98 protein-coding genes, 1 pseudogene and 2 riboswitches (1 of these 101 running past the window's edge) are annotated in these 115,343 nt (G+C 64.2%); of the genes and pseudogenes, 63 read left to right on the top strand and 36 right to left on the bottom strand.

What is annotated here, in order from left to right:
• On the top strand, window positions 1-330 hold the 3' portion of the coding sequence (locus CAG44_RS00505; protein WP_025340898.1) for a cytochrome b. 222 nt of this gene lie to the left of the window's left edge; the window shows 330 of its 552 coding nt (coding positions 223-552); its start codon lies beyond the left edge, outside the window; its stop codon occupies window positions 328-330.
• A 34-nt stretch (window positions 331-364) separates the two neighbouring features.
• Window positions 365-943, top strand: coding sequence for a YceI family protein (locus CAG44_RS00500; RefSeq protein ID WP_075046586.1), 579 nt, complete (start codon window positions 365-367; stop codon window positions 941-943).
• Between the two features lie 139 nt (window positions 944-1,082).
• Here the strand turns inward: CAG44_RS00500 and CAG44_RS00495 are convergent, their stop codons facing one another.
• The 5 genes from CAG44_RS00495 to ahcY all read right to left on the bottom strand — a co-directional run bounded on the left by CAG44_RS00495 (window position 1,083) and on the right by ahcY (window position 7,783).
• Complete coding sequence (locus CAG44_RS00495) at window positions 1,083-2,972, bottom strand: DEAD/DEAH box helicase (RefSeq protein WP_170929253.1); 1,890 nt, start codon at window positions 2,970-2,972, stop codon at window positions 1,083-1,085.
• 219 nt (window positions 2,973-3,191) lie between these two features.
• A complete protein-coding gene (locus tag CAG44_RS00490) occupies window positions 3,192-3,980 on the bottom strand; it encodes an ABC transporter substrate-binding protein (RefSeq protein ID WP_085691401.1) in 789 nt (262 codons plus the stop codon).
• A gap of 212 nt (window positions 3,981-4,192) precedes the next feature.
• Window positions 4,193-5,269, bottom strand: a complete 1,077-nt coding sequence (locus CAG44_RS00480) for a hypothetical protein (RefSeq protein ID WP_085691399.1) — start codon at window positions 5,267-5,269, stop codon at window positions 4,193-4,195.
• Between the two features lie 92 nt (window positions 5,270-5,361).
• Complete coding sequence (gene metF, locus CAG44_RS00475) at window positions 5,362-6,207, bottom strand: methylenetetrahydrofolate reductase [NAD(P)H] (RefSeq protein ID WP_025340893.1); 846 nt, start codon at window positions 6,205-6,207, stop codon at window positions 5,362-5,364.
• Between the two features lie 166 nt (window positions 6,208-6,373).
• On the bottom strand, window positions 6,374-7,783 hold the full coding sequence (gene ahcY, locus CAG44_RS00470; RefSeq protein ID WP_025340892.1) for an adenosylhomocysteinase: 1,410 nt from the start codon (window positions 7,781-7,783) through the stop codon (window positions 6,374-6,376).
• Between the two features lie 20 nt (window positions 7,784-7,803).
• Window positions 7,804-7,900: riboswitch (S-adenosyl-L-homocysteine riboswitch) on the bottom strand.
• A gap of 178 nt (window positions 7,901-8,078) precedes the next feature.
• On the opposite strand from ahcY, the gene CAG44_RS00465 reads away from it, so the two are divergent.
• Window positions 8,079-8,480 carry an acyl-CoA thioesterase gene (locus CAG44_RS00465; protein ID WP_003257757.1) on the top strand — a complete coding sequence of 134 codons (402 nt, stop codon included), beginning with the start codon at window positions 8,079-8,081 and terminating at the stop codon, window positions 8,478-8,480.
• Between the two features lie 117 nt (window positions 8,481-8,597).
• Here the strand turns inward: CAG44_RS00465 and CAG44_RS00460 are convergent, their stop codons facing one another.
• Entirely contained in the window at window positions 8,598-9,833 is a 1,236-nt protein-coding gene (locus tag CAG44_RS00460; protein ID WP_085587823.1) for a sodium:proton antiporter, read from the bottom strand.
• 291 nt (window positions 9,834-10,124) lie between these two features.
• On the opposite strand from CAG44_RS00460, the gene CAG44_RS00455 reads away from it, so the two are divergent.
• On the top strand, window positions 10,125-10,958 hold the full coding sequence (locus CAG44_RS00455; protein ID WP_085691398.1) for an EamA family transporter: 834 nt from the start codon (window positions 10,125-10,127) through the stop codon (window positions 10,956-10,958).
• A gap of 28 nt (window positions 10,959-10,986) precedes the next feature.
• The gene (locus tag CAG44_RS00450; protein ID WP_003257751.1) at window positions 10,987-11,373 is read left to right on the top strand and encodes an MAPEG family protein; all 387 of its coding nucleotides are present in this window, start codon (window positions 10,987-10,989) and stop codon (window positions 11,371-11,373) included.
• Window positions 11,374-11,514: 141 nt separating this feature from the next.
• Here the strand turns inward: CAG44_RS00450 and CAG44_RS00445 are convergent, their stop codons facing one another.
• Complete coding sequence (locus CAG44_RS00445) at window positions 11,515-12,666, bottom strand: murein transglycosylase A (protein WP_085587827.1); 1,152 nt, start codon at window positions 12,664-12,666, stop codon at window positions 11,515-11,517.
• A 118-nt stretch (window positions 12,667-12,784) separates the two neighbouring features.
• On the opposite strand from CAG44_RS00445, the gene CAG44_RS00440 reads away from it, so the two are divergent.
• Window positions 12,785-13,231 carry a cytochrome c gene (locus tag CAG44_RS00440; protein ID WP_085691397.1) on the top strand — a complete coding sequence of 149 codons (447 nt, stop codon included), beginning with the start codon at window positions 12,785-12,787 and terminating at the stop codon, window positions 13,229-13,231.
• Window positions 13,232-13,366: 135 nt separating this feature from the next.
• Here CAG44_RS00440 and CAG44_RS00435 read toward each other — a convergent pair whose 3' ends face one another.
• From CAG44_RS00435 to CAG44_RS00420, 4 genes are all read right to left on the bottom strand, one after another.
• Window positions 13,367-13,759, bottom strand: coding sequence for a DUF1090 domain-containing protein (locus CAG44_RS00435; protein ID WP_085587832.1), 393 nt, complete (start codon window positions 13,757-13,759; stop codon window positions 13,367-13,369).
• A 132-nt stretch (window positions 13,760-13,891) separates the two neighbouring features.
• Window positions 13,892-15,592, bottom strand: a complete 1,701-nt coding sequence (ligB, locus tag CAG44_RS00430) for an NAD-dependent DNA ligase LigB (RefSeq protein WP_085691396.1) — start codon at window positions 15,590-15,592, stop codon at window positions 13,892-13,894.
• Between the two features lie 145 nt (window positions 15,593-15,737).
• On the bottom strand, window positions 15,738-16,928 hold the full coding sequence (gene metK, locus CAG44_RS00425; RefSeq protein WP_015272060.1) for a methionine adenosyltransferase: 1,191 nt from the start codon (window positions 16,926-16,928) through the stop codon (window positions 15,738-15,740).
• An 18-nt stretch (window positions 16,929-16,946) separates the two neighbouring features.
• Window positions 16,947-17,939, bottom strand: a complete 993-nt coding sequence (locus CAG44_RS00420; RefSeq protein WP_085587836.1) for a metalloregulator ArsR/SmtB family transcription factor — start codon at window positions 17,937-17,939, stop codon at window positions 16,947-16,949.
• A 345-nt stretch (window positions 17,940-18,284) separates the two neighbouring features.
• Between CAG44_RS00420 and tkt the strand changes: the two genes are divergently transcribed.
• From tkt to CAG44_RS00375, 9 genes are all read left to right on the top strand, one after another.
• Window positions 18,285-20,282, top strand: a complete 1,998-nt coding sequence (tkt, locus tag CAG44_RS00415; protein WP_085691395.1) for a transketolase — start codon at window positions 18,285-18,287, stop codon at window positions 20,280-20,282.
• 150 nt (window positions 20,283-20,432) lie between these two features.
• On the top strand, window positions 20,433-21,494 hold the full coding sequence (epd, locus tag CAG44_RS00410; protein WP_013974502.1) for an erythrose-4-phosphate dehydrogenase: 1,062 nt from the start codon (window positions 20,433-20,435) through the stop codon (window positions 21,492-21,494).
• 12 nt (window positions 21,495-21,506) lie between these two features.
• A complete protein-coding gene (locus CAG44_RS00405) occupies window positions 21,507-22,670 on the top strand; it encodes a phosphoglycerate kinase (RefSeq protein WP_085691394.1) in 1,164 nt (387 codons plus the stop codon).
• Window positions 22,670-22,921 (top strand): hypothetical protein, encoded by a 252-nt coding sequence (locus tag CAG44_RS00400; protein ID WP_025340881.1) that lies wholly within the window; start codon window positions 22,670-22,672, stop codon window positions 22,919-22,921. The genes CAG44_RS00405 and CAG44_RS00400 overlap by 1 nt, the downstream gene beginning before the upstream one ends.
• 160 nt (window positions 22,922-23,081) lie before the next feature.
• Complete coding sequence (locus CAG44_RS00395; protein WP_013974499.1) at window positions 23,082-23,411, top strand: MliC family protein; 330 nt, start codon at window positions 23,082-23,084, stop codon at window positions 23,409-23,411.
• Between the two features lie 100 nt (window positions 23,412-23,511).
• The gene (fba, locus tag CAG44_RS00390) at window positions 23,512-24,576 is read left to right on the top strand and encodes a class II fructose-bisphosphate aldolase (RefSeq protein ID WP_016712383.1); all 1,065 of its coding nucleotides are present in this window, start codon (window positions 23,512-23,514) and stop codon (window positions 24,574-24,576) included.
• Between the two features lie 323 nt (window positions 24,577-24,899).
• Window positions 24,900-27,032, top strand: coding sequence for a bifunctional diguanylate cyclase/phosphodiesterase (locus CAG44_RS00385; RefSeq protein WP_085587842.1), 2,133 nt, complete (start codon window positions 24,900-24,902; stop codon window positions 27,030-27,032).
• Between the two features lie 39 nt (window positions 27,033-27,071).
• A complete protein-coding gene (locus tag CAG44_RS00380) occupies window positions 27,072-27,572 on the top strand; it encodes a M48 family metallopeptidase (RefSeq protein WP_084785286.1) in 501 nt (166 codons plus the stop codon).
• Window positions 27,573-27,584: 12 nt separating this feature from the next.
• Window positions 27,585-27,881 carry a helix-turn-helix domain-containing protein gene (locus CAG44_RS00375; protein WP_085587844.1) on the top strand — a complete coding sequence of 99 codons (297 nt, stop codon included), beginning with the start codon at window positions 27,585-27,587 and terminating at the stop codon, window positions 27,879-27,881.
• 86 nt (window positions 27,882-27,967) lie between these two features.
• On the opposite strand, the gene CAG44_RS00370 is transcribed toward CAG44_RS00375, so the two are convergent.
• Window positions 27,968-28,420: a GNAT family N-acetyltransferase gene (locus CAG44_RS00370; RefSeq protein ID WP_075046569.1), complete on the bottom strand. Its 453-nt coding sequence runs from the start codon at window positions 28,418-28,420 to the stop codon at window positions 27,968-27,970.
• Between the two features lie 155 nt (window positions 28,421-28,575).
• Between CAG44_RS00370 and CAG44_RS00365 the strand changes: the two genes are divergently transcribed.
• Window positions 28,576-29,313 carry an ABC transporter substrate-binding protein gene (locus CAG44_RS00365; protein WP_085691393.1) on the top strand — a complete coding sequence of 246 codons (738 nt, stop codon included), beginning with the start codon at window positions 28,576-28,578 and terminating at the stop codon, window positions 29,311-29,313.
• Window positions 29,314-29,443: 130 nt separating this feature from the next.
• Here the strand turns inward: CAG44_RS00365 and yccS are convergent, their stop codons facing one another.
• The 7 genes from yccS to CAG44_RS00325 all read right to left on the bottom strand — a co-directional run bounded on the left by yccS (window position 29,444) and on the right by CAG44_RS00325 (window position 40,801).
• The gene (gene yccS, locus CAG44_RS00355; RefSeq protein WP_013974492.1) at window positions 29,444-31,627 is read right to left on the bottom strand and encodes a YccS family putative transporter; all 2,184 of its coding nucleotides are present in this window, start codon (window positions 31,625-31,627) and stop codon (window positions 29,444-29,446) included.
• A 235-nt stretch (window positions 31,628-31,862) separates the two neighbouring features.
• Entirely contained in the window at window positions 31,863-33,044 is a 1,182-nt protein-coding gene (locus CAG44_RS00350; RefSeq protein ID WP_085587849.1) for an NAD(P)/FAD-dependent oxidoreductase, read from the bottom strand.
• A gap of 145 nt (window positions 33,045-33,189) precedes the next feature.
• Entirely contained in the window at window positions 33,190-34,527 is a 1,338-nt protein-coding gene (gene dbpA / locus CAG44_RS00345) for an ATP-dependent RNA helicase DbpA (protein ID WP_230396947.1), read from the bottom strand.
• A gap of 112 nt (window positions 34,528-34,639) precedes the next feature.
• Window positions 34,640-36,067: a multidrug transporter subunit MdtD gene (mdtD, locus tag CAG44_RS00340; protein WP_085587851.1), complete on the bottom strand. Its 1,428-nt coding sequence runs from the start codon at window positions 36,065-36,067 to the stop codon at window positions 34,640-34,642.
• 137 nt (window positions 36,068-36,204) lie between these two features.
• Window positions 36,205-37,524 (bottom strand): TldD/PmbA family protein, encoded by a 1,320-nt coding sequence (locus CAG44_RS00335; RefSeq protein ID WP_085691392.1) that lies wholly within the window; start codon window positions 37,522-37,524, stop codon window positions 36,205-36,207.
• Window positions 37,524-38,966 carry a TldD/PmbA family protein gene (locus tag CAG44_RS00330; RefSeq protein WP_025340872.1) on the bottom strand — a complete coding sequence of 481 codons (1,443 nt, stop codon included), beginning with the start codon at window positions 38,964-38,966 and terminating at the stop codon, window positions 37,524-37,526. Before CAG44_RS00330 ends, CAG44_RS00335 begins: the two co-directional genes overlap by 1 nt.
• Before the next feature lie 32 nt (window positions 38,967-38,998).
• Window positions 38,999-40,801 carry an acyl-CoA dehydrogenase gene (locus CAG44_RS00325; protein WP_085691391.1) on the bottom strand — a complete coding sequence of 601 codons (1,803 nt, stop codon included), beginning with the start codon at window positions 40,799-40,801 and terminating at the stop codon, window positions 38,999-39,001.
• A gap of 368 nt (window positions 40,802-41,169) precedes the next feature.
• Between CAG44_RS00325 and CAG44_RS00320 the strand changes: the two genes are divergently transcribed.
• From CAG44_RS00320 to CAG44_RS00310, 3 genes are all read left to right on the top strand, one after another.
• Entirely contained in the window at window positions 41,170-41,733 is a 564-nt protein-coding gene (locus CAG44_RS00320) for a hypothetical protein (protein ID WP_085691390.1), read from the top strand.
• Between the two features lie 105 nt (window positions 41,734-41,838).
• Window positions 41,839-42,276, top strand: a complete 438-nt coding sequence (locus CAG44_RS00315) for a hypothetical protein (RefSeq protein WP_085691389.1) — start codon at window positions 41,839-41,841, stop codon at window positions 42,274-42,276.
• A gap of 268 nt (window positions 42,277-42,544) precedes the next feature.
• Complete coding sequence (locus CAG44_RS00310; protein WP_085691574.1) at window positions 42,545-42,796, top strand: DUF3077 domain-containing protein; 252 nt, start codon at window positions 42,545-42,547, stop codon at window positions 42,794-42,796.
• A gap of 101 nt (window positions 42,797-42,897) precedes the next feature.
• Here the strand turns inward: CAG44_RS00310 and putA are convergent, their stop codons facing one another.
• Both putA and CAG44_RS27405 read right to left on the bottom strand, forming a co-directional pair.
• Window positions 42,898-46,851 carry a trifunctional transcriptional regulator/proline dehydrogenase/L-glutamate gamma-semialdehyde dehydrogenase gene (gene putA, locus CAG44_RS00305; protein WP_085691388.1) on the bottom strand — a complete coding sequence of 1,318 codons (3,954 nt, stop codon included), beginning with the start codon at window positions 46,849-46,851 and terminating at the stop codon, window positions 42,898-42,900.
• 94 nt (window positions 46,852-46,945) lie between these two features.
• Entirely contained in the window at window positions 46,946-47,134 is a 189-nt protein-coding gene (locus CAG44_RS27405; RefSeq protein WP_143493363.1) for a hypothetical protein, read from the bottom strand.
• Window positions 47,135-47,208: 74 nt separating this feature from the next.
• Here CAG44_RS27405 and putP point away from each other — a divergent pair, with 74 nt between their 5' ends.
• The 9 genes from putP (at window position 47,209) to CAG44_RS00260 (ending at window position 58,068) form a co-directional block, all read left to right on the top strand.
• Window positions 47,209-48,687 carry a sodium/proline symporter PutP gene (putP, locus tag CAG44_RS00300; protein ID WP_085691387.1) on the top strand — a complete coding sequence of 493 codons (1,479 nt, stop codon included), beginning with the start codon at window positions 47,209-47,211 and terminating at the stop codon, window positions 48,685-48,687.
• 185 nt (window positions 48,688-48,872) lie between these two features.
• Window positions 48,873-49,709 (top strand): 23S rRNA (adenine(2030)-N(6))-methyltransferase RlmJ, encoded by an 837-nt coding sequence (locus tag CAG44_RS00295; RefSeq protein WP_025340863.1) that lies wholly within the window; start codon window positions 48,873-48,875, stop codon window positions 49,707-49,709.
• Window positions 49,710-49,930: 221 nt separating this feature from the next.
• Window positions 49,931-51,688, top strand: coding sequence for a carbamoyltransferase (locus CAG44_RS00290; RefSeq protein WP_013974482.1), 1,758 nt, complete (start codon window positions 49,931-49,933; stop codon window positions 51,686-51,688).
• On the top strand, window positions 51,672-52,802 hold the full coding sequence (locus CAG44_RS00285; RefSeq protein WP_085691386.1) for a glycosyltransferase: 1,131 nt from the start codon (window positions 51,672-51,674) through the stop codon (window positions 52,800-52,802). The genes CAG44_RS00290 and CAG44_RS00285 overlap by 17 nt, the downstream gene beginning before the upstream one ends.
• Window positions 52,802-53,698 (top strand): antimicrobial resistance protein Mig-14, encoded by an 897-nt coding sequence (locus tag CAG44_RS00280; protein WP_085691385.1) that lies wholly within the window; start codon window positions 52,802-52,804, stop codon window positions 53,696-53,698. The genes CAG44_RS00285 and CAG44_RS00280 overlap by 1 nt, the downstream gene beginning before the upstream one ends.
• Entirely contained in the window at window positions 53,695-55,098 is a 1,404-nt protein-coding gene (locus CAG44_RS00275; protein ID WP_085691384.1) for a PIG-L deacetylase family protein, read from the top strand. The genes CAG44_RS00280 and CAG44_RS00275 overlap by 4 nt, the downstream gene beginning before the upstream one ends.
• A gap of 48 nt (window positions 55,099-55,146) precedes the next feature.
• The gene (locus CAG44_RS00270; protein ID WP_085691383.1) at window positions 55,147-56,103 is read left to right on the top strand and encodes a glycosyltransferase; all 957 of its coding nucleotides are present in this window, start codon (window positions 55,147-55,149) and stop codon (window positions 56,101-56,103) included.
• 66 nt (window positions 56,104-56,169) lie between these two features.
• Window positions 56,170-56,943: a glycosyltransferase family 2 protein gene (locus CAG44_RS00265; RefSeq protein WP_039612457.1), complete on the top strand. Its 774-nt coding sequence runs from the start codon at window positions 56,170-56,172 to the stop codon at window positions 56,941-56,943.
• A gap of 33 nt (window positions 56,944-56,976) precedes the next feature.
• Entirely contained in the window at window positions 56,977-58,068 is a 1,092-nt protein-coding gene (locus CAG44_RS00260; RefSeq protein WP_085691382.1) for a glycosyltransferase, read from the top strand.
• 3 nt (window positions 58,069-58,071) lie between these two features.
• On the opposite strand, the gene CAG44_RS00255 is transcribed toward CAG44_RS00260, so the two are convergent.
• On the bottom strand, window positions 58,072-58,677 hold the full coding sequence (locus tag CAG44_RS00255; protein WP_015272032.1) for a toluene tolerance protein Ttg8: 606 nt from the start codon (window positions 58,675-58,677) through the stop codon (window positions 58,072-58,074).
• Window positions 58,678-58,778: 101 nt separating this feature from the next.
• Between CAG44_RS00255 and CAG44_RS00250 the strand changes: the two genes are divergently transcribed.
• From CAG44_RS00250 to hldE, 3 genes are all read left to right on the top strand, one after another.
• The gene (locus CAG44_RS00250) at window positions 58,779-59,954 is read left to right on the top strand and encodes an O-antigen ligase (RefSeq protein WP_085691381.1); all 1,176 of its coding nucleotides are present in this window, start codon (window positions 58,779-58,781) and stop codon (window positions 59,952-59,954) included.
• A 15-nt stretch (window positions 59,955-59,969) separates the two neighbouring features.
• Window positions 59,970-61,778 carry a lipid A export permease/ATP-binding protein MsbA gene (msbA, locus tag CAG44_RS00245; RefSeq protein ID WP_085691380.1) on the top strand — a complete coding sequence of 603 codons (1,809 nt, stop codon included), beginning with the start codon at window positions 59,970-59,972 and terminating at the stop codon, window positions 61,776-61,778.
• 130 nt (window positions 61,779-61,908) lie between these two features.
• Entirely contained in the window at window positions 61,909-63,330 is a 1,422-nt protein-coding gene (gene hldE, locus CAG44_RS00240) for a bifunctional D-glycero-beta-D-manno-heptose-7-phosphate kinase/D-glycero-beta-D-manno-heptose 1-phosphate adenylyltransferase HldE (protein ID WP_085691379.1), read from the top strand.
• A 136-nt stretch (window positions 63,331-63,466) separates the two neighbouring features.
• Here the strand turns inward: hldE and CAG44_RS00235 are convergent, their stop codons facing one another.
• From CAG44_RS00235 to CAG44_RS00220, 4 genes are all read right to left on the bottom strand, one after another.
• Window positions 63,467-64,435: a metal ABC transporter ATPase gene (locus CAG44_RS00235; RefSeq protein WP_075046548.1), complete on the bottom strand. Its 969-nt coding sequence runs from the start codon at window positions 64,433-64,435 to the stop codon at window positions 63,467-63,469.
• 48 nt (window positions 64,436-64,483) lie between these two features.
• Window positions 64,484-65,296, bottom strand: coding sequence for an aldo/keto reductase (locus CAG44_RS00230; protein ID WP_085691378.1), 813 nt, complete (start codon window positions 65,294-65,296; stop codon window positions 64,484-64,486).
• Complete coding sequence (locus tag CAG44_RS00225) at window positions 65,293-66,468, bottom strand: FAD-binding oxidoreductase (protein WP_085691377.1); 1,176 nt, start codon at window positions 66,466-66,468, stop codon at window positions 65,293-65,295. Before CAG44_RS00225 ends, CAG44_RS00230 begins: the two co-directional genes overlap by 4 nt.
• A 161-nt stretch (window positions 66,469-66,629) precedes the next feature.
• Complete coding sequence (locus tag CAG44_RS00220; RefSeq protein WP_085587883.1) at window positions 66,630-66,962, bottom strand: multidrug efflux SMR transporter; 333 nt, start codon at window positions 66,960-66,962, stop codon at window positions 66,630-66,632.
• A gap of 87 nt (window positions 66,963-67,049) precedes the next feature.
• On the opposite strand from CAG44_RS00220, the gene CAG44_RS00215 reads away from it, so the two are divergent.
• Complete coding sequence (locus CAG44_RS00215) at window positions 67,050-67,940, top strand: LysR family transcriptional regulator (protein WP_085691376.1); 891 nt, start codon at window positions 67,050-67,052, stop codon at window positions 67,938-67,940.
• Between the two features lie 11 nt (window positions 67,941-67,951).
• Window positions 67,952-69,223 (top strand): lipid IV(A) 3-deoxy-D-manno-octulosonic acid transferase, encoded by a 1,272-nt coding sequence (gene waaA, locus CAG44_RS00210; RefSeq protein ID WP_085691375.1) that lies wholly within the window; start codon window positions 67,952-67,954, stop codon window positions 69,221-69,223.
• Window positions 69,224-69,375: 152 nt separating this feature from the next.
• Here the strand turns inward: waaA and CAG44_RS00205 are convergent, their stop codons facing one another.
• Window positions 69,376-70,812 (bottom strand): TolC family outer membrane protein, encoded by a 1,437-nt coding sequence (locus CAG44_RS00205; protein ID WP_025340848.1) that lies wholly within the window; start codon window positions 70,810-70,812, stop codon window positions 69,376-69,378.
• A 160-nt stretch (window positions 70,813-70,972) separates the two neighbouring features.
• Window positions 70,973-71,079, top strand: a riboswitch (TPP riboswitch).
• Window positions 71,080-71,233: 154 nt separating this feature from the next.
• Between CAG44_RS00205 and thiC the strand changes: the two genes are divergently transcribed.
• Both thiC and cytX read left to right on the top strand, forming a co-directional pair.
• A complete protein-coding gene (gene thiC, locus CAG44_RS00200; protein ID WP_025340847.1) occupies window positions 71,234-73,114 on the top strand; it encodes a phosphomethylpyrimidine synthase ThiC in 1,881 nt (626 codons plus the stop codon).
• A 165-nt stretch (window positions 73,115-73,279) separates the two neighbouring features.
• Window positions 73,280-74,563 carry a putative hydroxymethylpyrimidine transporter CytX gene (gene cytX, locus CAG44_RS00195; RefSeq protein ID WP_085691374.1) on the top strand — a complete coding sequence of 428 codons (1,284 nt, stop codon included), beginning with the start codon at window positions 73,280-73,282 and terminating at the stop codon, window positions 74,561-74,563.
• Here the strand turns inward: cytX and CAG44_RS00190 are convergent.
• Window positions 74,532-75,278, bottom strand: a complete 747-nt coding sequence (locus CAG44_RS00190) for an RsiV family protein (RefSeq protein WP_025340845.1) — start codon at window positions 75,276-75,278, stop codon at window positions 74,532-74,534. The genes cytX and CAG44_RS00190 overlap by 32 nt on opposite strands.
• 185 nt (window positions 75,279-75,463) lie before the next feature.
• On the opposite strand from CAG44_RS00190, the gene CAG44_RS00185 reads away from it, so the two are divergent.
• The 9 genes from CAG44_RS00185 to CAG44_RS00145 all read left to right on the top strand — a co-directional run bounded on the left by CAG44_RS00185 (window position 75,464) and on the right by CAG44_RS00145 (window position 84,850).
• Entirely contained in the window at window positions 75,464-76,081 is a 618-nt protein-coding gene (locus CAG44_RS00185) for an NUDIX domain-containing protein (protein ID WP_085614742.1), read from the top strand.
• Window positions 76,072-76,524: a DUF1249 domain-containing protein gene (locus tag CAG44_RS00180; protein ID WP_016501905.1), complete on the top strand. Its 453-nt coding sequence runs from the start codon at window positions 76,072-76,074 to the stop codon at window positions 76,522-76,524. Before CAG44_RS00185 ends, CAG44_RS00180 begins: the two co-directional genes overlap by 10 nt.
• Before the next feature lie 85 nt (window positions 76,525-76,609).
• Window positions 76,610-77,410 (top strand): 3',5'-cyclic-AMP phosphodiesterase, encoded by an 801-nt coding sequence (cpdA, locus tag CAG44_RS00175; RefSeq protein WP_085691373.1) that lies wholly within the window; start codon window positions 76,610-76,612, stop codon window positions 77,408-77,410.
• 241 nt (window positions 77,411-77,651) lie between these two features.
• The gene (locus CAG44_RS00170) at window positions 77,652-78,260 is read left to right on the top strand and encodes a YqiA/YcfP family alpha/beta fold hydrolase (RefSeq protein ID WP_085691372.1); all 609 of its coding nucleotides are present in this window, start codon (window positions 77,652-77,654) and stop codon (window positions 78,258-78,260) included.
• 35 nt (window positions 78,261-78,295) lie between these two features.
• Window positions 78,296-80,200, top strand: a complete 1,905-nt coding sequence (parE, locus tag CAG44_RS00165) for a DNA topoisomerase IV subunit B (RefSeq protein ID WP_015272020.1) — start codon at window positions 78,296-78,298, stop codon at window positions 80,198-80,200.
• Entirely contained in the window at window positions 80,197-81,183 is a 987-nt protein-coding gene (locus CAG44_RS00160) for an esterase-like activity of phytase family protein (RefSeq protein WP_085691371.1), read from the top strand. Before parE ends, CAG44_RS00160 begins: the two co-directional genes overlap by 4 nt.
• Complete coding sequence (locus tag CAG44_RS00155; protein ID WP_025340840.1) at window positions 81,180-81,698, top strand: TIGR02281 family clan AA aspartic protease; 519 nt, start codon at window positions 81,180-81,182, stop codon at window positions 81,696-81,698. The genes CAG44_RS00160 and CAG44_RS00155 overlap by 4 nt, the downstream gene beginning before the upstream one ends.
• A 10-nt stretch (window positions 81,699-81,708) precedes the next feature.
• Entirely contained in the window at window positions 81,709-83,967 is a 2,259-nt protein-coding gene (gene parC, locus CAG44_RS00150) for a DNA topoisomerase IV subunit A (RefSeq protein ID WP_075046538.1), read from the top strand.
• Window positions 83,968-84,139: 172 nt separating this feature from the next.
• Window positions 84,140-84,850, top strand: a complete 711-nt coding sequence (locus CAG44_RS00145; RefSeq protein WP_025340838.1) for a membrane integrity-associated transporter subunit PqiC — start codon at window positions 84,140-84,142, stop codon at window positions 84,848-84,850.
• Between the two features lie 160 nt (window positions 84,851-85,010).
• Here the strand turns inward: CAG44_RS00145 and CAG44_RS00140 are convergent, their stop codons facing one another.
• Window positions 85,011-86,468: an AhpA/YtjB family protein gene (locus CAG44_RS00140; protein WP_085691370.1), complete on the bottom strand. Its 1,458-nt coding sequence runs from the start codon at window positions 86,466-86,468 to the stop codon at window positions 85,011-85,013.
• Window positions 86,469-86,603: 135 nt separating this feature from the next.
• On the opposite strand from CAG44_RS00140, the gene serB reads away from it, so the two are divergent.
• Window positions 86,604-87,818 carry a phosphoserine phosphatase SerB gene (serB, locus tag CAG44_RS00135; protein ID WP_025340836.1) on the top strand — a complete coding sequence of 405 codons (1,215 nt, stop codon included), beginning with the start codon at window positions 86,604-86,606 and terminating at the stop codon, window positions 87,816-87,818.
• 149 nt (window positions 87,819-87,967) lie between these two features.
• Here serB and asd read toward each other — a convergent pair whose 3' ends face one another.
• Genes asd through CAG44_RS00120 form a run of 3 tightly spaced genes read right to left on the bottom strand, consistent with a single transcriptional unit; the run spans window position 87,968 to window position 91,230 of the window.
• Complete coding sequence (gene asd, locus CAG44_RS00130; protein ID WP_013974449.1) at window positions 87,968-88,831, bottom strand: archaetidylserine decarboxylase; 864 nt, start codon at window positions 88,829-88,831, stop codon at window positions 87,968-87,970.
• 9 nt (window positions 88,832-88,840) lie between these two features.
• Window positions 88,841-89,650 (bottom strand): rhodanese-like domain-containing protein, encoded by an 810-nt coding sequence (locus CAG44_RS00125; protein ID WP_085691369.1) that lies wholly within the window; start codon window positions 89,648-89,650, stop codon window positions 88,841-88,843.
• Window positions 89,651-89,694: 44 nt separating this feature from the next.
• Window positions 89,695-91,230 carry an HDOD domain-containing protein gene (locus CAG44_RS00120; protein WP_085691368.1) on the bottom strand — a complete coding sequence of 512 codons (1,536 nt, stop codon included), beginning with the start codon at window positions 91,228-91,230 and terminating at the stop codon, window positions 89,695-89,697.
• A 130-nt stretch (window positions 91,231-91,360) separates the two neighbouring features.
• On the opposite strand from CAG44_RS00120, the gene motA reads away from it, so the two are divergent.
• Both motA and motB read left to right on the top strand, forming a co-directional pair.
• The gene (gene motA, locus CAG44_RS00115) at window positions 91,361-92,212 is read left to right on the top strand and encodes a flagellar motor stator protein MotA (protein WP_015272014.1); all 852 of its coding nucleotides are present in this window, start codon (window positions 91,361-91,363) and stop codon (window positions 92,210-92,212) included.
• 3 nt (window positions 92,213-92,215) lie between these two features.
• A complete protein-coding gene (gene motB, locus CAG44_RS00110; RefSeq protein ID WP_013974445.1) occupies window positions 92,216-93,229 on the top strand; it encodes a flagellar motor protein MotB in 1,014 nt (337 codons plus the stop codon).
• Window positions 93,230-93,403: 174 nt separating this feature from the next.
• Here the strand turns inward: motB and rsgA are convergent, their stop codons facing one another.
• A complete protein-coding gene (rsgA, locus tag CAG44_RS00105) occupies window positions 93,404-94,435 on the bottom strand; it encodes a small ribosomal subunit biogenesis GTPase RsgA (RefSeq protein ID WP_025340832.1) in 1,032 nt (343 codons plus the stop codon).
• Between the two features lie 143 nt (window positions 94,436-94,578).
• On the opposite strand from rsgA, the gene orn reads away from it, so the two are divergent.
• Both orn and CAG44_RS00095 read left to right on the top strand, forming a co-directional pair.
• Window positions 94,579-95,121, top strand: a complete 543-nt coding sequence (gene orn, locus CAG44_RS00100; RefSeq protein ID WP_025340831.1) for an oligoribonuclease — start codon at window positions 94,579-94,581, stop codon at window positions 95,119-95,121.
• A gap of 100 nt (window positions 95,122-95,221) precedes the next feature.
• Window positions 95,222-95,833, top strand: a complete 612-nt coding sequence (locus CAG44_RS00095; protein WP_013974442.1) for a trimeric intracellular cation channel family protein — start codon at window positions 95,222-95,224, stop codon at window positions 95,831-95,833.
• Between the two features lie 210 nt (window positions 95,834-96,043).
• Here CAG44_RS00095 and queG read toward each other — a convergent pair whose 3' ends face one another.
• Entirely contained in the window at window positions 96,044-97,108 is a 1,065-nt protein-coding gene (queG, locus tag CAG44_RS00090; protein WP_085691367.1) for a tRNA epoxyqueuosine(34) reductase QueG, read from the bottom strand.
• Window positions 97,109-97,173: 65 nt separating this feature from the next.
• Here queG and CAG44_RS00085 point away from each other — a divergent pair, with 65 nt between their 5' ends.
• The 14 genes and pseudogenes from CAG44_RS00085 to CAG44_RS00015 all read left to right on the top strand — a co-directional run bounded on the left by CAG44_RS00085 (window position 97,174) and on the right by CAG44_RS00015 (window position 112,364).
• On the top strand, window positions 97,174-98,034 hold the full coding sequence (locus tag CAG44_RS00085) for an NAD(P)H-hydrate dehydratase (protein ID WP_085691366.1): 861 nt from the start codon (window positions 97,174-97,176) through the stop codon (window positions 98,032-98,034).
• A gap of 2 nt (window positions 98,035-98,036) precedes the next feature.
• A complete protein-coding gene (gene tsaE / locus CAG44_RS00080; protein WP_153671421.1) occupies window positions 98,037-98,495 on the top strand; it encodes a tRNA (adenosine(37)-N6)-threonylcarbamoyltransferase complex ATPase subunit type 1 TsaE in 459 nt (152 codons plus the stop codon).
• Between the two features lie 11 nt (window positions 98,496-98,506).
• Window positions 98,507-99,937, top strand: a complete 1,431-nt coding sequence (locus CAG44_RS00075) for an N-acetylmuramoyl-L-alanine amidase (protein ID WP_075046528.1) — start codon at window positions 98,507-98,509, stop codon at window positions 99,935-99,937.
• Entirely contained in the window at window positions 99,934-101,832 is a 1,899-nt protein-coding gene (gene mutL / locus CAG44_RS00070; RefSeq protein WP_085691365.1) for a DNA mismatch repair endonuclease MutL, read from the top strand. The genes CAG44_RS00075 and mutL overlap by 4 nt, the downstream gene beginning before the upstream one ends.
• Before the next feature lies 1 nt (window position 101,833).
• Complete coding sequence (miaA, locus tag CAG44_RS00065) at window positions 101,834-102,805, top strand: tRNA (adenosine(37)-N6)-dimethylallyltransferase MiaA (RefSeq protein ID WP_013974436.1); 972 nt, start codon at window positions 101,834-101,836, stop codon at window positions 102,803-102,805.
• A gap of 94 nt (window positions 102,806-102,899) precedes the next feature.
• Window positions 102,900-103,160: an RNA chaperone Hfq gene (hfq, locus tag CAG44_RS00060; protein WP_003258160.1), complete on the top strand. Its 261-nt coding sequence runs from the start codon at window positions 102,900-102,902 to the stop codon at window positions 103,158-103,160.
• A gap of 12 nt (window positions 103,161-103,172) precedes the next feature.
• Window positions 103,173-104,474: a ribosome rescue GTPase HflX gene (gene hflX / locus CAG44_RS00055; RefSeq protein WP_015272005.1), complete on the top strand. Its 1,302-nt coding sequence runs from the start codon at window positions 103,173-103,175 to the stop codon at window positions 104,472-104,474.
• Between the two features lie 96 nt (window positions 104,475-104,570).
• Complete coding sequence (gene hflK, locus CAG44_RS00050; RefSeq protein ID WP_025340824.1) at window positions 104,571-105,752, top strand: FtsH protease activity modulator HflK; 1,182 nt, start codon at window positions 104,571-104,573, stop codon at window positions 105,750-105,752.
• A complete protein-coding gene (gene hflC, locus CAG44_RS00045; RefSeq protein WP_013974432.1) occupies window positions 105,752-106,621 on the top strand; it encodes a protease modulator HflC in 870 nt (289 codons plus the stop codon). The genes hflK and hflC overlap by 1 nt, the downstream gene beginning before the upstream one ends.
• Before the next feature lie 301 nt (window positions 106,622-106,922).
• On the top strand, window positions 106,923-108,110 hold the full coding sequence (locus tag CAG44_RS00040) for an ATP phosphoribosyltransferase regulatory subunit (protein WP_013974431.1): 1,188 nt from the start codon (window positions 106,923-106,925) through the stop codon (window positions 108,108-108,110).
• 56 nt (window positions 108,111-108,166) lie between these two features.
• Window positions 108,167-109,459 (top strand): adenylosuccinate synthase, encoded by a 1,293-nt coding sequence (locus CAG44_RS00035; RefSeq protein ID WP_085587924.1) that lies wholly within the window; start codon window positions 108,167-108,169, stop codon window positions 109,457-109,459.
• 632 nt (window positions 109,460-110,091) lie between these two features.
• A pseudogene (locus tag CAG44_RS29240) lies at window positions 110,092-110,784 on the top strand (methyl-accepting chemotaxis protein); the annotation flags it as partial.
• Between the two features lie 21 nt (window positions 110,785-110,805).
• Entirely contained in the window at window positions 110,806-111,690 is an 885-nt protein-coding gene (locus CAG44_RS29235) for a methyl-accepting chemotaxis protein (protein ID WP_371034222.1), read from the top strand.
• Between the two features lie 206 nt (window positions 111,691-111,896).
• Complete coding sequence (locus tag CAG44_RS00015) at window positions 111,897-112,364, top strand: DUF2867 domain-containing protein (protein ID WP_085691363.1); 468 nt, start codon at window positions 111,897-111,899, stop codon at window positions 112,362-112,364.
• 102 nt (window positions 112,365-112,466) lie between these two features.
• On the opposite strand, the gene CAG44_RS00010 is transcribed toward CAG44_RS00015, so the two are convergent.
• Together CAG44_RS00010 and CAG44_RS00005 are read right to left on the bottom strand one after the other, a co-directional pair.
• A complete protein-coding gene (locus CAG44_RS00010) occupies window positions 112,467-114,032 on the bottom strand; it encodes an iron ABC transporter permease (protein WP_013974423.1) in 1,566 nt (521 codons plus the stop codon).
• Complete coding sequence (locus CAG44_RS00005) at window positions 114,032-115,045, bottom strand: extracellular solute-binding protein (protein WP_085691362.1); 1,014 nt, start codon at window positions 115,043-115,045, stop codon at window positions 114,032-114,034. Before CAG44_RS00005 ends, CAG44_RS00010 begins: the two co-directional genes overlap by 1 nt.
• Window positions 115,046-115,343 lie beyond the last annotated feature (298 nt).

Genomic DNA, 115,343 nt, shown 5'->3' with positions numbered 1-115,343 from the left:
CCACCACCGGCACCGGCCAACCACGGCGCACTTACCCGCCTGGCAGCCAAGTTGGGCCACCTGGCCCTGTACCTGGGGCTGTTCGCGGTAATGATTGCCGGTTACCTGATTTCTACCGCCGACGGTGTCGGCATTCCGGTGTTCGGCCTGTTCGAAGTGCCGGCACTGGTCAGCGACCTGCCCGACCAGGCAGACCTGGCTGGCGTGATTCATCTCTGGCTGGCCTGGGGCTTGGTGATTTTTGCCGTGCTGCATGGCTTGGCAGCGCTCAAGCACCATTTCATCGACCGTGACGCGACCCTGACCCGCATGCTGGGCCGCAAAGCTTGACTCTCAACCTCAATTGCATAGGAAGGAAGTAAGGATGTTGAAAAAGACTTTTGCCGCTCTGGCGCTCGGTACCGCTCTGCTCTCCGCCGGCCAGGCCATGGCTGCCGAGTACAAGATCGACAAGGAAGGCCAGCACGCGTTCGTTGACTGGAAGATCAGCCACCTGGGCTACAGCTTCATTCACGGTACCTTCAAGGATTTCGACGGCAACTTCACCTGGGACAGCGCCAAGCCTGAAGCCAGCAAGATCAACGTCGACCTGAAAACCGCCAGCCTGTGGTCGAACCACGCCGAGCGTGACAAGCACATTTCCAGCGCCGACTTCCTCGATGTGAAGAAGTACCCGGAAGCCAAGTTCGTCTCCACCAGCGTCAAGTCGACTGGCGACAAGACCGCTGACGTGACTGGCGACCTGACCATGCACGGTGTGACCAAGCCGGTCACCTTCAAGGCCACCTTCAACGGTGAAGGCAAGGACCCATGGGGCGGCGAGCGCGCTGGTTTCAACGCCACCACCACGCTGAACCTGAACGACTTCGGCATCAAGGGCCCGGGCGCTACCTCGCAGACCCTGGACCTGGATATCAGTGTTGAAGGTGTGAAGCAGAAGTAATTCTTACCTGCTGAAAACTGAGGGGGCCGCTTTGCGGCCCTATCGCGACACAAGGCCGCTCCTACAGGGAATTACGTAACCCTGTAGGAGCGGCCTTGTGTCGCGATAGGGCTGCGAAGCAGCCCCCTCGGTGCTTCTGTCAGCCCTTGCGGGTCAACAGCGCCGGGCGCTCGCCGCGCGGGCGGCTCGGCAGGTCATCCAGTTGCTCTGGCGTCGGATAACGGTCGAGCTTGGATTCCTTGCGGATGATCACTGGCTGTTTTTCCGGCTGGCGCGGGTTGCGCACGGCCGGTTCCTGCCGGGCAGCATCGTCACGGGCCGGGCGACCACGGCCACCACCATCACGACGGGCGCCGCCACCATTGTTGGCGCGGGCCGGACGTTTCTCGCCGCCACCGCCGCCGCTGCGCGGCTGGCCGCTATTGCGACCCTGGCCACCGGCGTTGCTGCGCTGGCCATTACCCTGGGCCTGACCTTGGCCGGCATTGCCACCCGGGCGGCGATTGCGGCCCTGGTTCTTGCCCTGGTACGGGCTGACATAGTCGGCACGGTTGCCGAAGTTGTCGATATCGTCGTCCAGGAACTCTTCAGGATCACGGTCGGCAGGCACTTTCGGCACGCTGCCGTTGCTGGCCTGCTGTTGCTGCTGGCGCGGCTTCTTGTCACGCGGCTTGCGTTGCTGCTGTTGCTTGTCGCCGCTCTTTTCCTTGTCGGCCGGCTTGTCAGCAGCCTGTTGCTTGGCCTTGCCTTTATCCTTGCCCTTGTCCTTGCGGCCGCCGTTGGCGTCTTTGCCGCCTTCGCCGCGGGCCTGCTGGTTGCGGCCACCACGGCCGTTGTTCTGCTGGCGTTCGCGTACTTCAGGCTTTTCGGCCTCTACCTGGCTGGCGTCGAAGCCCATCAGGTCGCCGTCCGGGATCTTCTGCCTGGTCACCCGCTCGATGCTCTTGAGCAGCTTCTCTTCATCCGGCGCGACCATGGAAATGGCCTCGCCCGAACGCCCGGCACGGCCGGTACGGCCGATACGGTGGACGTAGTCTTCCTCGACGTTCGGCAGCTCGAAGTTGACCACGTGCGGCAACTGGTCGATGTCCAGGCCACGGGCGGCGATGTCGGTGGCGACCAGCACGCGCACGCTGTTGGCCTTGAAGTCGGCCAGAGCCTTGGTGCGGGCGTTCTGGCTCTTGTTGCCGTGGATCGCGGCGGCGGTCAGGCCGTGCTTTTCCAGGTACTCGGCCAGGCGGTTGGCGCCGTGCTTGGTGCGGGTGAACACCAGTACCTGTTCCCAGGCACCCTGGGTGATCAGGTGCGCCAGCAGCGCGCGCTTGTGGCTGGCGGGCAGGCGGTAGACGCGCTGCTCGATACGCTCGACGGTAGTGTTCGGCGGGGTGACCTCGATACGCTCCGGGTTGTGCAGGAGCTTGTCGGCGAGGTCGGTGATGTCCTTGGAGAAGGTGGCCGAGAACAACAGGTTCTGGCGCTTGGCCGGCAGGCGGGCGAGGACCTTCTTGACGTCATGGATGAAGCCCATGTCGAGCATGCGGTCGGCTTCGTCCAGCACCAGGATTTCCACGTGGGCCAGGTCAACCTTGCCTTGGCCCGCCAGGTCGAGCAGGCGGCCCGGGCAGGCGACCAGCACGTCCACACCCTTGGCAATGGCCTGGATCTGCGGGTTCATGCCGACACCGCCGAAAATGCAGGCGCTGACCAGTGGCAGGTCACGGGCATAGACCTTGAAGCTGTCATGCACCTGGGCTGCCAGTTCGCGGGTCGGGGTCAGGACCAGCACGCGAGGTTGGCGCGGGCCATGGCGCTGCGACTTGTCGGGGTGGCCGGCCGGGAACAGGCGCTCGAGGATCGGCAGGGCGAAACCGCCGGTTTTACCAGTACCTGTCTGTGCGGCGACCATCAGGTCGCGGCCTTGCAACACGGCGGGAATCGCCCGCTGTTGCACGGGGGTCGGCTGGGTGTAGCCCGCAGCCTCGATAGCGCGGACAAGAGCCTCGGAGAGACCGAGGGAAGCAAAGGACATGGGCAATCCTGTTCTCGTGTGGGCTGGGCCCGTTTGGGATGTTCTGCCTGGCGCGACGGGCATCGGTGGGATGCGATCGCGTCCGGTCCAGCTGGGCTTTCACTGCACATCCGGGTAGCGGAGGGTGGACGCGAAGGCGCGTCGATGCCGATCGGGATGCCTGTTGCGAGGCCGAGCGTCCGGGCGTGAGCCGGGCGGGAAGGCCCGAGTATAACAGAGCTATCGCGCTGTGCTGCTTTCATGCTGCTCAACGGCGTTGAGAATGTTTCCGATGTCGCCTGTGTAACGGTTGCTGATCGCTGCATAGGCCGGTTCCTGCTTGAAGCGCCGCAGTTCCGCGGCGAAGGCCTGGGCCAATGCCTCCCGCCCCGGCTTGCGCGCCAGCCCCAGGTACTGCGCCTGGCGGCTTATCACCAGCGGCAGCTCCTCGACCTGCTGTTGCAGGCCCAGATGCCGCAGCAGGTATTGGCCGACCCTGCGGTCGGTGATTGCCAGGTCGATGCGGCCCAGCATCAGTTTGCCGAAGTTGGCTTCATGGGTAGGCGCGGCTTCGCGCCTGAAATGTGCGGCCTCGTTGAACGCGGCACCATAGGCGTAGCCGGGTGAGGTACCGACGGTGAGGCCGGCAAGGTCATCCAGCGCCTTGACGGCATGGCGACGTGCGCGGGCCTGGAACAGGACGAACTCGACCTCCGACATGGGCTCGGGGGCGTACACCAGGTAGGGTTGGCGCGACTCGGTCTGGAAGATGTCCATGATGCCGTCGGCCAGGCCCTGCTCGATCATTGCCAGGCAGCGCTTCCATGGCAGGAACTCCCACTCCACCTCGACGCCAAGGCGTTCGAACACCTGGGTGGTGACTTCGTAGTCGATGCCGCGCGGCTGGCCGTCGTGCTGGTACGCATAGGGTGCCCAGTCGTCGGTCACCAGGCGCAGGCGCTCGCCCAGGGCCAGCGGGCTCAGGCAGGCGAGCAACAGGATCCAGAACAGACGGGCGACGTGTGGCATGGCCGGAGATTACGCGCTCGGCCGTTGCATGGCCAGAGCCCCGAAATTGAACGCGGCAATTGCCATAATCGAGTACTTAAAGGCATGCGCGATCCCTGTGGGAGCGGGCATGCCCGCGAACACCGGCGAAGCCGGTGCCATCCACCGCGTCGCCTGATTCGCGGGCATGCCCGCTCCCACAGGGGTTGCGCAAGGAAGTGGTTCTGGGTGCCTCAGCCTTGGGAGGTGCGCAGCAGATGCGCCTCGATATCCTTGCGCCGCTCGCCCAGTGACAGGCGCAACCCCGGGTGACGCAAGCACTGGCGCAGTTGCTCGGGCTCCATGTGGCCATGGCGGGCGTTGAGGTTTTCCAGGGCCTTGTCCCACCAGGCCGGCGCGCAGGCGCGGTCGAACTCATTGGGGTAGGGGTAGCAGCCATACAGCAGCTCGCGGGCGAACTGGCGCTCATGGCTGGGCAGGGTCATGCTCAGCGCCTTGTAACCCAGGCGTTGCAGGGCCGGCGGCCGTGGCAGCTGGTCATTGACCAGGGACACGTCGACCAGCGCCGCGTGGCTCAGCGGATCATGGCCGTGCTTGCGCAGCCAGGCCTGGATCTTGGCGCGGAACTGCGCCTTTCGGCTCCAGTAGTGGTGGATGACATCTGTGCATTCGGCCAGCTCCAGCGTGCGGTAGGCTGCCACCGCCAGGCAGAACTCCTCAAGGGTATAAGCCTCGCGAGCGAGGGGGTGGAACTCGTCCATCATGGCGATGGAGCGGTCCAGGGTGCCGGCGTCTTCGGCGCTGAGGCCGATGACCCCGGAGTTGACCAGTGGCATCTGGCAATCGGCCAGGCCCCTGGACTCAAGGATGGCCAGCAGGTTCTTGTACAGCAGGCACTTCTGGTTGCTGCCGTAGCGCGCACCGATGGCATTGCACAGCAGGCGGCCTGGGGCCACCCGGGCAAACAGCTCCAGCGGCGATTTGCGGAAGAAGGTGTCGGTGTCGATCAGTACTGCCAGCGGGTGTTGCTGCAGCACCTGACGCAACAGCACATGCTTGCTGCGAAAGTGATAACCGTGAGGGGCGTTCCATGCCTGACGCGTGGCTTCGTCCAGCAGGTGTACGGTGACCGGCAGGCCGGCATAGGGCTGCGGGTTGTCAGTGTAGACCTGGATGTCCATGGCTTCGCCTGCTGCCGTGCCCAGATGGGCGAGGGCGCTGACGATGCTGAAGCAGGCTTCCTGATGGTAGGTTGCCGGGCCAAAAGCCAGGTAGACGAGCTGTGGACGCGATGGCTGGAGGGGCTGCATGGCAGGCAAGACCTGTGTAACCGGAAAATGAATAAGGCTTTAGTCTATGACCAAAGCCTTAATCAAATCTTAAACAGATTTTGCAAAAAATTTCAGCGCGGCAGCTTCAGATTGTTCCAGATCGCCAGGCTCGGCTCGGCCTGGTTCAAGGTGTAGAAGTGCAGGCCCGGTGCGCCGCCTTGCAGCAGCTGTTCGCACATGCGGGTGATCACTTCTTCGCCGAATGCCTGGATGCTGGCGGTGTCGTCGGCATAGGCTTCCAGCTGCTTGCGGATCCAGCGCGGGATCTCGGCGCCACAGGCGTCGGAGAAGCGCGCCAGCTTGCTGTAGTTGGTGATCGGCATGATGCCGGGTACCACCGGGATGTCCACGCCCAGCTTCTGCGCGCGCTCGACGAAGTAGAAGTAGCTGTCGGCGTTGAAGAAGTACTGGGTGATGGCGCTGTCGGCACCGGCCTTGACCTTGTGCACGAAGTTGGCCAGGTCAGCCTCGAAGTTGCGGGCCTGGGGGTGCATCTCCGGGTAGGCGGCCACTTCCAGGTGGAAGTGATCGGCGGTTTCCTGGCGAATGAATTCGACCAGGTCGCTGGCGTAGCGCAGTTCGCCACTGGCCATGCCCATGCCCGATGGCAGGTCGCCACGCAGGGCGACGATGCGCTTGATGCCTGCAGCCTTGTATTCGGCCAGCAGGGCGCGCAGTTCGGCCTTGGTGTCGCCTACGCACGACAGGTGCGGTGCGGCAGGTACCTTCACTTCGCTTTCCAGCTGCAGCACGGTGTTCAGCGTGCGGTCGCGGGTCGAGCCACCGGCACCGTAGGTGCAGGAGAAGAAGTCCGGGTTGTAGGCGGCCAGCTGGCGGGCGACGCCCATCAGCTTTTCGTGACCGGCATCGGTCTTGGTCGGGAAGAACTCGAAACTGTAACGGCGTTCCTGGGACATCAGGCGTTCCTCTGGCAGCAAGCTTCAAGCGGCAGGCTGCAAGTAAAAGCCAGATCGGTTATGGCCGGCCTGGCTTGGGCATCGTTCAAGATCCTTTATGCTTGAGCTGCAAGCGGCAACGGCATGGTCTGCCTTTGATTGCCGCTTGAAGCTTCAAGCTGGCCGCTTAGTAGCGGTAGGCGTGCGGCTTGAACGGGCCTTCGACGGTGACACCGATGTAGTCGGCCTGCTGCTTGGTCAGCTGGGTCACCACGCCGCCGAAGCCGCGGACCATTTCCAGGGCCACTTCTTCGTCGAGCTTCTTCGGCAGTACTTCAACAGTCAGGCGCTCGGCTTTCTTCTCGGCCGACAGGTCGGCGAACTTCTGCTCGAACAGGAAGATCTGCGCCAGTACCTGGTTGGCGAACGAACCGTCCATGATGCGGCTTGGGTGGCCAGTGGCGTTACCCAGGTTTACCAGGCGGCCTTCGGCCAGCAGGATCAGGTAGTCGTCGTTCTGCGGGTCGAAGCTGCCAGCGCCGGTGCGGTGGATCTTGTGCACCTGCGGCTTGACCTCTTCCCAGGCCCAGTTCTTGCGCATGAAGGCGGTGTCGATCTCGTTGTCGAAGTGGCCGATGTTGCACACCACGGCACGCTTCTTCAGCGCCTTGAGCATGTTGGCGTCGCAGACGTTGACGTTACCGGTGGTGGTCACGATCAGGTCGATCTTGCCCAGCAGGGCCTTGTCGATGCTGGCTTCGGTGCCGTTGTTGATACCGTCGATGAACGGCGAAACCACTTCGAAACCGTCCATGCAGGCCTGCATGGCGCAGATCGGGTCGACTTCGGTGACCTTGACGATCATGCCTTCCTGACGCAGGGACTGGGCCGAGCCCTTGCCCACGTCACCGTAGCCGATAACCAGGGCCTGCTTGCCCGACAGCAGGTGGTCGGTACCACGCTTGATGGCGTCGTTCAGGCTGTGACGGCAGCCGTACTTGTTGTCGTTCTTGCTCTTGGTAACCGAGTCGTTGACGTTGATCGCCGGGACTTTCAGCTCGCCCTTGGCCAGCATGTCCAGCAGGCGGTGCACGCCGGTGGTGGTCTCTTCGGTCACGCCGTGCACGCGCTCCAGCACTTGCGGGTACTTCTTGTGCAGCAGCTCGGTCAGGTCGCCACCGTCGTCGAGGACCATGTTGGCGTCCCATGGCTGGCCATCCTTGAGGATGGTCTGCTCCAGGCACCACTCGTACTCTTGTTCGGTTTCACCTTTCCAGGCGAACACCGGGATACCGGCGGCGGCGATGGACGCGGCGGCCTGGTCCTGGGTGGAGAAGATGTTGCAGGACGACCAGCGCACTTCGGCACCCAGGGCAACCAGGGTTTCGATCAGCACGGCGGTCTGGATGGTCATGTGGATGCAGCCCAGGATCTTCGCACCCTTGAGCGGTTGCTCGGCCAGGTACTTGCGACGCAGGCCCATCAGTGCAGGCATTTCCGATTCGGCGATGATGGTTTCGCGACGACCCCAGGCGGCCAGGGAGATGTCGGCGACTTTGTAATCGGTAAAACCAGCAGGCATGTTTGCAGCGCTCATGAGAGCCTCCATTCGTAGTGTGCGAATGGGCGCCGTTGTGCGTTAAGCGCCCGCGAGAGCGAGCAACGCCCCATCCGAGCCTGACAGGCCTAGCCTGCTGCAGCGCCCCTCGGACGGGTGGCGGGCATGGCGCCGCTGTGGGCTGCCATGTGAAGCGGCGGAGATTATAGCCGCGCCCGCCGGCTTGCCCAAGGTTTTCTGTCGATTAATCGCGACGATAGTCGATGTTCAATGGAGCGACAGCGGCCGCTCTGCCATCATTGCTACACGTTAGCCAAGCAGGTCAGGAGTACAGATGAACTTTCATACCCGCAAGTGGGTTAAACCCGAAGACCTCAACCCAAACGGCACTTTGTTCGGTGGCAGCCTGTTGCGCTGGATCGACGAAGAGGCGGCGATCTACGCCATCGTCCAGCTGGGCAACCAGCGCGTGGTGACCAAGTACATATCGGAAATCAACTTCGTCAGTGCCTCGCGCCAGGGCGACATCATCGAGCTGGGCATCACCGCCACCGAGTTCGGCCGCACCTCTATCACCCTCAAGTGCGAAGTGCGCAACAAGATCACCCGCAAGGCCATCCTCACGGTCGACAAGATGGTCTTCGTCAACCTTGGCGAGGACGGGCTGCCGGCGGCGCATGGGCGGACTGAGATCAAGTACATCCAGGACCAGTTCCCGGATTCTGCAGTGGAATGAACATTCTGGGGGCTGCTTTGCAGCCCATCGCGACACAAGGCCGCTCCTACATGGGAATGCAATCTCCTGTAGGAGCGGCCTTGTGTCGCGATGGGTCGCAAAGCGGCCCCTGCATTCTCAAGGCTGGACGCTGACCTTGCGCACCACCCGCCCGATGCTCAACCCCTGCACCAGGATCGACGACAGCACCACGATGTAGGTGATCGACAGCAGCAGGTCACGTTCCTCGCCCAGTGGCAGCGACAGTGCCAGGGCAACCGACACCCCACCGCGCAGGCCACCCCAGGTCAGCACCCGTACCGTGCCCTTGGGCACCGGGCGCCAGCGCCGCAGCAGCACGATCGCCGGGGCCACGGTCAGCAGCCGCGACAGCAGCACCGCCAGCGCCAGCACGCTGCCGGCCGCCAGGTGCATCCAGTTGAATGGCAGCAGCAACAGTTCCAGGCCGATCAACGCGAACAGCAGCGCGTTGAGCATGTCGTCGATCAGTTCCCAGAAACCGTCCATGTAGCGACGGGTCATGTCGTTCATGGCCAGGTTGCGCCCCAGGTTGCCGATGATCAGCCCGGCCACCACCATGGCGATCGGCGCCGAAACGTGCAGTTCGTAGCACATCGCCGAGCCGCCGATGACCAACGCCAGGGTCAGCATCACTTCCACCTGATATTGCTCGACGCTCTTGATCATGCGGTAGGTGGCGTAGCCGATCAGGCCGCCGAACACCACGCCGCCGATGGCCTCGCGGGCGAACAGGATCGCGGTGTCGGTCATGCTCGGCGTCTCGCCCAGCTGGATGATGCCCAGCAACACGGTGAACACCACCACCGCAGTGCCATCGTTGAACAGCGACTCGCCGACGATAGTGGTTTTCAGCGGTTTGGAGGCATTGGCGGTACGTAGCGCGCCCAGCACGGCAATCGGGTCGGTGGGCGAGATCAGCGCACCGAACAGCAGACAGTAGATCAGCGGCACCTGCCAGCCGAACAGGGCGAACACCCAGTGCGACAGGTAGCCGATGACCACGGTGGCAATCAGTACGCCTACGGTGGCCAGCAGGCCGATGGGCCAGCGGTAGCTGCGCAGGTCGGAGAGGTTGACGTGCAAGGCGCCGGCGAACAGCAGGAACGCCAGCATCCAGTGCATCAGCAGGTCGTTGAAGTCGATCTGGTTCATCAGCCCTTCGACGCGCGCTTCCAGGCCAGGGAAGCCGATCAGGCTCAAGCCCTGCAGCATCAGGGAAAACAGCAGCGCCGTGACCATCACGCCGATGGCAGGGGGCAGGCCGATGAAACGGTAATTTACATAGGTGAGGAGGGTGGTAAGGCAGATAAACGCGGCAACTAGTTCAAGCATCCCGAATCCTGTAACAGTGGCTTCCAAGTCGTAACCCGAATGGCTCGGGCAGTTCTTTGATGACCTGGCGCGGGGTTCGGGACACAGGGTTTGACCGGATTCGTTTGAAACGTTCCCATCCAAGGGGCTGCTACGCAGCCCAATCGCCGGCAAGCCAGCTCCCACATGTACTGCATCAACCTTGAAAGCGACGCGGTCGAGGTGGGAGCTGGCTTGCCGGCGATTGGGCCGCACAGCGGCCCCCGAACGCTATATAGTCCCAGCCATAAAAAGCCATGAGGACAACAAGGCGTGTTGGCAACATCCCTGGTACTGCTCGCTGCCCTGCTGCATGCGACCTGGAATACCCTGATCAAATTCAGCGGCGAGCGCCTGCTGGTGATCGCCAGCATGGATACGGTGGCGTTGGCCTTCGCGGTGCTGGCGGTGCCCTTCGTCGAGGTACCGCCGGCCAACATCTGGCCCTGGCTGCTGGCGTCGGCGCTGGCCGAGCAGCTGTACCGCTTCCTGTTGATCCAGGCCTACCGCGTGGGCGACCTGGGGCTGGTCTATCCTCTGATGCGCGGGCTGTCGCCGCTGGTGGTGCTGGGGCTGACCCTGGCCTTTGCCGGCGAATCGCTGAGCCAGCAGCAGATCATCGGTATCCTGCTGATCCCCTGTGGCATGGCCTGCCTGTTGTGGCAGGGCGGTGGCGGTGACCGGCTGCCCTGGTCGATGCTGCCGGTGGTTGCCCTGATCGGCCTGTGCATTGGTTGCTACACCTGGTTCGACGGCCAGGCCGTGCGCTTGTGGGGCAAGCCTTGGGATTACCTGGTATGGCTGACCTTGCTCAGTGCCTGGCCCTTCCCGTTGCTGGCCAGCGTGGCGCGCCGTGCGCCGTTTGTGTTGTTCTGGCGCCTGCAGTGGCGCCTGGGGCTGGCGGTGGGGTTGTGTGTATTGCTCAGTTACGCGCTGGTGCTGTGGGCCATGCACCTGGGGTCGGTGGCCGAAGCGGCGGCGTTGCGGGAGTTGAGCGTGATTCTGGTGGTGCTGCTGGGCATGCGCTACCTGAAAGAACCTTTTGGCGGGCCGAGACTCCTAGCTTGCGGGCTGGTGTTGGCCGGCATGCTGGTAATGAAGCTTTGACCCGAAGACTGAACAAGGAGTCCTGTCCATGACTGTTGCCCTGTGGTGCATCCTGATCGCGCTGCTCTTGCCGCCACTGTGCGCGTTGATCGCCAAGGCCGGTAGTGGCCGCTTCCGACTGCGCGACAACCACGACCCGCGTGCCTTCCTGGATACCCTGTCCGGGTTGCCGCGGCGCGCGCATGCTGCCCAGCAGAACAGTTTCGAGGCCTTCCCGGCATTTGCCGCGGCGGTGCTGGTGGCGGATATCGTCGGCAATGCCGAGCAGGTGACCCAGGATGTGCTGGGGGTGATGTACATCACCAGCCGGCTGCTCTACATCATCTGTTACCTGGCCGACTGGGCCATGCTGCGATCGCTGGTGTGGTTTGCCGGGATGGCGATGATCGTGGCCTTCTTCGTGGTTTCCATCTGAGACCGCGTCGCCTTCTTCGCGGGCATGTCGGACCGCCGCACCGCCGCTCTCACAGGTACATCACAGCCCTTGAATCCTGTGGTGTACCTGTGGGAGCGGCGGTGCGGCGGTCCGACGAGCCCGCGAAGAATCCACCGCCGATCAAGGCACTTTCGGCACCTCAGGCAGCGGCTTGCCCTTGGGCCACAGCATCCAGATCTGCCCCTGTTGCTTCATGTTCCCGGCCAGTTCTCCGGCTTGCGGCCCGGTGCCCCAGAACAGGTCCGCGCGCACCTCGCCGGTAATTGCCCCACCGGTATCCTGAGCCCCCACCGGGCGTACCACCGGCGTACCGTCCGGGCGAGTGGTGGATAGCCACAGCAAGCTGCCCAGCGGAATCACCTTGCGGTCGATGGCCACGCTGTAGCCAGCGGTCAGCGGCACGTTCAGCGAACCCCGCGGCCCTTCGTTGCTGTCCGGGCGGGTGCTGAAGAACACGTAGCTGGGGTTGCTGGCGAGCAGTTCCGGCACCCGCTGCGGGTTGGCCTGGGCCCAGGCATGAATGGCGCCCATGCTCACCTCTTCCTTTTTCAACTGGCCCTGTTCCACCAGCCAGCGCCCGATCGGTCGGTAGGGGTGGCCGTTCTGGTCGGCGTAACCCAGGCGCAGTTGGCGGCCATCTTCCAGTTGTACCCGGCCGGAACCTTGGATCTGCAGGAACTGCAGGTCCATCGGGTCGGTCAGCCAGGCCAGCACCGGTGCCTTGACGCCGTCACGGTTGATCACCTCGGCGGTGTCGTAAGGCTTTAGCACCCGGCCATCGAGGCGACCGCGCAGGCGCTTGCCCTTGAGTTCGGGGTACACGCTGGCCAGGTCGACCACGATCATGTCGTCGGGGATGCCGTAGACCGCCACGTGGTTGGTTGCCGATTGGCTCAGGCTGCCAGGGTAGACCGGTTCGTAGTAACCGGTGATCAGGCCGTTGGCATTGTTTTCGGCCGAACGCAGGCCGTATACCTGCAGGTTCTGTTGCAGGAAGGCGCGCACCTGCAAGGCATTGTCGGGCACGCTGGTGGCTGCTTCGCAGGTGCTGGCCCAGACGGTGTCGCGCTTGAGCTTTTCACAGCCGTTGCGCCAGGCCTGGAAGCCCGCCACCAGGTCGCTGTCGCTGACGGCAGGCAGGTCCTGCCAGGTGGCATTGGCGTAGGTGGCGATGGCATGGGGCTCAGGTTTGGCGCTTTCGCCACCGTTGCAGCCGGCCAGCAGGGCCAGCGCCGGGAGTGTCCAGGCCAGATGGCGCAGGGCAGATTTCATGAGTACGTTCCTGTCATGGGTGAACACGGATATTCGCCCCTGTTTTTATGTGGCTATTGGTCTTTGGCCGCTGGGCAGCGATACTGGCCGCCCATTTGCGTAGGCCGAAGTGACCGTGATGTTGAAGCGATTGACCGTTGTTCTGCTGGGAGCACTGGCCCTGGGTGGTTGTGATCGGGTTGACCCGAACTCCCCGCTGGGCAAGCGCAAGGTGATCTTCAAGGACATGCTCAAGACCAGCGAAGACCTGGGCGGCATGTTGCGTGGGCGGTTGCCGTTCGACGGGGTGAAGTTTGCCGACGGTGCGCTGAAGCTGGACAACCTTTCGCACCAGCCCTGGCAGCACTTCCCACAGGCGCGTGATGGTGGCGACAGTAGCGCGCGTGCCGAGGTATGGGAGCGTCAGGCACGCTTTCATGACCTGGCCCGGCAGCTGGAAGGCGTCACTGGCGAACTGGTCGATGTCACCCGCAGCCAGCCGCTGGACGCTGCTCAGCTGAAGGTGCCGATGGACAAGGTCGAAGCGGCTTGCAAGGCCTGTCATTCCGAGTTTCGTAATCATTGATGGCCTGTTGCGGCCTCATCGCCGGCAAGCCAGCTCCCACAGGTATCACGCTGCCCTTGAGTGCAATGCAGTACCTGTGGGAGCCGGCTTGCCGGCGATGAGGCCAGTAAAGGCAACGCAGTATTCGAATCTCTGTCAGCGATCCAGATCTTCCACCGCTTCCTGCAGTTCCTTGCGCGACTCTGCCAGCTTGTCCTTGCGCTTGTTGATCTTCTCCGAATCGCCTTTCTTCTCGGCTTTCTTCAAGTCCTTTTCCCGCTGCGCCACTTCGTGACGGGCGTCGAGCACCTTCTGCTCACGTTCCTTGCGCAGGCCGGCATCGGTGCAGTTGTCGACCCCTCGCAGTGCCTCTTCAAGCCCCGCGGCCTGATCGTTGTTGCCGTGGTCACGGGCAATCTTCAACTGGTTCTCGATGGCGCTACGCTTGGCGGCGCAACCGGTCAGGCCGGCATCCGGCTGGGCGGCTGGTACGGCGCCAGCGGCCAGGCCCAGTGTCGCGAGCAGGAAAAGGGTCGAAATACGTTTCATGAAAAGCCTCCTTGACGGGGCGGGGCAGCAAAAGTTGGGGGAAATCCTGCCTTGGTTTTGCCCATTTAGAAACCCTTGTTGGGGTTTTCCGGCTTAATCTCGGGATTTTCCTACGGGTAAATTGGTAAATAATCATTGCTCGATGCTTTGCCTGTCGATCCGGAATCCGTCGATCCCTGCCTTGGCCAGCTGCGTTGCAATGGCTTGAACCTCGGTGGTCGCAAAAAATCCTGCAAGCTGTTGACCGCGCTTTTCGCCGATACCGGGCATGGCTTGCCATTCAAGGTTTGTGCGGGCAGCAAGCTCCAGCCAGTCGCCTGTCACCTGCATGCCGGTGGGGGTGGGCGCACCCAGCCCGCGCAGCCATTGGGCAAAGGGCCGTGAGCGGGCTTGGTCGAAACTGCCCAGCAACTGCGCAGCCGTTGCGTCACTGATACCGGCTACCTGGCCCAGGCGCTCGGCATCCAGATGCAGCCAGTCGGTCATCGAGGTCACCAGCCCGGCAGCCACCAGTCGGCGCCAGGTGCCGGGGCCGGTGCGCGGCAGGGCCAGCCCCTGCTTGCCGCTGAGCCAGGTGAGGCGGGCAATGAACTGGTCCTCGCAGCCTTCGCTGGCCTGCCAGCAACTGTGGGCATGATGTTGGCCGGGCGCTGGTGCGGTTACCGGTTGGCGCTCGGCGGCGCGGTGCACCACTTGCTCCAGGCGCGGGATGGTCAGCCCGGCAAGGCTGACGGCCACCTGGTCACCGGGGCGGATGTCGAGCTTGAGCCAGCGTGCCAGCGAGCCCAGGCTCACCTGGGTGATTCGCCGGTCGTCCAGGGTAACCGGCAGCACGTGCAACACTGGCGTGACCCTGCCTGTGCGGCCAACGCGGAAGCGTACTTCGCGCACTTCGGCCAGGGCCTGCGTGTACGGGTGCTTCCACGCCGCGATCCAGTAGGGTGCCCTGGCCTGCCAGCGCTCGGCCGGCGGCCGGACGCCTTGACGCAACACCACGCCATCGGTGGCGAAGGGCAGGGGTGAGCGGTACCAGTACTCACGCCAGTGCGCGGCATCGTCCGCTGTTTCTATGGCGACGCTGTAATCCTGGCTGTGCGCAAAACCCAGTTCCGCCAGCTTCGCGAGGCGTTCGGCTTGCTGTTCGGGGCCTTGCGGCCAGTCCCACACGAACAGGCCGATGCGCTCGCCTTGCTCACGGCCCAGCTGCTTGCGAGCCAGCAGCCCGGCTACCGTCCCTCGGGCGTTGGCGCTGCCTGCCTGGGCTTGCACATGCGCATCCAGGCGCAGGTAAAGTTCGCCCTGCAGTTGCAGGTCGATGGCCTGGGGCAGCTGCCGGTCGATTGCGTCGAGCAGGGGGATGTGGCGGCTCCAGTCGTGCCCCTGCACGCCATCCCCCCGGCTGATCAACTGCACCAGCCGGCCCTGTCGGTAGATGAGGGATACCGCTACGCCATCGACCTTGGGCTGTACCCAGACATCGGCCTTGCCGGCCAGCCAGCGTTCTACAGCCAGGCGGTCGGCCAGCTTGTCGACGCCGGTATGTGGCACCGGATGCGGGATTGGCCCGCCAGCGCTGGCCAGCGGGGACGGGGTGGTCGCGATGCCAAAGCATTGCTGCAGGTGCGCCAGGCGCTGGCGGCTCTGGTCATAGAGCTCATCGGGTACGAGCGCAATGCCCTGGCGATGGTAGTGGTCGTCCCAGTGGGCGAGCGTGGCACGCAGTTGGGCCACTTCAGTTTCAACTTGTTGCGGGTTCCAGTTGGGGCATTGGCTGGCCCAAATCAATGGGGCCTGGAGTGCGAGCAGTACGGCGAATAGCAGCATAAGCGGCATGGCCAGCATCCTTGCATGGCGGGTGGGAGCCCTCAGCCTAGGCAGGTAGCGTGCGGGTCGCCATGCAGCGTTTGTCAGCCCATATGTCACAAAAAAGCCCCTGCCGATTGCTCGGTAGGGGCTTTCGTCCAGCGCCGTAGGAAACTTACAGGCCGGCAGCGTCACGCAGCGACTGGGCGCGGTCGGTGCGCTCCCAGGTGAAGGTGGTGAAGGTGTCGTCGCCGACCGTCTTCTGCTGCGGGGTACGGCCGAAGTGGCCGTAGGCAGCGGTTTCCTGGTACATCGGGTGCAGCAGGTCGAGCATGGTGGTGATGGCGTAAGGACGCAGGTCGAAGCACTCGCGCACCAGCTGGATGATCTTGTCGTCGGAGACCTTGCCGGTACCGAAGGTGTTGATCGAGATGGAGGTCGGCTGGGCCACGCCGATGGCGTACGACACCTGGATCTCGCAACGCTCGGCCAGGCCGGCGGCGACGATGTTCTTGGCCACGTAGCGGCCGGCGTAGGCGGCGGAACGGTCGACCTTGGACGGGTCCTTGCCGGAGAACGCGCCACCACCATGGCGGGCCATGCCGCCGTAGGAGTCGACGATGATCTTGCGCCCGGTCAGGCCGCAGTCACCCACCGGGCCACCGATGATGAAGTTGCCGGTCGGGTTGATGTGGTACTGGGTACCCTTGTGCAGCAGTTCGGCAGGCAGGGTGTGCTTGACGATCAGCTCCATCACGGCTTCCTGCAGGTCTTTCTGCGAAACCTCAGGGTTGTGCTGGGTCGACAGCACCACGGCGTCGATACCGACCACCTTGCCATTTTCGTAACGGCAGGTGACCTGCGACTTGGCGTCCGGACGCAGCCATGGCAGCAGTTTCGATTTGCGCGCCTCGGCCTGGCGCTCGACCAGACGGTGCGAGAAGCAGATCGGTGCCGGCATCAGCACATCGGTTTCGTTGCTGGCGTAGCCGAACATCAGGCCCTGGTCACCGGCGCCCTGGTCTTCCGGGCGGGAGCGGTCGACGCCCTGGGCGATGTCCACCGACTGCTTGCCGATGATGTTCATCACGGCGCAGGTGGCGCCGTCGAAACCGACGTCGGAGCTGTTGTAGCCGATGTCGATGATGACCTTGCGCACCAGCTCTTCCAGGTCGACCCAGGCGGAGGTGGTGACTTCGCCGGCGATGATGGCGACACCGGTCTTGACCAGGGTTTCGCAGGCTACGCGGGCGTATTTGTCCTGGGCGATGATGGCATCAAGGACGGCGTCCGAAATCTGGTCGGCGATCTTGTCCGGATGCCCTTCGGACACGGACTCGGAGGTGAAAAGGGAGTATTCGCTCATCTCGAAGGTTCCTGAAATTTACCGATGTTGTATGTCGCCAGCCGTCCGCTGGAAATGGCGGACCTGAATCTGGAAACCGTTACGCAAGCCCACGTACAGGCTGTCCCCGGGGGCCAGCCCGGCGGCGTTGGCCCAACGGGCCAGGTCGTCCTGTTCGAAGCCAAGCCACAGGTCGCCGCAGGCTTCGCGCGCCCACCCCTGGTCATGGCTGCACAGTTCGGTTACCAGCAGGCTGCCGCCTGCCTTCACCCGTTTGGCCAGCTGGCGCAAGGCCAGGGCCGGGTCGCTGAAATGGTGCAGCACCATGTTCAGCACAACGCAGTCGGCGGCCACATCCGTTGCACCCAGTGCATCGGCCAACTGCAGGTTCACGTTGTCGAGCCCTTCGCGCTGGCACACCTGGCGCGCCAGTTCGAGCATGGTCGGGCTGTTGTCCAGGGCGGTGACCTGGGCGAAGCGCCGGGCCAGGTCGGGCAGGAAGCCACCGTCACCGGGGCCGACCTCCAGAGCGCTGGCGGACGGGTCGAAATTCAGTTTGTCGAGCAACGCCAGCAGGCTTTCGCGGTACTGCGGCAGGCCGGCGATCAGGTCTTGCTGGGCGCGGAATTTCTCTTCCACGCGCAGGAAGAAGTCCTGGCTGGTGGCTGCGCGGCGTTGCTGCACCTGAGCGATGCGCGCCTGCACGTCAGGCGGCAGGGCCAGGTCGTCCACTTCTTCGAGCAGCGCCGCGTGCAGCCGACCGCCCAGGCGCAGGCTGTCGGGCAGGGCGCGGCGGTAGAAGATGGCATTGCCCTCGCGGCGGGTCGCCACCAGCTCGGCCTGGGCCAGTACCTTCAGGTGGTGGCTCATGCCCGACTGGCCCACGTCGAAGATCTGCGCCAGCTCCAGCACGCCGAACGAGTCGTTGGCCAGGGCGCGCAATACGTTCAGGCGCAACTCGTCGCCACTGGCTTTGCACAGGACAGCCAATGCTTCGCTTTGCTCGGGGATCGATTGCGCACGGAGGTTCATGGTGCGGCAGTCTAGACAGGCATCGTTGCCCTAGCAAGGCCAATATCAAAAAGTTTTGATATTGGCTGATGGGCGGAGTGCGGGGTTGCCATTGCTGGCTTCTTCGCGGGCTCGCCCGCTCCCACAGGTTCGGCACAGCTCCCAAGCCCCGTGATGAATCTGTGGGAGCGGGCGAGCCCGCGAAGAAGCCAGCACCGTTCCCCGGATTTTTACCCGAAATCAGTGCCAATCAGAGGAAAATCCCCCGACTGCGACCATACGTCATTGCCCCAAGCCCCCCCAGTGGGCGAAAATGGCCGCCTTTTTTCGTGACACCACCTATTCAAGCCCCCCAGGAGATCAGCGATGCCCAGCCGTCGTGAACGTGCCAACGCCATTCGTGCCCTCAGCATGGATGCCGTGCAAAAGGCCAACAGCGGCCACCCAGGTGCCCCCATGGGCATGGCGGATATCGCCGAAGTGCTTTGGCGCGACTATCTGAAGCACAACCCGAGCAACCCGAGTTTCGCCGACCGTGACCGCTTCGTGCTGTCCAACGGCCACGGTTCGATGCTGATCTACTCGCTGCTGCACCTGACCGGCTACGACGTCACCATCGATGACATCAAAGGCTTCCGCCAGCTGCACAGCCGCACCCCGGGGCACCCGGAATACGGCTACACCCCAGGCGTCGAGACCACCACCGGCCCGCTCGGCCAGGGTATCGCCAACGCCGTGGGCTTCGCCCTGGCCGAAAAAGTGCTCGCTGCCCAGTTCAACCGTGACGGCCACAACATCGTCGACCACAACACCTACGTGTTCCTCGGCGACGGCTGCATGATGGAAGGTATCTCCCACGAAGTCGCCTCGCTGGCCGGCACCCTGGGCCTGAACAAGCTGATCGCCTTCTACGACGACAACGGCATTTCCATCGACGGCGAAGTGCACGGCTGGTTCACCGACAACACCCCGGCGCGCTTCGAAGCGTACAACTGGCAGGTGATCCGCAACGTCGACGGCCATGACGCCGACGAGATCAAGACCGCCATCGAGACTGCTCGCAAGAGCGATCGCCCGACCCTGATCTGCTGCAAGACCATCATCGGTTTCGGCTCGCCGAACAAGCAGGGCAAGGAAGACTGCCACGGCGCCCCGCTGGGCAACGACGAAATCGCCCTGGCCCGCAAGGAACTGAACTGGAACCACGGCCCGTTCGAAATCCCGGCCGAGATCTACGCCGAGTGGGACGCCAAGGCTGCCGGTGCCAAGGCCGAAGCCGACTGGAACCAGCGCTTCGACGCCTACGCCAAGGCCTACCCGGAGCTGGCTGCCGAGTTCAAGCGCCGTGACAGCGGCGAGCTGCCGGCCGACTTCAGCGAGAAGGCCCAGGCCTACATCAACGAAGTGGCCGCCAAGGGCGAAACCATCGCCAGCCGCAAGGCCAGCCAGAACGCCCTGAACGCCTTCGGCCCGCTGCTGCCAGAGTTCCTCGGCGGTTCGGCCGACCTGGCCGGTTCCAACCTGACCCTGTGGAAGGGCTGCAAGGGTGTCGAAGCCAACGACGCCAGCGGCAACTACGTGTTCTACGGCGTGCGCGAGTTCGGCATGACCGCCATCATGAACGGCGTTGCCCTGCACGGTGGCCTGGTGCCTTACGGCGCGACCTTCCTGATGTTCATGGAATACGCCCGTAACGCCGTGCGCATGTCGGCACTGATGAAGCAGCGCGTGATCCACGTCTACACCCACGACTCCATTGGCCTGGGCGAAGATGGCCCGACTCACCAGCCGATCGAGCAACTGACCAGTCTGCGCAGCACGCCGAACCTGGACACCTGGCGCCCAGCCGACGCGGTGGAATCTGCCGTGTCCTGGAAAAGCGCCCTGGAGCGCAAGGACGGCCCTTCGGCGCTGATCTTCTCGCGCCAGAACCTGCAGCATCAGGACCGCAACGCCCAGCAGATCGCCGACATCAGCCGCGGCGGCTACGTGCTCAAGGACTGCGCCGGCGAGCCTGAGCTGATCCTGATCGCCACCGGTTCCGAAGTGGGCCTGGCTGTTCAGGCGCACGCCAAGCTGACCGAACAAGGCCGCAAGGTGCGCGTGGTTTCCATGCCGTGCACCAGCGTGTTCGATGCCCAGGACGCTGCCTACAAGCAGTCCGTGCTGCCGCTGGAAGTAGGTGCGCGTATCGCCATCGAAGCCGCTCACGCCGACTTCTGGTACAAGTACGTCGGCCTGGAAGGTCGTATCATCGGCATGACCACCTACGGTGAGTCGGCGCCGGCTTCGGCACTGTTCGAAGAGTTCGGCTTCACCCTGGAGAACATCCTCGGGACTGCCGAAGAGCTGCTGGAAGACTGATACAGGCGTAAGGCGAGGGCTTCGCCCTCGTTTCGCGACACAAGGCCGCTCCCACAAGGTACTGCGTACGCGTTCCCTGTGGGAGCGGCCTTGCGTCGCGATGGGCCGCAACGCGGCCCCAACAGCCATCATGCGTTAGCGAGCCAACGAATGCCCCACCTGCGTCCCTACAAAGTTGCACTCAACGGTTATGGCCGTATCGGCCGCTGTGTCCTGCGCGCGCTGTTCGAGCGGGGGGCAAAGGCCGGTTTCGAGATCGTCGCGCTGAACGACCTGGCCGACCAGGCCAGCCTGGAATACCTGACACGCTTCGACTCCACCCACGGGCGTTTCCCCGGTGAGGTGAAGGTCGATGGCGACTGTCTGCATATCAATGGCGACTGCGTGAAGGTGATGCGCAGTGCCACCCCCGAAGGCATCGACTGGGCCGCCCTGGACATCGACCTGGTGCTGGAGTGCTCCGGCGCCTATCACACCCGCGCCGATGGCCAGCGTTTCCTCGACGCCGGCGCGCCGCGGGTGCTGTTCTCGCAGCCGATGGCCAGCGAGGCCGACGTCGATGCCACGGTGGTCTACGGCGTCAACCAGGCCTGCCTGACCGGCAACGAGCGCCTGGTGTCCAACGCATCGTGCACCACCAACTGCGGCGTGCCGCTGCTGCGCGTGCTGGACCAGGCATTCGGCATCGAGTACGTGCAGATCACCACCATCCACTCGGCGATGAACGACCAGCCGGTGATCGACGCCTACCACCACGAAGACCTGCGCCGCACGCGCTCGGCCTTCCAGTCGGTGATCCCGGTGTCCACTGGTCTGGCGCGTGGCATCGAGCGCCTGCTTCCGGAACTTGCCGGGCGAATCCAGGCCAAAGCGGTACGCGTACCGACCGTCAACGTCTCGTGCCTGGACATCACCCTGCAGACCGCCCGCGATACCAGCGCGGCCGAAGTCAACCGGGTGCTGCGCGAGGCGGCGCTGGAAGGCCCGCTGAAAGGCTTGCTGGCCTACACCGAGTTGCCCCACGCCAGCTGTGATTTCAACCATGACCCGCATTCGGCGATCGTCGATGCCAGCCAGACCCGTGTTTCCGGCCCTCGCCTGGTGAACCTGCTGGCCTGGTTCGACAACGAATGGGGGTTCGCCAACCGTATGCTCGACGTTGCCGAACACTATCTGCACGTCGTCCACCCAACCCGCAACAAACAGCCCTGAAGGACTGCATTCATGACCGTGTTGAAGATGACCGACCTCGACCTGCAAGGTAAGCGCGTATTGATCCGCGAAGACCTCAACGTGCCTGTGAAGGACGGTGTGGTAGCCAGCGACGCGCGTATCCTGGCAGCGCTGCCGACCATCAAGCTGGCCCTGGAGAAGGGCGCGGCGGTAATGGTCTGCTCGCACCTGGGCCGCCCGACCGAGGGCGAGTTCTCTGACGAGAACAGCCTCAAGCCGGTCGCCGACTACCTGAGCAAGGCCCTGGGCCGCGACGTACCGCTGGTTGCCGACTACCTGGATGGTGTCGAGGTCAAGGCTGGTGACCTGGTACTGTTCGAGAACGTGCGCTTCAACAAGGGCGAGAAGAAGAACGCCGACGAGCTGGCGCAGAAATACGCCGCCCTGTGCGACGTGTTCGTAATGGACGCTTTCGGTACTGCCCACCGTGCCGAAGGTTCGACCCATGGCGTTGCCAAGTTCGCCAAGGTCGCTGCTGCCGGCCCGCTGCTGGCAGCCGAGCTGGATGCCCTGGGCAAGGCCCTGAAGGCCCCGGCCAAGCCGATGGCAGCCATCGTTGCCGGCTCCAAGGTCTCCACCAAGCTGGACGTGCTGAACAGCCTGAGCTCGGTCTGCGACCAGCTGATCGTCGGTGGCGGCATCGCCAACACTTTCCTGGCCGCAGCCGGCCACCCGGTGGGCAAGTCGCTGTACGAGCCTGACCTGGTCGACACCGCCAAGGCCATCGCCGCCAAGGTCAGCGTGCCTCTGCCGGTCGACGTGGTGGTTGCCAAGGAGTTCGCCGAGAGCGCCGAAGCCACCGTCAAGGCCATTGCCGACGTTGCCGCTGACGACATGATCCTGGACATCGGCCCGCAAACCGCAGCCAATTTCGCCGAGCTGCTGAAGTCGTCGAAGACCATCCTGTGGAACGGCCCGGTCGGCGTGTTCGAATTCGACCAGTTCGGCAACGGCACCAAGGTGCTGGCCAAGGCCATCGCCGACAGCGCCGCGTTCTCCATCGCCGGTGGCGGTGACACCCTGGCAGCCATCGACAAATATGGCGTTGGCGCCGATATCTCCTACATTTCTACCGGTGGTGGCGCCTTCCTCGAGTTCGTCGAGGGCAAGGTCCTGCCGGCCGTGGCAATCCTGGAAGAGCGGGCCAAGGCCTGATGACGTCGGCGCTTGGCAAAGGGAGCGGCCTGATGGTCAAGCAATTGCCTGTGATGATGCTGGCTGGCCTGCTGAGCGCATGCGCCGGCAGCCCGGCCTCGGATGCCGACCCGGCGCAGCCGCCCAAGGGCGGTTGCTATCAGTCCGAGTGGCAGGCCGAGACCGTGCCGGTCATCAGCAAGCGCGTGGGCCCGGAAGGCCTGGAAAAGTACGACGAAGACCACCAGCGCAAGGCGCCGGGTTGCCCTTGATCGGGTAACAGGCAACCTGAAGGCTGATTTGTGGTCTTGAGGTAGGGGCCGCTGTGCGGCCCTTCGCGGGCTTGCCCGCTCCCACAGGTACAGCGCTTGACCTGTGGGAGCGGGCAAGCCCGCGAAGGGCTGCACAGCAGCCCCAAATCGAGGAAACTGAATGAAAGCGCTTTTGGCCGTGACGGCCCTGGCGACACTGGCAGGATGCTCGCTGCTGAAGCCGGCGCAACCCGCCCCGGCAGACGACTGGACCCGTTGGGTCTGCGACACCCAGGCTGAAGTGCTGTGGCGCTTCGCCGATGCGCAGCGCGACCAGGTCGATGTGCGCCTTGGTGGCGGCGACCAGGTCTACCGGCTCAAGGCCGAGCCGGGTGCCTCGGGTGCGCTGTACAGCGATGGGATGCTGGCCTTTCATACCAAGGGCGAAGAAGGCCTGGTGTACTGGGTGGCAACCAACGATCTGATTGGGCGGGGCTGCAAGGCACCGTGACTGGCCGGGCCGCTAGGGTGGCCCACACTACTTGAACAGCAACCGCCCCTGCGGCAGGCTTGCACGAAACAAACGACGCTTGTCGGGAGAGAGATACACAATGGCACTCATTAGCATGCGCCAGATGCTGGACCACGCCGCCGAGTTCGGTTACGGCGTACCAGCTTTCAACGTCAACAACCTCGAGCAGATGCGCGCCATCATGGAAGCGGCCGACAAGACCGACTCCCCGGTGATCGTCCAGGCTTCGGCCGGTGCCCGCAAATACGCCGGTGCCCCGTTCCTGCGTCACCTGATCCTGGCAGCCATCGAAGAATTCCCGCATATCCCGGTGTGCATGCACCAGGACCACGGCACCAGCCCTGACGTCTGCCAGCGCTCGATCCAGCTGGGCTTCAGCTCGGTGATGATGGACGGCTCGCTGGGTGAAGACGGCAAGACCCCGACCGACTACGAGTACAACGTCCGCGTTACCCAGCAGACCGTTGCCATGGCCCACGCCTGCGGCGTTTCGGTAGAAGGCGAGCTGGGCTGCCTGGGTTCGCTGGAAACCGGCATGGCCGGTGAAGAAGACGGCATCGGTGCCGAAGGCGTGCTGGACCACAGCCAGATGCTGACCGACCCGGAAGAGGCTGCCGACTTCGTCAAGAAGACCCAGGTCGACGCCCTGGCGATCGCCATCGGTACCAGCCACGGTGCCTACAAGTTCACCAAGCCACCAACCGGTGACGTGCTGGCGATCGACCGCATCAAGGAAATCCACAAGCGCATCCCCAACACCCACCTGGTGATGCACGGTTCGTCCTCGGTACCGCAAGAGTGGCTGGCGATCATCAACCAGTACGGCGGCGACATCAAGGAAACCTACGGTGTACCGGTCGAGGAAATCGTCGAAGGTATCAAGTACGGCGTGCGCAAGGTCAACATCGACACCGACCTGCGTCTGGCTTCCACCGGTGCCATGCGCCGCCTGATGGCGCAGAACCCGAGCGAGTTCGACCCGCGCAAGTTCTTCGGTGAAACCGTCAAGGCCATGCGTGACGTGTGCATCGCCCGTTACGAAGCCTTCGGCACCGCTGGCAATGCCTCGAAGATCAAGCCGATCTCCCTGGAAGGCATGTACCAGCGCTACCTGAAAGGTGAGCTGGCCGCCAAGGTCAACTGATCTTCTGGTATTAATGAAAAAGCCCGCAGCGATGCGGGTTTTTTCATTTTTGGGTGTTAGAACCTTATGCCTGTGCCGGCCTCTTCGCGGGTAAACCCGCTCCCACAGGTTACTCGCTGGCCTGGAAAACAGTGAGGAACTTGTGGGAGCGGGTTTACCCGCGAAGAGGCCGGCACATATTCCCGGCAAAGCGACCGTTAGTCGGCTACCGTATAGTTGAGGCACTGATAGCGTTCTGATTGCATTGCGTGTTATCCGCTCAGGTCTAGAGTACTAGTGGATCCAACCGTATCTTGAAGTCGGTCACATAATAGAGAAGCAGCATGGATGGCGCTCACCCTCACCCCCAACCTCAGCCACTGGATGGCAGCTCGGTTCTTCTGGTGGTAGACGATTACCCCGAAAACCTCATCAGCATGCGGGCATTGCTGGCCCGTCAGGATTGGCAGGTGCTGACGGCAAACTCGGGGATGGAAGCCCTGAGCGCGTTGCTCGAGCACGATGTCGACCTGGTCCTGCTGGATGTACAGATGCCGGAGATGGACGGCTTCGAAGTCGCCCGGCTGATGCGCGGCAGCCAGCGTACCCGGCTGACCCCGATCATTTTCCTCACCGCCAACGAACAGTCCGAAGCGGCCGTGCTCAAGGGCTACGCCAGCGGCGCCGTGGACTACATGTTCAAACCGTTCGACCCGCAAATCCTCAAGCCCAAGGTCCAGGCCCTGCTCGACCAGCAGCGCAACCGGCGCATGCTGCAGCGGCTGACCCGCGAGCTGGAAGCGGCCAGGGCGTTCAATGCGTCGATCCTGGAGAACGCCGCCGAGGGCATTCTGGTGGTGGATGCCCAAGGCATCATCAGCTTTGCCAACCCGGCCATTTCCCGTTTGTTGTCAGCGCCGGTGCAGCAGTTGCAGGGCGCCCATCTGCTCGACCTGGTGCAACTGACCAGTGCCAGCCTGTGGAACGAATCGGACTTCTATCAGGCCTACCTGGGGCGGCGCATCTTCCGCGTGCACGATGCCCAGCTGCGCACCCTTGGTGGCGAGCTGGTGCCGGTGGCGTTGTCCTGTGCGCCACTGCCGGCAGAACAGCAGGCTATGGTGGTCACCGTGCTGGACATGTCGGTGGTGCGCAACCTGCACCAGCAGCTGGAGTACCAGGCCGTCACCGACCCGCTTACCGGCCTGCTCAACCGCCGCGGGTTCTACCAGGCCGCCGAAGGTGCGCTGCTGCGCAACGAGCGTTCGGACAAGGCGCAGGCGCTGATGTACATGGACCTGGATGGCTTCAAGCGCATCAACGACTCGCTCGGCCACGACGCGGGCGACCGGGTGCTGCACTGGGTAGCCGAACAGCTCAAGGATTGCCTGGGCAGTGAAGCGCTGCTGGCGCGCATGGGCGGGGACGAGTTCACCGCACTGTTCGACAGCCTGCCTTACCCGGAGCAGGCCGGGCGCTATGCCGAGCGGTTGCTGGAACGCATTTCCATCAGCCACCAGGTGGAAGGGCTGGATGTGAGCCTTGGGGTGAGCATCGGTATCGCCACCTATCCGGATTGCGGCGCCAATGTCGAAGGCCTCTTGCGTGCGGCCGATGCGGCGATGTACGCGGCCAAGCAGGCGGGGCGCCAGCAGTATCGCTTCTACGATCAGGAGCTCAACGGCCGGGCGCGTTCGCGGCTGATGCTCGAGGACAGCGTACGCACGGCCGTGGAGCAGCAAGACTTCACTCTGGTTTACCAGCCGCAGGTTGGCTTCAACGATGGCCGCCTGCGTGGCTTCGAGGCCTTGCTGCGTTGGCAGCATCCCAGTGTCGGCGACGTGCCGCCGGGGCTGTTCATCCCGTTGCTGGAAGAGGCGCGCCTGATCAACCGCCTGGCCAGCTGGATCTACCGCCAAGGCGCGGCTCAGCGCCAGGCCTGGTGCCAGCATTTCCCGGCGGACCTGGTGCTGGGTATCAGCCTGAGCCGTGCGCAGTTCGCCATGCCAAGCCTGGTCGACGAACTGCACCGGGTCATCCAGCTTTACCAGCTGGACCCGGCGCAGCTGGAAGTGGAGGTGGCGGAAACCTCGCTGATGTACAACATCGATGCGGCGGTGAAACAGATACACCGCTTGCGCGAGCTGGGTATGCGGGTGGCGCTGGATGACTTTGGTGCGGGCGACTGTTCGTTGCGCATGTTGCGCGACCTGCCGATCGATACCCTCAAGCTCGACCGCCACCTGGTCGCGCGCCTGCCCGACTCGGCGGTGGATGCCGCGCTGGTGCGCAGCGTCATCGGCCTGTGCGCCGACTACAGCATCACGGTGATCGCCGAGGGGGTGGAAACCCCGGCCCAGGCGGCCTGGCTCAAGGCCAATGGCTGTGAGTACGTGCAGGGGTTCCTGGTGGCTTACCCGATGACCGCCACGGATGCCAGCAGCTTCCCGGTGATTTTCTCCTGGGCGGGGCCATGATTGGCTAGAATCGGCATTCGTTACACCGAATGCAGCGCCATGACCGTATTACGATACTTGCAAGCCTACCCCCCGCACCTGCAGCAGCAGGTGCGGGAGATGATCGACAGCGACCGCCTGGGCGAGTACCTGCAGCGCCGCTACCCCGACCGCCATGACGTGCAGAACGACAAGGCGTTGTACGGCTATGCCCAGGATTTGCGCCAGCAATACCTGCGCAGCGCGCCGAACCTGGACAAGGTACTGTTTGACAATCGTCTCGACCTGACCCATCGGGCCCTGGGCCTGAATACGGCGATATCAAGGGTGCAGGGCGGCAAGCTCAAGGCGAAGAAGGAAATCCGCATTGCCTCGCTGTTCAAGGAGGCCGCGCCGCAATTCTTGCGCATGATCGTGGTGCACGAACTGGCACACCTGCGCGAGCGCGACCACAACAAGGCGTTCTACCAGCTCTGCCAGCACATGGAGCCGGACTACCACCAACTGGAATTCGACCTGCGCGTCTACCTGACCTATCGGGAGCTGCCGGGCAACTGTTAAGGACCACGCAGCATGGAAGTGAGCAAGACCAAGAGCAGCTTCTACCGCCGCCTGTACGTGGCCTGGCTGATCGACAGCCAGACCGCGACCAGCGTGCCGGCCCTGATGGAGGCCACCGGCATGCCCCGGCGCACCGCCCAGGACACCATTGCGGCGCTGGCCGACCTGGATATCGTCTGCGAGTTCGAACAGCTGGAAGGCGCGCGCAACCACGCCGGGCATTACCGCATTCATGACTGGGGGGCGATCGACAAGCAGTGGATCATCCGGCACCTGCGGCAGGTTCGCGAAGTGCTGGGGTATCCCTGATCCACTGGGGGCTGCTACAGGTAATCGCGTTCCCTTGTAGGAGCGGCCTTGCGTCGCGAAAAGGGTGCGAAGCACCCCCGGCGATCTCAACCCTTGCGCATCCCGATATGCGGAATGTCATCCTCAAGATATTCCTCGCCCACCACCGCGAACCCATGCCGGGCATAGAACCCCTGCAAATGCGCCTGCGCCGACAGATAGACCGGCACCCCCGGCCAGCAATGCTCCGCTGCCTCCAACCCCTTGAGCAGCAAGGTATGCCCCAGCTTCAGCTCGCGCGCCGCAGGTGCAGTCACCACCCGCCCGATCACCACATCCCCACCCTGGGATTGCGGGTCGAGCAGGCGCAGGTAGGCCACCAGCTTGTCATCCTGCCAGCCCATCAGGTGCAGGGTATCGCCGGTCAGGTCCTGGCCATCGACTTCCTGGTAGGCGCAGCGCTGCTCGACCACGAACACTTCAGTGCGTAATTGCAGAATGGCGTAGAGCTGGTCCTTGCTGAGATCTGTGTGGTGCTTGCAGAGCCAGTCGATGGACATTGGCGCGAACTCCTTGAGTGGGCCGTCGATCATCGCATGATGTATGGGGCACGGCCAAAATAGAGGCTAAATGACACTATTGGCCGCTGCCCTCGGCGACGGCTTTGTGTAATCTCGTCGGCAGTGTGTGCCCTCCATTGCGAAAGGACGTGAGCATGCGGCCACTGCTTTGTGTTCTGGGGTTGCTGGCAATGATACTTGCAACACCCGCATCGGGTTACGAAAAGCTACGCCTGGTGGCCGACAATTGGCCGCCGTTCACCGATGCCAGCATGCCGGGCGGTGGCCTGGCGACCAGCATCGTCACCACGGCGCTGGCCCGGGCCGGCTACACCAGTGGGGTCGAAGAGGCACCGTGGGCGCGGGCCCTGCTGGGGGTGAGCGAGGGGCGTTACGATGTGCTGATCAACGCCTGGTACAACGACTCACGCGCCAGCATCGGGCAGTTTTCCAAAGCCTACCTGGTCAACCGTATTCGCCTGCTGCAGCGCAAGGGCGAGGCGTTTCGCTACAAGCGCCAGTCAGACTTGTACCCCTACAGCATCGCCGTGGTGCGTGATTACGCCTATTCCCCCGAGTTCGACCGCGACACCCGCCTGCACAAGGTGGCGGTGCGCAACTTTCCCTCTGCGGTACGCATGCTGGCGGCGGGGCGGGTGGACCTGGCGGTGGAAGACGAGTACGTGGCCCGTTACAACTTGCAGCGCGAACTGCCGGAGGTGCGCGATGGGGTGATGCTGGTGGAGCCGCCGTTGGGGGAGAACACCCTGCATATCCTGGTCAGCCTGAAAAACCCGGAGCATGAGCGGATCGTCGAGCGGTTCGAGCAGGCGATTGCGGCGATGAAGGCGGATGGCAGCTATGCGCGGCTCATGCGCCAGCATGGCTTCTGAGCTATATCTTCTGTGCCGGCCTCTTCGCGGGTAAACCCGCTCCCACAGGTATTACACAGGTCTTGAAACTTGTGGGGTTCCTGTGGGAGCGGGCGTGCCCGCGAAGAGGCCAGAGCAGGTAACAATGCATTCAGGCCGGTGCACCTTCCTTGATCAAATGCGCTGCCAGGGTCCGCAGCGGCCCCAGCTGCCGGCAGATCAATGCCAACTGCGTCTGCACCAGCCGCTGGTGCTCGTCCAGCTCTTCCGGCATCTGCTCCAGGGCATTGGCCAGCGCTTCTTCGGCATCACTGTGAATCGCCACCGGCAGCCGCGCGGCCAGGCCGTTGGCAATCTCGTCCAGGCTGCTGGCCAGGCTTTGCCCGGCACCTTCGATCAACTGTTCCTGCACCTCCGCCGGCAAGGCCGTGTCGCGGTGCGCGCCCAGCCCCGAGAGGTAGCTGAGCAAGGTATGCGACAGCACCAGGAAGCGGAAGCCGACGTCGGCCTCCTTCCGGAAATGCCCCGGCTCCATCAGCATGTTGGCCAGGGTGGTGGACAGCGCCGCGTCGGCGTTGTGGGCGTTGCGCCGGGCCAGGCGGTAGGCCAGGTCATCGCGCTTGCCGTGGGCATACTGCTGCATGATCTGCCGCAGGTACACGCTGGCGCAGGCCAGGGTATTGGCCAGCGCCTTGTTCAGCCGCCGCCCCTGCCAGTCGGGGAGGAACAGGAACACCGCGAGGATGGCGATCAGGCTGCCGACCAGGGTATCGAACAGGCGCGGCAGGAACAGGCCATAGCCATCGCCGATCTGGTTGAAGCAGAACAGCACCATCAGGGTGATCGCGGCCGTGGCCAAGGTGTAGCGGGTGGTGCGGTTGACGAAGAACACCACCCCGGCGACCACGGCGAACAACGACTGGATGACCGGGTTTGGGAACAGGTCGAACAATGCCCAGCCCACCGTCAGGCCGACGGCGGTGCCGGCTATCCGCTGCACCAGCTTGCGCCGGGTCGCACCGTAGTTGGGCTGGCACACGAACAGCGTGGTGAGAATGATCCAGTAGCCCTGGGTGGGGTGGATCAGGTGCACCATGCCATAGCCGATCGACAGTGCCAGCGGCAGGCGCAGGGCATGGCGGAACAGCAGCGAAGTCGGAGTCAATTGGGTGCGCAGGCGCGTCCACACATCCTTCAGCGAGCGTGGCGAGCGGTCGAGCAGGCTGCTATCGCTGGTGTCGGCCAGGCTGTCCGGGTTGCTGGCGGCGCTGAGCAGGCGGTCGAGCGTCGCCAGGTTGGCCGCCAGCGCCCGCAACGAGCGAAGCAGGCTACGCCAGGCCGGGTTGTTCTGCATGCGCAGGTGTTCCAGCGAGGCGTTGAGGTCTTCGAGGGCTTCGGGATAACCGCTGGCCAGCACGAACGGCTGGCGCAGGCGGATCGAGCGGGCCAGTTCCTGGCAGGACGAGCCCTGCTTGCGCAGCAGGCGCTGGCAGCGGAACATCACGTCGCTGTGGAAAAAAGCCTCGGTCAGGGCGTTGTAGGGATAGTGCGAGGCACTGACCCGTTCATGGATGTCCTGGGCCAGGAAGTACAGCTTGAGGTAGCGGCTGACCTTGGAGTTCGGCTGGCTGTTGCCCACCCGGTGCAGGATGATTTCCTTGGCTGCGTTGAGCGCCGCCACCACCTTGCCGTTCTGCTGCGCCAGTTCCAGGCGCCGGGCTTCGACGTCAAGGGTGCGGACGGGTTCGAACAGGCTGGCCTTTAGCTTGAGGTAGCTGCCCAGCTCGAAGAACAGCTTGGCCAGGCTCTGCTGCACCGGCTGGTTGGAAAACAGCGCCTGCCACAGCACCGACAGCAGCCCGTACCAGGCCGCACCCGCCACCAGCAGCAGTGGTTCGTGCCAGAAGTCGGTGACCTGGCCGCCGCGCTGGTCCACGCCGATCATGGTGTACACCGCAGTGATCAGGGTCGCTGAAGCGATGGCGCCATAGCGTTCGCCCAGGGCACCGAGCATGGTCAGGCCGAAGGCCGCCAAGGCCAGGGCAATGACGAATACCCACGGGTAGGGGAACAGCAGTTCGACCGCCAGTGCGGCGATGGCAAAACACACCAGGGTGACGGCCAGGGCGCTGAGGCGGCCTTGCCAGCTGTCATCGGTTTCGGCCAGGGCGCTGGCGATGATGCCGAGGAACAGCGGAATCAGCAGGGCCATTTCGTTCTGGTACCAGCACAGGGCCAGGCTGCCGGTGAGGGCGATGGTGACCCGGATGCTGTAGCTGAACTTGTCTTGGCCCCACAGGCGACGCAGTGACTGACGGAACGAGCTCGATGACATGATGGCCTGCTAGGCAGTGATCAGAGAAATACCGTTCGAGGCCGTGTCATTGGGGCCGCTGCCGCGGCCTATCGCCGGCAAGCCAGCTCCCACAGGTACTGCACAGAGCCGAGGGCTGTGATGATCCTGTGGGAGCCGGCTTGCCGGCGATGGGCTGCAAAGCAGCCCCAACTCTTTTCCGGCACTCCAGCACGGGCCAGCAAGAAGCGTTCCGTGCTGCTGAATGGATTCTACTCTACACGAACTGCGCCGCGGCGTTGGCGGAGGCCCAGGCCCACTGGAAATTGAAACCGCCCAGGTGGCCAGTCACATCCAGCACTTCACCAATGAAATACAGCCCGGGGCTCTTCAGCGATTCCATGGTCTTGGACGACACCTCGCGGGTATCCACGCCGCCCAGGGTCACTTCAGCAGTGCGATAGCCCTCGGTGCCGGCCGGCACCACTTGCCAGTTCGCCAGCTTTTCGGCGATCTGTGCCAGTTCCGCCGGGGTGTACTGCTTCATCGGCCTGGACTCGAACCACTGCTCGGCCAGCAGGTTGGCCAGCTTGCGGGTAAACACCTCACCCAGCACGGTCTTCAGCTCGGCGTTGGCGCGTTCGGCCTGCATCTGTTGCAGCCAGGTCAGTGCATCACGGTCGGGCAGCAGGTTGATCTCGACCGTGTCACCGGCTTCCCAGAACGACGAGATCTGCAAAATCGCCGGGCCGCTGAGGCCGCGGTGGGTAAACAGCAGGTTCTCGCGGAAGCTGGTGCCGTTGCAGCTGGCGGTGCAATCCAGCGAGGTGCCGGACAACTCGGTGCACAGTGCCTTCAGTTGGGGCTCGGTGATGGTGAACGGCACCAGCCCGGCGCGGGTCGGCAGCAGGGTGTGGCCGAACTGGCGGGCCACCTGGTAGCCGAAGCCGGTGGCACCCAGGGTCGGGATCGACAGGCCGCCGGTGGCGATCACCAGCGACTGGCAGGCGAACTGGCCGCCGCTGGTCTGCAGCAGGTAGCCGCCTTCGGTCTTCTCGATCTGCTCGATGCTGGTGTGCATGCGGATCTCGGCGCCGGCCTCATCGCATTCGGCCAGCAGCATGTCGAGGATGTCGCTGGCCTTGTTGTCGCAGAACAGCTGGCCGAGCTTCTTCTCGTGGTAGGCCACGCCGTGCTTGTACACCAGCTCGATGAAGTCCCACTGGGTGTAGCGGGCCAGGGCCGACTTGCAGAAGTGTGCATTCTGTGAGAGGAAGTTGCCCGGCTCGGTATACATGTTGGTGAAGTTGCAGCGGCCGCCGCCGGACATGAGGATCTTCTTGCCCGGTTTGTTGGCGTGGTCGAGCACCAGTACCCGGCGGCCACGGCGGGCGCTGAGCTGGGCGCACATCAGGCCGGCGGCGCCGGCGCCGAGGATGATCACGTCGGTGGAGTGCACGGTGTTACCTCATTGTTAGCTGGGGCCGCTGAGCGGCCCATCGCCGGCAAGCCAGCTCCCACAGGTACAGCACAAGCCTGGGGCCTGTGGTAATCCTGTGGGAGCTGGCTTGCCGGCGATGGGCTGCAGAGCAGCCCCAAAATCATCAGACGATGCGGACTTTCAGGGAGCGCCCCTTGATCTTGCCGCTGTTCAAGCGCTGCATGGCCTGCTTGGCCAGCGGCCGCTCAACGGCCACGAACGCCTGGAAATCGAAGATCGCAATCTTGCCCACCTGCTTGCCGGGGATGCCGGCGTCACCGGTCAGCGCCCCGAGGATGTCACCCGGGCGCAGCTTGTCCTTGCGCCCGGCGGCGATGCACAGGGTGCTCATCAGCGGCAGCAGCGGCTCGCCGCCCTTGTGCTTCAGGCTGTCCAGCTGGTCCCAGCGCAGCGGGCTCTTCTGCAGATCTTCGATGGCTTGGGCGCGGTGGCCTTCGGCCGGTGCCACCAGGCTGACCGCAATACCTTTCTCGCCGGCACGGCCGGTACGGCCCACCCGGTGCACATGGATTTCCGCATCACGTGCCAGTTCGACGTTGATGACCATGTCCAGGCCATCGATGTCCAGGCCGCGTGCGGCCACATCGGTAGCCACCAGCACCGAGCTGCTGCGGTTGGCGAACATGGTCAGCACCTGGTCGCGGTCGCGCTGCTCCAGGTCGCCGTGCAGGGCCTGGGCAACGATGCCCTTGGCGGTCAGGTGGGCGACCACATCCTCGCACTGCTGCTTGGTGAAGCAGAACGCCACGCAGGACTGCGGGCGGTAGTGGCCGAGTACGCGGGTGACGGCCTCGAGGCGCTGTTGCGGGTCGATCTCGATGAAGCGCTGCTCGATCTGGTTGTCGGCATGCAGGCTCTCGACCTTGACCTGTTGCGGGTTGCGCATGAAGTCGGCGGCCAGTTGCTTGATGCCGGCCGGGTAGGTGGCCGAGAACAGCAGGGTCTGGCGGCGCGACGGGGTCTTGCCGATGATGCTGGCGATGGCATCGAAGAAGCCCATGTCGAGCATGCGGTCGGCTTCGTCCAGCACCAGGGTGTTCAGCCCGTCGAGCACCAGGGTGCCCTTGTCCAGGTGCTGCTGGATGCGCCCTGGGGTGCCGACGATGATGTGCGCGCCGTGCTCCAGCGAAGCGATCTGCGGGCCCAGCGAAACGCCGCCGCACAGGGTCAGGATCTTGATGTTGTCCTCGGCGCGGGCCAGGCGGCGCAGCTCCTTGGCCACCTGGTCGGCGAGCTCGCGGGTAGGGCACAGCACCAGCGCCTGGCAACCGAAGTAGCGCGGGTTGATCGGGTTGAGCAGGCCGATGCCGAAGGCGGCGGTCTTGCCGCTGCCGGTCTTGGCCTGGGCGATCAGGTCCTGCCCCTTGAGGATGACCGGCAGGCTCTGGGCCTGGATTGGTGTCATCGAGGCATAGCCGAGGGCGTCCAGGTTGGCCAGCATGGCAGTGGACAGCGGCAAGGTGGCAAAGGCGGTGGATTCGGTGGTCACGAGGCGGGCCTGCGTTGCGAAGCGAAAAATGCCGCACAGTCTACCAGCCTCGTGGCCATTCGCCCTACGACTCCATGTGTTGTTCCGGACGACGGGCACGCCTTCCGTCCGTCGGCGACAGTTGCAGGAAGATCGCCGCCGCCAGCATGGCCATCACGCCGATGGTGACGAAGGTCAGCTGGAATGCGCCCAAGGTGGTTTCCACGCCGTCGGCGCTGCCGGCTGCGGTAAAGCCGCCGAGCAATGCACCCGCACATGCCACGCCCAGGCTCAGGGCCAGCTGCGCGACCACCGACAGCAGGCTGTTGCCGCTGCTGGCGCTGGCATCGTCGAGGTCGATCAGGGTTACCGTGTTCATCGCGGTGAACTGCATCGAGTTGACCGCGCCGAGCAGGCCCAGCTGAATCAGCAGCACGGCATAGGGCGTCTGTTCGTCGACCAGACCGAGGCTGGCCAGCAGCAGGCCCAGCAGCAGGGTGTTGCCGGTGAGGATGATGCGGTAGCCAAAGCGCTCGATCAGTGGTCGGGCAATGGACTTGGCCAGCATCGCCGCAGCCGCCAGCGGGATCATGCTCATGCCGGCCTGGGCCGGCGAGTAGCCCAGCGCCACTTGCAGCAGCAACGGCACCAGGAACGGCAGGGCGCCGCTGCCCAGCCGGGCGAACAGGTTGCCGAGGATACCGATGGCAAAGGTGCGCACGCGGAACAGGCTGGGCGAGAACAGCGGCTCCGGGTCGCGCCCGGCGCGCAGCCAGTAGGCCGCCAGGCAGGCCATGCCGGCGAACAGCAGCAACATCACCCGCAGGTGCGGCAGGTGCAGTTCGCCCAGGCCTTCCATGGCGATGGTGATCAATACCATCGCTGCGCCAAACAGCAGGAACCCGGGGCCGTCGAACGTGGTGCGCTCGGCGCCGCGCAGGTCGGGGATGAACTTCCACACGGCGTAGCAGCCGATCAGGCCGACCGGCAGGTTGAGCAGGAAGATCCAGTGCCAGCTCAGTATTTCCACCAACCAGCCGCCAACCGTCGGGCCCAGTAGCGGCCCGAGCAGGCCGGGGATGGTGATGAAGCTCATGATGCGCACCAGCTCGGTGCGCGGGTAGGCGCGCAGGACCACCAGCCGACCGACCGGCAGCATCAGCGCACCGCCCAGCCCTTGCACGACACGGGCAAAGATCAGGAAACCGAGGCTGTTGGCGGCGGCGCACAGCAGCGAGCCGAAGCTGAACAGCAGGATGGCGCTGAAGAAGATACGCTTGGTGCCGAAGCGGTCGGCGATCCAGCCTGAGGCGGGGATCAGCAGGGCCACGGTGAGCATGTAGGCAATGATCACGCCCTGCATGCGCAGCGGGTCTTCGGCCAGCGAGCGGGCCATGGCTGGCAGTGCAGTGTTGAGGATGGTGCCGTCCAGGGACTGCATGAAGAAGGCGATGGCCACCACCCAAGGGATCCAGCGGGCGGTGACAGGGTCCAGCGGGGTGCGTTCGGGCATGAGGAACCTCAATGTTCGGCATTGCCTGTACTGGCCTCATCGCCGGCAAGCCAGCTCCCACAGGATTACCACAGACCTCAGGTTGGGTGCGGTCCCTGTGGGAGCTGGCTTGCCGGCGATGAGGCCGGAATGGCCTATCACAATGTCAGGGTCAGGCCTTTGACCAGTGCCCCCGGCAAATGACTCGACCCGGTACTGCGCTGTCCATAGGTACTGGTCGACAGAATCATCTCGCGCTCCTGCGTCAGGTCCTCCAGTTGGCTACCTAGCAAGCTGTACAGGCTGTCATCGAAGCGCATGGTGCTCACCGGGCCCTGGATCTGCCCGTTCTCCACCCAGAAGGTGGCGAAGCGGGTCAGCCCGGTCATGCGTGCCGCCGGCAAGTCGGAATAGTTCAGGTACCACAGGTTGCTGATGTACAGCCCGGTACCGAGCCGCTCCAGAATCTGCTCGCTCGGCAGGCTACCTGCTGCCAGGCTCAGCGCACACGGCGACTCGTAACTATCGGCGCCATTGGCCAGCAGCTCGAACTCGGCCGCACTGCGCGCACTGATCAATCGCTGCCGGGCCTCGCCTTGCTGGATCAACGGCACATCCAGGCGCGGCGAGCCTTCATCGGAAAACGCCGGGCTCAGCGAACCGCTGACCTGCTCGGTGAAGCTAACCAGCGGGCTCAGCCGCGCATCGCCGTTGTACAGGCGCTGCAGGGCGCTGTTGCCAGTGGCCAGGGCCTGTGCGGAAAAGCCGCCCCAGCACAGCATGCCGGCTATTTCGTCCATGGCCGCCGGGGCCAGGTAGGCGCGGTAGCTGCCAGGTTTCAGCGTGACGGCAGGGCGGCCAAGGAAACCCAGCTGCTCCCGCGCCTGGCGCAGGCGTGCGGTGAAGTCGTCGGCGCTCCACACTTGCCCGGCATACTTGGCCTTCACCGCCTCGCCGTTTTCGTGGAACAGGCTCCAGTCGAAGTTGAAGCTGTTGGCCTGGTGCCAGCCGAAGGCCCCGAACGAGCTGGCGAAGCCCCGGCAGATGGGGCCGGCGGCGTAGATGCCGACAAGGTCCAGGTCGCCGGCTTCGCGCTCGAGCAAGGTCAGCACATCGCTCAGTTCGGGCAGCGGCTGCTCCTGCTGGCTGTGGCTGTGCCAGGCGCTTTCGTCCAGGCGCAGGTACGGATCGACCGCCAGCAGTGGCAAGGTCTGGCGCAGTTGCTCCAGGGCCGTGAACAGGCGCTGGCTATCCAGTTGCGTGTCACCACTCAAGGTCACCTGTTGCTCTGCCTGGCGGCCATCGCGGATCAGCCGCAGTTGCGCGCCGGCCTGGTTCACGGTGCCGGCCTGGCGCACCTTGGCATGGTTGAAACGCACGAATTGCGACTGTTCGGCGCTGTAGCCGAGGGTGAACTGTTCGCCCGTCTGCAGGGCTTTGCGCACATCCCCGACCAGGGTTTCGAAAGCGTGTTTCATCAGGCGTCTCCTCCGAATACGTCGATCTGGCGGAACACGCAGGCCGGCGAGGCGTGGCCGACCCGCACCACCTGGTTGGGTTCGCCCTTGCCGCAGTTGGGCGTGCCCAGCACCTGGAAGGTACTGCTGTCGCCGACCGCCGCCAGGTTGCGCCAGAACTGCGCGGAGATGCCGCGGTAGTTGGGGTTCTTGACGATACCCTTGAGCTCGCCGTTTTCGATCAACTGCCCCCATTCACAGCCGAACTGGAACTTGTTGCGTGCATCGTCGATGGACCAGGAACGGTTGGTGCGCATCAGGATGCCGTGCTCGATGCCCTTCACCAGCTGATCCAGGCTCTGGTCGCCCGGCTCGATGTTGAGGTTGGCCATGCGGTCGATCGGCGCACGGTTCCAGCCGCAGGCGCGGCTGTTGGCCACGCCGTCGAGGCCGGAGCGGAACTGCGACAGCGCACCACCCAGCGGGCGCAGCAGCAGGCCATCGCGGATCAGGAACTGCTTGCTGGCCGGGGTGCCGTCATCATCGAAGCTGTAGCTGGCCAGCTCTTCGCCGATGGTCGGGTCGAAGGTCACGTTGAGCAGCGCGGAGCCGTACTGCAGGTGGCCGAAGTCACCGGCCTTGACGAAGCTGGTGCCGGCGTAGTTGCGCTCGTCGCCGAGAATGCGGTCCATCTCCAGCGGGTGGCCGATGGATTCGTGAATCTGCAGCATCATCTGGTCCGGCATCAACAGCAGGTCGCGCGGGCCGCTGGGGGTGTTCGGTGCCAGCAACAGTTGCAGCGCCTCGTCGGCCACCCGGCGGGCAGCCCCGACCAGGCCACAGCGCTCGATGATCTCGAAGCCGCCCTGCTGGCCGAAGTTGTCGCGGCCCAGGCTGCGGCTCTGGCTGTCCTGGCCATCGCTGGCGGTCACGCCCAGGCCCGGGAACAGGAAGCGCTGGGCGTGGCGCAGCTCGGCGCCGGCCGAGTTCAGGTAGGTCTGCTCGACCAGGCTCAGGCCCAGGCTGGCCTGCCAGTCGACCAGGCGGCTGTCCTTGGGCACGCTGGCCGATTCGGCAGCGAGCAGGCCAAGGCAGTCGGCGAGGTTGGGCACGGGTTGGTCGAAGTTGGGCGAAATGTGGTCGTGGCGTGCGCTGGTCACCGGTTGCTCGCGCAGGTCCAGCAGGTTGTACCGGGCGATCTGCCGGGCCAGCGCCTCGGCGTGCTCCAGGGCGCGCTGCAGGCCGGCCTGGGACAGGTCGGCGGTGGCGGCATAGGCTTCCACGCCATTCACCCGCACGGTGAGCATGGCGCCCTCGTCCTGGCTGAAGAAGGGTGGTTCCGCGACGTTGCGGCGAACCGACAGCGCCTGGTGCGACTGTTTCACATGGCGCAGGGAAAACAACTCGGCCGTACTGCGCAGCGCGGCAAAGCGCTGGCGCAGCAGGGCGCTGGTATCGAACATGTGGAAGCCTCCGTGTACACGGTGGCTCCCCCTTAGAACCACTCGTCCTGCATGGTGAGGCAAGTGTCGTCGCGCGCCTCGAGCAATGCCAGCTCATTATGGCAGCCAGGTACTTCCCAGGTCAGGAAATAACGCGCGGCTTGCAGCTTGCCGAGGTAGAAGTCGCGGTCGGCGGGGTTGCCCTTGAGCAGTCCGAGTTCGGCATGAATCGCCTGTTCCAGCCAGCGCCAGCCGATCACGCAGTGGCCGAAGGCCTTGAGGTACAGGGCCGAGTTGGCCAGGGCTCCGGCGACTTTGCCCTGGGCCAGGTCACCCAGCAAGGCCAGGGTCACACCTTGCAGGCGGTTGACCAGTTGCTCCAGCGGCTGGCGCAGCGGGTCGAGGTTCGGATGGTGGCTGGCGCGCTCGCCGGTGGCGGCGATCGACCGGATCAACTGCTTGAGGCCGGCGCCATTGTTCTGCGCCAGCTTGCGGCCCAGCAGGTCGAGCGACTGGATGCCCTCGGTGCCTTCATGGATCGGGTTCAGGCGGTTGTCGCGGTAGTACTGTTCAACCGGGTATTCGCGGGTGTAGCCGTGGCCGCCGAGGATCTGGATCGCCAGTTCATTGGCCTTGAGGCAGAACGTCGAGGGCCAGGATTTGACGATCGGGGTCAGCAGGTCGAGCAGCTCCTGCGCCTGCTTGCGGGCGCTGTCGTCGCTGGCCGTCTGGGTGTCGTCGAACAGGCGCGCGGCATACAGGCCCAGGTCGAAGGCGCCCTCGACGTAGGCCTTCTGTGCCAGCAGCATGCGTTTCACATCGCTGTGCTCGATGATCGGCACCGCCGGGCTGTGCGGGTCTTTGTTGTCCGGCAACCGACCCTGCGGGCGCTGGCGGGCGTATTCCAGCGAATACAGGTAGCCGGCGTAGCCGAGCATCACTGCGCCCATGCCGACACCGATGCGTGCCTCGTTCATCATCTGGAACATGCAGGCCAGGCCTTGGTGTGGCTGGCCGACCAGGTAGCCGACGCACCGGCCGTTGTCGCCGAAGTTCAGCGCGGTGGAGGTGGTACCGCGCCAGCCCATCTTGTGGAACAGCCCGGCCAGCAGCACATCGTTGCGCTGGCCACGGCTGCCATCTTCGCTGACCAGGTACTTGGGCACGATGAACAGCGAGATGCCCTTCACGCCAGGCGGAGCATCCGGCAGTTTGGCCAGCACCATGTGCACGATGTTTTCCGACAACTCGTGATCACCGCCGGAGATGAAAATCTTGTTGCCCTTGAGCCGGTAGCTGCCGTCACCGGCGGGTTCAGCGCGGGTGCGGATATCGGCCAGTGACGAGCCAGCGTGGGGTTCGGTCAGGGCCATGGTGCCGAAATAGCGGCCTTCGATCATCGGCTGCAGGAACAGGCGTTTCTGTTCATCGCTGCCGAAGCTCTCGATCAGGTTGGCCGCGCCCATGGTCAGGAACGGGTAGGCTGTGGTGCCGGCGTTGGCCGCCTGGAAGTGGGCGAAGCAGGCTTGCGAGACCAGGCTCGGCAGCTGCATGCCGCCGACTTCGAAGTCGCGGTTGGCGTTGAGGAAGCCGGCTTCGAGAAAGGCGTCGACGGCGGGTTTCACTTCGGGGATCAGTTCGGCGCGGCCGTCCACGTAGCGCGGCTCGTTTTCGTCGGCCTTGCGGTTGTGCGGGGCGAAGAACTTTTCGGCGATGGTGCAGGCAGTTGATAGCGCTGCATCGAAGGTTTCGCGGCTGTGCTCGGCGAAGCGCGGGCGCTGGGTCAGGGCCTCGGCGTCGAGGACTTCGTAGAGTTCGAAGGCGAGGTTGCGGGGGCTGAGCAGGGTCTCGGGCATGGTCGCGGTCCTGAGGCGGGATGCTGCGAGTGTAGGAGGGTGGTGGGGTGGGGGACAGGTTAATAGGTTTGGGTGATATGGGTTGAGAACACCGGGATGTCTGGTGGTTGGTCGCACAGCTCACGCGGGGGCAGTTGTTGTTTTGCCTGTTCGGGCCCTTTCGCGGGTAAACCCGCTCCCACAAGTACTGCGCAGCCCCAGCCATCAACGCTGCACCTGTTGGAGCGGGTTTACCCGCGAAAGGGCCGCAACAGGCGCAGGAAAATGTAGAGACGTTTCCTACAAGTCAGAGCGGAACTGGACTACTGCGGATCGAATGCCATTTGGCCTTGAATGTGTGCTTTGGTGTTCGCAATGAGGCTTTTCTGATGAGTGACGTCCACAAGAACGACTTGACTGATTCCGAGGGCAAGCAACTTCCCTTCTTCGTAGTCTCGCCCCTGAAGTTTGGCGCAATGACCTTCTTCACCCTTGGTTTTTACTGGCTGTATTGCTTTTATCAGAGCTGGAAGCTGCATGGAGTGAGGACAGGAGAAAAGGTCAGCCCATTCTGGCGAAGCGCTTTTGCAGTGTTCTTCATCTACCCGTTATTGAGAAGGGTGAATGATCATATTCGCGAGTCAGGCAGAACCTACCCTTGGTCCATTCTGGGGCTCACGCTGGGCTACTACGGTATGTGTGCTGCCTGGGTGGCTGCCAGTGTGATTCTGGATGATCAGTTGTGGGCGGCGTATTTTGCGGGTGTAGTCATTCAAGCAGCTTGGTTGGTCATTCTGGTGCCCATGCAGAAAGGCGCCAATTTCAGCGCCGGGGATGAGGCAGGGGTGGCCAACAGCCGTTTCACGCTGGCCAATTGGTTGTGGATGCTGCTGGCTGCCGTAATTACAGCAACGCAGCTGTTTGCTTTGGTCACACTTTCGTCCATGGTTTGAGCAGCGTCGCAGCAGAATTTGCCGGGGCCGCTTTGCGGCCCTTTCGCGGCGCAAGGCCGCTCCTACAAAGCTCGGTATTCCGGCGAGGTTCGAAGAGGGAGCATATTGAAGAACTCGAACTTGAGCTGGCATGCGATCGTTTTCCTGTTTTGGGGAGGCATGGACGCGTTCTACATCTGCCTTTGTGTCTTCCGCAGTACGGAGCGAGGTGCCATACCTTTCTGGACGGATTTCAAGGACGCATTGAGCAACATGCAGATCTGGGGAGGAGGGCTAGAGCTAATCGTCTGGCTAGGCCTGGTTCTGCAGCTTTCGTTGATAGCGACCTGCGCGTTGTTTCTTATGCGTTGCCGGTTGGCTGTCTACTTGGCGATGGTGCAGATCCCCTTTCGCATCTTTTTTATCGTTCCTTCGATATCCATACTCCTGTTGTTGCCGATGCTGGCTTCCAGTATCAGTAACTCGGTGTGGATTGTGCTGATGCTGACTTCGGAGGCTGGGAAAGGCTGGTGCCTATTGTGGCTCTGGCGAAAGCGCGGGTAACGGTGTGCGCCGGGTTTTTTGGATTTTTCTACCGGTCTGTCAACCCATGCACAGCTGCCACCCTCTTGTTTGACAGCAGGTGGTGATAGTTCCTGATCCACCACTGAACGCAGATTCACTCGAAGATCCTAATCTAGGTCGCGAAGTTCGCACTGAGGCTTAATGATGTGTCGCCTGAGCCGGCCCTTTCGCGGGCATGCCCGCTCCCACAGGTACGGTGCAAGTCATGAAGCCTTTGGTGATCCTGTGGGAGCGGGCGCGCCCGCGAATAGGCCTGGCCAGGCACTCGAGAATTATCAGGGGATTGAACAATGACAACAGAAGACACCCAATCCGCATCGAGCCTGGCATCCCGTGCAGGGACGCCCGTGAGCAGTCGTCGGAGTTGATGGGTTATGTCCGCGAATTGACCATTACCGGGCTGATGGATGAGAAACCGATGATGATCTGGGCTGCCCATTACCTGAGTGCGATGGCCAAGGCACTGATGGATGATGCTGAGTTGGGGATGAAGCAGTGAGGATTTGGCTTCAGGTTGAATGAACACCTGTCAGCCCAACCCCAGCCCCCATAAAAAAAGGAGAGCCGAAGCTCTCCTTTTTTCGTTAACAACCCTCAGCCTCAGCCAATGGTCATCAGGCTGGCATTACCACCGGCAGCAGCAGTGTTCACACTCACCGCCCGCTCGATCACCAGGCGCTCCAACGCCATCTGGTGGTCGCCGCTGGACAGCCCGTGCACACCCACGATCGCCCCGGCACGCTTGGCCACCTGCTGGCACACGCCGCGCAGCTGGTCCGAGTCGCCATGGTGGATCACGGCGTCGAACGCCACTTCATCCTTGTTCCAGTCCGCCACCAGCTTGACCTTGGCCTGCAGCTCTCGCGGCAGGCGGGCACGCAGGGCCTTGCCCGGCTCGCCGTCAGCCCATACCGCCGAGCTGCCAACGGCCAGCACTGCGGCGAACTGCGCCAGCAGGTCGGCTTCGTTGTCGGCCAGGCACAGCACGTGCTCACGTGGCAGGATGGTGTAGCTGTTGCGCTCGCCGGTCGGGCCTGGCAACAGGCGGGCGATGCCGCTCTGCGACTGGCTGGCGAACTGGCTGCACAGCGCGGCCAGGTCGGCCAGCTGGTTGCTCTCGGCCCAGGCCTTCAGGCCATGCAGTGGCTTGATCAGCTGTTCGTGCAGGGCACGGTCAGGCTTGCCTTCGCCGTCCTGCTGCTGGAAGTGGCGGCCAATCGCGTCGGCCGGGCGGGTCGACAACAGGCGGTACAGGTACAGCGGGCCGCCGGCTTTCGGGCCGGTGCCGGACAGGCCTTCACCACCGAATGGCTGCACACCCACCACTGCACCGACGATGTTGCGGTTGACGTACATGTTGCCGGCGTTGGCGGTTTCCACCACATTGGCGATGGTCTCGTCGATGCGGGTGTGCACGCCGAGGGTCAGGCCGTAGCCGGAGTTGTTGATCTGCTCGATCAGCTGGTCCAGGTTGCGACGGTTGTAGCGCACCACGTGCAGCACCGGGCCGAAGATTTCACGCTTGAGCTCGTCGAAGCTTTCCAGCTCGATCAGGGTCGGCATGACGAAGGTGCCGCGCTTGAGCTCGGCAGCATCGGCAATGGCCACCTGGTAGACCGAGCGACCTTTCTCGCGCATGCCCTGGATGTGCTTCTCGATGCCGGCCTTGGCTTCGGCGTCGATCACCGGGCCAATGTCCACGGCCAGGCGGTCCGGGCAGCCCAGGCGGCTTTCGGCCATGGCGCCCTTGAGCATTTCGATCACGCGGTCGGCAGAGTCTTCCTGCAGGCACAGCACGCGCAGTGCCGAGCAACGCTGGCCGGCGCTGTCGAAGGCCGAGGACACCACATCGATCACCACCTGCTCGGTCAGTGCCGAGGAGTCGACGATCATCGCGTTCTGGCCACCGGTTTCGGCGATCAGCGGGATCGGGCGGCCCTGGTTGTCCAGGCGGCCGGCGACGTTGCGCTGCAGCAGACGGGCCACTTCGGTGGAACCGGTGAACATCACGCCCTTGACGCGCTCGTCACCCACCAGGCCGGCACCGACGGTTTCACCACGGCCTGGCAGCAGTTGCAGCACGCCTTCAGGGATGCCGGCTTCCAGCAGCAGGCGCACGGCCTGGGCGGCGATCAGCGGGGTTTGCTCGGCCGGCTTGGCCAGTACCGGGTTGCCGGCGGCGAGCGCTGCGGCTACCTGGCCGGTGAAGATCGCCAGCGGGAAGTTCCACGGGCTGATGCACACCACCGGGCCCAGCGGGCGGTGGGCGTCGTTGCTGAAGTCGTTGCGTGCCTGCACCGCGTAGTAGCGCAGGAAGTCCACGGCTTCACGCACTTCGGCGATGGCGTTGGCGAAGGTCTTGCCGGCTTCGCGGATGAGCAGGCCCATCAGCGGCTGGATTTCGGCCTCCATCAGGTCGGCGGTGCGCTCCAGAATGGCAGCGCGCTCGGCCGGCGGGGTGGCCTGCCAGATCGGTGCTGCATTCAGTGCGCACTGGATGGCGTTGTCGACGTCGGCGACAGTGGCTTCCTGAACATGGCCGACCACGTCGCGGTGGTCCGCCGGGTTCAGCACCGGTGCGGCTGCGCCTTCGCTGGCAGCGCAGGCCAGCAGTGGCGTGGCTTTCCAGTCGTTGTGAGCGGTGGCCAGCATGGCGCAGGACAGCGATGCCAGGCGGTGTTCGTTGGCCATGTCGATGCCGGCCGAGTTGGCCCGCTCGCTGCCATACAGTTCACGCGGCAGCGGGATACGTGGGTGCGGCAGGCCGATGTTGCCTTCCTGGGTGCCCATGCGCTCGATGCTGGCGACCGGGTCGGCGACCAGTTCCTGGATGGAGATCGAGTGGTCGGCGATGCGGTTGACGAACGAGGTGTTGGCGCCGTTTTCCAGCAGGCGACGTACCAGGTAGGCCAGCAGCGTTTCGTGGGTGCCGACCGGTGCATAGACGCGGCACGGACGGTTCAGCTTGCCTTCGGAAATCTTGCCGACCACCTGCTCGTACAGTGGCTCGCCCATGCCGTGCAGGCACTGGAACTCGTACTGGCCCGGGTAATAGTTCTGACCGGCAATGTGGTAGATGGCCGACAGGGTGTGGGCGTTGTGGGTGGCGAACTGCGGGTAGATGGCTTCTGGCACGGCCAGCAGCTTGCGGGCGCAGGCGACGTAGGACACGTCGGTGTACACCTTGCGGGTGTAGACCGGGTAGCCTTCCAGGCCTTCGACCTGGGCGCGCTTGATTTCGCTGTCCCAGTAGGCGCCTTTCACCAGGCGGATCATCAGGCGGTGGCGGCTGCGCTTGGCCAGGTCGATGACATAGTCGATCACATACGGGCAGCGCTTCTGGTAGGCCTGGATAACGAAGCCGATACCGTTCCAGCCGGCCAGCGAAGGCTCGAAGCACAGGCGCTCGAGCAGGTCGAGCGACAGCTCCAGGCGGTCGGCTTCTTCGGCGTCGATGTTCAGGCCGATGTCGTACTGCTTGGCCAGCAGGGTCAGCGACAGCAGGCGCGGGTACAGCTCTTCCATCACGCGCTCGTACTGGGCGCGGCTGTAGCGCGGGTGCAGCGCCGACAGCTTGATCGAGATGCCAGGGCCTTCATAGATGCCACGGCCATGGGAGGCCTTGCCGATCGAGTGGATGGCCTGTTCGTAGGACGCCAGGTACTTCTGTGCGTCGTGCTCGGTCAGTGCGGCTTCGCCGAGCATGTCGTAGGAATAGCGGAAGCCCTTGGACTCGAAGCGGCTGGCATTGGCCAGGGCTTCGGCGATGGTTTCGCCGGTGACGAACTGCTCGCCCATCAGGCGCATGGCCATGTCGACGCCCTTGCGGATCATCGGCTCGCCGCTCTTGCCGATGATGCGGGTGAGCGAGGAGGTGAGGCCGGATTCGTTGTGGGTGGATACCAGCTTGCCGGTCAGCAGGAGGCCCCAGGTGGCGGCGTTGACGAACAGCGACGGGCTGTTGCCCAGGTGCGGCTGCCAGTTCCCGGTGCTGATCTTGTCGCGGATCAGCGCGTCACGGGTGCCTTTGTCGGGGATGCGCAGCAGGGCTTCGGCCAGGCACATCAGTGCCACGCCTTCCTGGGACGACAGCGAGAATTCCTGCAGCAGGCCCTGAACGATGCCGGCACGACCGCCAGCGCTCTTCTGGTTACGCAGTTTTTCGGCGATGCCGGCGGCCATCTTGTTGGTCGCTTCGGCCAGCGGGGCGCTCAGGCGCGCCTGCTCCAGCAGCATCGGTACCACTTCCTGCTCGGGGCGGCGGTAGGCGGCAGTGATCGCCGAGCGCAGTACCGACTGCGGCAGGATGCTCTCGGCGAACTCGAGGAAGCACTGGTGGCTGTGGTCGGGTTGGACCTCACCGGCGTCGTCGGCCAGGTTGCTGGCATGGCCGTTGAGTTCGGTCAGGGTGGCACCACCCTCGAGCTTCTCCAGGTAGTTGAAGATCGCTTGCTTGATCAACCAGTGCGGGGTGCGGTCAATCGACTGCGCAGCTGCCTTGAGTCGCTCACGGGTCGGGTCATCGAGTTTGACCCCAAGGGTGGTCGTCGCCATTTCTTATCCTCGTTATTGCCACGGTTGTGGCCTAAGCTGGCGCCAAGAGTAGCTGTAGGACAATTCGGGTGCAACCAGGTGCAACCCGAATTTTTCATGGAAAAGGTGCAACTCGTCCGACCGTCATTTCCATGCCCGGAAAAGGGTCGTTTTCGGTGCGTTTTATTCTGAAAAGCGGGGGTGTTGCTCCCAAAAGGAGCAAAAAATCAGATTTGTCTGAAAATGCACGAGAAGGTGCAACTTGCAAATGAAAAATGGTTGCACCCGCTTTGCGTTGTTGCATAGGATTCGCCGCCTGGGTGCAACCGCCATGGCTGCGGTTGTGCATGACATAAAAACAAACGCCAGGGCACACGCATGGGCAATCCACTAACGATCACTTTCGTGGTCTATATCGCGGCAATGGTGCTGATCGGCTTCGCCGCCTATCGCTCCACCAATAACCTTTCCGACTACATCCTCGGCGGTCGCAGCCTGGGTAGCGTGGTCACCGCGCTTTCCGCCGGCGCTTCCGACATGAGCGGCTGGCTGCTGATGGGCCTGCCGGGCGCCATCTACTTCTCCGGCTTGTCCGAAGCCTGGATTGCCATCGGCCTGACCGTCGGCGCCTACCTGAACTGGCTGTTCGTCGCTGGTCGTCTGCGCGTGCAGACCGAGCACAACGGCGATGCGCTGACCCTGCCGGACTACTTCTCCAGCCGCTTCGAAGACAACAGCGGCCTGCTGCGGATCATCTCGGCCATCGTGATCCTGGTGTTCTTCACCATCTACTGCGCCTCCGGCATCGTTGCCGGTGCCCGTCTGTTCGAGAGCACCTTCGGCATGCCGTACGAAACCGCCCTGTGGGCCGGTGCTGCTGCGACCATCGCCTACACCTTCATCGGTGGTTTCCTGGCGGTGAGCTGGACCGATACCGTGCAGGCTTCGCTGATGATCTTTGCGCTGATCCTCACTCCGGTGATCGTGCTGATCTCCACTGGCGGCTTCGATACCACCTTCGCTGCCATCGATGCGGTCAACCCGGCCCACTTCGACATGTTCAAGGGCGCCACTTTCATTGGCATCATCTCGCTGATGGGCTGGGGGCTGGGCTACTTCGGCCAGCCGCACATCCTGGCGCGTTTCATGGCCGCCGACTCGGTGAAGTCGATCGCCAACGCCCGTCGTATCTCCATGACCTGGATGATCCTTTGCCTGGTCGGTACCTGCGCCGTGGGCTTCTTCGGCATCGCCTACTTCTCGGCGCATCCTGACCTGGCAGGCCCGGTCAGCGAGAACCACGAGCGGGTGTTCATCGAGCTGGCCAAGATCCTGTTCAACCCATGGGTTGCCGGTGTGCTGCTGTCGGCCATCCTCGCGGCGGTAATGAGTACCCTGAGCTGCCAGCTGCTGGTGTGCTCCAGTGCCCTGACCGAAGATTTCTACAAGGCGTTCCTGCGCAAGAATGCTTCGCAGGTCGAGCTGGTGTGGGTCGGCCGCCTGATGGTGCTGGCCGTCGCCCTGATCGCCATCGCCATGGCCGCAAACCCGGAAAACCGCGTGCTGGGCCTGGTGGCTTACGCCTGGGCCGGCTTCGGTGCTGCCTTTGGTCCGGTGGTGCTGATTTCGGTACTGTGGAAAGGCATGACCCGTAACGGCGCACTGGCCGGTATCGTGGTGGGCGCACTGACCGTGATCCTGTGGAAGAACTTCGACACCCTCGGGCTGTACGAAATCATCCCGGGCTTCCTGTTCGCCAGCATCGCCATCTTCGTGGTGAGCAAGTTGGGCAGCCCGTCGCAGGCAATGGTCAAGCGCTTCGAGACTGCTGATGCGGCGTATCACGCTGACAAGTAATACCCGTTGAGTCGGCGGCGCCTGCTTCGCGGGTGAATCCGCTCCCACAGGGATTGCACAGAACTCAAATTCTGTGAGGTGCCTGTGGGAGCGGGTTTACCCGCGAAGATGCCGTCGCCGATCAGCAGCCAGGCCTGACTCCGCCTGCAAGGCAAGGTAAACTTGCCACCCCCGCAGGAGTTGCCATGAACTATCGTCACGCCTTCCACGCCGGCAACCACGCCGACGTCCTCAAACATATCGTGCTGACCCGCCTCATCGCCCTGATGTCGCGCAAGGAGCAGCCGTTCGCCTATATCGATACCCATGCAGGGCTTGGCCTTTATGACCTGCAGGGCGACCAGGCAACCCGCACCGGCGAGTACCTGGAAGGTGTCGCCCGCCTGTGGAATCGCGATGACCTGCCGGCCATGGCCGACGACTATCTGCGTATCATCAAGCGCCTGAATGCCGATGGCGAGCTGCGCTACTACCCTGGTTCGCCCGAGCTGGCCCGCCGCCTGATGCGCCAGCAGGACCGCGCCCTGCTCAACGAGAAGCATCCCGAGGACGGGCCGCTGCTCAAAGAGAACATGAAGAAAGACCCACGCGTGGTCGTGCACCTGGGCGAAGGCTGGCATGTGCCGCGGGCCTTGCTGCCCGTGCAGGAAAAGCGCGCGATCATGCTGATCGACCCGCCGTTCGAGCAGGCTGACGAGCTCAAGCGCTGCACTACCGCCATGAAAGAGGCGATCAGTCGCATGCGCCAGACCGTCGCGGCCATCTGGTACCCGATCAAGGACCAGCGTTCGCTGACCCGCTTCTACCAGGACCTGACCAGCACCGGCGCACCGAAACTGCTGCGGGTCGAGTTGTATGTGCACCACCAGGACAGCCCGCAGGGGCTCAATGGCTCAGGTCTGGCCATCGCCAACCCGCCGTGGGGGTTGGAAGAAGAGCTCAAGGAGCTGCTGCCATGGCTGGCCAAAGAGCTTGCGCAAACCGCCGGCAGCTTCCGCATGGACTGGCTGATCGCCGAATAATATTGCTTGCCTGTACCGGCCCCATCGCCGGCAAGCCAGCTCCCACAGGTACAGCGCGGGCCTCAAGGTCGGTGGGTGTACCTGTGGGAGCTGGCTTGCCGGCGATGAGGCCAGTACAGGTTGCCGCGTTGCGCACATGTTTGCGTTATAATCCCGCCCTTTAGCCGCCACCCGCCCAAGAGGCCGCTGGCGCATTTCTACCGAATGAAGAGGCTAATCCCTTGGCATTGACGATTCTTGGCCTGTCCGGCGCCCTTAGCCATGACCCTTCCGCGGCCTTGTACATTGACGGCAAACTGATTGCCGCCGCCGAAGAAGAGCGCTTCGTGCGTGACAAGCATGCGAAGAACCGCATGCCCTACGAGTCGGCGAAGTTCTGCCTGGAACAGGCAGGCATCAAGCCATCCGACGTCGACGTGGTAGCCATCCCGTTCGCCCCGATCAGCCTGTTCGGCAAGGCGCGCTGGCACTATGCCAAGCGCTACTGGTACGCCCCGGACCGCGCCCTCGACGCCATCCTGATGGGCAACCGTCGCTACAAGCGCTACCGCAAGAAGATCGTCTGGTGCCTGGAGCAACTGGGCTTCGACCCGAAAAAGGTCAAGATCGAGCCGGTCGAGCACCACCTGGCCCACGCCTCCAGTGCCTACCACTGCTCGGGCTTCAAGGAAAAAACCGCAATCCTCGGCATCGACGGTAAAGGCGAATACGCCACCACCTTCTTTGGCTACGGCGAAAACGGCAAGATCCACAAGATCAAGGAATTCTTCGACCCGGACTCGCTGGGCGGCCTGTACGGCGCAATCACCGAGTTCCTCGGCTTCGAGATGCTCGATGGCGAGTTCAAGGTCATGGGCATGGCGCCGTATGGCGACGCCAGCAAGTACGACTTCTCGCGCCTGGCCAGCTTCGAAAACGGCGAACTGGTGATCAACACCGAATACGCCAACGTCATTGGCCTGCGCCGCTATAAAGAGAAGGGCAAGGGCTTCTACTTCTCGCCGAAGCTGATCGAATGGCTGGGCCCCAAGCGCGAAGGCGACATCGCCGACGAGCCGTACATCCATTACGCGGCCAGCATGCAGGCGCTGTTCGAAAAGATCGCTCTGCAGATGATCGACCACTACCTGGGCGACGTGCTGCGTGAAACCGGCAAGCTGGCCTTTGCCGGCGGTTGCGCGCTGAACGTCAAACTCAACCAGAAGATCATTGCCCGCCCAGACCTGAAAGAGCTGTTCGTTCAGCCGGCTTCCGGTGACGCCGGTACCGCCGTGGGTGCTGCCGCCTACGTTTCCCACGCCCGTGGTGTGCCGGTCGAAAAGATGGAGCACGTCTACCTCGGTCCTTCGTATTCCAACGAAGACGTGATTGCTGCCTGCGCTCGTCACCCGAACGCGCCGAAGTGGCGCAAGCTCGACGACATGCCGCAGCGCATCGCCAAAATCATGGTCGATGGCAACCCGGTGGCCTGGTTCCAGGGCCGTATGGAGTTCGGTCCCCGTGCCCTGGGCGGCCGTTCGATCATCGGTTGCCCGAGCGTGCCGGGCGTAGCCGACCGCATCAACGAGCAGATCAAATTCCGCGAACGCTGGAGACCTTTCTGCCCGTCGATGCTCGACACCGTCGCCCCGCAGATGATCAAGGTCGACCACCCCGCGCCGTTCATGACCTTCACCTTCGAAGTGGCTGAAGAGTGGAAGACCCGCGTGCCGGAAGTGGTCCACGAGGACGGCACTTCGCGTGCCCAGGTGCTCAAGCGCGAGTACAACCCGCGCTACTACGACATGATGAAGGCGCTGGAAGACCTGACCGGCAACGGCGTGTCGCTGAACACCTCGCTGAACCGCCGTGGTGAACCGATGATCTGCTCGCCGACCGACGCCCTGAACATGTTCTTCGGCTCGGACCTGCAGTACCTGATCATGGAAGACATCCTGGTTGTGAAGGACGGCGCGGCCCCGTATGACCAGCCGCTCTGAACCGCGCATCCTGCAGTTCTGCCATGGCTATGACGGGCCGTTCCTGGACTGCGCCCGTCAGTACGCCAGCCTGTTCCAGGGGCGTGGCTACCAGGTCACCACGGTGTTCCTCACCGGCGCCGCCGACCCGCAGGTAGCGGCTGGCTGCGCGTCGGACGAGGTGCTGTTCCTGGAGTTCAGCTCCAAGGCCGTGCGCGGCCTGAAACTCGGCGCCATCCGTGCATTGCGGCGGATTGCGGCCGAACGCAATTTCGCCTTCTGCATTGCCCATCGCTTCAAGCCGATCTACGTGGCGTTGCTGGGCACCGGCTTGCCGGTGATCGGCGTGCACCATGCTTTCGGTGATTACGAGCGCAAGGGGCGACGCATCTTCGCCAACCTGTTCAGCAAACGCCTGAGCTTGCTGGGCGTGTCGGATGCAGTGCGTGACGACATGCGCCGCTGTCTGCCGCAGTGGCCGGCAGAGCGTATTCAGACCTTGTACAACCGCATCGACATCGACGCCCTGCAAGCGGCCCTGGTGCCACGCGCCGAGGCCCGCCGGGCCTTGGGCCTGGATGCGCAGGCGTGGATTGTCGGTAACGTCGGGCGCCTGCACCCGGACAAGGACCAGGCCACCCTGCTGCGTGGCTTTGCCGAAGCGCTACCGGGGCTGCCGGCTGGCGCCCGCCTGGCAATTCTTGGCAAGGGGCGCCTGGAAGCCAAGCTCAAGGCCCTGGCCGCCGAGCTGGGCATTGCCGGGCAAGTGGACTTCCTTGGCCAGGTGCCGGATGCGCGCCGTTACTTCCAGGCATTAGACGTATTCGCCCTGAGCTCCGACCATGAGCCGTTCGGCATGGTCCTGCTCGAAGCCATGGTCGCCGGTGTACCGGTACTGGCCACGGCCTGTGGTGGTGCCCGCGAAGTGGTCGAGGGTGTTGGCGTGCTGTTCCCGCTGGGCGATGCCGGGCAACTGGCCCAGGGCCTGAAACACATGGCTGTGCTCGATGGGCAGCAGCGTCAGGCCTGTGCCGAGCACATGCTGCAGCGCCTGCGTGAACGCTTCTCCGACCAGGCGGTGCGCGAGGCCTTCTGGCAGCTGCCGCAAGTTCGTGCGTTGGTGGGGCAGGCCTGATGCTCAACCGTATCCAGGCCTTCCGCGAACGCGGTTGGCAAGTTATCGACGCCAAGGCCTACGCCGAGGCATGGGCCCGCTTTGGTGGCAGTGTCGCCACCCATCCTTTGGTGGTCGAGCAGCTGGCGGACCTGGCACAGATCCCGGTGCGTTACCTGGGCTGGCACCAGGCCGGCGAGCTGAAGGCCGCCATCCCCACCTGGGGGCGTCACCTTGCGCTGTCCAAGGATGTGCTCAAGCGTGCCGGCAAAAAGGCCCTGTTCGACCTGGGCAATGCCGAGATCATCCTGCCGGCGGCGGCCGATGCCGCTGCACCGTTGCGCCATGCCGCGCGCTACCTGTCCGAACTGAACCAGGGGCGCTTCAGCGGCCTCAAGGCGCAGAAGGAACAGCTGGCCATGGCCCGCGCCCACGAAGACCTGTCGAAGAAGTTCCGCTACAACCAGCGCCGCGAACTGCGCCTGCTGGAAGAGGCGGGCGGTGTGGTGCGCCCGATCAGCGACTTCAGCGCGCAGGAAATCGCCAGCATGTACTGCGACCTGTTCCTGCGCCGCTGGGGCTTCCCTGCCACCGGCGCCGAGCGCATGGCCGAGGTGCTGGAGCGCCTGCGCGAGCTGCTGATCGGCTCGGTGCTGCTGTTGGACGGCAAGCCGATTGCCATCCAGCTGGTTTACCGTGTCGAAGCGCCGGAATGGATCAGCGTCGAGTACATCAATGGCGGTGTCGACCCTGAAACCAAGGCCTTCAGCCCCGGCAGCGTGCTGAGCTTCCTCAATACCCAGGCCGCCTGGGAAGACGCCCGTGCGCGCAACAAGCCGCTGCGGTTCTCGTTCGGCCGTGCCGACCGCGAGTACAAGGACCGCTGGTGCAACCCCGTACCGGTGTATCAGGCGTGAGTCGCAAGCAGCAGCTGCTCAAGCGCCACCGGCGCAACAAGCGCCTGGGCCTGCTGGCAGGTCTGGTCGCGCTGGTGGCCGTAGGTGTGTTCAGCTGGTGGTGGTTGCCACTGCTGCTGTTGCCGCTGCTGTGGGCGGCCCATGAAGCCTGGTTTGCCGACCACCTGTTCTATGCGCCAGGCGAGGACTACGCCTACGACTTCGGCGAGCAGACCCGGGAGGCTCCTGCCAGCCTGAACGGCGGCCTGCTCAAGGCTGACTGCGTGCTGCAGGGCAACGAAACCCTGATCCTCGAGCTGCGGGTAAAAAGCAGCTGGCTGGGGCGCTTCCTCGACCCGCAGGTCGAGCTGATGGCTGGCGAGCAGGCCGATCGGCAAACCTTCGAGCGCGGCGTCGATGGCGTGCGCTTCCTCAACTTGACCGGCCTCGCCGCACCTCTGCAGGCTGGCGCGTTGCGCCTGCGTGGCCGGCATTGCCGGCTGTCGGGCCAGCCGCGCTTGTGGATAACCCCGGCGGTCGAGCTGCAACGGCGCCGGGTGATGGTGATCGCGCCGCATGCCGATGATGCCGAGCTGGCCGCTTACGGTCTCTACAGTCAGGCCGACGAAACCTGGGTAGTGACCCTGACCGCCGGTGAGATCGAGGCCGAACACTATCAGCAGATGGGCCTGGCAAAGGCCGAAGCCGCGCGCCTGAAGGGCCGCCTGCGGGCTTGGGACAGTATCGCCGTGCCGCGCTGGGCCGGTGTGGCGGAATCGCGTTGCGTGCAGCTGGGCTACTTCTGCCTGCAACTGCCTGCCATGCAGGCTGCGCCAGACCAGCCGGCCGCGTCCCGTGAGGCCGACCTCGCCGACATTCGCGTATTCCGCCGCTTCAACCCGTTCCCGCTGCCGGCCGACGGCGATGGCGCGCCGACCTGGCGTAACCTGCTGGCCGACCTGCGGGCCTTGCTTGAAATGGCCAGGCCAGAGGTGCTGGTGATGCCGCACCCGCAGCTCGACCCGCACCCCGACCACATATGTGCCCAGGCAGCGGTGCTGGAAGCCTTGCAAGGCTTGGCCTGGCAGCCGCAAACCCTGCTGTGCTACGCCAACCACCTGCATGACAACGACCGCTGGCCGATGGGCGACAGTGGTGATGGCGTGGCCTTGCCGCCGCAGCTGAGCGCTGCCCAGGCGTGGGCACCTTGCAGCCTGGTACTGGACCTGGCAACCCAGCGCGACAAGGCCATGGCCCTGGGCATGATGCACGACCTGCAGCCGCCGGCGCCGTTCAAGCGCCGCCTGCGCCGCTTGTTGCAGCGCTGGCTGGCCGGGCGGCGGCCGTCGCCTTACGGCGAGAACGAATTCTTCCGCAAGGCCGTGCGCCGACATGAACTGTTCTGGCGGCGTGAGCTGTAGCTGCGCCCCATGGTTGACTGCGATGGCGCAGAGCGCCCAAGGAACCCAATGAAAGTCCTATTTCTGGTGCAGAAGGAACAGCGGGCGATTCTCGACCGCCTGTACGATGGCGTCGCGGCCAACTGCGAGTGCGACCTGCGCTGGTTGACCAGCGAAGACCAGCGCAACCTGCGCCGCTATTTCAAGCGTGAAGTGCAGGTCGAGCGCTATGACCGCATTGTCTTCTTCCTGCGTTTCAAGCAGGAGATCCGCCAGGCGGCGTTCATCCGTACCGTGCCGAACCTGGTCATCCTCGAGCACGATGCCTACCAGAACTACATCCCGTGCAAATACACCGGCAAGTTCAGCGCCCATTACCGCAAGCTGCCCTGGGCGCGGGTGATCAGCTCCGGCTACATGGTCAGCGAGCGCCTGCGCCAGGAAGGTTTCGACGCCGTGTTCGTGCCCAAGGGCTACGACGAGCAGTTGCTGGCCGACCAGGGGCGTGAGCGCGACATCGAACTGGCCTTCGTCGGCAGCACCAACAGCGTGGCCTACAGCGGCCGCAAGGCATTGCTGGACGAGCTGGGCCGGGTCGAGAACCTGGTGGTGACCCGCACCAAGTCGGGTGAGGACTACTGCAACACGCTCAACCGGATCCGCTTCTTCGTCAGTGCCGACGTCGGCATGGGCGAATACATGATCAAGAACTTCGAAGCAATGGCCTGTGGCTGTGTGTTGCTGGCGTATGACCAGGGCGAGGAAGAGAACCGCGCGCTGGGCCTGCAGGACATGCACAACGTGGTGTTCTATGACAGCATCCCGACCCTCCAGGAAAAGCTCCGCCACTTGCGTGCGGACCCTGAACTTGCCCGGCAGATTGCAGAAAATGGCCGCCACCTGGCGGTTTCCCGTTTCAGTTTCGGGGCAGTTGGACGTAGCATCGTCGACCACATGCGCCCGGCGCTCAGGCCCCATCCGCCGTTGTCTGCATGGCAGCGGCTGCGCCTGAAGCTGGGCATCTAACATAAGAACTTTCGCGCCTGCGGAGCGGGCGTTGAAAGTCGATAGTCGCAATGCGGAGGGAGTCCGGTGCGCTTTTCAAATGAGAGTGACGTCACGCTCGTCGTGACCAGTTGTGGGCGGTTCGATCTGCTCAAAGATACCCTTGAGAGTTTCGATCGCTACAATACTGCGCCCATTCGCGAAGTGTTTATCACCGAAGACTCCGGTGATGATGCCGTGCATGCCGCTGTGCCTGAGCACTGGAAACCGCACTGCAAGGTGTTCGTCAACCGGCCCAAGCTGGGCCAGCTGCCGTCTATCGACCTGGCCTACAGCCACGTCAAGACGCCCTACATCTTTCACTGCGAGGACGACTGGCACTTCTATCGCCAGGGCTTCGTCGAAGACTCCCGGGCCATTCTGGAGGTCAGCCCCGACCTGTTGCAGGTGTGGCTGCGCAGCCATGCCCATGACCTGGCCATCCACAGCCCGTACATCCATCTGGGCGATCGCCGGGTGATCGCCGGGGTGCCTTGCTACCCGCTACTGTCCGACAAGGCCGAGTGGCAGGCGTTTTCGCTCAACCCCGGGCTGCGTCGTTTGAGCGATTACCAGCGTTGTGCGCCATTTGCCGCCTATGCTGGAGAGAAGGCACTTTCCCGGCGCTATTCTGAGTTAAACCTGACAGCGGTCACCTTGGAGGGTGATGCAGTATTGCACACTGGATTTGGTAATCACGTGACCTTGCCCATCGAAGTGGAGCGCAAGGCCAAACGTCGTAAACGTGATCGGATAAAGTTGGCATTGACGCTGGTGGCGGGTGCCGTGATTGGCATGGGAATCACCATTTTTGTTCAATGAAGTGTCCCACCTGACATGAGCGGGAGAGGGCCCATGAACATCGTCAATATGATGTGGGCGGGTGGAACGCCGTACATGTCCATCCACAAGGTGCATCGGCAGGTGCTGTCGCATGCGGGTGCCGATGCCCGGATCAGTAACTGGCTGCTGCTGGGTAGCGGGCTCTGCTGTGGGCTTGGCTCGACCCGGGAGTGGCATATGCCGTCACGGGCGCTGAAAGGGCGGCACTTCTGGCGCCTGTTGCGCCCATGGTTGCGCATGCGCTTGCGCAAGGCGCTGAACGAGGCCCAGGCTGAAGTCGTGCTGCTCGACGGTGTCGGTGTGGCGCGGTTGGTGTTGCCGTTGTTGCAGCAGGTTCCGCAGGTGCGTGCCAAGGTGCTGTTCCACGGCAAGACGCGCCTGAGTGCCAGCGACGTTCGCCTGTTGCGCATGTTCCCGGCCGAGCGGCTGAGCATCGCCGCCGTTTCGCAGACACTTGCCACGTCACTCGAACACGACCTGGGCAGGCCGGTGCAAACCTTGCGCATGGCCCTTGACCCGCTGGCTTTCGCCGAACCGTTGTTGAGTCGGGACGCAGCCAGGCAGGCCCTGCAGTTGCCACAGGTAGCAGGGGTGATGCTGGGCGCGGTCGGGCGGCTGGTGGAGAGCAAAGGTTTCGAGATGCTGATCGAGGCGTTCGCCAAGGCCAGTGCGCGCCAGTCGGACCTGCAATTGGCAATCATCGGCGAAGGCCCCCTGCGTGCGGTGCTGCAGGCTCGCATCGACGCGCTTGGCCTGGCTGGTCGTGTTCACCTGAGTGGTCACCGAGACGACCTGCAGCAGCTGTACCGGGCATTCGACTGGCTATTGGTGCCTTCGCGCTCCGAAGGCCTGGGGCTGGTGGTGCAGGAGGCGGTCATGGCCGACGTGCCGGTGGTGTGCAGCGACCTGCAGGTGTTCCGCGAGCAGTTGCAGGACACCGGTGGCTACCTGCCCGTTGCCAATGAAAATGCCTGGGCCGAGGCGATCGAGCGTTGTGCGGAGCTCAGTGCCCCGGCGGTAGCCGCCCGGCAGCGCCAGGCGCTGGCCCCGGAGCAGGCCTGGCAGGCATTCTGCAACGGCTCGCAGAGCCTGCTGCGCAGTTGACGCTCAACGCGCCAGCAGGGCTGCTTCGAAAGCGGCAAGGGGGAAGCGGTCGCCCAGGTTCTCCCGCTCAATGTAGCGCACCATATGCTGCACATTGCGCCGAATCATGCGCGCCGACAGCGGCGGGCGCAGGAAGCGCATGTCGGCCACGTCGATCAGGCCCAGTTGCTGGTCGGGGGTGACTACCACATTACCCAGGTGCAACGAGCGGAAGTACACGCCGCTGCGATGCAGCTGGCGGATCAGTTCGATCAGGCGCGGCAGGTAGGTGTCCCAGCTGAAACCCTCATCGCGCGACATCTGCAGCAAGGTGCGCCCTGGCAGCGGGCGGTACAGCACGGCGGTACGCCCTGGCAGGTCGAGCTTGTGCTGGCTGATCACCTCCAGGGTGGGGATGCCCAGCTGTGCAAGGCGTGCGGCGTTGTCGACGAAGCGCTGCGAGTACGGGCGCAGCAGTGCAGATGAAATCAGCCGCTTCCTACGAAAAACCTTGAGGAAATTACCATCCGCGAGCAGGTAGACTTTGGCGCCATGGCTATCTGCCTCAAGCACCTGTGCGCCTTGTGTCAGCTGATCGAAGTCGACCTGGGGGAGCCGGGAGCATTGCATGAATAGAGCCTTGTCGTCGGGCGAACAGAATGACCGGCAATAATGCCGAAAATAATGTTGTAGCACCATTGGATGGTGTCTTTGATTCATCGGGGGAAAGGATGTTGTATCAAAAAAACTGGGCGCAAGCCTGGTTGGGGTTTGGTCTGGTCTGGTTCCTGGCAGCGATTGCCCTGGCACCGAGCAACAAGGTCTATCAGCAAGGCCTGGTGCTGTTCCTGTGGTTGCCGACGCTGGTAATGGCGTGGTCCGCAAGGCAAGTATTAGTGCAGGCCTGGCGGCGTCAGCCGGCCTTGTGGGGGAGTGTGTTGTTGCTGCTGGCGTGGAGCGGGCTCAGCCTGGTCTGGTCGGCCGCGGAAAACCCGGGGCGCGAGGCCAAGCGCCTGCTCTACATCCTGGTATTCCTGCTGGCGTTCCCGCTGCTGGGCCAGCTTGGCCAGGCCCGCATTCGTCAGCTGCTGCTGGCCGGTAGCGCCTTGCTGGCCGTTGCCGCGCTGGTCTCGGTCATCCATTTCTACGGCGTGCTGGGCATGCCTTTGCTGGCCCGCCTGGAGGGCATCGGCGAGATATCGCACCCGATCCTGGGCGCCTATGTCATCGGTGCGGCCGTGCTCTTCCTGCTTTACGAGCCGCCGCGGCAACGTGGCCTGCAGTTGTTGTGGCTGGCAGCGCTGGCGTGCCTGGGGTTGTTTGCCATGCTCAGCCAGAGCCGTGGGGCAATCCTGGCCCTGGTGCTCACCGTGATCCTGGCCCCGCTGTGGTTCCGTGACCGCCACAGCCGGGTGTTTGCCGTGCTGGCGGCCATCGCCACCGGCCTGGCCTTCTATCTCGTGTACGACCTGATCGCCCAGCGCGGTTCGTCCTACCGGCCGGAAATCTTCCATGCCGTGGTCGACATGATCGCCGCGCATCCCTGGACCGGCCTTGGCCTGGGCGCTGCCTACGACGTGAGTGCAGTGGGCAAGCACTTCGACCATACCCACAACATGTTCACGCACATCGCAGTGGAGATGGGCCTGCCCGGCATGCTGCTGTGGGTCATGGTGTGGCTGTACACCCTGGGCGAAATCGTCCGCGCACGCGGCACGCTGTTCGGCAAGATCCTGCTTGGTTTCTGGGTGTACTCCACCCTGGCCATGCAGTTCGATGCCGCCAGCCTTACCGGTACGCCACGTGCCGAATGGTTCATCAGCTGGCTGCCCGTGGGCCTGGCCATGTTGCTGCCATGGGGGCGTGCCGAAAATGATGCCTGTGGTAAAATTTCCGGTTCAACCTGAACAGCGAGCTTGATAATGGCCGAAACACCGCGACCGGCGGAACACACCTCCAGCCTGAAGATCTACTTCCGGCTGCTGAGCTATGTGAAACCCTATGTCGGCATTTTCCTGCTGAGCATCATCGGTTTCGTGATCTTTGCCTCGACCCAGCCGATGCTGGCCGGGATCCTGAAATATTTCGTCGATGGGCTGAGCAACCCCGAAGCGGTGTTGTTCCCCAACGTCCCCTACCTGCGCGACCTGCAACTGCTGCAGGCTGTGCCGCTGCTGATCATCCTGATCGCCGCGTGGCAGGGCCTGGGCTCGTTCCTCGGCAACTACTTCCTGGCCAAGGTTTCCCTGTGCCTGGTGCACGACCTGCGTGTGGAACTGTTCAACAAGCTGCTGGTGCTGCCTAACCGCTACTTCGACAACCACAACTCCGGGCACCTGATCTCGCGCATCACCTTCAACGTGACCATGGTCACCGGTGCCGCCACCGATGCGATCAAGGTAGTAATCCGCGAAGGCCTGACCGTGGTGTTCCTGTTAGGCTACCTGCTGTGGATGAACTGGCACCTGACACTGGTGATGGTTGCCATCCTGCCGGTAATCGCGGTGATGGTGAGCGTCGCCAGCAAGAAATTCCGCAAGCAGAGCAAGAAAATCCAGGTGGCCATGGGCGACGTCACCCACGTTGCCTCGGAAACCATCCAGGGCTACCGCGTGGTGCGCAGCTTCGGCGGCGAGGCCTACGAGGAGCAGCGTTTCGGCAAGGCCAGCCAGAGCAACACCGACAAGCAGTTGCAAATGACCAAGACCGGCTCGCTGTACACGCCGATGCTGCAACTGGTGATCTACACCGCCATGGCCGCGCTGATGTTCCTGGTGTTGTTCCTGCGCGGTGATTCCACTGCCGGTGACCTGGTAGCTTACATCACCGCTGCCGGTCTGTTGCCCAAGCCGATTCGTCAGCTTTCGGAAGTCAGCTCGACCATCCAGAAGGGCCTGGCCGGTGCCGAAAGCATCTTCGAGCAGCTGGACGAAGCGCCTGAAGTGGACAGCGGCACCGTCGAGAAGGAGCGGGTGGAAGGGCGCCTGGAAGTGCGCAACCTGAGCTTCACCTACCCGGGTACCGAGCGTGAGGTGCTGAGCGATATCAGCTTCGTGGCCGAGCCGGGCCAGATGATTGCCCTGGTCGGCCGCTCCGGCAGCGGCAAGTCGACCCTGGCGGCGCTGATCCCGCGCTTCTATCACCACGACCAGGGGCAGATCCTGCTCGATGGCGTGGAGATCGAGAACTATCGCCTGCGCAACCTGCGTCGTCACGTTTCGCAGGTGACCCAGCATGTCACCCTGTTCAACGATACCGTGGCCAACAACATCGCCTATGGCGACCTGGCCGGCGCCCCGCGCGCCGACATCGAAGCCGCTGCGGCCGATGCCTACGCCAAGGAGTTCGTCGACCGGCTGCCAAAAGGCTTCGATACCGAAGTGGGTGAAAACGGCGTGCTGCTCTCCGGCGGCCAGCGCCAGCGCCTGGCCATCGCCCGGGCACTGCTGAAGAACGCGCCGCTGCTGATCCTCGACGAAGCCACCTCGGCGCTGGATACCGAGTCCGAGCGGCATATCCAGGCTGCCCTGGACCATGTAATGCAGGGCCGTACCACGCTGGTGATCGCCCACCGCCTGTCGACCATCGAGAAGGCCGACCAGATCCTGGTCATGGACCAGGGCCGGCTGGTCGAGCGCGGCACCCATGCCGAGCTGCTCGCGGCCAATGGCCATTATGCCCGCCTGCATGCCATGGGCCTGGATGAGCCGGCCAAGGCCGATATCACCTGAACCCTCGTTGATCGGGGCCATCGCGGCCCCGATTGTCACGGGAATTTTCCTGGGGTGATCTGGCCATAAAGCCGTCGTCTACCCTGTGCTAATATCCTGCCCCTGTTCATTATTTCCATATGGGTTGCCCATGAAGTTGTCCATGCCGCGTTTCGATCAAGCCCCGGTACTGGTGGTCGGCGATGTCATGCTCGACCGCTACTGGCATGGCGGTACTTCGCGTATCTCGCCTGAAGCGCCAGTCCCGGTGGTCAAGGTCGATCAGATCGAGGATCGCCCCGGCGGCGCGGCCAACGTTGCCTTGAACATCGCCGCCCTGGGCGCGCCGGCTTCGCTGATTGGCGTCACCGGCCAGGACGAGGCCGCCGACAGCCTGGCCAACAGCCTGCAGGCTGCAGGCGTGCGCTCGGTGTTCCAGCGCATCGCGCACCAGCCGACCATCGTCAAGCTGCGGGTCATGAGCCGTCACCAGCAGTTGCTGCGCATCGATTTCGAAGAACCGTTCGCCTCCGACCCGCTGTCGCTGGGCGCAGAGGTCGACAGCCTGCTCGAGGGCGTCAAGGTGCTGGTCCTGTCCGACTACGGCAAGGGCGCACTGAAAAACCACCAGAGCCTGATCCAGGCGGCGCGGGCCAAGGGCATTCCGGTGCTGGCCGACCCCAAGGGCAAGGACTTTTCCATCTACCGGGGCGCCAGCCTGATCACCCCCAACCTCAGCGAGTTCGAGACCATCGTCGGCCGTTGCGCCGATGAGGCCGAGCTGGTCGCCAAGGGCCTGCAGCTGCTGCAGGACCTGGACCTTGGCGCCTTGCTGGTGACCCGTGGCGAGCACGGCATGACCCTGCTGCGCGTCGGCCAGCCGGCGCTGCACCTGCCGGCGCGGGCGCGTGAAGTGTTCGATGTGACCGGTGCCGGTGATACCGTCATCTCCACCCTCGCCGCGGCCATCGCTGCCGGCGAGGACCTGCCCCACGCCGTGGCACTGGCCAACCTGGCGGCGGGCATCGTGGTCGGCAAGCTGGGTACGGCTGCGATCAGCGCCCCCGAGCTGCGCCGGGCGATCCAGCGTGAGGAAGGCTCCGAGCGCGGCGTGCTGGGCCTGGAGCAACTGCTGCTGGCCATCGACGACGCGCGGGCGCACAAAGAGAAGATCGTCTTCACCAACGGCTGCTTCGACATCCTGCATGCCGGGCATGTCACCTATCTGGAGCAGGCGCGGGCCCAGGGCGATCGCCTGATCGTCGCGGTCAACGACGATGCCTCGGTCAGCCGCCTGAAAGGGCCGGGCCGGCCGATCAACAGCGTCGACCGGCGCATGGCCGTACTGGCCGGGCTGGGGGCAGTGGATTGGGTCATCAGCTTCCCCGAGGGCACGCCGGAGAACCTGCTGAGCCAGGTCAAGCCGGACGTGCTGGTCAAGGGTGGCGACTATGGCATCGACCAGGTGGTGGGTGCCGATATCGTCAAGGCCTATGGCGGTACCGTGAAGGTGCTGGGGCTGGTCGAGAACAGCTCGACCACGGCGATCGTCGAGAAGATTCGCAAGAACTGATTGACCCCGGGGGCCGCTTTGCGGCCCATCGCGACACAAGGCCGCTCCTACACCAGGCCACGCAACTTCAAGGCTTGCGCGATCCTCTGTAGGAGCGGCCTTGTGTCGCGATGGGCTGCGAAGCAGCCCCAGAGTCTTACTTGTGCAATGAGGTCCGCGCCCGCTCCAGCAGTTCCCGCGCCTTGTCGCCAAACCGCTGCAGGTGCGATGCCCGCACCGGCTTGTTCTCCACCAACCCCTGCTGCTTCACCCAATCCTTCCAGCGCACCCGCTCGTCCGTGACCACCCAGCCCTCCTGCCTTGCAAAACTTTCGGCCAGGTACAGCCCGCGCGTGCTCGCCGGCACCAGTTCATCCTTCTTTACCGTATACAGTTCAGCCAGTGGCTGGCCGTCCTTCAATGGCATCAGGTACAGGTCTGGCCGTTTGCGGTTTAGCCGCGCCACCAGTTGGTCGCCCTCCAGCCGCTCATCAACGTGGAACAGGCTGAGCTTCTTGGCGTCCCGGGGTACCTGCAGGCGCATGTCGTAGATCAGTTGCAGCGAGGCGGTGGGCAGGTGCACATACGCCCGTGGCCGTTCCAGCAGCATCAGCTTGCCGCAGTGCACCGGGCGCGCGGCACCGGACTCCGGGGCCAGCACGAAGTGCGGCGTTTCGCGGTAGTGCAGGGCGGCAGCGTAGGGCACCGGCAACCAGGTGTCGTTGAAGCGCCCGCCCAGCCAGCCTTCCGGGGTTTCCAGCAGGCATTCCTCGGCCACTTCCTGCACGGCCGTGTGCAATGGCAGGTTCAGCTCCTGCGCCGGCACATAGCCGGAAATCAGTTTCAGCACCACGTCGCCACGGTCTTGCCGGCGCTGACGTACCAGCACCCAATAATCGCGGTTCTGCCAATGCAGGGTCAGCCGCACCGACACGCCCAGGTTGGCCAGTTCGATCACGAAGCGCTGCACGTCGGGCAACTGGATGGCCTTGCGCCGTTGTTGGATCTGGGCAAAGTTCAGCGGCATGCCGATGCTCTGGTAGATCAGCCCTTCGGGCGTGGCCTCGACATGCAGCGGCAGTGTCTTGAAGTTGCTCGGGTTCTTGCGGATCAGCGTTCGCGCCACGAGGCTCCTCCTTGCGTCGGGTCAGTCCAGGCCCGTGGGCCGGGCAACTCAATGCTGGCCCAGGATACGGGCGACGGTGGCCACGTTGTGGGCCAGGTGCAACGGATTGATGGTGCCGACGATAGCACTGCTGACGCCCGGGTGGGCGAACAGCAGCTCGAAGCTGGCCTGCACCGGGTCAACGCCCGGGGCCAGGCAGATATGCCCACTGGCCAGGGCCTTCTTCACCAGGATGGCCTTGCCGTGTTCGGCAGCGTAGTCCAGCACCGGGCGTTCTGCCTGTTCGTTGAGGTTGTAGGTGACCATGGCGCAGTCGCCTTGCTCCAGCGCCTTCAGGCCGCCGGCGACGGTCTTGCCGGACAGGCCGAAGCCGAGGATCTTGCCCTCCTGCTTGAGCTCGGCAAGGGTCTGGTAGACCTCCTGCTGTTCGAGGATCGCCAGGTCGTTGCCGTCGGAATGCACCAGCACCAGCTCGATGCGGTCGGTTTCCAGGCGCCGCAGGCTGCGCTCCACCGAGCGGCGGGTGTGGGCGGCGCTGAAATCGAAGTGCGATTGGCCATTGTCGAATTCTTCGCCAACCTTGCTGACGATCACCCACTCATCGCGCTGGCCGCGCAGCAGCGGGCCCAGGCGCTCTTCGCTGCGGCCGTAGGCCGGGGCGGTGTCGATCAGGTTGATGCCCAGCTCGCGGGCCTGGGCCAGCAGCAGGCGGGCTTCGTCATCGCCGGGGATGGTGAAGCCGGTGGGGTACTTCACGCCCTGGTCGCGGCCCAGCTTGACCGTGCCCAGGCCAAGCGGCGAAACCTTGAAACCGGTGCTACCCAAGGGGCGATGGAAGTTGTGGAGGGTGGGCAGGCTCATGGCAGCAGTTGCTCCCAGGCAGGTACGCCCAGCGGTGGGCGTGGCAGGTCGGCCAGGTCGGCCTGCGCCTGTGGGCGGATACCGTCGCGCTCCAGGTGACTGATGACCCGGTCGCTGAAGTCCGGTGCCAGGGCCAGCTTGGTCGGCCAGCCGACCAGCAGGCGTTGCTGGTCGGCAAGGAAGGCGTTGTCCGGGCGTACCAGGCCCGATTGCGCCGGTTCCGCACGGTTGACCCGCAGGGTGGCCCAGCGCACCTGGCTCTGGTCGACCCATGGCAGCAGGCTGGCGATCTCTTTCTGTGCCGCGGCGATTTGCGCAGCCGGCTCGCGGGCAACGCCTTCGGCTTCGGCCAGGTCGCCGCCCAGGTACCAGACCCACTGGCCATCGGCGGCCGGGTGGGTGGTAACCGTCACCCGTGGTTTTGGCCCGCCACCCAGGCAATGGGCGTAAAGCGGTTTCAGGTTGGCACCCTTGGCCATCACCATATGTAGCGGGCGTGTCTGCATGGCTGGCTGGTTCTGGCCCAGGGCATGCAGCAGCTCTTCGGTGCCGGCGCCGGCGCTGAGCACGATGCGCTGAGCGCGGATGTCGCGCTCGTCGACGCGCAGGCCGACCAGGTCGTCGCCCTCGCGCAGTGGCTCGATGCGCTCACCGGCCAGCAGGCTGTCGCCTGCCAGTTCGGCCAGGTTGGCCAGCAGGCTGGGTACGTCGATGACCAGTTCGGCCAGGCGATAGACCTTGCCCTTGAAGGCGCGGTCCTGCAGCGCCGGCGGCAGTTGCTCGCCCTTCACCTGGTCGACCCGGCCGCGCACGGCCTTGCTGGCGAAGAAGCTGGTGAGGTTGCCGGCCAGAGTGCCTGGTGACCACAGGTAGTGGGCGTCGGACAGCAGGCGGGTGCGGGTCAGGTCCAGCTCGCCGCTGCCGCTCAGCGCTTCGCGCCAGCGTCGCGGCATGTCGGCGATGGCTTCCGAGGCGCCGGTCAGGGCACCGTGCAGGGCGTACTTGGTGCCGCCATGGATGATGCCCTGGGACTTGATGGTCTGCTCGCCGCCAAGGCTGGCGCGTTCCACCAGTACTGTCGAGTAGCCCAGCCGGCGCAGGCGGGCATTGAGCCAGAGGCCTGCGACCCCGGCGCCGACGATCAGCACGTCAGTGGAAATGGCGGATGGCATGGCGGTACCTCGAAGACTGGGACAGCTGGCAAGTATACAGGGTATACCTGTGATGGCCCTATCGCCGGCAAGCCAGCTCCCACAGGGATGGCGTTGACCCTGCGGCCTGTATCAACTCTGTGGGAGCTGGCTTGCCGGCGATAGGGCCCGTACAGGCTGCCTCAATGCCCAGCCGTCCTTGAAAACAGCTGAATCACCACCACCCCACCCACGATCATGGCCATCCCCAGCATCGCTGGCACATCCAGCTTCTGCCCATAGATCACCAGCGCCGCCACACTGATCAGTACAATCCCCAGCCCCGACCAGATGGCATAGGCGATCCCCACCGGAATGCTGCGCACCACCAGGGTCAGCATCCAGAACGCAATGCCATAGCCAACCACCATCAGCAGCAACGGCAAGGGCGTGCTCAAGCCTTTCACCGCTTTCATGGAAGCGGTGGCGATGACTTCGGCGCAGATGGCGATGGCGAGGTAGGTGTAGGCATTCATGGCGGGATCCTCCGGTAACTGGTCGGGCATTCTAGACGTAACCTGGATGGGGTAAAGTCATTACCTATCACTACTGGAGATAGGTCGATGGCCGAGCAGTGGAACCTTGAACAGTTGCGTACCTTCCTGCGAGTTGCAGAACTGCGCTCGTTCTCTGCCGTGGCCCGCGAGCAGCGCAAGGCCCAGTCGGCGATCAGCAGCGCTATCGCCCTGCTCGAAGCCGACCTGGGGGTCACCTTGTTCGAGCGCAGCAGTGGCCGACAACCCAAGCTGACCGAGAACGGCAGCGCCCTGCTGGAAGATGCCCGCGAACTGTTGCGCCAGTGCGAGCGCCTGGATGGTCGTGCGTTGGCGCTGATGCGCGGGCAGGAGGCCTTGTTGCGGGTCGCCCAGGACGAAGCCATGCCCTACCAGCCGGTCATCGACAGCCTCGACGAGCTGGCCAGCCGCTACCCATTCCTGGAGGTGCAGCTGGCCAGCGGTGCCCAGGGCGATGTGGCGCGCAAGCTGGTGGAGAGGCGCGCCGATCTTGGCCTTTTCTTCCACCACGAGAGCATCCCGGCCTCGCTGGAGCGGCGCGCCCTGGGCAGTGTGGAAATGGTCACGGTGTGCGCGGTCGGTCACCCGCTTGCCGGCGAAGGCCGGGTTACCCGGCAGCAATTGGCGCGTCACCGACAATTGCTGATTGCCCCGCAGCAAAGCGGCTACCCCGGCGGCGAAGCGATCAGCCCGCAGGTGTGGCGCGCCGACAGCTTCTACGCCATGGCCGAACTGCTGATGCGCGGCCTGGGCTGGGCCTGGCTGCCGCGGCACGTGGTGCAGTATCCGACCTACCAGGCGCACATGGTCGAACTGGACAGCGAGTGGCGGCCACCGGCCTTGGTGGTGGAACTGGCCTGGCGCCGCGACGAGCCACTGGGGCCTGCCGCGCAGTGGCTGGCCGAGCGCTTTGCGGTGCACCTGCGCGCGATCGGGTAAACTCCGCGGCCATGAACAGAACTCTCTATACCTTGTTGTTTCACCTGGGCCTGCCGCTGGTTGCGCTGCGCCTGTACCTGCGCGCGCGCAAGGCGCCGGCCTATGGCCAACGCATCGGCGAGCGCTTTGCTTTCAGGCTGCCGGCCATGCGCCGGGGCGGCCTCTGGGTACACGCGGTATCGGTGGGCGAGAGCATTGCGGCGGCACCGATGGTGCGCGCCTTGCTCAAGGCCTACCCGGAATTGCCAATCACGCTTACCTGCATGACCCCCACCGGTTCAGAGCGTATTCGCGCCATGTTCGCCGATGAACCTCGCGTGCAGCATTGCTACCTGCCCTACGACCTGCCTTGGGCGGCAGGGCGCTTTCTCGACCATGTGCAGCCGAAGCTGGGCATCATCATGGAAACCGAGCTGTGGCCCAACCACATTCACCAGTGTGCGAAGCGCGGCATTCCAGTAGCGCTGGCCAACGCACGCTTGTCTGAGCGCTCGGCCCGTGGCTATGGGCGCTTTGCCGGGCTGACCCGGCCGATGCTGGCCGAGATGAGCCTGATTGCCGTGCAGACCGAAACCGAGGCCCAGCGTTTTCGTGACCTGGGCGCGCGTCCGGAGTGCGTGCAGGTCACCGGTTCGATCAAGTTCGACCTGAAGATCGATGAGCAACTGTTGCCGCGTGCCAAGGCATTGCGTGAACAGTGGGGGGCCGAACAGCGCCCGGTGTGGATCGCCGCCAGCACCCACGAAGGTGAAGATGCGTTGATCCTGCAGGCACATCGGCAATTGTTGCAGGTGCATGGCGATGCCCTGCTGATCCTGGTGCCGCGCCACCCCGAGCGATTCGCAGCGGTGCATACGCTGTGCAGCGAACAGTTCACCACCGTGCGGCGCTCTGCCGGCACGCCGGTCGATGCGCAGACTCGCGTATTGCTCGGCGATACCATGGGCGAACTGCTGTTCCTCTATGCCCTGGGCGACATTGCCTTCGTCGGTGGCAGCCTGGTGGCGACCGGCGGGCACAACCCGCTGGAGCCCGCGGCGCTAGCCTTGCCGGTGCTGATGGGGCCGCATGTGTTCAACTTCCTCGAAATCAGCGCGATGCTGCGCGAGGCGGGGGCGTTGCAGCAGGTGGACGATGCCGACGGGCTGGCCGAAGCGGTGCGGCGGCTGGTCGAGTTGCCGCAGGACGCGCAGCGCATGGGCGAGGCGGGCAGGGCGGTAATGCGGGCCAATCAGGGCGCGTTGCAGCGCTTGCTCGATGGCCTGGGTGCACTTATCCGCTGAGTTCTGTGTTGGGTTTTCTGGCCTCATCGCCGGCAAGCCAGCTCCCACAGGTACTGCACAAGGCTTAAGGCCAGTGCAGAACCTGTGGGAGCTGGCTTGCCGGCGATGAGGCCATCAAAAGCAACCCACCCTGCGGAAAATCCACCTCTATCTCAGGGGCGACGCTCGAAGTTCTTCGCCGCTGCAGCCGCCAGGTCCGGTGGCAGGAAGTCCTTGTCCGGGTTGTAGTCTGGCTTCAGGTACCGCTTGAGGTCCTGCAGGTCCTGCGGGCTCAAGGTGCCGGCCGCCTGCTTCAGGCTCAGGTTGTCGAGGATGTAGTCATAGCGGCTGTTGTTGTAGTCGCGCACCGAGGTGTACAGCTGACGCTGGGCGTCAAGCACGTCGACGATATTGCGGGTACCCACCTGGTAGCCGATCTCGGTGGCTTCCAGCGCGCTCTGGTTGGAGATGATCGACTGCTTGCGCGCCTGCACCTGTTCCACGTCGGTGTTTACCGCGCGGTGCAGGTTGCGGGTGTTTTCCACCACCTGGCGGCGCAGGCTTTCACGCTGCTGCTCGCTCTGGCTCAGGCGCTGGTAGGCCTCGCGCACCTGCGAACTGGTCAGGCCGCCGCTGTAGATCGGGATGTTCAACTGCAGGCCGATGCTGGTCTGCTCGACGTCGCCGCTATAGCGCGAAACGGGGGCTGGTGCGGGGTTGGTGAAACCGAAGTTGTCGTTGTCACCCTTCTGGTACTTGGCAACTGCGTCCAGGGTCGGCGCGTGGCCGGCCTTGCGCTGGCGCAGGGTTTCCTCGGCAGCGACGACCGCGTGGTTGGTGGCCAGCAGGTTGAGGTTCTGGCGCCCGGCGGTTTCGACCCAGGCCTTGGCATCGTTGGGCGTAGGGACCTGCACCGGCAAGGTATGGACCACGCCTTGAATCGATGTGTATTCCCGGTTGGTCAGGGTCACCAGGGCCTCGAAGGCATCCTGTACCTGGCGCTCGGCAATGATCCGGTTGGCCCGCGCCGTGTCGTAGCTGGCCTGGGATTGCAGCACGTCGGTCTTGTCGGAGAGACCGACGTCGAATCGTTCGTTGGACTGGTCCAGCTGGCGCTTGAAGGCAGCTTCCTCGGCCTTGGTCGCGGCCAGGTTGTCCTGGGCACGGAGCACGGCGAAGTAATTCTGCGCGGTTTGCAGGATCAGGTTCTGCTCGGTCGCCGACAGCTCCAGCGCCGCCTGTTCGTTGACCGCCTCGGCCGCCTGCAACTGGAACCAGCGGTCAGCGCGGAAGATAGGTTGCGCCAGGGTCGCGCTCCAGGTATTGCCGCTGCGGTTGCTGGTGGCCGATGGTTCGTCCAGCTTGGTGCGGGTGTTCAGCATTTCGGCACCGGCCGAAAGGTTGGGCAGCAACCCGGCGCGTGCCTGCGGTACCACTTCACGGCGGGCGCCATAATCGGCGCGGGCCGCAGCCAGGTCAGCGTTGTTGTCGACCGCTTCCTGATAGACGCTGACCAGGTCGGTTTTCACTGTAGTGGGCACGTCCGCTGCCCAGACCACTCCGTTGGACGCACAAGACACGGCTATTGCCAGTGAGAGTTTGCGCAGCATAGAGGCAATCCTTGTACGAAATTGAATTACTGAACTGTTGAGTATCGAGCGATGGGCCAGTGTAGTGCCATGCGCACCCGGCAACAATCGCTCGGGGTGCCTTTCATCATCCGCGCATTTACCTGCTTGGCTTTGCCGACCACTCCAGTCTAGACTGCGCATGTTCTTGTCGGGGTGCCTTGAAGCAAAGGCTGAGATCGCAAAGTTGCGGATCCCGTTGAACCTGATCAGGTTAGCGCCTGCGTAGGGAACAAGATTGCTCGCCTTCCCGGGGAGCCTCTTGTGCCAGGTCCGGGAATGTCGCAGCTGCATGCAGCTTCAGGCACCCCCATATCCGGCACTGCACCCATCAAGGGTGCGTCCGCGCCTTTCAGGTTCACCCCGACATTCCACTGCTAGGAAGCCGTCTGGAGAGCCTGTGATGACCAAACAAGAAAAAGCGATCAACCTCAGCGAATCGGCACAAGTCGATCAGCAGTCCGTGCAACCGTTCCCGCGTTCGCGCAAGGTGTATGTCGAAGGCTCGCGCCCGGACATCCGCGTGCCCATGCGTGAAATCAGCCTGGACGACACCCCGACCGATTTCGGTGGCGAGTCCAATGCCCCGGTGCTGGTCTACGATACTTCCGGCCCGTACACCGACCCCAACGTTGTCATCGACGTGCGCAAGGGCCTGGCCGACGTGCGTTCGGCGTGGATCGAGGCACGCGGTGACACCGAGCGCCTGGCCGGCCTGAGCTCCGACTTCGGCCAGCAGCGCCTGAACGATGCCGAACTGGCCAAGCTGCGTTTCGCCCACGTGCGCAACCCGCGCCGTGCCAAGGCGGGCGCCAACGTCTCGCAGATGCACTATGCCCGCCAGGGCATCATCACCGCCGAGATGGAATATGTGGCCATCCGCGAAAACATGAAGCTGCAAGAGGCACGCGCCGCCGGCCTGCTCGACGAGCAGCACGCCGGCCACAGCTTCGGGGCCAACATCCCGAAAGAAATCACCCCCGAGTTCGTTCGCCAGGAAATCGCCCGTGGCCGCGCGATCATCCCTGCCAACATCAACCACCCGGAAGTGGAGCCGATGATCATCGGCCGCAACTTCCTGGTGAAGATCAACGGCAACATCGGCAACAGCGCCCTGGGTTCCTCGATCGAGGAAGAAGTGGCCAAGCTGACCTGGGGCATCCGCTGGGGTTCGGACACGGTCATGGACCTGTCCACCGGCAAGCACATTCACGAAACCCGTGAGTGGATCATCCGCAACTCGCCGGTGCCGATTGGTACCGTGCCGATCTACCAGGCCCTGGAAAAGGTCAACGGCGTGGCCGAAGACCTGACCTGGGAGCTGTTCCGCGACACCCTGATCGAGCAGGCCGAGCAGGGCGTGGACTACTTCACCATCCACGCCGGTGTGCTGCTGCGCTATGTGCCGCTGACCGCCAAGCGCGTCACCGGCATCGTCAGCCGTGGTGGCTCGATCATGGCCAAGTGGTGCCTGGCGCACCACAAGGAAAACTTCCTGTACACCCACTTCGACGAAATCTGCGAAATCATGAAGGCCTACGACGTCAGCTTCTCGCTGGGCGACGGCCTGCGCCCCGGCTCGATTGCCGACGCCAACGATGCCGCGCAGTTCGGTGAGCTGGAAACCCTTGGCGAGCTGACCAAGATCGCCTGGAAGCACGACGTGCAGTGCATGATCGAAGGCCCCGGCCACGTGCCGATGCAGCTGATCAAGGAGAACATGGACAAGCAGCTGGAATGCTGCGACGAGGCGCCGTTCTACACCCTCGGCCCGCTGACCACCGATATCGCTCCTGGCTACGACCACATCACCTCGGGCATTGGTGCGGCGATGATCGGCTGGTTCGGTTGCGCCATGCTCTGCTACGTCACGCCCAAGGAGCACCTGGGCCTGCCGAACAAGGATGACGTGAAGACCGGCATCATCACCTACAAGATCGCCGCTCATGCCGCCGACCTTGCCAAGGGCCACCCGGGTGCGCAGATTCGTGACAACGCCTTGTCCAAGGCACGCTTCGAGTTCCGTTGGGAAGACCAGTTCAACCTCGGCCTGGACCCGGACACTGCCCGTGCCTACCACGACGAGACCCTGCCGAAGGAATCGGCCAAGGTCGCGCACTTCTGCTCGATGTGCGGGCCGAAGTTCTGCTCGATGAAGATCACCCAGGAAGTGCGCGAATACGCCGCCAAGATCGAAACCGTGGATGTGACGGTCGAGCAAGGCATGCGTGAGCAGGCCGAGCGGTTCCGCCAGGAAGGCAGCCAGCTGTATCACAAAGTCTAAGACCGCTGGGGCCGCTTTGCGGCCCTTTCGCGACGCAAGGCCGCTCCCACAGGGACCGCGCAAGGCTTGAGGCCAGCGCGGTTTTTGTGGGAGCGGCCTTGTGTCGCGATACGAGGACGAAGTCCTCGCCAGGAACACCAACAACATTGCCGGCGAGCGCCAACCATGACATCACCCAGCCAATTCTCCCCCGACCACCCGGTCCCCACCGCCCAGCGCATCTTCGGCGCCCGCGACCTGTTCTCGCTATGGTTCTCCCTCGGCATCGGCCTGATGGTGCTGCAGGTCGGCGCCATGCTGGCCCCTGGCCTGGGCCTTGCCGGCGCGGTGCTGGCTATCGCCCTGGGCACCGGTGTGGGTGTGCTGCTGCTGGGGGCTGCCGGTGTCATCGGCAGCGATACCGGCCTGTCGGCCATGGGCACGCTGAAACTGAGCCTGGGCGGCCACGGCGCGCGTTTGCCGGCGCTGCTCAACCTGCTGCAACTGGTGGGCTGGGGCGCGTTCGAGATCATCGTCATGCGCGATGCCGCCAGCCTGCTGGGCGCGCGGGCGTTCGGCGAAGCCAGCGCCTGGAACAGCCCTGTGCTCTGGACCCTGTGCTTCGGCGCCCTGGCCACCCTGCTCGCGGTCGGTGGGCCGCTGGCGTTCGTGCGCAAGGTGCTGCGCACCTGGGGCATCTGGCTGCTGCTGGGCGCTTGCCTGTGGCTGACCTGGAACCTGTTCGCCAAGGCCGACCTGGCGGCACTGTGGGACCGTGCCGGTGACGGTTCGATGTCGCTGGCCGTGGGCTTCGACATCGCCATCGCCATGCCGCTGTCCTGGTTGCCGCTGATCGCCGACTACTCGCGTTTTGCCCGTAACGGCAAACATGTATTCGGCGGTACGGTGCTGGGCTACTTCATCGGCAACACCTGGCTGATGAGCCTGGGCGTGGGCTACACCTTGGCCTTCGCCGGCAGTGGCGAAGCCAACGCTCTGCTGCTGGCCCTCGCGGGCGCCGGCATGGGCATTCCACTGCTGCTGATTCTGCTGGACGAGTCGGAAAAGGCTTTTGCCGACATTCACTCGGCGGCCGTTTCCACCGGCGTGCTGGTGCGCCTGAAGGTCGAGCACCTGGCGCTGGCCATTGGCGTGCTGTGCACGCTGATTGCCTTGCTGGCGCCACTGGCACAGTACGAGAACTTCCTGCTGCTGATCGGTTCGGTGTTTGCACCGCTGTTCGGTGTGGTATTGATGGACCATTACGTGATCCGTCGCCGCCGCTTGCCGGCACAGGTGCATGGCTTGCACTGGCAGGCACTGCTGGCCTGGGCGGTGGGCGTTGCCGCGTACCATCTGATCGCCGCGCAAGCGCCCGACCTGGGTGCGACCCTGCCGGCATTGCTGCTGGCAGGGCTACTGCACGGGCTGCTGAGCTTCAGCCGCGGCCGGGAAACAGTTCAGGCTTGAGCACGCCATTCAGGCGTGGGTAGGGGATCTTCAATTCCACGTGGCCCATGGAGTAGGGCGCGATGGAATAGACCTCGTACTTGACCACCACCGCGCCGTACGTCAGGGCGACGTGCGGCGACTGCTTGAACGGCCAGGTCTTGATGAACTCGGCGTCCTTGTCCATGCCTACGCTGATCAGCCAGGCGCGGTGCGACTCCTCGACGGTTTTCCAGAAGGTATCTTCCTGGCCGGGCACCAGCATGTCCTGCAGGGTCAGCACCTTGTCCAGCTTGCGCGAATAGTTGATGAAACCACGCCCGGGCATGCCATGGGCGCCGCCGCTGTCCAGGTAGCTGGACAGTTCGATGATCACCAGTCCGTCATGCTGCTCGCGTACCTTGGCCTGCAGGTAGCTGCTGTTGCGCTTGTCGGCACTGGCCAGGTACTGCTGCTCGTAGGCTTGCAGGCTGGTCGGTGCGTTGCCGCGCTGGTTGTCTTCGGTCAGTTGCAGCAGGCGTTTCTCGACGATGCCATCGAGCTTGGGCAAGGCCGGGAAGTGGATCATGTCGATGTTCACCAGCGGGCAGTCGCTTTCGCTGCAGCCGGGTTTGACATGCTCCCAGGCATCACGCTTGACCTCGAGCGGCGCCCGGTAGTTGGGCGTGAACAGGCTTTGGCAGGCACCCAGGGCCAGGGCCAGCACAGCCACGGAAGTCAGTTTGACAAGTGTCATGAGGATCCTTGCAGAACAGGGAAAAGTCGGCCTTTGACCGTCTGCGCGGCCTTCAGTTCGCCACTAAGCTAACAGAGAGAAGGCGCGCTGTCCCGAGTGCGCGAACGGTTGCCGGAAAGGGATGAAACCGGCAGGCGTGCAGAGTAGGATGGCGCGATGCGGTATTCGAGGTAATGAGGATTTCCATGTCAGACGCGTTGAACTCAGTGCCCAAGGGCTTCGAAATCATCGAGCGGGCCAACTGCTTCCAGGGCTTTTACAAGCTAGACAAGCTACGCCTGCGCCACGAGCTGTTTGCCGGGGGCATGGGCCGCGAGATCAGCCGCGAACTGTTCGTGCGCCATGATGCGGTGTGCGTGCTGCCGTACGACCCGTTGCGCGATGAAGTGGTGCTGATCGAGCAGTTCCGCGTCGGTGCACTGGACAAGGTCGACAACCCCTGGCTGATCGAGATGGTGGCCGGGCTGATCGACAAGGACGAGCAACCCGAGGAAGTGGCCCATCGCGAAGCCGAAGAAGAAGCCGGCCTGACCTTCAGCGCCCTGTGGCCGATGACCCGTTACTTCCCGTCGCCCGGCGGCAGTGACGAATACGTTCACCTGTTCCTCGGCCGTTGCAGCAGCGAAGGTGCGGGCGGCCTGCATGGCCTGGAAGAAGAGGGTGAGGACATTCGCGTGCGCGTGTGGTCGTTCGAGGATGCCATGCAGGCGGTGCGCGACGGGCGCATCTGCAATGCGGCGACCATCATCGGCCTGCAATGGCTGGCGCTGAACCGTGATGAAGTACGAGGTATGTGGAAGTGAACCTGCTGCGCGAGCGTTATCGGGTCGACCTGGTCGGGCTGCAGGCAGCCTGCGAGGCCAACTACGCCCGGCTGATGCGCCTGTTGCCCGACATGCGCACCACCCAGAGTTCGCGCCGCATCGGCATGACCCAGGGCGACCAGATGCTCGGCGTGTTGGTACTCGACGTGGTGCTGGCCTGCCCGTACACCACCACCCTGCACGTGCGCCAGGAGCACAGCCTGCCGTGGTTGCCGGTGCCGCACCTGGAAGTGCAGGTGTACCACGATGCGCGCATGGCCGAAGTGGTCAGTGCCGAACACACCCGGCGCCTGCGTAGCATCTACCCGTATCCGAACGAGGCCATGCACCAGCCGGACGAAAAGGCCCAGCTCAACCTGTTCCTCGGTGAATGGCTGAGCCACTGCCTGGCTTGTGGTCACGAACTGGCGAGCGTTCGCTGAAGTGTGACGCAGGTCGTTCGTGGGTGTTTGCTCGCACCCGTTGTGCAGCCATAATTCGCGCTGAATCCGTTCGAGGAGACGGCCGTTGCCGCAGCCAGACCAATCGCGCCCCGTGCATGTGGTGCAACTGACCGATGCCCACCTGTTCGCCGACCCGGCCGGCAGCATGCTGGGCCTCAATACCCGTGACAGCCTGCGCCATGTAGTGGCCCAGGTGCGGCGGGAGCAACCGCTTGTCGACCTGCTGCTGTGCACTGGTGACCTGTCCCAGGACGCCAGCGTGGCGTCCTATGAAGCATTCCGTGAGCTGACCGCACCGTTTGCCGTGCCCACCCGCTGGTTGCCTGGCAACCATGACGAGGCCCGAGTCATGGCGCAAGTGGCGCCGGAGCTGGTACAGGCGGTGACCGATATCGGTGCGTGGCGCATCGTCATGCTCAACACGGCCGTACCCGGGGCGACGCACGGGCTGTTGGAGGATGACCAGCTGGCAGTGCTGGAAACGGCCTTGCGAGAGGCGGGTGAACGGCATTGCCTGGTGTGCTTCCACCATCAGCCGGTGGATATCGGCTGTGCCTGGATTGCGCCGATCGGCTTGCGCAATGCCCAGGCGCTGTTCGATATCGTCGAGGGTTATCCACAGGTGCGGGCGCTGCTCTGGGGGCATGTGCACCAGGAATGGGATGAAGTGCGTGGCGGCCTGCGCCTGCTGGCTACGCCGTCTACCTGTATCCAGTTCGCGGCGCGTAGCGAGGATTTCAAGGTGAGCGAGGAGCAGCCTGGATACCGCTGGCTGCGCCTGCACGCCGACGGGCGGTTGGAGACCGGGGTGGAGCGGGCACTGGATTTCAAGGTGAAGCTCGACTTCGATAGCCCTGGTTATTGAAGATTTTGGGGCTGCTGCGCAGCCCTATCGCGACACAAGGCCGCTCCCACAGGAGATCGCGTACCCCTGTGGGAGCGGCCTTGTGTCGCGATAGGGGCGCAAAGCGCCCCCGGCACTCTCAAAGCTGTTGAAGAATTTGTTGCTAAAACCCCTGTGCGGCGCCAAAACCCGGCGAACGCGCTACACTGCGCGTCCCTGCGCCCATATCACCGGGCGCGAAGCCACAGATTCCGGGGGCAGCATGTCGGGTTCCATCCTCTATATCCATGGCTTCAACAGCTCGCCACTTTCGACCAAGGCGCGCCAACTCGAGGCCGTGATGCAGCAACTGGGCCTGTCGGCCCAACTGCGGGTGCCCGCTTTGCACCACCACCCACGGCAGGCCATCGCCCAGCTCGAAGCGGCCATCGCCGAGCTGGGCGCGCCACTGCTGGTGGGCAGTTCGCTCGGCGGCTACTATGCCACCTGTCTGGCCGAGCGCCACGGCCTCAAAGCCCTGCTGGTGAACCCGGCGGTAACACCGCACAAGCATTTCGACGGCTACCTGGGCACCCAGCACAATCACTACACCGGTGAAGCCTGGGAGCTGACCCACGATCACGTGCAGGCCCTGGCCGAGCTGGAAGTACCAGCCCCGGTGGACGCCAGCCGCTATCAAGTGTGGCTGCAGACCGCCGATGAAACCCTGGACTATCGCCACGCCGAGCGCTATTACCGTGCTTGTGCGCTGCGCATCCAGGCCGGTGGCGACCACAGCTTCCAGGGCTTCGCCGAGCGCCTGCCGGCACTGCTGGCCTTTGCCGGCATTGCCCCTGGGCAGTACGCAGCGCTCGATTTTTCTGTATTTTGACTTTTTTGCATTCACCAGACTGACGACGAGACCCTATGGCCACTCCCAGCGCTAGCGCCTATAACGCAGACGCCATCGAAGTCCTCTCGGGCCTTGACCCGGTCCGCAAGCGGCCGGGCATGTACACCGATACCAGCCGCCCCAACCACCTGGCCCAGGAAGTCATCGACAACAGTGTCGACGAAGCCCTGGCCGGTCACGCCCGTTCGGTGCAGGTCATCCTCCATGCCGACCACTCGCTGGAAGTCAGCGACGATGGCCGTGGCATGCCGGTGGACATCCACCCGGAAGAGGGCGTGTCCGGGGTCGAGCTGATCCTCACCAAGCTGCACGCCGGCGGCAAGTTCTCCAACAAGAACTACCAGTTCTCCGGTGGCCTTCACGGCGTGGGCATCTCGGTAGTAAACGCCCTGTCGACCCAGGTGCGCGTGCGCGTCAAACGTGACGGCAACGAATACCAGATGACCTTCGCCGATGGCTTCAAGGCCAGCGAGCTGGAAGTGGTCGGCTCGGTCGGCAAGCGCAACACCGGTACCAGCGTGTACTTCAGCCCCGACCCCAAGTACTTCGATTCGCCGAAGTTCTCCATCAGCCGCCTCAAGCACGTGCTCAAGGCCAAGGCCGTGCTGTGCCCGGGCCTGCTGGTCAGCTTCGAGGACAAGGCCAGCGGCGAGAAGGTCGAATGGCACTACGAGGACGGCCTGCGCTCCTACCTGGTCGATTCGGTCAACGAGTTCCAACGCCTGCCCGACGAGCCGTTCTGCGGCAGCCTGGCCGGTAACAAGGAGGCGGTGGACTGGGCCTTGCTGTGGCTGCCAGAAGGCGGCGACAGCATCCAGGAAAGCTACGTCAACCTGATCCCTACCGCCCAGGGCGGCACCCACGTCAATGGCCTGCGCCAGGGCCTGCTGGATGCCATGCGCGAATTCTGCGAGTTCCGCAACCTGCTGCCGCGCGGTGTGAAGCTGGCGCCGGAAGATGTCTGGGAACGCATCACCTTCGTGCTGTCGATGAAGATGCAGGACCCGCAGTTCTCCGGGCAGACCAAGGAGCGCCTGTCGTCGCGCGAGGCGGCTGCCTTCGTTTCCGGCGTGGTCAAGGACGCCTTCAGCCTGTGGCTCAACGCCCACCCCGAGCTGGGCATGCAACTGGCGGAGCTGGCCATCAGCAACGCCGGTCGCCGCCTGAAGGCCAGCAAGAAGGTCGAGCGCAAGCGCATCACCCAGGGCCCGGCACTCCCCGGCAAACTGGCCGATTGCGCCGGCCAGGATCCGATGCGCGCCGAACTTTTCCTGGTCGAGGGTGACTCGGCCGGTGGCTCGGCCAAGCAGGCACGCGACAAGGAATTCCAGGCGATCCTGCCGCTGCGCGGCAAGATCCTCAACACCTGGGAAGTGGACGGTGGTGAAGTCCTGGCCAGCCAGGAAGTGCACAACATCGCCGTGGCCATTGGCGTCGACCCGGGGGCCACTGACCTTGCGCAGCTGCGCTACGGCAAGATCTGCATCCTCGCCGACGCCGACTCCGACGGCCTGCACATCGCCACGCTGCTGTGCGCGCTGTTCGTCCAGCACTTCCGCGCGCTGGTCGAGGCCGGGCATGTGTACGTGGCCATGCCGCCGCTGTACCGCATCGACCTGGGCAAGGAAATCTACTACGCCCTCGACGAGGCCGAGCGCGACGGTATCCTCGATCGCCTGGTGGCCGAGAAGAAACGCGGCAAGCCACAGGTCACCCGCTTCAAGGGCCTGGGCGAGATGAACCCGCCACAGCTGCGCGAGACCACCATGGACCCGAACACCCGGCGCCTGGTGCAGCTGACCCTGGACGATGTGCAGGCCACCTGCGAGCTGATGGACAAGCTGCTGGCCAAGAAGCGCGCGGGTGACCGCAAGAGCTGGCTGGAAACCAAGGGTAACCTGGCCGAGGTCATGGTTTGATTCGGCGGCTTCTGGCTGCCTGCCTGGCGCTGGCTGCCCTGCCGAGCCTGGCGGGCAACTGGCCAGAGTTGAAGCTGAGCGCCGAGCACCCGATCGAAGGCATGCGCGGTGGCAACCTGTCTGGCCTGGTGGAATGCCGGGGCGGGCTGTGGGGCGTGTCCGACCGCGACGACGACCGTATCTACCGCTTCGACCAGCAAAACCCGACCTGGCGCGCGCAGCCGCTCACCTTCGCCCCGCCAGCGGTGCCGGAAAGTGGCTTGCCGTGGGGCCTGAAGTCGCGCAACTGGGCGGCGTCGTATATTCGTGGTGGCGAGCTGGATTTCGAAGGCATCAGCTGTGACCAGGCGGGTAACCTGTACCTGGTCAGCGAGGCGCATGCCGCGGTGCTGCAACTGCCGCTGGAAGGCGAAGCGGACTGGTTGAAGATCGACCCGGCCATGGTTCGTCAGGCCCGTGCCAGCGGCATGCTGCTGAACTTCAACGCCTTGTTCGAAGGCCTGGCGATCAACCCGGCGGGTGACCGCCTGTGGCTGGCCGCCGAGCGCGAGCGGCGGGGCCTGGTGGCCATCGAGCGCCAGCAATCGGTGTGGACCTGCGGCCGCAGCTGCGTGCTGCTGAGCGAGGCTGGCGTCGAAATGCAGCCGGCGCAGATGCCCAATGCCCAGGCACTGTCGCGCGACTTCGCTGACCTTGCCTGGTTCGAAGGCAAGCTGTTCACCCTCGAACGCAACGCCTACCGGGTCTGCCGTCGGGATACCGACAGTGGCAAGGTCGAGCGCTGCTGGTCGTTCGCTGCCGATGCCCTGGTCGAGTCGCGCCGCTATCAACAGCCGTTCGGCCTGGCCGAGGCCTTGGTGATCGATGCCAAGGGCGCCTGGATCGGTGTGGACAACAACAACGGCGCCCGCGCTGATGGCGAGGCACGCCCGATCGTCTGGCGCTTCGATGCGCCGGAAGGCGGATGGAGCGCCAAGCCATGAGTCAGGCGCCGGGCAAGCGGGCTGGCAAGGTATTGATGATCGTCGCCTGGGCGGCGGCGCTGTTCCTTGCCACGCGTTTCTTCGGCCAATGGGAAGACAGCCAGCGCAACCCCAATGCCCAGGTGCAGTCGTCGCATGGCGAAGGCTTTATCGAGGTGCGCCTGCTGGGCAACGGCCAGGGCCACTTCGTGATGGATGGCGCGATCAACGGCCAGGTGGTGCACTTCATGCTCGACACCGGTGCCACCGACGTGGCCATCCCCGAGGCGCTGGGCCGCGAGCTGGGCCTGGAGCGTGGCAGCCCGGTGCAGCTCAGTACCGCCAACGGCCGTACCGAAGGCTACCGCACGCGCCTGGCCAGCCTGCAGCTGGGGGATATCCGCCTGCAGGACGTACGCGCCATCGTGGTGCCGGGCCTGGATGGGCAGACCGTATTGCTGGGCATGAGTGCCCTGAAACAACTTGAATTTACCCAGCGCGGCGGCACCATGCTGCTGCGCCAGAACCTGAAATGACGAGGCCCGCATGAGCGACTCACTGGAACTCAGCCTGGACGGCGTGGAACGCCGCTCGCTGGCTGACTTCACCGAACAGGCCTACCTCAACTACTCCATGTACGTGATCATGGACCGCGCCCTGCCGCACATCGGCGATGGCCTGAAGCCGGTGCAGCGACGCATCGTCTACGCCATGAGCGAGTTGGGGCTCGATGCCGATGCCAAGCACAAGAAGTCGGCGCGTACCGTCGGTGACGTGCTCGGCAAGTTCCACCCCCATGGCGACTCGGCCTGCTACGAGGCCATGGTGCTGATGGCGCAGCCGTTCAGCTACCGCTATACCCTGGTCGACGGCCAGGGCAACTGGGGTGCGCCGGACGATCCGAAGTCGTTCGCAGCCATGCGTTATACCGAAGCGCGTCTTTCGCGCTACGCCGAAGTGCTGCTCAGCGAAGTCGGCCAGGGCACCGTGGACTGGGTGCCCAACTTCGATGGCACCCTGCAGGAGCCGGCCGTGCTGCCGGCGCGCCTGCCCAACATCCTGCTCAACGGCACCACTGGTATCGCTGTGGGCATGGCCACCGACGTGCCGCCGCACAACCTGCGTGAAGTGGCCACGGCCTGTGTGCGCCTGCTCGACGAGCCCAAGGCCACCATCGAGCAGCTGTGCGAGCACATCCAGGGGCCGGACTACCCGACCGAGGCCGAGATCGTCACGCCGCGGGCAGAAATCCTGAAGATGTACGAAAGCGGCCGCGGCTCCATCCGTATGCGCGCCGTGTACCGCGTCGAGGATGGCGACATCGTCGTTACCGCGCTGCCGCACCAGGTCTCCGGGGCCAAGGTGCTGGAGCAGATCGCCGCGCAGATGCAGGCCAAGAAGCTGCCGATGGTCGCCGACCTGCGTGACGAGTCGGACCACGAGAACCCGTGCCGCATCGTCATCATCCCGCGCTCCAACCGCGTGGATGCCGATGAACTGATGCAGCACCTGTTTGCCACCACCGACCTGGAGAGCAGCTACCGGGTCAACGTCAACATCATCGGCCTGGACGGCCGGCCTCAGCTGAAGAACCTGCGAGCGCTGCTGCTGGAGTGGCTGGAGTTCCGTACCACTACCGTCCGTCGCCGCCTGCAGCACCGCCTGGACAAGGTGGAGAAGCGCCTGCACCTGTTGGAAGGTTTGCTGACCGCGTTCCTCAACCTGGATGAAGTTATCCACATCATCCGTACCGAGGACCAGCCCAAGCAAGCCCTGATCGCCCGTTTCGACCTGACCGAAATCCAGGCCGACTACATCCTCGAGACCCGCCTGCGGCAGCTGGCGCGCCTGGAAGAGATGAAGATCCGCGGCGAGCAGGATGAATTGCTGAAAGAGCAGGCCAAACTGCTCGCCCTGCTGGGCAGCGATGCCAAGCTGCGCAAACTGGTACGCAGCGAGCTGATCAAGGATGCCGAAACCTATGGCGACGACCGCCGCTCGCCGATCGTCGAGCGTGCCGAGGCCAAGGCGCTGTCGGAAAACGAACTGATGCCGACCGAGCCGGTCACCGTGGTGCTGTCGGAGAAGGGCTGGGTGCGCTGCGCCAAGGGCCACGACATCGATGCCACCGGCCTGTCATACAAGGCCGGCGATGGCTTCAAAGCGGCCGCCGCCGGGCGCTCCAACCAGTTTGCCGTGCTCATCGACTCCACTGGCCGCAGCTACTCGCTGGCCGCTCACAGCCTGCCGTCGGCGCGTGGTCAGGGCGAACCGCTGACCGGCCGCCTGACGCCACCACCGGGGGCTACCTTCGAGTGCGTGCTGTTGCCGGACGACGATGCGTTGTACGTGGTGGCCTCGGACGCCGGCTATGGCTTCGTGGTCAAGGGTGAAGACCTGCAGGCCAAGAACAAGGCCGGCAAGGGCTTGCTCAGCCTGCCCAACGGTGCCAAGGTCATGACCCCGCGCCCGGTGGCGAACCGCGAGCAGGACTGGCTGGCGGCGGTGACTACCGAAGGCCGTCTGCTGGTGTTCAAGGTCAGCGACCTGCCTCAGCTGGGCAAAGGCAAGGGCAACAAGATCATCGGGGTGCCGGGCGACCGGGTAGCCAGCCGTGAAGAATTTGTTACCGATCTGGCTGTGATTGCCGATGGCGCGACACTTGTATTGCAAGCCGGCAAGCGTACCCTATCTCTGAAAGCGGACGACCTGGAGCATTACAAGGGTGAGCGCGGACGGCGCGGCAGCAAGCTGCCACGCGGGTTCCAGCGGGTCGATGGGTTGCAGGTGGAAGTGCCGGCGTAACCGGTTGAAATGTCTGGAACGGCAATTTCAGCGTCGTTCCGGGCAGAAATGCTGGAGTCGGACGGTTATTTCGCGGATGATATGGCCCTTGCGGTGCCGGCGTGGCCGTGTGCCCGTTTGAATCTATGTGTATCACTGCGGTTGGCCTTTTGGCGACCGCCTGGATGGGATGATGAAATTTCTGCGCCTTCCATTTGCGCTGTTGATGACTGGCCTGCTGGGCCTTGGCGGGTGCACCATGCACCAGCCGGTTGCCCTGTACCAGCTCGACAGTGGTGATCCTGGCCAGCCTTCGCAGAGTGCGGGCATGGCCGTGGTGCTCGGCCCGGTATCGGTTGCCGATTACCTGCAACGTGAGACGTTCCTGCAACGTCAGGCCGATGGCAGCCTGAGTTCGGCGACCGACGGTCGTTGGGCCGGCAGCCTTTCGTCGGATATCGACCAGCTGCTGGTGCGCCAACTCGCCTGGCGCCTGGACAGCCAGCGCGTGGTGCTGGCCCCGGCGGCGACCGGTTTCAACCCGGATGTACAAGTACTGCTGTCGATTACTCGCCTGGACTCGGGCAAGGACCAGCCGGCCGTCCTGGATGCCCAGTGGCGCTTGTTGGACCGCCGTGGCCATGTGCGTGACAACCGCATCGTTCACCTCGAACAGCCACACGCGGGCAGCGAGGCGTCGCAGGTACAGGCCCAGGGCCAGTTGCTGCAGAAGCTGGCCGAACAGCTGAGCACTGCGGTCAAGCCGCTGGCCAACCAGCCGGCGATTGCCGAAGAGTCGCCAAAAAAGCCGGCTGCTCCGGTGCAGGTGAAAAAGACGCCGGAGAAATCCAAGATCCCGATGGCTGCGCCGATTCGTACCGATATGGAAGTCTACCGGTTCTGATCCAACTGCCAGATACGAAAAAGCCCGCAACGATGCGGGCTTTTTCGTATCTGCTGTTTTTGTACTGTCTGTGCTGGCCTCTTCGCGGGTAAACCCGCTCCCACAGGTTGGTGCAGGCCCCTGTGGGAGCGGGTTTACCCGCGAAGAGGCCAGCCCGGTATCAGACCCGGCGTTCGTGCATCCGCGCCAACTGCCGCTCCAGCATCGACGGGTAGGGCTCCATCAGGCGCTCCACGCAGCAGGCGCCCTCGGGGCTGGCAATCGGGCGAATGCGGGCGCGCTGGCGAATCAGCGTGTCATCGCTGATCTGCCGCTCCACCAGCAACAGGTTGCGGCTGTGCTGCGACAGCGCCAAGGCGTCTTGGGCCTTTTCGGCCATCAGCAGGTCTACCAGCTCCAGCCCTTGCAGGTCGTTGCCCAGAGCCAGGCCCAGTTGCAGCTGCAGGGTAATGCCGCTGTCCGCAACCTCGATCTGCAGGGCATGGCCCAGGGCGCGCAACAGCTCGCCGCAGCAGATGGCGTTGGTCAGGTAGTCCTCGCCGCAGTCGCGGCTGTGGAACAGCACCAGGGTGCTGCCGTCGTTGAGCGTGTGGGTTTCGCCGTCGTAGAGCGAGGCGGCGTGCTCCAGGCAATCGCGGTAGCGCTCGGTCAGTTCGGTCAGGCGCGTGCGCGGCAGGCGACGCAACTGCTCCTGCGAACCCAACTGCACGGCGAGCACGGCGCTGTACTGCGGCTCGTCGGATTCGACCACGGCGGCCTTGGGTGCGCTTTCGTCGTCCAGCAGGCCGGCGAAGGCTTCATCGTCATCCTCGTCCGCCTGGGCGGCAAGCTTGGCGCGCGGTGCGGCCTTGGCTGCCGGGGTGGCGTCGTGCAGGTCGTCGAACTGCTCGTCGTCCTCTTCTTCGGGCTCCGGCTCAGGTGGCGGCGGCGGGGCCAGGCGCGCGTGCAGCTGGCGGGCGATGTCGCCGATCTCGTCCTGGCGGTCGGTGGCCGGGGTATAGGGTTGCGGGTCGCGCAGCCACACCCGCAGCTGCAGCAGCGGCAGGGTGATGAAGCGGCCCTGGCGCAGGCTCAGGGTCAGTGCCAGTACCAGCAGGATGGCGGCAAGGATGCCCATGCTCTGCAGGCTGATCAGCATCGGCTGCTGGAACTGGCTCATGTCCAGGCTGATGCGCAGTTGCCCGGCGGTCACGTCCTGGAAGGTGATCTTGGTCTGGTACAGGCCTTCGGCCTCGCCCAGCAGGCTGTTGCGCGGGCGCTGGCCGGCCTCGGCGAGGATACGGTTGTCCACGCTGTAGATTGCCGCATGGGCCACCAGCGGGTTTTTCACCAGGTTGCCGAGCAGCACGTTGAGGCTGAGGATGTCGTTGGCCACCAGCAGCTCGGTCGCCGAGGTGGCGGTCTGGGTGGTCAGGCTCTGGCCCAGGGCATCGGCCTGCTCGTGCATGGCCTGCTTGAACTGCAGGCCCATCACGCAGGCGTAGATCACCAACGCCAGCGCCACCAGGAAAATGTTGGTGCAGGCGATGCGCAGTGCCAGCGGCACGCGACGTTGACTCAGGGCGCGATAGATCATCAGGAAGAAGTTGTCTGCTTTGACGGGCGTGGGCCGGTTCACTGAGCTCGGCTCTTAATGGCATGAAAGTGTGGGGCAGTATAGCGAGCCGGGTTTTGTCGGCAAAGTATCGTTGGCGCCCGACGGTCACGGAAAATCGGTAGAATGCGCATTTTTCATCGAAGTCGGAGCCAGGTTGTGCGCGAAATCGTCCTGATCAACATCACCGGTGAGGACCGTCCCGGTCTCACTGCGGCTATCACCGGCGTCCTGCTGCAGGGCGGTGTGAGCATCCTCGACATTGGCCTGGCAGTCATGCACGGTACCTTGTCGTTCGGCATCCTGGTCGATATCCCGGACAACGAAGTGGCCACCTCCCTGCTGCAGAGCGTGCAGGCCAAGGCCCACGAACTGAACCTGCAGGCCCGCTACACGCCGATTTCCGAGGCGGACTACCAGCACTGGGCCGATGGCCACGGCGAGGCGCGCCACATCGTCACCTTGCTCAGCCGCAAGATCACCCCCGAGCAGCTGCAGCGGGTGAGTGCGGTGATCAGCCAGTACGGCCTGACCATCGAGCGCATCGAGCGCCTGTCGGCCCGTGTGGCGCTGGATGCCGAGACCGACAAGGGCAAGGCGGCCATCGAGATTTCCGTACGCGGCGTGCCGAGCGATGCCCAGGCCCTGCGTGCCGACTTCTTCGCCTTGGCTGAAGAGCTGAGCATCGACATCGCCTTCCAGAAGGACGACCTGTTCCGCCGCAACCGCCGCCTGGCGGTGTTCGACATGGACTCGACGCTGATCGAAGCCGAAGTCATCGACGAACTGGCCAAGGCCGCTGGCGTAGGTGAGCAGGTGGCCGCGATCACCGAGCGCGCGATGCGTGGCGAGCTGGACTTCCGTGCCAGCTTCAAGGAGCGCATGGCGCTGCTCAAGGGCCTGGATGTGGGCGTGCTGGACGAGATCGGTGCGTCGCTGCGCCTGACCGAGGGGGCCGAGAACCTGTTTGCCGAGCTCAAGCGCCTGGGTTACAAGACGGCGATCCTGTCCGGTGGCTTCACTTACTTTGCCCGCCAGGTGCAGGCGCGCCTGGGCATCGACTATGTGTTCGCCAACGAGCTGGAAGTGGTCGATGGCAAGGTGACCGGCGTGGCTGTGGAGCCGATCGTCGATGCCCAGCGCAAGGCCGAGCTGCTGCAGAAGCTGGCCAGCGAAGAAGGCTTGCAGCTGGAGCAGACCATTGCCGTGGGAGACGGTGCCAACGACCTGCCGATGCTGTCGCTGGCCGGCCTGGGCGTGGCGTTCCGCGCCAAGCCGCTGGTGCGCCAGTCGGCCAAGCAGGCGATTTCTACCCTGGGGCTGGATGGGGTGTTGTATCTGCTGGGCCTGCGCGACCGCGACGCGCGCGGCTGATTTGCAAGTTTGGGGCTGCTTCGCAGCCCTTTCGCGACACAAGGCCGCTCCCACAGGTACGGCGCAGATTTCAAATGCGGCGCCGTACCTGTAGGAGCGGCCTTGTGTCGCGAAAGGGCCGCAACGCGGCCCCAGGTTCCATCAGGCAATCAAGCCTGCACAGGCGCCGCCAACTGCTGGCCCATGCGCACCGCGGAACCAGCACCCAGGTTCTCCGCCCACTTCACCTGCTCCGGCCCGAACAGCACGATAGCAGTCGACCCCAGCTTGAAACGGCCCAGTTCGGCGCCTTTCTCCAGGTGGATCGGCGCGCGGCTGGCTTCGTCGTAGCGGAAGGTCTTCAGTTCACGCTTGGGTGGCGTCACCAGCCCGGCCCACACGGTTTCGATCGAAGCGACGATCATCGCGCCAACCAGCACCACGGCCATCGGCCCGCGCTCGGTATCGAACAGGCAGACCACGCGCTCGTTGCGGGCGAACAGCTCGGGGACGTTCTCTGCGGTGGTCTGGTTGACCGAGAACAGGCGGCCCGGCACGTAGACCATTTCACGCAGGGTACCGGCCAGCGGCATGTGCACGCGGTGGTAATCCTTGGGCGACAGGTAGATGGTGGCGAACTCGCCGCCCATGAACGGCGCGGCCATGGCCGGGTCACCGCCCAGCAGCTCCTGCGCGCTGAAACCGTGGCCCTTGGCCTGGAAAATGCGGCCGTGCTCGATCGGGCCAAGCTGGCTGACGGCACCGTCGGCCGGGCACAGGATGGCGCCCGGGGTCTCGTCCAGCGGGCGGGCACCCGGCTTCAGGGCGCGGGTGAAGAATGCATTGAAGTGCTCGTAGGCGCTCAGGTCCTCGACCAGCGCTTCGCTCATGTTGACCTGGTAACGCTTGGCGAACCAGGCGGTGAAGGCGTTCTTGAACCAGCGCACGCGGCACTCGGCGATGCAGCCGGCCAGCCGCGACAGCAGGTGGTGCGGCAGCAGGTACTGGCTGATGATGAACAAACGGGATTTCATGCAGGTTCCTTAGACTTCTACAGGCGTGTCCGGGTGGTTGCCCCATTCGCTCCACGAGCCGGCGTAGGCCTTGACGCGCGGGTAGCCGAGGGCCTTGGCCACCAGGTAGGTGAAACCGGAGCGGCGGTGGGTCTGGCAGTGGGTGATCACTTCCTTGTCGGGGGTGATGCCCAGGTTCTGCAGGACTTCGGCGATGTCCTGGCGAATGCGCAGGTGGTCGTTGAGGTCCATGCCGGCGGTCCACTCGAAGTTGATCGCGCCGGGGATGTGGCCGCCCTTGGCTGCCAGCACTTTCTCGCCGCTGAACTCCTGCGGGCCACGGGCGTCCCAGATGACCAGGTCGTCGGCGCCCAGGCGGCTTTGCAGGTACTCGCGGGTGGCGGTGGGCGAACTGTCGATGCGCAGGCGCACCGGCGTGTTGCCGCTGGCGGGCACTTCTGTGGAGAGCTTGTCGGCAGGCCAGGCCTGGATGCCGCCATTGAGGTAGTGGTAACGCTTGTGGCCGATCACGTCGAGCAGCCAGATGAAGCGCCCGGCCCAGCCGCCGCCCTCATCGTCATACACCACATACACGGCATCGTCGCGGTGGCCGAGTTCGCTGAACAGTTTTTCCAGCTCGCCCAGGGCCGGCAGCAGGCCGGGCGCTGGGGGCTGGCCAAGCTGGGTACGCTTGCCTTCGACAAAGCGTGCGCCGGGGATATGCCCGCTGACATAGCGGTTGGCGCTGCTCAGGTCGACCAGGATCAGCTGTGGCGAATCCAGGCGCGGCAGCAGGTCCGCGGCTTCGATCACCAGGGGCAGGCCGGAAAAGTCAGTCATCCACGGTCTCCAGTGTGGAAAGAGGGGCGATTGTAGCGCAAGGCTCAGGCCTTGCGGTTGGCAAACACCGACAGCGCCCGTTCGGTGCACTGTGCGGTCTTGCCGAAGGCTTGCACGCTGATGTCGGCCAGCGGCCGGCAGCCCTGGTCAGCCACCATCAGCATCAGCACCTGGTCCGCCACCGCCAGCGAGCGCAGCAGCACGTGCTCGCTGCGGAACAAGGCACGCAGCGGGGCCGGCAGCAGGGCCGAGAACTGGCTGTGGTTTTCCGGGGTGATGCGCAATTGCCCGGCCTTGGCTAGCAGCTTTTGCAGCAGTTTGTTCTGCGCCACCGGCAGTACCAGCGCCCCGGCTTCCTTGGGCAGGCCGGCCATCTGCTGCACGCGCAGCTGGTCGTTGGCCTTGTCCAGGCTCAGCAGCAGGATCCGCTGCATGCCAGAGGCCAGAAGGGCCTCGATAACCTGCGTGGCCAGGTGCACGCTGTTGGTGAACGGGCTGGGCTGGGCCAGAAGGTCCTGGCACAGCTTGCGCCAGCGCGCCAGTTCGTCGCTGGTGGGCGGTGGCGGAGCCAGCATGTCTGGGTGCGGACGGCGCTGGTGCCAGGGCCAGATCAGCGCTTCGGCCGGGTGGAACAGGGCATGCTGGGCATGGCGGCGGGCGCTGGCCGCAGCCTGCTGGTGCACCTGCTGCTGCACGTCTTCCAGCGAGGTCTGCAGGTACAGTGCGGTCAACAGCTGCCAGCGCAGCAGGTGCGGGTTGTCCCAGCCCACCTGTGCCGCCAGGGCCAGGTTGTTGGCCAGCAGCACGGTGTTGGCCGGCTGGTTGAACCAGCGGCGCAGGCCAGGCTCGGCGTCCAGGCGGTGTTGCTGGCTGAGCAGGTCCGGGTCGCGGGCGATACTGAGCACCTGGGCCAGTTGTTCGCGTTCTTCCAGCAACAGGCGGTAACCCTGGGTCACCCATTGTGGCAGGCGCCAGTACTCCGCCATGGTCTGGCAAAGCTCCATGATGCGCACGCCAAACAGTTCTTCCTCGACATGGGCGGCGTCTTCGCCCTTGTGGATAACCCGCAGTTCCCAGGTATCGAGCAGCTTGGGGTAGGCCAGCGCCAGCGGCCAGAGTGGCGACAGGAACAACAGGCTGCCCCAGTGGATTTCCTGCCACAGCCGTGCCAGGCGGCTGGCGAACAGGCCGTTGGCCTGCTGCGAGGCGTGCTGGCTGATCAGCTGGAACTGGCACAGTACCGGCGGGATCTCTTCGACGGGCACTGCTGGCAGGCGCTTGAGCAGCTGTTCGCTGCGCTCCAGGCCCAGGCGGTTGAGGGCGACTTCCAGGCTTTCGGCGGGCTCTGCAAGGCTGGCATTGGTGGGGTGATTGGCTTCGCGCATCACCGACAGCACCAGTGCCGGGCTATCCTGCATCAGTTCGGCGATATCGCGCAGCGAGCGGCGGTTATCGTGGATGGCGGCCATGACCCGGTCGTAGCTGTGCTTCGGCACGGGGATGCGAACACTCTCGAGCAGCTTTACCCAGGCCTCTAGCGTACGTGGAGCCTGAGCGGGCACCTTGGTTTCAATTGGCATTTTGACATCAGTCCGAACTGGCTTTTCGCATTGAGTGGCTATAGTCTGGCGCAGTTCTGCCGATAAGTAGAAGAAGAGTTTTAAAGCTCCCGTCTCTTCCCCTGACCACGACAGCAAGTGCTTTGAACCTATGGCTAAAATTATCGGCATCATCGTCGTATTCGCGAGCGTGCTCGGCGGATACGTGCTTTCCCACGGCAAGATCGCGGCGCTGATCCAGCCGTTCGAAGTACTGATCATCGGCGGTGCGGCCTTTGGTGCATTCCTGCAGGCCAACCCTGGCCACATGACCATGCACGTCATCAAGAAGTCGATGAAGATGTTCGGCTCGCGCTTCACTCATGCCTTCTACCTGGAAGTGCTGGGCCTGGTGTACGAGATCCTCAACAAGAGCCGGCGCGAAGGCATGATGGCCATCGAGGCCGACATCGAGGATGCCGCCGCCAGCCCGATCTTCGCCAAGTACCCGACGGTGCTGGCCGATGAACGCATGACCGCGTTCGTTTGCGATTACCTGCGCATCATGTCCACCGGCAACATGGCCCCGCACGAGCTCGAGGGCCTGTTCGACATGGAACTGCTGAGCATGAAGGAAGAACTGGAGCACCCGTCCCATGCGGTGACCGGCATCGCCGACGGCATGCCCGGCTTCGGTATCGTTGCGGCGGTACTGGGTATCGTGGTGACCATGGCCTCGCTTGGCGACGGTGACCAGGCCTCCATCGGCCTCCATGTGGGTGCGGCACTGGTGGGTACCTTCTTCGGTATTCTGGCGGCCTACGGCTTCTTCGGCCCATTGGCCAAGTGCCTGGAGCACGATGCCAAGGAAGAGCTGAACCTCTACGAATCGATCAAGGCTTCGCTGGTGGCCTCGGCCTCGGGCATGCCGCCTTCGCTGGCGGTCGAGTTCGGGCGCAAGGTGCTGTACCCCAAGCACCGCCCAAGCTTCGCCGAACTGGAACAAGCGGTTCGCGGTCGCTGAGTCATGGAGAACAATCAGCCCATCATCGTCAAGCGCGTCAAGCGCTTTGGCGGCGGCCACCACGGCGGCGCCTGGAAAATCGCCTTCGCCGACTTCGCCACGGCGATGATGGCGTTCTTCCTGGTGCTGTGGCTGTTGTCCACGGCCACACCAGAACAGAAGATCGCCATTGCCGGCTACTTCAAGGACCCGATCGGCTTCTCGGAAAGCGGAACGCCCTACGTCATCGACCTGGGCGGCTCGCCTCAGCTGGCGCCGGAAAAGACCATCAACCCCGAAGCCAAGTCGGAGCCGACGCCTGATACCAGCATCCAGCTGGACAAGGACCAGGTGGAGACCATGGCCGAGCAGGTCGAGCGTGAGCGCCTGGAGTTGCTGTTGCAGGAACTGCAGAACAAGGTGGAAGAGAACCCGCAGCTGCAGAAGTTCAAGGACCAGATCCTGTTCGAGATCACCCAGGACGGCCTGCGCATCCAGATCATGGACGCCGAGAACCGGCCGATGTTCGACATTGGCAGCGCGCGCTTGCAGCCGTACTTCGAGGACATCCTGCTGGCCATGGCCGACACCATCAAGGCGGTGCCGAACAAGATCAGCATCAGTGGCCACACCGACGCCAAGCCTTATGCCGGCAGTGGCGAGTTCGGCAACTGGGAATTGTCGGCCAACCGCGCCAACGCCGCGCGCCGTGCACTGGTGGCCGGCGGCTACCCGGATGGCCAGGTGGCGCGGGTGGTGGGTTATGCCTCGTCGTCCCTGTTCGATCGCAAGGACCCGTTCAACCCGGTCAACCGCCGCATCGACATCATCGTGCTGACCAAAAAGGCCCAGCGCAATATCGAAGGCGAGCAGGGCGCGCCAGAAGCACCGGCTGCCGAGCCTGCGCCGCCGGCCGCTGCGGCACCGGCGGCGCCAGGGGAGGCCGGGCAGGCCCCCATGCAGCCGCGTGAACTGCGCCAGAAGCTGAACATCTTCGAAGAGGGGACGCTGAAGATGGATGAGGCCAAGGACCAGTAAACCCTGCAGGATCGCGCTGTAGCTGAAGCCAGCGCGTACCCTGTGGGAGCGGGCTTGCCCGCGAACACGGGCGAAGCCCGTGCCAACCACCGAGGTGCCTGCTTCGCGGGCACGCCCGCTCCCACAGGATTGGCGTAGCCCTCGAGCCTTATGCAGAGCCTGTGGCGCAAGTGGTCAGTAAGCGTCTTCCGGCAAACTGGCAATGATCGAGCGGTAGCTGTTCATCCGTTGCTGCTTGATACGCCCCTCGTCCAGCGCCTTGAGCAGCGCACAGCCCGGTTCGCGATCATGCTTGCAGTCGCGGAAGCGGCAGGTGCCGAACAGGTCGCGGAACTCGATGAAACCATCCTCCACATCACTGCGGCTGACGTGACCCAGGCCGAACTCGCGGATGCCCGGCGAGTCGATCAGGTCGCCACCGTTGGGGAAGTGGTACAACCGCGCGGTGGTGGTGGTGTGGGTGCCCTGGCCAGACCACTCCGACAGGTCGCCGACACGGGTGCCGGCGTCCGGCAGCAAGCTGTTGACCAACGACGACTTGCCCACCCCCGACTGGCCGACGAACACGCTGATGTGGCCGTCGAGCATCTGCTGCAGGCGTTGCATGCCGTCACCGTGGTGGGCCGAGACCTCCAGCAGCGGGTAGCCCAGCTCGCGGTAAACCTCCAGCAGCGCATGCAGGCCCGGGCCGTTCTCGTCGTTGATCAGGTCGGCCTTGTTCAGCAGCAGCAGCGGGCGGATGCCGGCGTGCTCCGCCGCCACCAGATAACGGTCGATGAGGTTGGGGTGCGGCTCGGGCGCGGGGGCGAAGACGATCACGATCAGGTCGACGTTGGCCGCCACCGGCTTCAGCTGGCCGTGGTTGTTCGGCCGGCACAGCTCGGTACTGCGCGGCATCTGCGCGACGATCACGCCAATGCCCTGGTTGCCCGAGCGCCATACCACGCGGTCGCCGGTAACCAGCGCCGGCAGGTTGGCGCGCAAGTGGCAGCGGAATACCTGGCCCGCGGCTTCGCCGTCCTGGGCCTCCACTTCTACCTGCACACCGAAGTGCGCAATCACCAGGCCCAGTTGCTCCGGCCCCAGGTCGCCACCCTCCAGTTCCTGCAGCACGTGCTGTTCGCGTTTGGCCGCACGCGCGGCGCGCTCGTTCTGGATTTTTTCGATGCGCCAGTTCTGGCGGCGATTGAGCTGGCGTTTGGCCATGAAGATTCCGTGCGTGGGGGCAGGTTGAAAACGGCACGCAGTTTAGCACGCCAGGCGCCGGACCATTTGGCTTACCTTCGCGCCGTGAATGGGCGTGCCTTGGCCACTACGCTACTATGACGGCCTATACGAGGAGCCCCCGCATGCAAAACCCACAGAACCTGATCTGGATCGACCTGGAAATGACCGGCCTGGATCCGGACAGCGACGTCATCATCGAGATGGCCACCATCGTCACCGACAGCGAACTGAACACTCTGGCCGAAGGGCCGGTGATCGCCATCCACCACAGTGACGAAGTGCTGGCGCGCATGGACGAGTGGAACACCCGCACCCATGGCGCTTCGGGCCTGACCCAGCGCGTACGCGAGAGCAAGGTCGACATGGCCGCAGCCGAGGCGCAGACCATTGCCTTCCTCGAGCAGTGGGTACCGAAAGGCAAGTCGCCGATCTGCGGTAACAGCATCTGCCAGGACCGCCGTTTCCTGTACCGGCACATGCGCAACCTGGAAAACTACTTCCACTACCGCAACCTGGACGTTTCGACCCTGAAGGAGCTGGCTGCACGCTGGGCACCTGACGTGCGTGACAGCTTCAAGAAGGGCAACACCCACCTGGCGCTGGACGACATCCGCGAATCCATCGCCGAACTGCGCCACTATCGCGAGCACTTCATCAAGGTGTGAGCCGAAAAGGCGCAGATATTGTATCTGCGCCCTCTTTTGGTGCCATGGGCAACTGGTTAGACTGCGCGCCTTTCTCGCACGCCCGCACGGACCCCGCACCATGTTGTTGATGCTCTACCTCATCGCCATCACCGCCGAAGCCATGACCGGCGCGTTGTCTGCCGGCCGTCGCGGCATGGACTGGTTCGGCGTGGTGCTGATTGCCTGCGTCACCGCCCTGGGTGGCGGCTCGGTGCGTGACGTGCTGCTCGGGCATTACCCGCTGACCTGGGTGAAGCACCCGGAATACCTGGTGCTGACCAGTTGTGCGGCGCTGCTGACCATCTTCATTGCGCCGATGATGCGCCGCCTGCGCTCGCTGTTCCTGGTGCTCGATGCCCTGGGGCTGGTGGCCTTTACCCTGATCGGTTGCATGACCGCACTGGAGATGGGGCAGGGCATGCTCGTGGCGTCGATCAGCGGGGTCATCACCGGGGTATTTGGCGGGATCTTGCGAGATATCTTCTGTAACGACATTCCCCTGGTATTCCGCCGCGAGCTGTACGCCAGTGTCTCGTTTGCCGCGGCTTGGTTCTACCTGGGCTGCGTGTATTTCAAGGTGCCGGCGGAGCAGGCGATGTTGCTGACCTTGTTTGGCGGGTTCCTGGTGCGGTTGCTGGCGATTCGGTTCCATTGGGAAATGCCCAAGTTCCACTACAACGACCAGCAGTAACGCAGTTCCGGCACAACATGGCCCCTGTGGGAGATTGCCCAGCCCTTGGGGCTGCGCTGTCGCACAGGGAACAATATTCGAGAGTGTGTCACCTTCCTTGTGGGAGCGGGCGTGCCCGCGAAGCGGCCAACGCGGTGTATGGCACCGGCTCCGCCGGTGTTCGCGGGCACGCCCGCTCCTACAAGGATTGCGCAGGCTCTGGGGCTACCGCTATTGAATGCCGTGCTGCGCCAGCGCCCACTCCACATGCTCCCTCACCAGCTCCGAGGCATCCTCGCGCCGCGCCTTCAGCGCTTCGATCACCGGGATCGTCGATGGCGCATTGCCAAGCCCCACCGCCAGGTTGCGCAACCAGCGCTCATACCCGGCCCGGCGCAATGGCCCGCCTTCGGTCTTGCGCAGGAAGGTCCTTTCATCCCACAGGAACATCTCCGCCAGCTCGGCATTCTCCAGCCCGTGCCGTGGCTGGAAGTCCTGTTCCTGGCTATGCCTGGCAAAGCGGTTCCATGGGCAGACGATCTGGCAGTCATCGCAACCGAACACCCGGTTGCCCATCTTCGAGCGCAACTCGACGGGGATCGGCCCCCGCAATTCGATGGTCAGGTAGGAGATGCAGCGCCGTGCATCCAGCACATACGGCCCGACGAAGGCCTGGGTCGGGCAGATGTCCAGGCAGGCCTGGCAGCGCCCGCAGTGTTCGCTGGTGGTGGCTTCGTCCACCGGCAGCGGCAGGTCGACGAACAGCTCGGCGAGGAAGAAGTAGCTGCCCGCCTTGCGGTTGAGCAGCAGAGTGTTCTTGCCGATCCAGCCCAGCCCGGCCTGCTCGGCCAGGGCCTTTTCCAGCACCGGAGCGCTGTCGACGAAGGCGCGGTAGCCGAACGGGCCGATGGCTTGCTGAATGCGATCGGCCAGGAACTGCACGCGCTTGCGCACCAGCTTGTGGTAATCCCGGCCCAGGGCGTAGCGCGATACGTAGGCTTTTTCCGGCTGCGCCAGGCGCTGCGCCATCTGCGTGTCGCCGGGCAGGTAGTCCATGCGCAGCGATACCACGCGTACCGTGCCGGGGATCAGTTGCTCCGGGTGCGCGCGTTTGCTGCCGTGGGCGCCCAGGTAATCCATCTCGCCCTGGTAGCCGGCGTCGAGCCAGCGCTGCAGGTGGTGTTCGTGTTCGCCAAGGTCGACCCCGGCGATGCCGACATGGGCAAAACCGAGTTCTTGGCCCCAAATCTTGATCGATTGGGCCAGTTGGGCGAGGTCAGGCGTACAGGCGGACATGGATGGGCAAGGCAATACGGGCTCAGGTGCGTATAATTCTGCCAGACATTGGAGCCTTTGACCCCATGCCGCAGACCAAACACCCCAGCCATACCCCTCAATTGCTCAGCAGCGTGACTGTCGCGCACCTGCCGGCACGGCATGCGCACGCCCATAAAGGCGACTTCGGCCATGTACTGGTGGTCGGTGGCGACCTCGGTACCGGCGGCGCCGTGCTGCTCAGTGCCGAGGCCGCCCTGCGCTGTGGCGCGGGGCTGGTCAGCGTGGCGACCCGGCCTGAACACGTGACTGCCAGCCTGGCGCGCCTGCCCGAGGTCATGTGCTTGGGCGCCACTTCGGCCAACCAGCTGATGGGCGTGCTGGAGCGCGCTTCGGTGCTGGTGGTCGGCCCAGGCCTGGGCCAGGCAGCCTGGGGCCGCAGCCTGCTGTCGGCGGTGGCCAATGCCGAGCGCCCGCAGGTGTGGGACGCCGATGCCCTGAATTTGCTGGCGCGCACCCCGCTGGCCCTGCCCAGTGGCAGCATCCTTACCCCACACCCCGGGGAGGCGGCGCGGCTGCTGGGCATTTCCACCGAGGCTGTGCAGGCGGACCGCGCGGGTGCCGCACGCAAGCTGGCGCGCCGTTACAACAGCGTCTGCGTGCTCAAGGGGGCCGGCACTCTGGTGGCCGACCCGGCCGGGCAGCTGCTGCTGTGCGAACGTGGCCACCCGGCCATGGCCGGTGCCGGCCTGGGCGATGTGCTGACCGGTGTATTGGCGGCGCTGCTGGCCCAGGGCCTGGATGCCTGGCATGCCGCGGGGCTGGGGGTATGGCTGCACGCCTGTGCCGGCGAGCGTCTGGGCGTTAAAGGTAGAGGCCTGGCTGCCAGCGATCTGGCGCCGGTCATTCGTGAGTTGTTGGAGGAGCATTCTGCGTGTCTGGCTTAAACCTGTTTCTGGCCGATGAAGCGGCCACGGTCAAATTCGGCGCACAACTGGCCGAGGTGACCGGCGGTCACGGCGTGATTTTTCTGGAAGGTGACCTGGGCGCGGGCAAAACCACGCTGTCGCGTGGCCTGATTCGTGGCCTGGGCCATACTGGTGCGGTGAAAAGCCCGACCTTCACCGTGGTCGAACCTTACGAGATCGGTGAGGTGCGGGCGTTCCATTTCGACCTGTATCGCCTGGTCGATCCGGAAGAGCTGGAGTTCATGGGCATTCGTGACTATTTCGAGGGCGACCCGCTGTGCCTGTTCGAGTGGCCACAAAAGGGTGCGGGCGTTTTGCCAAAGCCCGACCTGACCATTACCATAAGCCCCCAAGCGGGCGGACGCTCGCTGATCCTTTCGCCGCAGGGGGCTCGCGGCGAGGCCTGGTGCGTTGCACTGGCCGAACACTATAAACAGTAAGTGGGGTAGGTATGCGCATACGCGCACTGGTCGCCATCGTTGGGCTGCTGCTGACAACGGTGACCGTTGACGCTCTGGCCGTCACTCAAGTCAAGAGCATGCGCCTGTGGCGCGCGCCGGACAACACGCGGCTGGTCTTCGACCTGTCTGGCCCCGTGCAGCACAGCGTCTTCACCCTGAGCGCACCTGATCGCCTGGTTATCGACATCAATGGCGCGACCTTGGCCGCGCCACTGAACGTGGCTACCTCCAATACGCCGATCAGCAGCGTGCGTTCGGCTCAGCGCACCCCGACCGACCTGCGCGTGGTGGTCGACCTGAAAAAATCGGTCACCCCAAAAAGCTTCACCCTGGCGCCCAACGCCCAGTACGGCAACCGCCTGGTGGTCGACCTGTACGACCAGGAGGCTGACGCCATTGCGGCCAGCGCGCCGGCTCCGGCCCCGACTCCGGCACCAACGCCTGCAACCACGCCGGCAGTACCGGTGACCCCGGCCCAGCCTGCCATCAAGCTGCCGCCGGTTCCCAACGGCAAGCGTGACATCGTGGTTGCCATCGACGCCGGTCACGGCGGCGAAGACCCGGGTGCGTCCGGCTCGCGTGGCCAGCATGAAAAAGACATCGTGCTGCAGATCGCCAAGGAACTGCAGCGCCAGATCAACAGCGAAAAAGGCTTCCGGGCCGAGCTGACCCGTACCGGCGACTACTTCATCCCACTGCGCAAGCGCACGGAAATCGCCCGCAAGAAGGGCGCCGACCTGTTCATCTCGATCCACGCCGACGCTGCGCCGTCCCGCGCCGCCTTTGGCGCCTCGGTGTTTGCCCTGTCCGACCGCGGCGCTACCTCCGAGACCGCGCGCTGGCTGGCCGACACGGAAAACCGTTCCGACCTGATCGGTGGTGCCGGTAACGTCAGCCTCGACGACAAGGACCGCATGCTGGCCGGCGTGCTGCTCGACCTGTCGATGACCGCCACGCTCAGCTCCAGCCTCAATGTCGGGCAGAAGGTGCTGGGCAACATGGGCCGCATTACCTCGCTGCACAAGCAGCGGGTGGAACAGGCCGGCTTCATGGTGCTGAAGTCGCCGGATATTCCGTCGATCCTCGTTGAAACCGGGTTCATCTCGAACAACAACGAAGCCGCCAAACTGGCCACCGCCAGCCATCAGCAGGCCCTGGCCCGTTCGATCCACACCGGTGTGCGCCAGTACTTCCAGCAGAACCCGCCGCCTGGCACCTACATCGCCTGGCTGCGCGACACCGGCAAGATCGCCGCTGGCCCGCGTGAGCACACGGTACGCCCTGGCGAGACCCTGGCGATGCTTGCCGTGCGCTACCAGGTCAGCGTGACCAGCCTGCGCAGCACCAACAGCCTCAAGACCGATGAGCTGAAGGTCGGCCAGCGCCTCGATATCCCCGCTACCACGTTGGCCTCGCAATGAGTGGCGGTTCGCGCATCCAGCTGCTCAGCCCGCGGCTGGCCAACCAGATTGCCGCCGGTGAGGTTGTCGAGCGGCCGGCCTCTGTCGCCAAGGAGTTGCTGGAGAACAGCCTGGACTCCGGCGCCCGGCGTATCGACGTGGAAGTGGAGCAGGGCGGCGTCAAGCTGCTGCGGGTGCGTGACGATGGCAGCGGCATTTCCGCCGACGACCTGCCGCTGGCCCTGGCCCGTCACGCCACCAGCAAGATCCGCGAGCTGGAAGACCTGGAAGGGGTATTGAGCCTGGGCTTCCGTGGTGAGGCCCTGGCCTCGATCAGCTCGGTGGCGCGCCTGACCCTGACCTCGCGTACCGCCAGTGCTACCGAGGCCTGGCAGGTGGAAACCGAAGGCCGCGACATGACCCCGCGGGTGCAGCCGGCGGCGCACCCGGTGGGTACTTCGGTGGAAGTGCGCGACCTGTTCTTCAATACCCCGGCCCGGCGCAAGTTCCTCAAGGCCGAGAAAACCGAATTCGATCACCTGCAGGAAGTGATACGGCGCCTGGCGCTGGCGCGCTTCGATGTCGGCTTCCACCTGCGCCACAACGGCAAGAGCATCCTCAGCCTGCACGAGGCCCACGATGAAACCGCCCGTGCGCGGCGGGTGGGCGCCATCTGCGGCCCGGGCTTCATGGAGCAGGCGCTGCCGATCGATGTGGAGCGCAATGGCCTGCGTCTGTGGGGCTGGGTCGGCCTGCCGACCTTCTCGCGCAGCCAGGCAGACCTGCAGTATTTCTTCGTCAACGGCCGTGCGGTGCGCGACAAGCTGGTCGCCCACGCCGTGCGCCAGGCCTACCGCGACGTGCTGTTCAATGGTCGGCACCCGACCTTCGTGCTGTTCCTGGAGCTGGAGCCCAACGGCGTCGACGTCAACGTGCACCCGACCAAGCACGAAGTGCGTTTCCGCGAGGGGCGCTCGGTACACGACTTCCTGTATGGCACCCTGCATCGCGCCCTTGCCGATGTGCGCCCGGAAGACCAGTTGGCGGCGCCTGCTGCCGTGCCCGAAGTGCTCCGCCCCACGGGCCAGCAGGCCGGTGAGTTCGGCCCCCAGGGCGAAATGCGCCTGGCCTCGCCGGTGCTCGAGCAGCCGCGAGCCCCGCAGCAGTCGTTTTCCAGTGGCGGCAGTGGCGCGGGTTACCAGTACCAGTACACCCCGCGCCCCTCGCAGCCGCTGCCAGCCGCCGAGGCACAGGCGGTGTATCGCGAGTTTTACAAACCGCTGGATGAAGGCGCGGCGCCGACGACGGCTCTGCCTGAAAGCCAGGGTGACATTCCCCCGCTGGGCTACGCGCTGGCGCAGCTCAAGGGCATCTATATCCTGGCCGAGAACGCCATCGGCCTGGTGCTGGTAGACATGCATGCGGCCCATGAGCGCATCATGTACGAGCGCCTGAAGGTAGCCATGGCCAGCGAAGGCCTCAGCGGCCAGCCGCTGCTGGTGCCCGAGACCCTGGCCCTGAGCCAGCGTGAAGCAGACTGCGCCGAAGAGCACGCGCAGTGGTTCCAGCGGCTGGGCTTCGAACTGCAGCGGCTGGGTCCCGAGACCCTGGCCATCCGCCAGATCCCGGCTTTGCTCAAGCAGGCTGAGGCCAACCGACTGGTGCAGGATGTACTCGCCGACCTGATGGAATACGGCACCAGCGACCGTATCCAGGCGCACCTCAACGAGCTGCTCGGCACCATGGCCTGCCACGGCGCCGTGCGCGCCAACCGGCGCCTGGCGATCCCCGAGATGAACGCCCTGCTGCGTGACATGGAAAACACCGAGCGCAGCGGCCAGTGCAACCATGGTCGCCCCACCTGGACCCAGATGGGCCTGGATGACCTGGACAAACTCTTCCTGCGCGGTCGATGAAATGAGCGGCAAGCCCCCTGCAATATTCCTGATGGGCCCGACGGCGGCCGGCAAGACCGACCTGGCCATCGAGCTGACCAAAGTACTGCCGTGCGAGCTGATCAGCGTCGATTCGGCGCTGGTCTACCGCGGCATGGACATCGGTTCGGCCAAGCCGTCGAAAGAAATCCTCGCCGCTCACCCGCACCGGCTGATCGACATTCGCGACCCGGCCGAGAGCTATTCGGCTGCGCAGTTCCGTGCCGATGCCCTGGAGGCCATGGCCGAGATCACCGCGCGCGGCAAGATCCCGCTGCTGGTGGGTGGCACCATGCTCTATTACAAGGCGTTGATCGATGGCCTGGCCGACATGCCGGCGGCCGATGCCGCGGTGCGTGCCGAGCTGGAAGCCCAGGCCGAAGCGCTGGGCCTGGCCGAGTTGCACCGCCAGTTGGCCGAGGTTGACCCTGAGTCGGCGGCGCGTATCCACCCCAACGACCCGCAGCGGTTGATCCGGGCGTTGGAGGTTTACCGGGTAAGCGGCGAGAGCATGACGGCACATCGACAGCGTCAATTCGCGGAAAGTCGCGGCGCAGACGCAGGCGCTGGCGGACATTTGCCCTATACTGTCGCGAGTTTGGCGATTGCTCCTACAGATCGTCACATTTTGCATCAGCGAATTGCGTTACGATTTTCACAGATGCTGGAACAGGGCTTCGTCGACGAGGTCCGATCGCTGCGAGCCAGAAGTGACTTGCACGCCGGGCTGCCGTCTATACGGGCAGTGGGGTATCGGCAGGTCTGGGATTACCTGGACGGCAAGCTGACTGAGAATGAGATGCGTGAACGCGGTATCATTGCCACCAGGCAGCTGGCCAAGCGGCAGTTCACCTGGTTGCGTGGCTGGCCCGAAGTACACTGGCTTGACAGCCTGGCCTGCGACAATCTGTCCCGCACCTTGAAATACCTTGGGGCCATCTCCATATTGAGCTGAGTCCCTGCTGATTGCCGTCTATTCTTGCGAAGGGGCGGCCTAATTTATCGATTTTCTTGATTTTCTATTATTTATCCTTACAGGAGTGCGGCATATGTCAAAAGGGCATTCGCTACAAGACCCTTACTTGAACACCTTGAGAAAAGAAAAGGTCCCGGTATCCATCTACCTGGTCAACGGCATCAAACTGCAGGGTTCGATCGAGTCCTTCGACCAGTTCGTGGTACTGCTGAAGAACACCGTCAGCCAGATGGTCTACAAGCACGCCATCTCGACCGTGGTTCCTGCCCGTCCGGTTCGTCTGCCAAGCCCGTCCGATTCCGAACACGGCGACAGCGAGCCAGGCAACGCCTGATAGGAGCCTGCATTGTTCTTTGAGCGCCACGGTGGTGGTGAGCGGGCGTTGCTCGTTCACTTGGAAGGTCAGAACCCTGAGGCGCGCGAAGACCCGCAGGAGTTCCAGGAGCTGGCATTGTCGGCCGGTGCCGACATCGTCTCGCTGGTCACGGTGGCAAGGCATCAGCCTTCCGCCAAATACCTGATTGGCAGTGGCAAGGTCGAAGAGTTGCACGACCTGGTCCATGCCGAACAGGTAGACCTGGTGATTTTCAATCACACCCTCACGCCCAGTCAGGAGCGCAACCTCGAACGTGTGTTCGAGTGTCGTGTGCTCGACCGTACCGGGCTGATCCTCGATATCTTCGCCCAACGGGCGCGTACCCATGAAGGCAAGCTGCAGGTCGAACTGGCCCAGCTCGAGCACATGAGCACGCGGCTGGTGCGCGGCTGGACCCACCTTGAGCGACAGAAGGGTGGTATCGGCCTGCGTGGCCCGGGTGAAACCCAGCTGGAAACCGACCGCCGCCTGTTGCGGGTGCGCATTCGTCAGATCAAGTCACGCCTGGAGAAGGTGCGCAGCCAGCGCGAGCAGGCGCGCCGCGGGCGCAAGCGTGCGGACATTCCGTCGGTATCGCTGGTGGGTTATACCAACGCCGGCAAGTCCACGCTGTTCAACGCCCTGACCGAATCCGAGGTGTATGCCGCGGACCAGCTGTTCGCCACCCTCGACCCGACCCTGCGCCGGCTCGAACTGAACGACCTGGGGCCGATCGTGCTGGCCGACACCGTGGGCTTCATTCGCCACCTGCCGCACAAGCTGGTCGAGGCATTTCGGGCTACGCTCGAAGAGTCGAGCAACTCCGACTTGTTGCTGCATGTGATCGACGCCCATGAGCCGGAGCGCATGGAGCAGATCGAGCAGGTGCTGGCGGTGTTGGGCGAGATTGGTGCCGAAGGGTTGCCGATCCTCGAGGTGTATAACAAACTCGACTTGCTCGAAGATGTCGAGCCGCAGATCCAGCGCAATGCCGATGGCAAGCCGGAACGGGTCTGGGTATCGGCACGCGATGGGCGTGGCCTGGAGCTGGTCGGCCAGGCGATTGCCGAGTTGCTGGGGGATGATCTGTTTGTCGGTACCCTGTGTCTGGAGCAGCGTTTTGCCCGCTTGCGCGCGCAATTCTTTGCCCTGGGTGCCGTGCAGAGTGAAGAGCATGATGAAGAAGGGCGCAGCCTGCTGAGCGTGCGACTGCCCATGGTCGAACTGAATCGCCTGGTCAGTCGCGAAGGCATGGAGCCGCAAGTGTTTGTCGAGCAACACACTTTGCAATAAATGCTCGTCGAGGTCGCCGGGCAGCAGTGACAGGCATTCTGTAGCATTGGACGGCGCGCCGTGGGCGCGTCTTTGCTTTATCAGATGGAGAGCGCTATGGCTTGGAACGAGCCGGGTGGCAACTCGAACAATCAGGATCCCTGGGGCGGTCGCCGGAATGGCGGTGGCGGCGGTGGTGACAAGAAAGGTCCACCGGACCTGGACGAGGCCTTCCGCAAATTGCAGGACAGCCTGAACGGCATGTTCGGCAGTGGCAAGAAACGTGGCGGCGGTGACCGCAATGTCGGCAAGGGCGGTGGCCTGGGCCTGCTGGGCATCGGCCTGGCGGTGCTGGCTGCTATCTGGCTGTACAGCGCCGTGTACGTGGTCGACGAGCAGGAGCAGGCCGTGGTGCTGCGCTTCGGCAAGTACTATGAGACGGTCGGTCCCGGCCTGAACATCTACTTCCCGCCGATCGATCGCAAGTACATGGAGAACGTCACGCGCGAGCGTGCCTATACCAAGCAGGGCCAGATGCTGACCGAAGACGAGAACATCGTCGAGGTACCGCTGACCGTCCAGTACAAGATCAGCAACCTGCAGGACTTCGTGCTCAACGTCGACCAGCCTGAGGTCAGCCTGCAGCACGCGACCGACAGTGCCCTGCGCCACGTGGTGGGTTCCACCTCGATGGACCAGGTGCTGACCGAAGGCCGCGAGCAGATGGCCGTGGATATCCGCGAGCGCCTGCAGCGCTTCCTCGACACCTACCGCACCGGTATCAGCGTTACCCAGGTCAACGTGCAGAGCGCGGCAGCCCCGCGTGAAGTGCAGGAAGCCTTCGACGACGTGATCCGTGCCCGCGAAGACGAGCAGCGTGCCCGCAACCAGGCCGAGTCCTACGCCAATGGCGTGGTGCCGGAAGCCCGTGGTCAGGCCCAGCGCATCATCGAGGACGCCAACGGTTACCGCGACGAAGTCATCGCCCGCGCCAAGGGTGAGGCCGACCGCTTCACCAAGCTGGTCGCCGAGTACCGCAAGGCACCTGACGTGACCCGTCAGCGTCTGTACCTGGAGACCATGCAAGAGGTCTACAGCAATTCGAGCAAGGTCATGGTGGCGACCAAGGACGGGCAGAACAACCTGCTCTACCTGCCGCTGGACAAGATGGTCGAAGGCAGCCGCAACCCGTCCGCGCCGACCGCCAGTGTGTCGCCATCGGTCAACGATGCGGCCGCGCGTGCGGCGCAGGACCTGCAACAGCAACAGCAGCCACTGCGCACTAGGGAGAGCCGCTGATGAGCAATAGATCGCTGATCGCCCTGATCGCCGCCGTGGTCCTGGCCATCGTGGCCTGGAACAGCTTCTACATCGTGTCCCAGACCGAACGTGCGGTACTGCTGCGCTTCGGTAAGGTGGTCCAGGCGGATGTCCAGCCGGGCATGCACGTGAAGATTCCGTACGTGAACCAGGTGCGCAAGTTCGACGCCCGCCTGATGACCCTCGACGCCCCGACCCAGCGGTTCCTGACCCTGGAGAAGAAAGCGGTGATGGTCGACGCCTACGCCAAGTGGCGCGTCAAGGACGCCGAACGCTTCTACACTGCCACGTCCGGCATGAAGCAGATCGCCGACGAGCGTCTGTCGCGTCGTCTGGAAAGCGGCCTGCGTGACCAGTTCGGTAAACGTACCCTGCACGAAGTGGTTTCCGGTGAACGTGACGCGCTGATGGCTGACATCACTGCTTCGCTGAACCGCATGGCCGCCAAGGAGCTGGGTATCGAGGTGGTCGACGTGCGCGTCAAGGCCATCGACCTGCCGAAGGAAGTCAACCGCAGCGTGTTCGACCGCATGAGCACCGAGCGTGAGCGTGAAGCCCGCGAGCACCGCGCCAAGGGTAACGAACTGGCTGAAGGTATCCGTGCCGATGCCGACCGTCAGCGCCGCGTATTGCTGGCTGAGGCCTATCGCGAAGCAGAGGAAACCCGCGGTGACGGCGACGCCCAGGCGGCCGCCATCTACGCCAAGGCCTACACCCAGGACGCTGATTTCTATGCGTTCTACCGTAGCCTGCAGGCGTACCGCGAGAGCTTCTCGAGCAAGAGCGACGTGCTGGTCCTGGACCCGAAGAACGAGTTCTTCCGCTTCCTGGACAAGAGCAGGCCGTGATGCTCAGGCCCTGATTTTCATGCAGCGGCGCCCCGCCTGGCAGCTAAAACACCAGGCGGGGTGCATCCTGAATGAAAAGGGGTGTATGATGAGGCAGCCGGGAAATTTCCCGGCTTTTTTGCGTCTGCAAGGTTGATTGGCAAACCGCCAGTTGACGGTTTGGTCAGGTCGCAAGGCAATTCGAGGGTGTCGGGTACGGTGGCTGCGCTGGGATCAGTGCTGCCCGCTGCTGTGCGCGATACCGGCTTTACTGACGGCTAGCCTGCTGGCAAGCCGCCCGGACCAGAGGGGAAATGGCGTAATGGCAACGGTAGACCGCTGGCTGCTGCCAGATGGCATCGAGGAAGTACTGCCACCTGAGGCTGCGCGTATCGAGATCGCGCGCCGCCAGGTGTTGGACCTGTTCCAGAGTTGGGGCTACGAACTGGTCGTCACCCCGCATATCGAGTACCTGGAGTCGCTGCTCACCGGCGCCGGCCAGGACCTGGATCAGCGCACCTTCAAGGTAGTGGACCCGCAGTCCGGCCGCCTGATGGGCTTCCGCGCCGACTTCACCCCGCAGGTGGCGCGTATCGACGCCCACACCCTGCGCCGTGAAGGCCCGAGCCGCCTGTGCTATGCCGGCAGCGTACTGCACGCCCAGCCGCGTGCCCTGTCCACCTCGCGCAGCCCGATCCAGCTGGGTGCCGAGCTGTACGGCGATGCCAGCCCCACCAGCGATGTCGAAGTCATCAGCCTGATGCTCGCCACGCTGCAACTGACCGATGTGCCGGATGTGCACATGGACCTCGGCCACGTCGGTATCTACCGCGGCCTGGCCCGTGCTGCCGGCCTGTCCGGCGCGGTCGAGCAGCAGTTGTTCGACGCCCTGCAGCGCAAGGCCGTGGATGAAGTTCAGGTGCTGACCGCCGACCTGCCGAAGGACTTGGGCAACATGCTGCGCGCGCTGGTCGAGCTGTGCGGTGGCCGCGAAGTGCTGGCCGAAGCCCGCGTGCGCCTGGGCCGTGCCCCGGCCAGCGTGCTGGCGGCGCTGGACGACCTGCTGGCGATCGCCGATCGCCTGGCGTCGCGCTTCCCGGACCTGCCGCTGTACTTCGACCTCGGCGAGCTGCGCGGTTACCACTATCACACTGGCGTGGTGTTCGCCGTGTTCGTGCCGGGCGAAGGTCAATCGATCGCCCAGGGCGGGCGCTATGACGACATCGGCGCCGATTTCGGCCGGGCCCGCCCGGCCACCGGTTTCTCCACGGATTTGAAGACCCTGGTCACACTGGGGCGAGCGGAGGTCGTATTGCCAACTGGCGGCATCTGGATGCCGGACAGTGGCGACGCGGCCCTCTGGCAGCAAGTCTGCCAGTTGCGCAACGAGGGCCAGCGTGTGGTCCAGGCCCTGCCTGGCCAGCCGTTGAGTGCTGCTCTCGAGGCGGATTGTGATCGGCAATTGATTCAGCAAGACGGGCGCTGGCAGGTTCTGCCGCTGGCCCAGTGAGTTTCTGCGCCGGCAGTAGGCCGGCAACCAAGTTTGCGTGAATGAGGACCAATGTAATGGGTAAGAATGTCGTCGTCCTGGGCACCCAGTGGGGTGATGAGGGCAAAGGCAAGATCGTCGATCTGCTGACCGAACATGCTGCCGCCGTAGTGCGCTACCAGGGTGGCCACAACGCGGGTCACACCCTGGTGATCAACGGTGAAAAGACCGTTCTGCACCTGATTCCGTCCGGTATCCTGCGTGAAGGCGTACAGTGCCTGATCGGCAACGGCGTGGTCGTTGCCCCGGATGCCCTGATGCGTGAAATCACCAAGCTGGAAGAGAAGGGCGTGCCAGTGCGCGAGCGCCTGCGCATCAGCCCGGCTGCGCCGCTGATCCTGTCGTACCACGTTGCCCTGGACCAGGCCCGCGAAAAAGCCCGTGGCGAAGCCAAGATCGGCACCACCGGCCGTGGTATCGGCCCAGCCTACGAAGACAAGGTCGCACGCCGCGGCCTGCGCGTGGGCGACCTGTTCCACCGCGAGCGTTTCGCCGCCAAGCTGGGTGAGCTGCTGGACTACCACAACTTCCAGCTGGTGAACTACTACAAAGAGCCGGCCATCGACTTCCAGCAGACCCTGGACGAATGCATGGCCTACGCCGAACAGCTCAAGCCGATGATGCTCGACGTCACCGCCGAGCTGCACAACCTGCGTCGCGCCGGCAAGGACATCATGTTCGAAGGTGCCCAGGGCTCGTTGCTGGACATCGACCACGGTACCTACCCGTACGTCACCAGCTCCAACACCACCGCTGGCGGTATCTCCACCGGTTCTGGCGTTGGCCCGATGTACCTGGACTACATCCTGGGTATCACCAAGGCCTACACCACTCGCGTAGGTTCCGGTCCGTTCCCGACCGAACTGTTCGACGAGACTGGCGCTACCCTGGCCAAGCGTGGCCATGAGTTCGGCTCCACCACCGGCCGTGCGCGCCGTTGCGGCTGGTTCGATGCCGTGATCCTGCGCCGCGCCATCGACGTCAACAGCATCTCGGGCATCTGCCTGACCAAGCTGGACGTACTGGATGGCCTGGAAACCATCAACATCTGCGTTGGCTACAAGAACGAGAACGGTGCCGTCATCGACGCGCCTTCCGATGCCGACAGCTACATCGGCCTGGAGCCGGTGTACGAAGAGATGCCAGGCTGGAGCGAGTCGACCCTGGGCGTGAAAACCCTGGAAGATCTGCCAGCCAACGCTCGCGCCTACATCAAGCGCATCGAAGAGCTGATCGGCGCGCCGATCGACATCATCTCCACCGGCCCGGATCGCAACGAGACCATCGTTCTGCGTCATCCGTTCGCCTGATCTGCCTTCCAGGCTGATCTGACGCCGTGGCCCTGAACGGGGCTGCGGCGTTTTCATTTGTGGGGTATGCCTGTCCCGGCCCTATCGCCGGCAAGCCAGCTCCCACAGGTACACCACAGGCCTCAAGACATGTGGAGTACCTGTGGGAGCGGGCAAGCCCGCGAAGAGGCCAGTACAGGAAAACCCATTGCTGAACCTTGGCACTTATCCCTGCTGCCCCCGGCACAACCCTTGCTGTAAGAAGTTTCTGAAGATGCCATCAAAATAGTGGCGCCAGAAAACACGAGGGTTACACCGTGTCTGCCATCCTCTCACTGTTACGAAGCCGCCTTTTGCGGCCTGTGTTTGTTGCCCTTGGTATCGCTCTTTTGGTGCAGGTGCTGGTCGCCGTTGCGCTTACCCGAAGCACGGTCACCGCCTTGGAAGCCGACCTGGGCGAACGCCTGGGCAATGACAGCCGCCAGCTCGCCAGTGAGCTGGAGCAAGCCGGGCAAGACGTGCGCTCAGGCCTCGACAGCCTCTCCAGCAGCACCCGCCAGCGCTTGAGCGCAGGTTTGTCGGCGCGCCTGCAAAGCGAGCAGCAGCAGCTGCGCAGCACGTTGGAAAAGAACCTCAAGGACTCCGCCAACGATATGGCCGAGCTGCTGGCGTCGGTCGCACCGCGGGCGATATGGGACAACGACGTGCCGGTGCTCTCCGACTTCGCCCGGCGTGCCCAGCGCAACCCTAACGTGCTGTTCGTGGTCTACGACGACGCCCAGGGCCAGCACCTGACTCGCTACCTGAACCGGCAAAACCCGATCAACCAGGCATTGATGGACAAAGGCCAGGGCGAGCGTGCGCTGGACAAGGTGATCGACGCGGCCCGGCGCGACCCGGCGGTGTACTTCGTCGAGGCCTCGATCAACCCCAATGGTGCAGAAATCGGCAAGGTGGTGATGGGCGTTTCCACCGCCGGCATCGACCAGGAGCTCAAGGCCCTCGACCAGCGCTTCGCCGCACTGATCGCCAGCGGCGAGCAACTGGTCGGCGACAGCCTGGTCGGTGCTGCAGCCGACAGTGGCAAGACCTTGCGCGAGCGCCTTGAAAAGGCGCAGGGCAGCGCAGCCGCGATGCAGGCCAATACCGCACAGACCGTGCGTGATGCTGCCGCCGAACTGCGCTGGCGTATCGGCCTGGGCCTGATGCTGGTCGGCCTGGGTGTGCTGGTGGTGGTGGCTGTGGTGCTTGGCCGCCGAGTGCTGAGCAAGCTGCGCCTGCTGATTGCCGCCCTCGATGACCTGGCGGCTGGTGAAGGCGACCTGACCAAGCGTGTGCCCCTCGACAGCCGCGACGAAATTGGCGACATGGCTTCGGCGGTGAACCGCTTTGTCGACAAGCTGCAACCCATCGTGCGCGAGGCGGGCGAGGTGGCGCAGCGCACCGGCGTTGAGATTGGCGCGATGGCCCAGCGCAATGCCGGCGCCGATGCTGCCGCTGCACTGCAACGCGACGAAGTGGCGGCCAGCCTGCGCGACCTGTCGAGCATGGCCGACGAGGCCCAGGCTGAAAGCCATGCGATGCAGGCAGCCCTGCAGCAGGTGGTGGATATCCGCCAGGCAACTGACGAGAACAGCCGCACATCGACCCAGCTAGCCGGTTTGATCGAAAACCTGGCCGGGCAGGTGGAGGCCGGCTCCCAGGTGATCGAGCGCCTGGCCAAGCAGAGCGAGCAGATCGAAGTGGTGCTGACGGTTATCCACGGCATCGCCGAACAGACCAACCTGCTGGCCTTGAACGCGGCAATCGAAGCCGCCCGTGCTGGCGAAACCGGGCGCGGGTTTGCCGTCGTGGCCGATGAGGTGCGGGCGCTGGCGAGCAAGACGCAAAGTTCCACGGGAGATATCCAGGCGCATATCGCCGCGCTGCAGAAGGGGGCCAAGGAGGCCGTGGCCACCATCAGCCAGGCCGGGCTCAAGGCCAGCGAAGGGCTGCTGGTGCTGCGTGACAACGAGCGCCGCCAGCAGTCGGTGCAGGCAGCGGTGGAGCAGGTGCACGCGGCCATCGGCCTGGCCACCCGGGCGGCCGAACAGCAGGCGAGCGGGGCGCAGGCAGTGCGTGGACGGGTGGAAACCATACACGCCCAGGCCGAACGCTCGGCCGAGGTGGTGATGCAGACCACCGCCAGCAGCAAGGTGCTGGATGACCTGGCGGCACAGCTGCGTGCCAGCCTGGGACAATTCAGGGCATAGAAATTCGCAAGTGAATCGCAATCCCTGTGGGAGCGGGTTCACCCGCGAAGAAGACGGCGCGGTGTATGGCACCGGCTCCGCCGGTGTTCGCGGGTTAACCCGCTCCCACAGGGCAAGTGCAAGCTTCTGCACTTGTGCAAGGCCATCGAGTTTTGGCGGTGCAGTGTTGCTATGATGGCAACGACACATGGCAAACGGAGTTGTTCATGTCAGCTCAACTGGTCGCCGCCCCGGCCGCCCTGGATTTCCTCCATTGCGACAGCGTGCATGTCAGCGCGCCAATGACCGCTCTCCAGGCCTACTGCGCCATGACTTCGGACGTCCCAGGCTGGCTGGCCAAAGCCTTTCGCCTGCGCGATTTCATCTCGCGCCGCTTCAATGTCACTGCTATCCACGGTTTCTCATCGCGCAGCCCCGAACGTTTGCCGGCAGTGGGTGAGCATCTGGACTTTTTCCTGGTCGAGGCAATCAGCGACCAGCAATTGGTCCTGACCTCGCGTGACACGCACCTGGCGGTGATGGTGAGCATGGATCTGGATGAGCAGAGGGATGGCCAGCAGCGTTTGAGCGTGACCACCTCGGTACAGTGTTTCAACCGCTTCGGCCGCCTCTACATGCTGCCTGTCGGCAAGGCGCATGGGCCAATCGTCCGCCGGATGCTGCGTAACATCTGATGGCCTCATCGCCGGCAAGCCAGCTCCCACAGGTACTGCACAGGCCTAAGGGCGGCGCGGTACCTGTGGGAGCTGGCTTGCCGGCGATGAAGGCGACGCGGATCAAGCCTTGTTCAGATACATCCGCGTAGTCAGCAGATACACCGGCAACCCCGACACTACGATCAACAACGCCGCATAAGGCGCTGCCGCCGCGAACTCGACGTTGGCCGTGTGCGCCCACACCTCGGTGGCCAGGGTGGTCATGCCGGTCGGGCTGAGCAGCAAGGTAGCTGTCAGTTCCTTCATGGCATCCAGGAACACCAGGGCAAAGGCTGCCGCCATGGCCGGGAAGATGATCGGCAGGGTCACCCGGCAGAACGCGGCAAAGCTGCTCGCGCCCAAGGTCCGTGCCGCTTCCTCCAGGGTAGGTGAAGCCTTGTTCAGTGCGGTGCGCACCGGCGACTGCGCCAGCGGCAGGAACAGCAGCGCATAGGCCAGCAGCAACAGTGCCGTGGTCTGGTACAGCGCCGGCACGTAATGCAGGGCGAAGAATACCAGGGTCAGGGCAATCACCAGGCCGGGCAGGGCGTGCAACAGGTATGGCAGGCGCTCGGCCCAAATTGCCAGGCGGCCCTTGTAGCGCACCACCAGGAAGCTGATTGGCAGGGCTAGCAACACGCAGAAACCGGCACCCCCCAGCGACACCGACAATGAGGTGAACAGCGCCTTGGAAATGGCTGCCACAGGGAATGCCGCCGATGAACCCACGCTCAACCAGTAGCCGAGCATGGCCAGCGGAATACCGCTGCCCAACACCGCCAGGCCCACGCAGAACAGTTGCGCCAGCACTGCCCAGCCACGCAGCCGCACCGGTTGTGCTCGCCGCGCCACACCCTGGCCGATGCGCACATGACGGGCCTTGCCGCGTACCCGCAGTTCAAGCCACAGCATCACCAGGCACATCGCCAACAGTACGGCGGACAGCATGGCCGCGTTGGCATTGCTGAACTCCAGTTCGAACTGCTGGTAAATCGCCGTGGTGAAGGTTTGCAAGCCGAGGATCGACAAGGCGCCGAACTCCACCAGCATGTGCAGGGCGATCAGCAGCGCGCCGCCCAGCATCGATGGCCATAGCAGCGGCAGGGTGACCTTGATGAATACGCCCCAGCGGCTGCAGCCCAGCGTACGTGCCGATTCCTCCAGCGAGGTATCGAGGTTGCGCAGGGTCGCGGCCACCGGCAGGAACACCAGTGGGTACTTGGACAGGGCCATGACCATGATCGCCCCGCCCAGCCCTTCGAAGTCCGAGCTCAGCGACACCCAGGTGAAGCTGCTGACGAACGACGGCACGGCGAACGGCAGGCACAGCACCACGCCCCACAGCCGACGGCCGGCCAGGTTGCTGCGCTCAAGCAGCCAGGCCAGGGCCAGGCCGACCACCATGCAGGTCAGCGTCACCCCGACCATCAGCATCAGGGTGTTGCGCATCAGCCCCCAGACAAACGGCCGCCACAGCAGGTGCAGGGCTTCGCGCCAGCCGGCCTCCCAGGCTTTCATGGCAACGTACAGCAAAGGCAGCAAGCTCATCGCCACCAGGAACAGCACAGGCAGCACCACCCAGACGGAGGGGCGCTTGCGGCGCGGTACGAAGCGTACCGGCACCGGCTCGGACAGGGCGGCAGTCATCAGAGCAGGCCGACCTCGCGCTCAAGCTCGATCGCTTCCTCGGCATTGCCCAGGTCGGCTGGTGAGATCTTCGGTGGGCGCAGGTCTTCGAACGGCTTCAGGCCACGGTCGGAGACCATGCCTTTGTGCAGCGGGTACTCGGCGGTGGTCTGGGTGATCACGCGCTGGCCTTCTTCGCTGGCCATCCAGTTGAGCAGGGCCTGGGCTTCTTTCGGGTGCTTGCTGGCCTTGACCACGGCTGCACCGGAAATGGTGACCAGGTTGCCGGCATCGCCATCGGCCAGATAGTAGAGCTTGGTGTCCAGCTTGCCGCGCTCGCGCTCAAGCGCATACCAGTAGTAGTTGTTCACCAGTACCGCAGCCACTTCGCCTTTTTCCACGGCTTTGAGGGCGACCATGTTGTTGGTGTAGGTCTTGCCGAATGCCTTCAGGCCGGTCAGCCATTCTTCGGTGGCTTCTCGCCCGTGCATCTTCAGGATGGCCACGGCCTGTTCCTGGAAGGCGCCGCTGGTGGGCACATAGCCGACACGGCCTTCCCACTCGGGGTTGGCAAAGTCCATCACTGTGGTCGGCAGGTCTTTCTCGTCGATCTTCTTCGGGTTGAACACGACGATGCGCGTACGGGCGGTAATGCCCATCCAGGTGCCGTTGGCGCCAACGTACTCCTTGGGCATCATGTTCGCGGTAGCGTCGTCGATCTTTGCCAGCAGGCCCAGTTCGCCCAGGTTGTTCAGGGGAGGGGACTCTTCGGTATAGATGATGTCGGCCGGCGAGCGCTCGCCTTCCTCGATGATCTGGCTGGCCAGCTGGTTGCTGCTGCCCTTGCGGATATCGATGTGGATGCCGGTCTTGGCCTCGTAGGCCTTGGCGATGGCCTCGCCGATTTCCTTGTGCTGACCGTTGTACATGGTCAGGGTGACCGGTGCGTCTGCCATGGCGGCCGGAGCGCCGATGGCCAGGCTCAGCACGGCGGCGGCCAAGGTACGCATCAGCGGTTGCGGGCGGATCGTCATGCGGGTACTTCCTCGCTTACGGCTACATATTTGGAAACAATGGTAAACGAAATCGTTTCTCAAGTGGCCGGGTGACGAGAAATTCATGGTCAGACCATGGTGCAAGAGTCTGAAGGTGTGTTGGCTGTGCTGGCCTCTTCGCGGGTAAACCCGCTCCCACAGGGGCATCACAGGTCTTGAGGGGAGTGAAATACCTGTGGGAGATTCTATGGTTGTGGGCAATGCTTTTTGCCCCCTTTGCTCATGTATTCGCCTTGAGTCTTCATCAAGGCGAATGCAATTCTGGCCAGCTTTCGGG

The organism is Pseudomonas sp. B13(2017), from assembly GCF_002113245.1.
Classification (GTDB): domain Bacteria; phylum Pseudomonadota; class Gammaproteobacteria; order Pseudomonadales; family Pseudomonadaceae; genus Aquipseudomonas; species Aquipseudomonas putida_Z.
The sequence above is the reverse complement of the archived record's forward strand: the minus strand, read 5'-3'. Positions and strand labels throughout refer to the sequence as shown.

Coding starts and splice junctions, on each gene's coding strand:
- CAG44_RS00395 (WP_013974499.1), top strand. CDS start 23,082: ATGAAAGCGCTTTTGGCCGTGACGGCCCTGGCGACACTGGCAGGATGC.
- CAG44_RS00330 (WP_025340872.1), bottom strand. CDS start 38,966: ATGTTCGATACCAGCGCCCTGCTGCGCCAGCGCTTTGCCGCGCTGCGC.
- orn (WP_025340831.1), top strand. CDS start 94,579: ATGCAAAACCCACAGAACCTGATCTGGATCGACCTGGAAATGACCGGC.
- CAG44_RS00215 (WP_085691376.1), top strand. CDS start 67,050: ATGGCCGAGCAGTGGAACCTTGAACAGTTGCGTACCTTCCTGCGAGTT.
- waaA (WP_085691375.1), top strand. CDS start 67,952: ATGAACAGAACTCTCTATACCTTGTTGTTTCACCTGGGCCTGCCGCTG.
- CAG44_RS00325 (WP_085691391.1), bottom strand. CDS start 40,801: ATGCCCGAGACCCTGCTCAGCCCCCGCAACCTCGCCTTCGAACTCTAC.
- CAG44_RS00225 (WP_085691377.1), bottom strand. CDS start 66,468: ATGCCATCCGCCATTTCCACTGACGTGCTGATCGTCGGCGCCGGGGTC.
- CAG44_RS27405 (WP_143493363.1), bottom strand. CDS start 47,134: ATGCAACAACGCAAAGCGGGTGCAACCATTTTTCATTTGCAAGTTGCA.
- CAG44_RS29235 (WP_371034222.1), top strand. CDS start 110,806: ATGGCTTCGGCGGTGAACCGCTTTGTCGACAAGCTGCAACCCATCGTG.
- CAG44_RS00260 (WP_085691382.1), top strand. CDS start 56,977: ATGAACATCGTCAATATGATGTGGGCGGGTGGAACGCCGTACATGTCC.
- CAG44_RS00465 (WP_003257757.1), top strand. CDS start 8,079: ATGAACTTTCATACCCGCAAGTGGGTTAAACCCGAAGACCTCAACCCA.
- CAG44_RS00295 (WP_025340863.1), top strand. CDS start 48,873: ATGAACTATCGTCACGCCTTCCACGCCGGCAACCACGCCGACGTCCTC.
- CAG44_RS00255 (WP_015272032.1), bottom strand. CDS start 58,677: ATGCAATGCTCCCGGCTCCCCCAGGTCGACTTCGATCAGCTGACACAA.
- CAG44_RS00365 (WP_085691393.1), top strand. CDS start 28,576: ATGCGGCCACTGCTTTGTGTTCTGGGGTTGCTGGCAATGATACTTGCA.
- ahcY (WP_025340892.1), bottom strand. CDS start 7,783: ATGAGCGCTGCAAACATGCCTGCTGGTTTTACCGATTACAAAGTCGCC.
- rsgA (WP_025340832.1), bottom strand. CDS start 94,435: ATGGCCAAACGCCAGCTCAATCGCCGCCAGAACTGGCGCATCGAAAAA.
- asd (WP_013974449.1), bottom strand. CDS start 88,831: ATGAAATCCCGTTTGTTCATCATCAGCCAGTACCTGCTGCCGCACCAC.
- metF (WP_025340893.1), bottom strand. CDS start 6,207: ATGTCCCAGGAACGCCGTTACAGTTTCGAGTTCTTCCCGACCAAGACC.
- parC (WP_075046538.1), top strand. CDS start 81,709: ATGAGCGACTCACTGGAACTCAGCCTGGACGGCGTGGAACGCCGCTCG.
- CAG44_RS00125 (WP_085691369.1), bottom strand. CDS start 89,650: ATGACTGACTTTTCCGGCCTGCCCCTGGTGATCGAAGCCGCGGACCTG.
- CAG44_RS00370 (WP_075046569.1), bottom strand. CDS start 28,420: ATGTCCATCGACTGGCTCTGCAAGCACCACACAGATCTCAGCAAGGAC.
- hldE (WP_085691379.1), top strand. CDS start 61,909: ATGAAGTTGTCCATGCCGCGTTTCGATCAAGCCCCGGTACTGGTGGTC.
- CAG44_RS00095 (WP_013974442.1), top strand. CDS start 95,222: ATGTTGTTGATGCTCTACCTCATCGCCATCACCGCCGAAGCCATGACC.
- CAG44_RS00480 (WP_085691399.1), bottom strand. CDS start 5,269: ATGCAGCCCCTCCAGCCATCGCGTCCACAGCTCGTCTACCTGGCTTTT.
- CAG44_RS00490 (WP_085691401.1), bottom strand. CDS start 3,980: ATGCCACACGTCGCCCGTCTGTTCTGGATCCTGTTGCTCGCCTGCCTG.
- putP (WP_085691387.1), top strand. CDS start 47,209: ATGGGCAATCCACTAACGATCACTTTCGTGGTCTATATCGCGGCAATG.
- thiC (WP_025340847.1), top strand. CDS start 71,234: ATGACCAAACAAGAAAAAGCGATCAACCTCAGCGAATCGGCACAAGTC.
- CAG44_RS00435 (WP_085587832.1), bottom strand. CDS start 13,759: ATGAAACGTATTTCGACCCTTTTCCTGCTCGCGACACTGGGCCTGGCC.
- CAG44_RS00440 (WP_085691397.1), top strand. CDS start 12,785: ATGTTGAAGCGATTGACCGTTGTTCTGCTGGGAGCACTGGCCCTGGGT.
- CAG44_RS00335 (WP_085691392.1), bottom strand. CDS start 37,524: ATGAAACACGCTTTCGAAACCCTGGTCGGGGATGTGCGCAAAGCCCTG.
- CAG44_RS00170 (WP_085691372.1), top strand. CDS start 77,652: ATGTCGGGTTCCATCCTCTATATCCATGGCTTCAACAGCTCGCCACTT.
- CAG44_RS00405 (WP_085691394.1), top strand. CDS start 21,507: ATGACCGTGTTGAAGATGACCGACCTCGACCTGCAAGGTAAGCGCGTA.
- mdtD (WP_085587851.1), bottom strand. CDS start 36,067: ATGCCCGAACGCACCCCGCTGGACCCTGTCACCGCCCGCTGGATCCCT.
- CAG44_RS00320 (WP_085691390.1), top strand. CDS start 41,170: ATGAGTGACGTCCACAAGAACGACTTGACTGATTCCGAGGGCAAGCAA.
- CAG44_RS00145 (WP_025340838.1), top strand. CDS start 84,140: ATGAAATTTCTGCGCCTTCCATTTGCGCTGTTGATGACTGGCCTGCTG.
- dbpA (WP_230396947.1), bottom strand. CDS start 34,527: ATGCTGGCCAACCTGGACGCCCTCGGCTATGCCTCGATGACACCAATC.
- CAG44_RS00450 (WP_003257751.1), top strand. CDS start 10,987: ATGACTGTTGCCCTGTGGTGCATCCTGATCGCGCTGCTCTTGCCGCCA.
- CAG44_RS00385 (WP_085587842.1), top strand. CDS start 24,900: ATGGATGGCGCTCACCCTCACCCCCAACCTCAGCCACTGGATGGCAGC.
- CAG44_RS00220 (WP_085587883.1), bottom strand. CDS start 66,962: ATGAATGCCTACACCTACCTCGCCATCGCCATCTGCGCCGAAGTCATC.
- CAG44_RS00010 (WP_013974423.1), bottom strand. CDS start 114,032: ATGACTGCCGCCCTGTCCGAGCCGGTGCCGGTACGCTTCGTACCGCGC.
- tkt (WP_085691395.1), top strand. CDS start 18,285: ATGCCCAGCCGTCGTGAACGTGCCAACGCCATTCGTGCCCTCAGCATG.
- hflK (WP_025340824.1), top strand. CDS start 104,571: ATGGCTTGGAACGAGCCGGGTGGCAACTCGAACAATCAGGATCCCTGG.
- CAG44_RS00155 (WP_025340840.1), top strand. CDS start 81,180: ATGAGTCAGGCGCCGGGCAAGCGGGCTGGCAAGGTATTGATGATCGTC.
- CAG44_RS00205 (WP_025340848.1), bottom strand. CDS start 70,812: ATGCTGCGCAAACTCTCACTGGCAATAGCCGTGTCTTGTGCGTCCAAC.
- motB (WP_013974445.1), top strand. CDS start 92,216: ATGGAGAACAATCAGCCCATCATCGTCAAGCGCGTCAAGCGCTTTGGC.
- CAG44_RS00015 (WP_085691363.1), top strand. CDS start 111,897: ATGTCAGCTCAACTGGTCGCCGCCCCGGCCGCCCTGGATTTCCTCCAT.
- CAG44_RS00185 (WP_085614742.1), top strand. CDS start 75,464: ATGTCAGACGCGTTGAACTCAGTGCCCAAGGGCTTCGAAATCATCGAG.
- msbA (WP_085691380.1), top strand. CDS start 59,970: ATGGCCGAAACACCGCGACCGGCGGAACACACCTCCAGCCTGAAGATC.
- CAG44_RS00270 (WP_085691383.1), top strand. CDS start 55,147: ATGAAAGTCCTATTTCTGGTGCAGAAGGAACAGCGGGCGATTCTCGAC.
- CAG44_RS00500 (WP_075046586.1), top strand. CDS start 365: ATGTTGAAAAAGACTTTTGCCGCTCTGGCGCTCGGTACCGCTCTGCTC.
- miaA (WP_013974436.1), top strand. CDS start 101,834: ATGAGCGGCAAGCCCCCTGCAATATTCCTGATGGGCCCGACGGCGGCC.
- yccS (WP_013974492.1), bottom strand. CDS start 31,627: ATGTCATCGAGCTCGTTCCGTCAGTCACTGCGTCGCCTGTGGGGCCAA.
- CAG44_RS00285 (WP_085691386.1), top strand. CDS start 51,672: ATGACCAGCCGCTCTGAACCGCGCATCCTGCAGTTCTGCCATGGCTAT.
- epd (WP_013974502.1), top strand. CDS start 20,433: ATGCCCCACCTGCGTCCCTACAAAGTTGCACTCAACGGTTATGGCCGT.
- CAG44_RS00230 (WP_085691378.1), bottom strand. CDS start 65,296: ATGAGCCTGCCCACCCTCCACAACTTCCATCGCCCCTTGGGTAGCACC.
- CAG44_RS00040 (WP_013974431.1), top strand. CDS start 106,923: ATGGCAACGGTAGACCGCTGGCTGCTGCCAGATGGCATCGAGGAAGTA.
- CAG44_RS00250 (WP_085691381.1), top strand. CDS start 58,779: ATGTTGTATCAAAAAAACTGGGCGCAAGCCTGGTTGGGGTTTGGTCTG.
- CAG44_RS00495 (WP_170929253.1), bottom strand. CDS start 2,972: ATGTCCTTTGCTTCCCTCGGTCTCTCCGAGGCTCTTGTCCGCGCTATC.
- CAG44_RS00035 (WP_085587924.1), top strand. CDS start 108,167: ATGGGTAAGAATGTCGTCGTCCTGGGCACCCAGTGGGGTGATGAGGGC.
- CAG44_RS00085 (WP_085691366.1), top strand. CDS start 97,174: ATGCCGCAGACCAAACACCCCAGCCATACCCCTCAATTGCTCAGCAGC.
- CAG44_RS00420 (WP_085587836.1), bottom strand. CDS start 17,939: ATGAACCTCCGTGCGCAATCGATCCCCGAGCAAAGCGAAGCATTGGCT.
- queG (WP_085691367.1), bottom strand. CDS start 97,108: ATGTCCGCCTGTACGCCTGACCTCGCCCAACTGGCCCAATCGATCAAG.
- CAG44_RS00005 (WP_085691362.1), bottom strand. CDS start 115,045: ATGACGATCCGCCCGCAACCGCTGATGCGTACCTTGGCCGCCGCCGTG.
- fba (WP_016712383.1), top strand. CDS start 23,512: ATGGCACTCATTAGCATGCGCCAGATGCTGGACCACGCCGCCGAGTTC.
- CAG44_RS00280 (WP_085691385.1), top strand. CDS start 52,802: ATGCTCAACCGTATCCAGGCCTTCCGCGAACGCGGTTGGCAAGTTATC.
- metK (WP_015272060.1), bottom strand. CDS start 16,928: ATGAGCGAATACTCCCTTTTCACCTCCGAGTCCGTGTCCGAAGGGCAT.
- CAG44_RS00380 (WP_084785286.1), top strand. CDS start 27,072: ATGACCGTATTACGATACTTGCAAGCCTACCCCCCGCACCTGCAGCAG.
- CAG44_RS00075 (WP_075046528.1), top strand. CDS start 98,507: ATGCGCATACGCGCACTGGTCGCCATCGTTGGGCTGCTGCTGACAACG.
- hflC (WP_013974432.1), top strand. CDS start 105,752: ATGAGCAATAGATCGCTGATCGCCCTGATCGCCGCCGTGGTCCTGGCC.
- CAG44_RS00120 (WP_085691368.1), bottom strand. CDS start 91,230: ATGCCAATTGAAACCAAGGTGCCCGCTCAGGCTCCACGTACGCTAGAG.
- CAG44_RS00190 (WP_025340845.1), bottom strand. CDS start 75,278: ATGACACTTGTCAAACTGACTTCCGTGGCTGTGCTGGCCCTGGCCCTG.
- CAG44_RS00445 (WP_085587827.1), bottom strand. CDS start 12,666: ATGAAATCTGCCCTGCGCCATCTGGCCTGGACACTCCCGGCGCTGGCC.
- hfq (WP_003258160.1), top strand. CDS start 102,900: ATGTCAAAAGGGCATTCGCTACAAGACCCTTACTTGAACACCTTGAGA.
- parE (WP_015272020.1), top strand. CDS start 78,296: ATGGCCACTCCCAGCGCTAGCGCCTATAACGCAGACGCCATCGAAGTC.
- CAG44_RS00400 (WP_025340881.1), top strand. CDS start 22,670: ATGACGTCGGCGCTTGGCAAAGGGAGCGGCCTGATGGTCAAGCAATTG.
- CAG44_RS00375 (WP_085587844.1), top strand. CDS start 27,585: ATGGAAGTGAGCAAGACCAAGAGCAGCTTCTACCGCCGCCTGTACGTG.
- cytX (WP_085691374.1), top strand. CDS start 73,280: ATGACATCACCCAGCCAATTCTCCCCCGACCACCCGGTCCCCACCGCC.
- ligB (WP_085691396.1), bottom strand. CDS start 15,592: ATGCCGCTTATGCTGCTATTCGCCGTACTGCTCGCACTCCAGGCCCCA.
- putA (WP_085691388.1), bottom strand. CDS start 46,851: ATGGCGACGACCACCCTTGGGGTCAAACTCGATGACCCGACCCGTGAG.
- mutL (WP_085691365.1), top strand. CDS start 99,934: ATGAGTGGCGGTTCGCGCATCCAGCTGCTCAGCCCGCGGCTGGCCAAC.
- motA (WP_015272014.1), top strand. CDS start 91,361: ATGGCTAAAATTATCGGCATCATCGTCGTATTCGCGAGCGTGCTCGGC.
- CAG44_RS00460 (WP_085587823.1), bottom strand. CDS start 9,833: ATGCTTGAACTAGTTGCCGCGTTTATCTGCCTTACCACCCTCCTCACC.